Origin of the sequence: Halobacillus sp. Marseille-Q1614 (genome assembly GCF_902809865.1) — a bacterium.
In the GTDB taxonomy this organism is placed as follows: domain Bacteria; phylum Bacillota; class Bacilli; order Bacillales; family Halobacillaceae; genus Halobacillus_A.
In genome coordinates this window covers 1,090,607-1,205,949 of sequence record NZ_CADDWH010000001.1, presented here as the reverse complement: position 1 = coordinate 1,205,949, position 115,343 = coordinate 1,090,607, and the positions used below count along the sequence as shown (strand labels likewise).

Annotated in this window: 122 protein-coding genes and 1 riboswitch (2 of these 123 running past the window's edge); of the genes, 18 read left to right on the top strand and 104 right to left on the bottom strand. The window is 42.2% G+C overall.

What is annotated here, in order from left to right; genetic code table 11:
• The 20 genes from hepT to prsW form a co-directional block, all read right to left on the bottom strand.
• Positions 1 to 26, bottom strand: the beginning of a protein-coding gene (gene hepT, locus HUS26_RS06050; protein WP_173916296.1) for a heptaprenyl diphosphate synthase component II. Its footprint begins 946 nt before the window's first position; the window shows 26 of its 972 coding nt (coding positions 1-26); it begins with the start codon at positions 24 to 26; its stop codon lies off the left edge, out of view.
• Between the two features lie 15 nt (positions 27 to 41).
• Complete coding sequence (locus tag HUS26_RS06045) at positions 42 to 755, bottom strand: demethylmenaquinone methyltransferase (RefSeq protein ID WP_173916295.1); 714 nt, start codon at positions 753 to 755, stop codon at positions 42 to 44.
• Positions 756 to 757: 2 nt separating this feature from the next.
• Positions 758 to 1,552 (bottom strand): heptaprenyl diphosphate synthase component 1, encoded by a 795-nt coding sequence (locus tag HUS26_RS06040; protein ID WP_254434143.1) that lies wholly within the window; start codon positions 1,550 to 1,552, stop codon positions 758 to 760.
• A gap of 98 nt (positions 1,553 to 1,650) precedes the next feature.
• A complete protein-coding gene (gene mtrB / locus HUS26_RS06035) occupies positions 1,651 to 1,875 on the bottom strand; it encodes a trp RNA-binding attenuation protein MtrB (RefSeq protein WP_173918758.1) in 225 nt (74 codons plus the stop codon).
• Between the two features lie 121 nt (positions 1,876 to 1,996).
• Positions 1,997 to 2,269 carry an HU family DNA-binding protein gene (locus tag HUS26_RS06030; protein ID WP_082233987.1) on the bottom strand — a complete coding sequence of 91 codons (273 nt, stop codon included), beginning with the start codon at positions 2,267 to 2,269 and terminating at the stop codon, positions 1,997 to 1,999.
• A gap of 346 nt (positions 2,270 to 2,615) precedes the next feature.
• The gene (spoIVA, locus tag HUS26_RS06025; protein WP_173916294.1) at positions 2,616 to 4,094 is read right to left on the bottom strand and encodes a stage IV sporulation protein A; all 1,479 of its coding nucleotides are present in this window, start codon (positions 4,092 to 4,094) and stop codon (positions 2,616 to 2,618) included.
• A gap of 160 nt (positions 4,095 to 4,254) precedes the next feature.
• A complete protein-coding gene (locus tag HUS26_RS06020; RefSeq protein ID WP_173916293.1) occupies positions 4,255 to 4,980 on the bottom strand; it encodes a hypothetical protein in 726 nt (241 codons plus the stop codon).
• A 19-nt stretch (positions 4,981 to 4,999) separates the two neighbouring features.
• Positions 5,000 to 5,197 carry a DUF2768 domain-containing protein gene (locus HUS26_RS06015; RefSeq protein ID WP_173916292.1) on the bottom strand — a complete coding sequence of 66 codons (198 nt, stop codon included), beginning with the start codon at positions 5,195 to 5,197 and terminating at the stop codon, positions 5,000 to 5,002.
• Between the two features lie 199 nt (positions 5,198 to 5,396).
• On the bottom strand, positions 5,397 to 5,657 hold the full coding sequence (locus tag HUS26_RS06010; protein WP_173916291.1) for a stage VI sporulation protein F: 261 nt from the start codon (positions 5,655 to 5,657) through the stop codon (positions 5,397 to 5,399).
• 60 nt (positions 5,658 to 5,717) lie between these two features.
• On the bottom strand, positions 5,718 to 6,758 hold the full coding sequence (locus HUS26_RS06005) for an NAD(P)H-dependent glycerol-3-phosphate dehydrogenase (protein WP_173916290.1): 1,041 nt from the start codon (positions 6,756 to 6,758) through the stop codon (positions 5,718 to 5,720).
• A gap of 27 nt (positions 6,759 to 6,785) precedes the next feature.
• Positions 6,786 to 8,096, bottom strand: a complete 1,311-nt coding sequence (gene der / locus HUS26_RS06000) for a ribosome biogenesis GTPase Der (RefSeq protein WP_173916289.1) — start codon at positions 8,094 to 8,096, stop codon at positions 6,786 to 6,788.
• A gap of 251 nt (positions 8,097 to 8,347) precedes the next feature.
• Complete coding sequence (locus HUS26_RS05995; protein WP_173916288.1) at positions 8,348 to 8,953, bottom strand: hypothetical protein; 606 nt, start codon at positions 8,951 to 8,953, stop codon at positions 8,348 to 8,350.
• Positions 8,954 to 9,278: 325 nt separating this feature from the next.
• Positions 9,279 to 10,322 carry a type 2 isopentenyl-diphosphate Delta-isomerase gene (fni, locus tag HUS26_RS05990; protein ID WP_371809558.1) on the bottom strand — a complete coding sequence of 348 codons (1,044 nt, stop codon included), beginning with the start codon at positions 10,320 to 10,322 and terminating at the stop codon, positions 9,279 to 9,281.
• A gap of 6 nt (positions 10,323 to 10,328) precedes the next feature.
• Positions 10,329 to 11,471 (bottom strand): 30S ribosomal protein S1, encoded by a 1,143-nt coding sequence (gene rpsA, locus HUS26_RS05985; protein ID WP_173916286.1) that lies wholly within the window; start codon positions 11,469 to 11,471, stop codon positions 10,329 to 10,331.
• Positions 11,472 to 11,568: 97 nt separating this feature from the next.
• On the bottom strand, positions 11,569 to 12,153 hold the full coding sequence (locus HUS26_RS05980) for a 1-acyl-sn-glycerol-3-phosphate acyltransferase (protein ID WP_173916285.1): 585 nt from the start codon (positions 12,151 to 12,153) through the stop codon (positions 11,569 to 11,571).
• Between the two features lie 17 nt (positions 12,154 to 12,170).
• Positions 12,171 to 12,842: a (d)CMP kinase gene (gene cmk / locus HUS26_RS05975; RefSeq protein WP_173916284.1), complete on the bottom strand. Its 672-nt coding sequence runs from the start codon at positions 12,840 to 12,842 to the stop codon at positions 12,171 to 12,173.
• Positions 12,843 to 13,310: 468 nt separating this feature from the next.
• Positions 13,311 to 13,499 (bottom strand): flagellar brake protein, encoded by a 189-nt coding sequence (locus HUS26_RS05970; RefSeq protein WP_256371075.1) that lies wholly within the window; start codon positions 13,497 to 13,499, stop codon positions 13,311 to 13,313.
• A gap of 168 nt (positions 13,500 to 13,667) precedes the next feature.
• Positions 13,668 to 15,005, bottom strand: coding sequence for a germination protein YpeB (ypeB, locus tag HUS26_RS05965; protein ID WP_173916282.1), 1,338 nt, complete (start codon positions 15,003 to 15,005; stop codon positions 13,668 to 13,670).
• An 11-nt stretch (positions 15,006 to 15,016) separates the two neighbouring features.
• Entirely contained in the window at positions 15,017 to 15,772 is a 756-nt protein-coding gene (sleB, locus tag HUS26_RS05960; RefSeq protein ID WP_173916281.1) for a spore cortex-lytic enzyme, read from the bottom strand.
• 103 nt (positions 15,773 to 15,875) lie between these two features.
• On the bottom strand, positions 15,876 to 16,538 hold the full coding sequence (prsW, locus tag HUS26_RS05955) for a glutamic-type intramembrane protease PrsW (RefSeq protein WP_173918757.1): 663 nt from the start codon (positions 16,536 to 16,538) through the stop codon (positions 15,876 to 15,878).
• Positions 16,539 to 16,625: 87 nt separating this feature from the next.
• On the opposite strand from prsW, the gene HUS26_RS05950 reads away from it, so the two are divergent.
• Positions 16,626 to 17,597 (top strand): asparaginase, encoded by a 972-nt coding sequence (locus tag HUS26_RS05950; RefSeq protein WP_173916280.1) that lies wholly within the window; start codon positions 16,626 to 16,628, stop codon positions 17,595 to 17,597.
• A 93-nt stretch (positions 17,598 to 17,690) separates the two neighbouring features.
• On the opposite strand, the gene HUS26_RS05945 is transcribed toward HUS26_RS05950, so the two are convergent.
• The 5 genes from HUS26_RS05945 to HUS26_RS05925 all read right to left on the bottom strand — a co-directional run bounded on the left by HUS26_RS05945 (position 17,691) and on the right by HUS26_RS05925 (position 22,853).
• Positions 17,691 to 18,671, bottom strand: a complete 981-nt coding sequence (locus tag HUS26_RS05945) for a YpdA family putative bacillithiol disulfide reductase (protein WP_173918756.1) — start codon at positions 18,669 to 18,671, stop codon at positions 17,691 to 17,693.
• 95 nt (positions 18,672 to 18,766) lie between these two features.
• Positions 18,767 to 20,047, bottom strand: a complete 1,281-nt coding sequence (locus HUS26_RS05940) for a Glu/Leu/Phe/Val dehydrogenase (RefSeq protein WP_173916279.1) — start codon at positions 20,045 to 20,047, stop codon at positions 18,767 to 18,769.
• 125 nt (positions 20,048 to 20,172) lie between these two features.
• Positions 20,173 to 21,117, bottom strand: a complete 945-nt coding sequence (locus HUS26_RS05935) for a D-alanine--D-alanine ligase (RefSeq protein WP_173916278.1) — start codon at positions 21,115 to 21,117, stop codon at positions 20,173 to 20,175.
• A gap of 134 nt (positions 21,118 to 21,251) precedes the next feature.
• Positions 21,252 to 21,830, bottom strand: a complete 579-nt coding sequence (locus HUS26_RS05930) for a genetic competence negative regulator (RefSeq protein ID WP_173916277.1) — start codon at positions 21,828 to 21,830, stop codon at positions 21,252 to 21,254.
• Positions 21,831 to 21,944: 114 nt separating this feature from the next.
• Positions 21,945 to 22,853: a MerR family transcriptional regulator gene (locus HUS26_RS05925; RefSeq protein ID WP_173916276.1), complete on the bottom strand. Its 909-nt coding sequence runs from the start codon at positions 22,851 to 22,853 to the stop codon at positions 21,945 to 21,947.
• 251 nt (positions 22,854 to 23,104) lie between these two features.
• On the opposite strand from HUS26_RS05925, the gene HUS26_RS05920 reads away from it, so the two are divergent.
• The 3 genes from HUS26_RS05920 to HUS26_RS05910 are packed head-to-tail and all read left to right on the top strand — an operon-like array spanning position 23,105 to position 24,171.
• Positions 23,105 to 23,329, top strand: coding sequence for a spore coat associated protein CotJA (locus HUS26_RS05920; RefSeq protein WP_173916275.1), 225 nt, complete (start codon positions 23,105 to 23,107; stop codon positions 23,327 to 23,329).
• Between the two features lie 26 nt (positions 23,330 to 23,355).
• On the top strand, positions 23,356 to 23,583 hold the full coding sequence (locus tag HUS26_RS05915; RefSeq protein ID WP_173918755.1) for a spore coat protein CotJB: 228 nt from the start codon (positions 23,356 to 23,358) through the stop codon (positions 23,581 to 23,583).
• Between the two features lie 18 nt (positions 23,584 to 23,601).
• Positions 23,602 to 24,171, top strand: coding sequence for a manganese catalase family protein (locus tag HUS26_RS05910; RefSeq protein WP_173916274.1), 570 nt, complete (start codon positions 23,602 to 23,604; stop codon positions 24,169 to 24,171).
• Positions 24,172 to 24,205: 34 nt separating this feature from the next.
• On the opposite strand, the gene HUS26_RS05905 is transcribed toward HUS26_RS05910, so the two are convergent.
• From HUS26_RS05905 to HUS26_RS05890, 4 genes are read right to left on the bottom strand one after another with little or no spacing between them, the layout of a single operon-like run.
• Positions 24,206 to 24,478 carry a hypothetical protein gene (locus HUS26_RS05905; RefSeq protein ID WP_173916273.1) on the bottom strand — a complete coding sequence of 91 codons (273 nt, stop codon included), beginning with the start codon at positions 24,476 to 24,478 and terminating at the stop codon, positions 24,206 to 24,208.
• A complete protein-coding gene (locus tag HUS26_RS05900; protein WP_173916272.1) occupies positions 24,468 to 25,067 on the bottom strand; it encodes a type II CAAX endopeptidase family protein in 600 nt (199 codons plus the stop codon). Before HUS26_RS05900 ends, HUS26_RS05905 begins: the two co-directional genes overlap by 11 nt.
• Positions 25,060 to 26,553 (bottom strand): ATP-dependent DNA helicase RecQ, encoded by a 1,494-nt coding sequence (locus tag HUS26_RS05895; protein ID WP_173916271.1) that lies wholly within the window; start codon positions 26,551 to 26,553, stop codon positions 25,060 to 25,062. The genes HUS26_RS05900 and HUS26_RS05895 overlap by 8 nt, the downstream gene beginning before the upstream one ends.
• The gene (locus tag HUS26_RS05890) at positions 26,546 to 27,598 is read right to left on the bottom strand and encodes a helix-turn-helix domain-containing protein (protein WP_173916270.1); all 1,053 of its coding nucleotides are present in this window, start codon (positions 27,596 to 27,598) and stop codon (positions 26,546 to 26,548) included. Before HUS26_RS05890 ends, HUS26_RS05895 begins: the two co-directional genes overlap by 8 nt.
• A 132-nt stretch (positions 27,599 to 27,730) precedes the next feature.
• Between HUS26_RS05890 and HUS26_RS05885 the strand changes: the two genes are divergently transcribed.
• Positions 27,731 to 27,979 carry a ferredoxin gene (locus HUS26_RS05885; RefSeq protein ID WP_173916269.1) on the top strand — a complete coding sequence of 83 codons (249 nt, stop codon included), beginning with the start codon at positions 27,731 to 27,733 and terminating at the stop codon, positions 27,977 to 27,979.
• Positions 27,980 to 28,055: 76 nt separating this feature from the next.
• Here HUS26_RS05885 and HUS26_RS05880 read toward each other — a convergent pair whose 3' ends face one another.
• From HUS26_RS05880 to HUS26_RS05810, 15 genes are all read right to left on the bottom strand, one after another.
• Complete coding sequence (locus tag HUS26_RS05880) at positions 28,056 to 28,322, bottom strand: helix-turn-helix transcriptional regulator (RefSeq protein ID WP_173916268.1); 267 nt, start codon at positions 28,320 to 28,322, stop codon at positions 28,056 to 28,058.
• 98 nt (positions 28,323 to 28,420) lie between these two features.
• Entirely contained in the window at positions 28,421 to 28,924 is a 504-nt protein-coding gene (locus HUS26_RS05875) for an ECF transporter S component (protein WP_173916267.1), read from the bottom strand.
• A gap of 6 nt (positions 28,925 to 28,930) precedes the next feature.
• The gene (locus tag HUS26_RS05870) at positions 28,931 to 29,326 is read right to left on the bottom strand and encodes a DUF4430 domain-containing protein (RefSeq protein ID WP_173916266.1); all 396 of its coding nucleotides are present in this window, start codon (positions 29,324 to 29,326) and stop codon (positions 28,931 to 28,933) included.
• Positions 29,327 to 29,477: 151 nt separating this feature from the next.
• A riboswitch (cobalamin riboswitch) is annotated at positions 29,478 to 29,663 on the bottom strand.
• A gap of 46 nt (positions 29,664 to 29,709) precedes the next feature.
• Positions 29,710 to 31,494, bottom strand: a complete 1,785-nt coding sequence (locus HUS26_RS05865; RefSeq protein WP_173916265.1) for an ATP-binding protein — start codon at positions 31,492 to 31,494, stop codon at positions 29,710 to 29,712.
• Complete coding sequence (locus tag HUS26_RS05860) at positions 31,494 to 32,216, bottom strand: response regulator transcription factor (RefSeq protein WP_173916264.1); 723 nt, start codon at positions 32,214 to 32,216, stop codon at positions 31,494 to 31,496. Before HUS26_RS05860 ends, HUS26_RS05865 begins: the two co-directional genes overlap by 1 nt.
• Positions 32,217 to 32,294: 78 nt before the next feature.
• A complete protein-coding gene (gene ccsB / locus HUS26_RS05855) occupies positions 32,295 to 33,479 on the bottom strand; it encodes a c-type cytochrome biogenesis protein CcsB (protein ID WP_173916263.1) in 1,185 nt (394 codons plus the stop codon).
• Positions 33,480 to 35,138, bottom strand: a complete 1,659-nt coding sequence (locus HUS26_RS05850) for a cytochrome c biogenesis protein ResB (protein ID WP_173916262.1) — start codon at positions 35,136 to 35,138, stop codon at positions 33,480 to 33,482.
• A gap of 27 nt (positions 35,139 to 35,165) precedes the next feature.
• Positions 35,166 to 35,717 (bottom strand): thiol-disulfide oxidoreductase ResA, encoded by a 552-nt coding sequence (gene resA / locus HUS26_RS05845; RefSeq protein WP_173916261.1) that lies wholly within the window; start codon positions 35,715 to 35,717, stop codon positions 35,166 to 35,168.
• A gap of 54 nt (positions 35,718 to 35,771) precedes the next feature.
• Positions 35,772 to 36,500, bottom strand: a complete 729-nt coding sequence (locus HUS26_RS05840; RefSeq protein ID WP_173918754.1) for a pseudouridine synthase — start codon at positions 36,498 to 36,500, stop codon at positions 35,772 to 35,774.
• A 233-nt stretch (positions 36,501 to 36,733) separates the two neighbouring features.
• A complete protein-coding gene (locus tag HUS26_RS05835; protein WP_173916260.1) occupies positions 36,734 to 37,249 on the bottom strand; it encodes a spore maturation protein in 516 nt (171 codons plus the stop codon).
• The gene (locus HUS26_RS05830; protein ID WP_173916259.1) at positions 37,246 to 37,839 is read right to left on the bottom strand and encodes a nucleoside recognition domain-containing protein; all 594 of its coding nucleotides are present in this window, start codon (positions 37,837 to 37,839) and stop codon (positions 37,246 to 37,248) included. Before HUS26_RS05830 ends, HUS26_RS05835 begins: the two co-directional genes overlap by 4 nt.
• Positions 37,827 to 38,912 carry a D-alanyl-D-alanine carboxypeptidase family protein gene (locus HUS26_RS05825; RefSeq protein WP_371809557.1) on the bottom strand — a complete coding sequence of 362 codons (1,086 nt, stop codon included), beginning with the start codon at positions 38,910 to 38,912 and terminating at the stop codon, positions 37,827 to 37,829. The genes HUS26_RS05830 and HUS26_RS05825 overlap by 13 nt, the downstream gene beginning before the upstream one ends.
• A 111-nt stretch (positions 38,913 to 39,023) precedes the next feature.
• Positions 39,024 to 39,356: a hypothetical protein gene (locus tag HUS26_RS05820; protein WP_173916258.1), complete on the bottom strand. Its 333-nt coding sequence runs from the start codon at positions 39,354 to 39,356 to the stop codon at positions 39,024 to 39,026.
• 24 nt (positions 39,357 to 39,380) lie between these two features.
• Positions 39,381 to 39,977, bottom strand: coding sequence for an SMC-Scp complex subunit ScpB (gene scpB, locus HUS26_RS05815; protein WP_173916257.1), 597 nt, complete (start codon positions 39,975 to 39,977; stop codon positions 39,381 to 39,383).
• Positions 39,974 to 40,720 carry a segregation/condensation protein A gene (locus tag HUS26_RS05810; protein ID WP_173916256.1) on the bottom strand — a complete coding sequence of 249 codons (747 nt, stop codon included), beginning with the start codon at positions 40,718 to 40,720 and terminating at the stop codon, positions 39,974 to 39,976. The genes scpB and HUS26_RS05810 overlap by 4 nt, the downstream gene beginning before the upstream one ends.
• Before the next feature lie 205 nt (positions 40,721 to 40,925).
• Between HUS26_RS05810 and HUS26_RS05805 the strand changes: the two genes are divergently transcribed.
• Positions 40,926 to 41,393: a DUF309 domain-containing protein gene (locus HUS26_RS05805; protein ID WP_173916255.1), complete on the top strand. Its 468-nt coding sequence runs from the start codon at positions 40,926 to 40,928 to the stop codon at positions 41,391 to 41,393.
• 36 nt (positions 41,394 to 41,429) lie between these two features.
• On the opposite strand, the gene HUS26_RS05800 is transcribed toward HUS26_RS05805, so the two are convergent.
• The 22 genes from HUS26_RS05800 to HUS26_RS05695 form a co-directional block, all read right to left on the bottom strand.
• Positions 41,430 to 41,795 carry a GNAT family N-acetyltransferase gene (locus HUS26_RS05800; RefSeq protein ID WP_173916254.1) on the bottom strand — a complete coding sequence of 122 codons (366 nt, stop codon included), beginning with the start codon at positions 41,793 to 41,795 and terminating at the stop codon, positions 41,430 to 41,432.
• Between the two features lie 343 nt (positions 41,796 to 42,138).
• Positions 42,139 to 42,573: a peptidylprolyl isomerase gene (locus HUS26_RS05795; RefSeq protein WP_173916253.1), complete on the bottom strand. Its 435-nt coding sequence runs from the start codon at positions 42,571 to 42,573 to the stop codon at positions 42,139 to 42,141.
• Positions 42,554 to 43,882 carry a diaminopimelate decarboxylase gene (gene lysA / locus HUS26_RS05790; RefSeq protein WP_173916252.1) on the bottom strand — a complete coding sequence of 443 codons (1,329 nt, stop codon included), beginning with the start codon at positions 43,880 to 43,882 and terminating at the stop codon, positions 42,554 to 42,556. Before lysA ends, HUS26_RS05795 begins: the two co-directional genes overlap by 20 nt.
• A 110-nt stretch (positions 43,883 to 43,992) precedes the next feature.
• Positions 43,993 to 45,459 carry a spore germination protein gene (locus tag HUS26_RS05785; RefSeq protein ID WP_371809556.1) on the bottom strand — a complete coding sequence of 489 codons (1,467 nt, stop codon included), beginning with the start codon at positions 45,457 to 45,459 and terminating at the stop codon, positions 43,993 to 43,995.
• A gap of 28 nt (positions 45,460 to 45,487) precedes the next feature.
• Positions 45,488 to 45,838 (bottom strand): stage V sporulation protein AE, encoded by a 351-nt coding sequence (spoVAE, locus tag HUS26_RS05780; protein WP_173916251.1) that lies wholly within the window; start codon positions 45,836 to 45,838, stop codon positions 45,488 to 45,490.
• A complete protein-coding gene (gene spoVAD, locus HUS26_RS05775; RefSeq protein WP_173916250.1) occupies positions 45,835 to 46,851 on the bottom strand; it encodes a stage V sporulation protein AD in 1,017 nt (338 codons plus the stop codon). Before spoVAD ends, spoVAE begins: the two co-directional genes overlap by 4 nt.
• Positions 46,852 to 46,865: 14 nt before the next feature.
• Entirely contained in the window at positions 46,866 to 47,318 is a 453-nt protein-coding gene (gene spoVAC / locus HUS26_RS05770; protein WP_173916249.1) for a stage V sporulation protein AC, read from the bottom strand.
• A 14-nt stretch (positions 47,319 to 47,332) separates the two neighbouring features.
• Positions 47,333 to 47,743 carry a stage V sporulation protein AB gene (locus tag HUS26_RS05765; RefSeq protein ID WP_173916248.1) on the bottom strand — a complete coding sequence of 137 codons (411 nt, stop codon included), beginning with the start codon at positions 47,741 to 47,743 and terminating at the stop codon, positions 47,333 to 47,335.
• Positions 47,730 to 48,344, bottom strand: a complete 615-nt coding sequence (locus tag HUS26_RS05760; protein WP_173916247.1) for a stage V sporulation protein AA — start codon at positions 48,342 to 48,344, stop codon at positions 47,730 to 47,732. Before HUS26_RS05760 ends, HUS26_RS05765 begins: the two co-directional genes overlap by 14 nt.
• A 99-nt stretch (positions 48,345 to 48,443) precedes the next feature.
• Positions 48,444 to 49,193 carry an RNA polymerase sporulation sigma factor SigF gene (gene sigF, locus HUS26_RS05755; protein ID WP_173916246.1) on the bottom strand — a complete coding sequence of 250 codons (750 nt, stop codon included), beginning with the start codon at positions 49,191 to 49,193 and terminating at the stop codon, positions 48,444 to 48,446.
• A gap of 10 nt (positions 49,194 to 49,203) precedes the next feature.
• Positions 49,204 to 49,641 (bottom strand): anti-sigma F factor, encoded by a 438-nt coding sequence (gene spoIIAB, locus HUS26_RS05750; RefSeq protein ID WP_173916245.1) that lies wholly within the window; start codon positions 49,639 to 49,641, stop codon positions 49,204 to 49,206.
• The gene (spoIIAA, locus tag HUS26_RS05745) at positions 49,638 to 49,991 is read right to left on the bottom strand and encodes an anti-sigma F factor antagonist (RefSeq protein ID WP_173916244.1); all 354 of its coding nucleotides are present in this window, start codon (positions 49,989 to 49,991) and stop codon (positions 49,638 to 49,640) included. The genes spoIIAB and spoIIAA overlap by 4 nt, the downstream gene beginning before the upstream one ends.
• A gap of 91 nt (positions 49,992 to 50,082) precedes the next feature.
• Positions 50,083 to 51,255 carry a D-alanyl-D-alanine carboxypeptidase family protein gene (locus tag HUS26_RS05740; protein ID WP_173916243.1) on the bottom strand — a complete coding sequence of 391 codons (1,173 nt, stop codon included), beginning with the start codon at positions 51,253 to 51,255 and terminating at the stop codon, positions 50,083 to 50,085.
• A gap of 128 nt (positions 51,256 to 51,383) precedes the next feature.
• On the bottom strand, positions 51,384 to 52,685 hold the full coding sequence (locus tag HUS26_RS05735; protein ID WP_173916242.1) for a pyrimidine-nucleoside phosphorylase: 1,302 nt from the start codon (positions 52,683 to 52,685) through the stop codon (positions 51,384 to 51,386).
• Between the two features lie 21 nt (positions 52,686 to 52,706).
• Positions 52,707 to 53,525, bottom strand: a complete 819-nt coding sequence (locus tag HUS26_RS05730; RefSeq protein WP_173916241.1) for a purine-nucleoside phosphorylase — start codon at positions 53,523 to 53,525, stop codon at positions 52,707 to 52,709.
• A 13-nt stretch (positions 53,526 to 53,538) separates the two neighbouring features.
• Complete coding sequence (deoB, locus tag HUS26_RS05725; RefSeq protein ID WP_173916240.1) at positions 53,539 to 54,717, bottom strand: phosphopentomutase; 1,179 nt, start codon at positions 54,715 to 54,717, stop codon at positions 53,539 to 53,541.
• A gap of 96 nt (positions 54,718 to 54,813) precedes the next feature.
• Positions 54,814 to 55,701: a site-specific tyrosine recombinase XerD gene (gene xerD / locus HUS26_RS05720; RefSeq protein WP_173916239.1), complete on the bottom strand. Its 888-nt coding sequence runs from the start codon at positions 55,699 to 55,701 to the stop codon at positions 54,814 to 54,816.
• Between the two features lie 5 nt (positions 55,702 to 55,706).
• Positions 55,707 to 55,925, bottom strand: coding sequence for a DUF4227 family protein (locus HUS26_RS05715; protein ID WP_173916238.1), 219 nt, complete (start codon positions 55,923 to 55,925; stop codon positions 55,707 to 55,709).
• A 162-nt stretch (positions 55,926 to 56,087) separates the two neighbouring features.
• On the bottom strand, positions 56,088 to 56,549 hold the full coding sequence (locus tag HUS26_RS05710; protein ID WP_173916237.1) for a Fur family transcriptional regulator: 462 nt from the start codon (positions 56,547 to 56,549) through the stop codon (positions 56,088 to 56,090).
• A 109-nt stretch (positions 56,550 to 56,658) separates the two neighbouring features.
• Positions 56,659 to 57,297, bottom strand: a complete 639-nt coding sequence (gene spoIIM / locus HUS26_RS05705) for a stage II sporulation protein M (RefSeq protein ID WP_173916236.1) — start codon at positions 57,295 to 57,297, stop codon at positions 56,659 to 56,661.
• A 66-nt stretch (positions 57,298 to 57,363) separates the two neighbouring features.
• Positions 57,364 to 58,536, bottom strand: coding sequence for an endonuclease Q family protein (locus HUS26_RS05700; protein ID WP_173916235.1), 1,173 nt, complete (start codon positions 58,534 to 58,536; stop codon positions 57,364 to 57,366).
• A complete protein-coding gene (locus tag HUS26_RS05695; RefSeq protein ID WP_173916234.1) occupies positions 58,533 to 59,078 on the bottom strand; it encodes an NUDIX domain-containing protein in 546 nt (181 codons plus the stop codon). Before HUS26_RS05695 ends, HUS26_RS05700 begins: the two co-directional genes overlap by 4 nt.
• Positions 59,079 to 59,190: 112 nt before the next feature.
• On the opposite strand from HUS26_RS05695, the gene HUS26_RS05690 reads away from it, so the two are divergent.
• Both HUS26_RS05690 and HUS26_RS05685 read left to right on the top strand, forming a co-directional pair.
• Positions 59,191 to 60,111, top strand: coding sequence for an aldo/keto reductase (locus HUS26_RS05690; RefSeq protein ID WP_173916233.1), 921 nt, complete (start codon positions 59,191 to 59,193; stop codon positions 60,109 to 60,111).
• A 333-nt stretch (positions 60,112 to 60,444) separates the two neighbouring features.
• The gene (locus HUS26_RS05685) at positions 60,445 to 62,121 is read left to right on the top strand and encodes a M4 family metallopeptidase (protein ID WP_173916232.1); all 1,677 of its coding nucleotides are present in this window, start codon (positions 60,445 to 60,447) and stop codon (positions 62,119 to 62,121) included.
• A 37-nt stretch (positions 62,122 to 62,158) separates the two neighbouring features.
• Here HUS26_RS05685 and HUS26_RS05680 read toward each other — a convergent pair whose 3' ends face one another.
• From HUS26_RS05680 to HUS26_RS05660, 5 genes are all read right to left on the bottom strand, one after another.
• A complete protein-coding gene (locus HUS26_RS05680; protein ID WP_173916231.1) occupies positions 62,159 to 62,389 on the bottom strand; it encodes a YqkE family protein in 231 nt (76 codons plus the stop codon).
• Entirely contained in the window at positions 62,386 to 62,721 is a 336-nt protein-coding gene (locus tag HUS26_RS05675; protein ID WP_173916230.1) for an iron-sulfur cluster biosynthesis family protein, read from the bottom strand. Before HUS26_RS05675 ends, HUS26_RS05680 begins: the two co-directional genes overlap by 4 nt.
• Positions 62,722 to 62,784: 63 nt before the next feature.
• The gene (locus HUS26_RS05670; protein WP_173916229.1) at positions 62,785 to 63,579 is read right to left on the bottom strand and encodes an SDR family oxidoreductase; all 795 of its coding nucleotides are present in this window, start codon (positions 63,577 to 63,579) and stop codon (positions 62,785 to 62,787) included.
• 4 nt (positions 63,580 to 63,583) lie between these two features.
• A complete protein-coding gene (locus HUS26_RS05665) occupies positions 63,584 to 64,546 on the bottom strand; it encodes an MBL fold metallo-hydrolase (protein WP_173916228.1) in 963 nt (320 codons plus the stop codon).
• Between the two features lie 244 nt (positions 64,547 to 64,790).
• Positions 64,791 to 66,407, bottom strand: coding sequence for a M20/M25/M40 family metallo-hydrolase (locus HUS26_RS05660; RefSeq protein WP_173916227.1), 1,617 nt, complete (start codon positions 66,405 to 66,407; stop codon positions 64,791 to 64,793).
• An 83-nt stretch (positions 66,408 to 66,490) separates the two neighbouring features.
• On the opposite strand from HUS26_RS05660, the gene HUS26_RS05655 reads away from it, so the two are divergent.
• The 5 genes from HUS26_RS05655 to ppc all read left to right on the top strand — a co-directional run bounded on the left by HUS26_RS05655 (position 66,491) and on the right by ppc (position 73,097).
• Complete coding sequence (locus HUS26_RS05655) at positions 66,491 to 67,246, top strand: glycerophosphodiester phosphodiesterase (protein ID WP_173916226.1); 756 nt, start codon at positions 66,491 to 66,493, stop codon at positions 67,244 to 67,246.
• Positions 67,247 to 67,536: 290 nt separating this feature from the next.
• Positions 67,537 to 68,475, top strand: a complete 939-nt coding sequence (gene rnz, locus HUS26_RS05650) for a ribonuclease Z (RefSeq protein ID WP_173916225.1) — start codon at positions 67,537 to 67,539, stop codon at positions 68,473 to 68,475.
• Positions 68,472 to 69,833, top strand: coding sequence for an aldehyde dehydrogenase (locus HUS26_RS05645; RefSeq protein ID WP_173916224.1), 1,362 nt, complete (start codon positions 68,472 to 68,474; stop codon positions 69,831 to 69,833). The genes rnz and HUS26_RS05645 overlap by 4 nt, the downstream gene beginning before the upstream one ends.
• A 73-nt stretch (positions 69,834 to 69,906) precedes the next feature.
• The gene (locus HUS26_RS05640; protein ID WP_173916223.1) at positions 69,907 to 70,197 is read left to right on the top strand and encodes a hypothetical protein; all 291 of its coding nucleotides are present in this window, start codon (positions 69,907 to 69,909) and stop codon (positions 70,195 to 70,197) included.
• A 137-nt stretch (positions 70,198 to 70,334) separates the two neighbouring features.
• Positions 70,335 to 73,097 carry a phosphoenolpyruvate carboxylase gene (gene ppc, locus HUS26_RS05635; RefSeq protein WP_173918751.1) on the top strand — a complete coding sequence of 921 codons (2,763 nt, stop codon included), beginning with the start codon at positions 70,335 to 70,337 and terminating at the stop codon, positions 73,095 to 73,097.
• Positions 73,098 to 73,183: 86 nt separating this feature from the next.
• Here ppc and HUS26_RS05630 read toward each other — a convergent pair whose 3' ends face one another.
• The 5 genes from HUS26_RS05630 to HUS26_RS05610 all read right to left on the bottom strand — a co-directional run bounded on the left by HUS26_RS05630 (position 73,184) and on the right by HUS26_RS05610 (position 77,871).
• Positions 73,184 to 74,455: a CdaR family transcriptional regulator gene (locus HUS26_RS05630; protein WP_173916222.1), complete on the bottom strand. Its 1,272-nt coding sequence runs from the start codon at positions 74,453 to 74,455 to the stop codon at positions 73,184 to 73,186.
• 133 nt (positions 74,456 to 74,588) lie between these two features.
• A complete protein-coding gene (pruA, locus tag HUS26_RS05625) occupies positions 74,589 to 76,136 on the bottom strand; it encodes an L-glutamate gamma-semialdehyde dehydrogenase (protein WP_173916221.1) in 1,548 nt (515 codons plus the stop codon).
• Positions 76,137 to 76,155: 19 nt separating this feature from the next.
• Positions 76,156 to 77,073, bottom strand: coding sequence for a proline dehydrogenase family protein (locus tag HUS26_RS05620; RefSeq protein WP_371809554.1), 918 nt, complete (start codon positions 77,071 to 77,073; stop codon positions 76,156 to 76,158).
• A 239-nt stretch (positions 77,074 to 77,312) separates the two neighbouring features.
• Positions 77,313 to 77,621, bottom strand: a complete 309-nt coding sequence (locus HUS26_RS05615; RefSeq protein WP_173916219.1) for a MerR family transcriptional regulator — start codon at positions 77,619 to 77,621, stop codon at positions 77,313 to 77,315.
• Between the two features lie 25 nt (positions 77,622 to 77,646).
• Entirely contained in the window at positions 77,647 to 77,871 is a 225-nt protein-coding gene (locus HUS26_RS05610; protein WP_173916218.1) for a hypothetical protein, read from the bottom strand.
• A gap of 528 nt (positions 77,872 to 78,399) precedes the next feature.
• On the opposite strand from HUS26_RS05610, the gene HUS26_RS05605 reads away from it, so the two are divergent.
• Positions 78,400 to 79,416: a S8 family peptidase gene (locus HUS26_RS05605; protein ID WP_173916217.1), complete on the top strand. Its 1,017-nt coding sequence runs from the start codon at positions 78,400 to 78,402 to the stop codon at positions 79,414 to 79,416.
• Positions 79,417 to 79,458: 42 nt separating this feature from the next.
• On the opposite strand, the gene HUS26_RS05600 is transcribed toward HUS26_RS05605, so the two are convergent.
• The 5 genes from HUS26_RS05600 to HUS26_RS05580 form a co-directional block, all read right to left on the bottom strand.
• Positions 79,459 to 80,703: a DNA polymerase IV gene (locus HUS26_RS05600; RefSeq protein ID WP_173916216.1), complete on the bottom strand. Its 1,245-nt coding sequence runs from the start codon at positions 80,701 to 80,703 to the stop codon at positions 79,459 to 79,461.
• 443 nt (positions 80,704 to 81,146) lie between these two features.
• Entirely contained in the window at positions 81,147 to 82,271 is a 1,125-nt protein-coding gene (locus tag HUS26_RS05595) for a M20/M25/M40 family metallo-hydrolase (RefSeq protein ID WP_173916215.1), read from the bottom strand.
• Between the two features lie 73 nt (positions 82,272 to 82,344).
• A complete protein-coding gene (locus tag HUS26_RS05590; RefSeq protein WP_173916214.1) occupies positions 82,345 to 83,892 on the bottom strand; it encodes an acyl-CoA carboxylase subunit beta in 1,548 nt (515 codons plus the stop codon).
• A 4-nt stretch (positions 83,893 to 83,896) separates the two neighbouring features.
• A complete protein-coding gene (gene mce, locus HUS26_RS05585; protein WP_173916213.1) occupies positions 83,897 to 84,712 on the bottom strand; it encodes a methylmalonyl-CoA epimerase in 816 nt (271 codons plus the stop codon).
• Positions 84,713 to 84,727: 15 nt separating this feature from the next.
• Positions 84,728 to 86,380 carry a methylmalonyl-CoA mutase gene (locus HUS26_RS05580; RefSeq protein ID WP_173916212.1) on the bottom strand — a complete coding sequence of 551 codons (1,653 nt, stop codon included), beginning with the start codon at positions 86,378 to 86,380 and terminating at the stop codon, positions 84,728 to 84,730.
• Between the two features lie 173 nt (positions 86,381 to 86,553).
• Here HUS26_RS05580 and prli42 point away from each other — a divergent pair, with 173 nt between their 5' ends.
• A complete protein-coding gene (gene prli42 / locus HUS26_RS05575; RefSeq protein WP_245807718.1) occupies positions 86,554 to 86,664 on the top strand; it encodes a stressosome-associated protein Prli42 in 111 nt (36 codons plus the stop codon).
• A gap of 79 nt (positions 86,665 to 86,743) precedes the next feature.
• Here the strand turns inward: prli42 and HUS26_RS05570 are convergent, their stop codons facing one another.
• The 11 genes from HUS26_RS05570 to HUS26_RS05520 form a co-directional block, all read right to left on the bottom strand.
• Entirely contained in the window at positions 86,744 to 87,253 is a 510-nt protein-coding gene (locus HUS26_RS05570) for a L,D-transpeptidase (protein ID WP_173916211.1), read from the bottom strand.
• A gap of 45 nt (positions 87,254 to 87,298) precedes the next feature.
• Positions 87,299 to 88,249, bottom strand: a complete 951-nt coding sequence (locus HUS26_RS05565) for an aromatic acid exporter family protein (protein WP_173916210.1) — start codon at positions 88,247 to 88,249, stop codon at positions 87,299 to 87,301.
• 76 nt (positions 88,250 to 88,325) lie between these two features.
• On the bottom strand, positions 88,326 to 88,763 hold the full coding sequence (locus HUS26_RS05560) for a BrxA/BrxB family bacilliredoxin (protein WP_173918749.1): 438 nt from the start codon (positions 88,761 to 88,763) through the stop codon (positions 88,326 to 88,328).
• A 222-nt stretch (positions 88,764 to 88,985) separates the two neighbouring features.
• A complete protein-coding gene (locus HUS26_RS05555; RefSeq protein ID WP_173916209.1) occupies positions 88,986 to 90,287 on the bottom strand; it encodes a dihydrolipoamide acetyltransferase family protein in 1,302 nt (433 codons plus the stop codon).
• Positions 90,288 to 90,304: 17 nt separating this feature from the next.
• The gene (locus HUS26_RS05550) at positions 90,305 to 91,288 is read right to left on the bottom strand and encodes an alpha-ketoacid dehydrogenase subunit beta (protein WP_173916208.1); all 984 of its coding nucleotides are present in this window, start codon (positions 91,286 to 91,288) and stop codon (positions 90,305 to 90,307) included.
• Between the two features lie 14 nt (positions 91,289 to 91,302).
• The gene (locus tag HUS26_RS05545) at positions 91,303 to 92,241 is read right to left on the bottom strand and encodes a thiamine pyrophosphate-dependent dehydrogenase E1 component subunit alpha (protein ID WP_254434266.1); all 939 of its coding nucleotides are present in this window, start codon (positions 92,239 to 92,241) and stop codon (positions 91,303 to 91,305) included.
• Positions 92,242 to 92,315: 74 nt separating this feature from the next.
• Entirely contained in the window at positions 92,316 to 93,737 is a 1,422-nt protein-coding gene (lpdA, locus tag HUS26_RS05540) for a dihydrolipoyl dehydrogenase (RefSeq protein WP_173916206.1), read from the bottom strand.
• Between the two features lie 14 nt (positions 93,738 to 93,751).
• Positions 93,752 to 94,837, bottom strand: coding sequence for a butyrate kinase (gene buk / locus HUS26_RS05535; RefSeq protein ID WP_173916205.1), 1,086 nt, complete (start codon positions 94,835 to 94,837; stop codon positions 93,752 to 93,754).
• Positions 94,838 to 94,853: 16 nt separating this feature from the next.
• Positions 94,854 to 95,948, bottom strand: a complete 1,095-nt coding sequence (bcd, locus tag HUS26_RS05530; protein WP_173916204.1) for a branched-chain amino acid dehydrogenase — start codon at positions 95,946 to 95,948, stop codon at positions 94,854 to 94,856.
• Positions 95,949 to 95,960: 12 nt separating this feature from the next.
• The gene (gene yqiS / locus HUS26_RS05525) at positions 95,961 to 96,863 is read right to left on the bottom strand and encodes a phosphate butyryltransferase (RefSeq protein ID WP_173916203.1); all 903 of its coding nucleotides are present in this window, start codon (positions 96,861 to 96,863) and stop codon (positions 95,961 to 95,963) included.
• Between the two features lie 18 nt (positions 96,864 to 96,881).
• Positions 96,882 to 98,948, bottom strand: coding sequence for a sigma-54-dependent Fis family transcriptional regulator (locus HUS26_RS05520; protein WP_173918748.1), 2,067 nt, complete (start codon positions 98,946 to 98,948; stop codon positions 96,882 to 96,884).
• Between the two features lie 136 nt (positions 98,949 to 99,084).
• Here HUS26_RS05520 and HUS26_RS05515 point away from each other — a divergent pair, with 136 nt between their 5' ends.
• Genes HUS26_RS05515 through HUS26_RS05505 form a run of 3 tightly spaced genes read left to right on the top strand, consistent with a single transcriptional unit; the run spans position 99,085 to position 102,030 of the window.
• Positions 99,085 to 99,318 carry a DUF2627 domain-containing protein gene (locus HUS26_RS05515; RefSeq protein ID WP_173916202.1) on the top strand — a complete coding sequence of 78 codons (234 nt, stop codon included), beginning with the start codon at positions 99,085 to 99,087 and terminating at the stop codon, positions 99,316 to 99,318.
• Positions 99,319 to 99,373: 55 nt separating this feature from the next.
• A complete protein-coding gene (locus HUS26_RS05510) occupies positions 99,374 to 101,290 on the top strand; it encodes a DUF294 nucleotidyltransferase-like domain-containing protein (protein WP_173916201.1) in 1,917 nt (638 codons plus the stop codon).
• A 2-nt stretch (positions 101,291 to 101,292) separates the two neighbouring features.
• Positions 101,293 to 102,030 carry a PolC-type DNA polymerase III gene (locus HUS26_RS05505; RefSeq protein WP_173916200.1) on the top strand — a complete coding sequence of 246 codons (738 nt, stop codon included), beginning with the start codon at positions 101,293 to 101,295 and terminating at the stop codon, positions 102,028 to 102,030.
• 198 nt (positions 102,031 to 102,228) lie between these two features.
• Here the strand turns inward: HUS26_RS05505 and HUS26_RS05500 are convergent, their stop codons facing one another.
• The 12 genes from HUS26_RS05500 to folD all read right to left on the bottom strand — a co-directional run.
• Complete coding sequence (locus HUS26_RS05500) at positions 102,229 to 103,575, bottom strand: aspartate kinase (protein ID WP_173916199.1); 1,347 nt, start codon at positions 103,573 to 103,575, stop codon at positions 102,229 to 102,231.
• Positions 103,576 to 103,681: 106 nt separating this feature from the next.
• The gene (spo0A, locus tag HUS26_RS05495) at positions 103,682 to 104,455 is read right to left on the bottom strand and encodes a sporulation transcription factor Spo0A (RefSeq protein WP_173916198.1); all 774 of its coding nucleotides are present in this window, start codon (positions 104,453 to 104,455) and stop codon (positions 103,682 to 103,684) included.
• A gap of 233 nt (positions 104,456 to 104,688) precedes the next feature.
• The gene (gene spoIVB / locus HUS26_RS05490; RefSeq protein WP_256371056.1) at positions 104,689 to 105,930 is read right to left on the bottom strand and encodes a SpoIVB peptidase; all 1,242 of its coding nucleotides are present in this window, start codon (positions 105,928 to 105,930) and stop codon (positions 104,689 to 104,691) included.
• Positions 105,931 to 106,094: 164 nt separating this feature from the next.
• Entirely contained in the window at positions 106,095 to 107,828 is a 1,734-nt protein-coding gene (gene recN / locus HUS26_RS05485) for a DNA repair protein RecN (RefSeq protein WP_173916197.1), read from the bottom strand.
• Positions 107,829 to 107,846: 18 nt separating this feature from the next.
• A complete protein-coding gene (gene ahrC / locus HUS26_RS05480) occupies positions 107,847 to 108,296 on the bottom strand; it encodes a transcriptional regulator AhrC/ArgR (RefSeq protein ID WP_173916196.1) in 450 nt (149 codons plus the stop codon).
• A gap of 62 nt (positions 108,297 to 108,358) precedes the next feature.
• Positions 108,359 to 109,177: a TlyA family RNA methyltransferase gene (locus tag HUS26_RS05475; RefSeq protein ID WP_173916195.1), complete on the bottom strand. Its 819-nt coding sequence runs from the start codon at positions 109,175 to 109,177 to the stop codon at positions 108,359 to 108,361.
• A gap of 6 nt (positions 109,178 to 109,183) precedes the next feature.
• Positions 109,184 to 111,073, bottom strand: coding sequence for a 1-deoxy-D-xylulose-5-phosphate synthase (gene dxs / locus HUS26_RS05470; protein ID WP_173916194.1), 1,890 nt, complete (start codon positions 111,071 to 111,073; stop codon positions 109,184 to 109,186).
• 18 nt (positions 111,074 to 111,091) lie between these two features.
• Complete coding sequence (locus tag HUS26_RS05465) at positions 111,092 to 111,691, bottom strand: hypothetical protein (protein WP_173916193.1); 600 nt, start codon at positions 111,689 to 111,691, stop codon at positions 111,092 to 111,094.
• Positions 111,692 to 112,393: 702 nt separating this feature from the next.
• On the bottom strand, positions 112,394 to 113,275 hold the full coding sequence (locus HUS26_RS05460) for a polyprenyl synthetase family protein (RefSeq protein WP_371809553.1): 882 nt from the start codon (positions 113,273 to 113,275) through the stop codon (positions 112,394 to 112,396).
• Entirely contained in the window at positions 113,275 to 113,511 is a 237-nt protein-coding gene (locus HUS26_RS05455; RefSeq protein WP_173916192.1) for an exodeoxyribonuclease VII small subunit, read from the bottom strand. Before HUS26_RS05455 ends, HUS26_RS05460 begins: the two co-directional genes overlap by 1 nt.
• Complete coding sequence (gene xseA, locus HUS26_RS05450; protein WP_173916191.1) at positions 113,511 to 114,854, bottom strand: exodeoxyribonuclease VII large subunit; 1,344 nt, start codon at positions 114,852 to 114,854, stop codon at positions 113,511 to 113,513. Before xseA ends, HUS26_RS05455 begins: the two co-directional genes overlap by 1 nt.
• A gap of 12 nt (positions 114,855 to 114,866) precedes the next feature.
• A protein-coding gene (gene folD, locus HUS26_RS05445) for a bifunctional methylenetetrahydrofolate dehydrogenase/methenyltetrahydrofolate cyclohydrolase FolD (RefSeq protein ID WP_173916190.1) crosses the window boundary here: on the bottom strand, positions 114,867 to 115,343 show its 3' portion. The gene runs 375 nt beyond the window's last position; only the last 477 of its 852 coding nucleotides appear in the window; its start codon lies beyond the right edge, outside the window; its stop codon occupies positions 114,867 to 114,869.

Genomic DNA, 115,343 nt, shown 5'->3' with positions numbered 1-115,343 from the left:
AAAGAATAAATCATGGCTAGTTTCATTTTATTCATCCTCAATTAATTCGACTGCTTATCTCCCATATGCATGGCAGCTACGCCTCCTGTATAGGCTTTCACTTCAATGTTTGTAAACCCGGCTTCTTCAAACATTTCAGCTAACTCGTCAATTCCCGGAAAGTCTTTTGCCGATTCATGCAGCCAGCTGTACTCGTCATAGCTCTTGGCAAACACTTTTCCAAACAATGGCATAACATTCTGGAAGTAAAAATAATAAAATCGTTTAAATACTGGATTGGTCGGCTGCGAAGTCTCTAAACAAACAACTCGGCCGCCAGGTTTTACGACCCGGTGCATTTCTTTTAGTACCTGGAAGTAATCCGGGACGTTTCTTAAACCAAACCCGATCGTGACGAAATCAAACTGGTTATCCTCAAACGGAAGTTCCATAGCATTTCCATGCTGAAACTCTACATGCCGGATCCCGGCTTTCAATTTTTTCTTAATAGCCACAGAAAGCATATTATTGCTGAAATCTAGACCGATGACTTTACCGGACACCCCAACTCGATCAGCCAGGCTCATCGTCCAGTCTCCCGTTCCGCAGCAGACATCAAGCGTATGGTCCCCTGGTGTGACCTTCATTCGCTTCATCACATCTCTTCTCCACAAGCGGTGCTGCTGAAAAGATATGATCGAGTTCATTTTGTCATATCGGCTGTAAATATTTTCGAAAACGTGATGTACTCTTTCTTCTTTTGACGATTGCGGCATATTTATCCTTCCTCAGCGATACGTGTTTTATAAAATTTGTGATAGATTGCCGAATGAATATACTGCTTTAACCAGTTAAAATGGATCGGCATTTGCGAAACATTAGCTTCTAAATGTGAGATTTGATTGTGAAGCATATTCTCTATATAGAGGCCAAGCTGGCCGCTTGACTCCAGGATTCCCTGCCTTTTGGATAACAGATCCATGATCGGGGAAAATCGTCCTTCCTGATAGCTGTTCTTTTCATCAAGAAGTCTTTTGGCTAAAAGCCAGTCTCCTGCCATATCATTAATGGACGTTTTCTGCACGTAGGTAGCGACTCTCTGTATAAGCAGGGATTCTATTTTTCTTAACGATGATAAGAATTCTTGAAAGGATTCTACATCTTTATAATATAATTCCATTTTTAGTTCATTAATTTCTTTTATCGCCCCTGCCAATGTTTTTATCATCGGGATATCATCAAGCTGGGCCAATACATAATAATAAAGTCCGCTGTAGTAATCGCCGGCTAATACGGTCAGCTGGCGTGTGCGGATCGTTTCCGGTTCATCCGTCTCATCAGATAAAGTCACGTGGTCATGGGTATCAAGCGCAATTTGCACGAGCATTGTAGTGATTATATATTTTTCCTTTTTCAAAGGAGATAAATTGGTGTGATCCATGATAGACGCCAGGATAACGAGTTTATCTTCATCAATGACAGGGTCCGCAATAAACTTAGCTAAAAAAGGGTGACGCACATGAGCAGCTATTTTATCTTTTAACTGTGTTATTTGCATATTTGATGGATTCACTTTTCATCACCTGATCCCTTTCATAGACACATTATGACCCTAAATATTATAGCATAAACGCAGCAGTTAAGCTTTAGTATGTATATTGCAGAGATATTTTACTCTGCATCGTTTGTCATCTCTCCATGACTAGTCTGTATGACCGCCTTTCCGCGTACTTTTACAGCGGAGGTATGTTCGGTAAATTGGGCAATCATTACTTCGTTTTTATCCAGTTTTTCAGAGTGGTGAAAGCGGGTATCCGTTCCTCTCGTAAGCCCGATGACGTTTACTCCATCTTCCAGTGCTTTAATAACAAAGAAGTCATTATCTGATGCAGCCATCACATTTGGCTCCTTTCTTTTAGTCATACTATCTCTTATTCCCAAGCAGATGTCAAAAAATCTACTTTTATCCATTGAAAAAGGGGTGCATATAAGCACCCCTTAAAGCCCTATGTAGCTATTATTTTACAGCATCTTTTAGGGCTTTACCAGGTTTGAAAGCTGGTACTTTACTTGCAGAGATCTCGATCTCTTCACCAGTTTGTGGGTTACGGCCTTTACGTGCCGCACGCTCACGTACTTCAAAGTTACCAAATCCGATAAGCTGTACTTTCTCACCATCTTTAAGTGAATCCATGATAGATTCAAATACAGAATCAACCGCTTGAGTTGCGTCTTTTTTAGAAAGCTCAGCTTTCTCAGATACTGCATTGATTAGGTCAGTTTTGTTCATGACATTCACCTCCTTCCAAGAAGGTTGGTCTTCCAAGTGAACGAAGGTTCACTCGAAGGGCCTATTTAGTCACCAACATGTGATGACAAGCCTTATATTAAACGAGTTTGTACTGAAATTCAATAGAGAATACATGAGAAATCGCGTGATATAGCTGTTTTTGGTCACTCCTCACCTAACACGCTGCCAAAAATGGATATAAATTCAAATCAGAAAAACCCGCCAAATCCCTTGATATGAAAGGGTTTTGACGGGTTAATCAATGAGCGCATAGATAAGAATCTCAGGCATATTAGGAAAATAATATTTTTTAAAGAAAAAATTAAAAACGGCCCGCTAAGAGCCGTTAAAGTATAATGGCGATCATGCCGCCAGACCCTTCATTTATAATTCGTTCAAGGGTTTCTTTTAATTTATAACGTGCATTTTCCGGCATGAGGGAAAGCTTCGCCTGGATGCCTTCTCTGACGATTGAGCTTAATGATCTGCCAAAAATATCTGAGTTCCAAATGGAAAGCGGATCATCCTCAAAGTCCTGCATTAAATAACGCACGAGTTCTTCGCTCTGTTTCTCTGTTCCAATAATCGGGGAAAATTCAGACTGAACATCGACTTTTACCATATGAATTGATGGAGCCACCGCTTTTAAACGGACTCCAAAACGGGAACCCTGCCTGATGATCTCCGGCTCATCCAAGGCCATATCCTCAAGAGAAGGAGCCGCGATTCCATATCCGGTCTGTTTAACCATTTGCAGAGCATCCGCTACTACATCGTATTCTCTCTTCGCATGGGAAAAGTCCTGCATAATCTCAAGTAAATGATCCTTGCCGCGTATTTCTTCTCCGACTATTTCTTTTAAAATGTTATCATATAAGTGATCTGGAGCCTGAAGATCGATCTCTGCAATTCCTTCTCCTAAGTCCATACCGGATATATGGGCGCCTGTGATATGCTCATATTCTTCAAAATTCCCGATGACATAGTCGACATCGCGTAATCGTTTAATATCCTGAACTGTTTCCTCAATGGCTGTCTGCAAATGCCTTCTCAGCCAGTGTCTGGAGTCTAAGACCATTACCCAGCTCGGCAGGTTAACATTAACTTCCAATACTGGAAATTCAAATAAAGCCTCACGAAGTACGCTTTGAACGTCCTGCTCACGCATGCTTTCAACAGATAAAGCTAAGACAGGAATATCATACTTCTCCTGAAGCTCTTCTTTTAAGCGCAAAGTGCGGTCGTTGTGGGGTTGAGCTGAGTTGATTACCATGATAAACGGCTTTCCTACTTCGCGGAGCTCTTCAACAACTTTTTCCTCTGCCGATACGTAATCTTCGCGGGCAATTTCACCGATTGTACCATCTGTTGTTACGACAATCCCAATCGTAGAATGCTCTTGGATAACCTTTTGAGTTCCGATTTCAGCTGCTTCATGAAACGGAATAGCTTCTTCATACCAAGGCGTATGAATCATTCTCGGCCCGTTTTCATCTTCATAGCCTACGGCCCCTTTCACCGCATAGCCCACACAGTCCACCATTCTTACTCTTACATCTAAATGCTCATCAAAGCGGATCGATGCGGCCTGGTTTGGGACAAATTTAGGCTCTGTCGTCATAATCGTTTTACCGGCGGCGCTTTGCGGCAGCTCATCTAACGCTCTTTCCCGCTCCGCTTCATCCTCCATATTCGGGATGACGACCAGCTCCATGAATTTCTTTATAAACGTTGATTTTCCTGTCCGAACAGCACCAACAACTCCCAGATAAATATCCCCGTTCGTTCGCTTGGAAATATCACTGAAAATATCTACCTTCTCCAAAGGATCCCCTCCCAGATAAAATTCACAAATTACAAGCTTGGACACTCTCATTCTATGAGTTCACCCATAATAATTATGCTTAGTTTTAAAAAAGTAATTAATTTATGGGAGTTTCTTCTTTAAGTTTCCACATAAAAAAACCACTTCTAAAAAGAAGTGGTTAAGATGAGGATAGATCCTCAGCAAATACAGGTTCTTCACCTTCAATTGTATAAGCCGGAGAATATGCAGGGGCAAACGGTGTATGGTCTGTTAACAAGTAACGGATATCATCCCCGGTTTCATAATCATGTTCCTCGTTTCTCATAAGCTCATAAAGCTCTGGACGATAATCCACAAGGAGCTCTCCCCTTTCATTAATATAAATGGGAAGCTTTTTATCGGAATAAGGACTATCAACGGTTGGTTTTTCATCGAGTCCCATCTGTTCGTATTTTAAATCATAAACCCCTCTGGCAATTTTATTGTTAAGCGGCGGATATTTATTTTCATTTACATAATATTCGACCTTCATCTGCAGAGAGCGCAGAGCTTCTGTCACTTTTAAATCGACAACTTTTACAACAGGGTTGTCCTCTGCATGAATAATAATATATTGATAGTGGCCACCGTTCTCAAACGAATTGCCGGGTGCCTCGCCAATCAGGCCGCGTTCTCTCAGTTTACTGAAATCAATGGGATACTTTAAAAAGGGCTGTGTATCTTGCTCCCTTGTTTTAATAGGGAGCAGGTTTGTCTGGGATTGATATTCATAAACTGCATTTTGAATGGACTCCAGCTGCTCCTGATTGGAAAGCTGATTCTTACTCATTTCGGACTGAGGATAAAGACAGCCTGACAATATAAATACCATTAGAGGGAGTATAAGTAGTTTTAGATATTTCATGTTGATTCAGCACCTTCCCCTATGCGGTTGGCCCGCTAAGTACAATAAATGCAATAATAAGACCGCCAATAATCATAAACAAATAAGCAAAAACTGCGACAATCCAGGAAATAGTTCCTGAGAGTTTATAGCGGCTTAAATAGATTAACCCTGTCGCTAAAAACAAGGAGATGATTCCGGCAAATGATATGTACATCTTTAACAAACTTACTGACATAAAGCTTTCCTCCTAATTTCCTTAGGTAACCCGATGGTATTATACCATATGTATCCGCTTGCTCACAGAAAAAAAATACCGGAGCAAACATCGCTCCGGTTTGACTAAATAATTCCAAACTAGCTCCTACGTATTAATTGCTACGGGTTATAGTATGCATAACCATAGGGGACTGTCTCCTAAAAACGCCTACCCATGATTAACCTTTAAAGAATTTACTCAGTGTATTCATATCAAGAGGCATGTTTTGATTGACGATCGCTTCGACAATTTTATCCTCTTTCTTCTTGGAAACAGGCTTATTCGCGATCGTTGCCAGCTGCCTTACTAAGCGGCGAACTACTTTTTCATCGGTAAAGTCAGCATTTTTTACTGAATCCGCTACTTTAAAAACTTCTTCAGGGTTAATATTTGCTTTGTTTTGTAAATGATCAAAAATGTTCTTTTGAAAATTACTCACTGATGATAACCTCCTCGTGCGATTGATTCTTGGTAGTATATGCACGGGGAGGCAGAAGTGTTAGCTATTCATTTGATCATCTAAAATGTTTGTAAGATCTTCCATTTCGTGTCGGCGGATTCTTGTCATCAGCTGTGTGACAACATCATGCGGATCAGCATCGTTGAAAAGGACTTCATAAATGCCTGCTGTAATCGGCATATCTACTTCCTGCTTTTTCGACAGCTGATAAGCGGCCTTGGTTGTACGTACGCCTTCGACCACCATCCCCATATCTTCAAGAACTTCATCGAGCTTGGCACCTTTGCCTAATTTATACCCGGCTCTCCAGTTACGGCTGTGAGAGCTCGTACAAGTAACGATCAAGTCACCAACTCCCGTAAGGCCTGAAAATGTCAGCGGATTGGCTCCCATTGATGTTCCAAGACGAGCGATTTCAGCCAGCCCGCGGGTGATCAATGCAGCCTTCGCATTATCTCCAAATCCAAGTCCGTCAGAAATCCCAGCCCCTAAAGCGATGATATTCTTCAGGGAACCGCCAAGCTCTACTCCTACAAGATCTGGAGAGGTATACACGCGAAATTGTTCATTAATAAATAAATCCTGCACGCTTTTAGCGACGGATAAATCCTCCGCAGAAACCGTTACAGTTGTCGGGTGTCTTAAGCTGACTTCTTCCGCGTGGCTTGGTCCTGAAAGAACTACGATGTCCTTGTATTTATCACGAGAAATTTCTTCAGCAATGACCTCTGAAACCCGTTTATAAGTTTCCGGCTCAATCCCTTTTGAAGCATGTGTAAGAACGACTTTTTGATCCAAGTATCGAACAAGCTCTTTACATACTTCACGAATCGCTTTTGTAGGAACAACTAATACAATATGCTCCGTATCACTCACCACTTCCTTCATATCAGAACTGGCGGTGACGTTAGAAGGAATCGTAATGTCTTTTAAATATTTTTCATTTTGATGCGTCTCGTTTATTTTTTCGGCATGTTCCTTACGGTGAGACCATAAGTGAACATCGTGCCCGTTATCTGCCAGCACAATGGCTAAAGCGGTACCCCAGCTTCCTGCACCTAAAACAGCTACTTTACTCATAAAATGATTCTCCCCTCTCTGTTTAGATCAACTGCGTCTTCTTGCAATAATTTTAATAGGTGTTCCTTCAAATCCAAACGCTTCACGAATTCGGTTTTCCAAGAAGCGCTCATACGTAAAGTGCATCAACTCCGGCTCGTTAACAAATACCACAAATGTCGGCGGCTTCACCGCTACTTGAGTGGCATAAAAAATTTTAAGCTTCTGCCCTTTAATAGAAGGTGTTGGATTCATCGCTAATGCATCCATAATAACTTCATTTAAGATGTTAGTCTGCAGCCTTCTGGCATGGTTTTCACTAGCTTCAATTACTTTAGGAAGCAGTGTGTGCGTCCGTTTTTTCGTTTTGGCGGATAAAAACACGATCGGAGCGTAGTCTAAAAACCGGAAATTCGACCGGATATCATCTTCGAATTCCTTCATCACTTTTGGATCACTTTCGACCGTATCCCACTTGTTGACGACGATGATGACGGCTTTTCCTGCTTCATGGGCATAACCAGCAATTTTCTTATCCTGTTCCTGAATTCCATCCTCTGCATCAATCAGGGTTAGAACTACATCCGAGCGTTCAATTGCTTTTAACGCCCTAATGATACTATACTTCTCCGTCGACTCGTACACCTTTCCGCGCTTACGCATACCAGCCGTATCGATAATAACAAACTCCCGTCCGTCTTTTGTAAACGGGGAATCGATCGCATCTCTCGTTGTACCTGCGATATTACTTACAATGACGCGTTCCTGCCCAAGAATACTGTTTACAAGAGAGGACTTGCCTACGTTCGGGCGCCCAATCAGGCTGAATCGGATAATATCTTCATCTTCTTCCTCAAGTTCCAGCTCAGGAAAATGAGTAACAACCGCGTCCAGCATATCCCCCAGTCCAAGCCCGTGAGTTCCTGAAATAGGATAAGGCTCGCCAAATCCGAGAGAATAAAACTCATAAATAGTTTCTCTCATTTCTGGGTTGTCGACTTTATTGACAGCGAGTACGACAGGCTTATTGGATTTAAACAGCATTTTTGCTACTTCTTCATCCGCACCTGTAATTCCGTCCCGGCCATTTACCATAAATATGATCACATCTGCTTCATCGATAGCCACTTGAGCCTGGGCTCTCATCTGCACGAGAAGCGGTTCGTCTCCTAATTCAATACCACCAGTATCTATAACATTGAAAGTAGTGGTCAGCCACTCAGCCTCTGCATAAATACGATCTCTCGTAACTCCAGGTATATCTTCTACGATAGAGATCCGATCTCCTACTAACCTGTTAAAAATAGTCGACTTCCCTACATTCGGCCGACCGACAATCGCTACTACTGATTTTCTCACGAAAGGATCATCCTTTCCTTTACCAATAAATTATTTTCTTTCATTGAGGCTCTGTTCACCTTGATGGGAAGGGAGCGTATCCCCTCTCTTTTAAGCTGAAAAAGTTAACAGTGCTTTCATTTTAAATGATTTATATACAAAAAAATACTGCTGTTCTATGGATCATAACCTCTTTTTAGAGGATTGACCTCATAAGAATAGCAGACATGCTCTAACTTTATTATAGTAGCAAATTCCCTACTTTTATACAATCACTTATTCATTGGAGCCATCATGCGTTTCTTTAACAGCACTTTCCTTTTGGATATTTTCATCGCATGTTTTACACGTTCCATTAAGTAAAAAACAAATAATAGAAACACCCCTTGGATAATAGTCGTATGGGCAAATGAATAGTTCATCATAAACTCAATAGCCAAGCTTTGGGCAACAAAATAAGCAGCAATCGCCCCGCCAGCGTTCATTAATATCCACAAACCGATCTGGCTGGCAAGCGATGGCACACACAGCTGTATTAAAAAAATGACGGCCACAAGAATAATCCACGCACCGGGAAAAATGATCCATACAGGATTTACTATAATAAATAATTGCAGCAGAGTGGATAGAAATACAACGATGATCAGCCATAAATGGTTGAATACTGGTTTAGGCTCTGCCCAAAAGTATACACCAAAAGTAATATGAAAGCCTAAGGACCACATTAAATACTCAGACGATTCGGCAATAATTGAATAATTGATCATGCTAAGTAATACAAAGGCCATTATCGCTTGTTTTTTCGGAATTTGTGATGGAATAAAAAACGCCAGCAGAATAAAAGCAAACCAGCTAAACCAATAGTATTCGATATTCATAGAATTTCCTCCTATAACCATAAGTATAGGTCATCAGAGATGGTTTTAAACTATTGGCAATAGTATCAGGTAAGGTTGATGAAAAAAAGTTAACTACCCTGCTTGGGATAATCCGAGCACCCATGCAAAGAGACTAGTGAAGAAGTTTGATTAAGGTCAAAACGTCCTCAATAAAGACGATGTCTTTTTCAGTGACCCGCGAAGTGGTTTATAGTGGTCCCCTGATCTTGTGGGCCGCTTTAAAACGAACAGGCTCTGCTTTTTCTTTAAGAAACAATCCAAACATTTATCAGAGTATACTTTACAATAATAAAAACGAAGCCTGTCACAGCTTCGCTCTCTGTTCGATCCATTCTCTTGTTTTTCCGTAAACAACCACACTGGTTTCTCTTAACTCCTCAAGGTTTTTGGAGTTCGTCAGCATCATGGCTATTTTTAACTCATAATGAATATGGTCAATTTCAGCTATTAATTCATCCATGCCGTGATTGACTAATACTTTTAGAAGCCCTCCGGCCATACCGAACGCAGAAGCCCCAAGAGCCATTGCTTTCGCACCGTCAAGTCCGTGACGAATCCCACCAGAGCCAATAATATGAACATCTCTTTCTTTACGAATATCAGCAGCTTCAAGCAGCGAAACAGGTGTAGGGATTCCCCAGTTATTAAAAGAAGAGAATGGTTTTTCCCTTCTCATGTTTTCAATCATGGAAAAATTAGTGCCTCCCCGTCCACCGACGTCTATATAGCTGACGCCAATATCCGCAAGGGTTTGAATCGTTGCCTTAGACATACCATATCCGACTTCTTTCACTATTATAGGAACATGGATCCCCTGTACGATTTGTTCCATGTTCTGAAGCCGGCTGGTAAAATCTCTGTCGCCCTCCGGCATAATAAGCTCCTGAAGCGTGTTCACATGAATCTGCAGAGCGTCTGCTTCGAGCATATCAACGGCGCTTTGAGCCTGGTGCAAACTAGCTTCACTGCCTACATTGGCAAACACAGTACCTCTTGGGTTGCGCTTCCGCACGATTTCGTAGCTTGGACGCTCGGATGGGTCCTTAATAGCGGCCATTTGCGAACCAACTGCCATCCCAATCCCTGTGTGAGCGGCAGCTTCAGCTATGGCTTCATTAATTTTTAACGTTTCTTTCCCGCCTCCGCCCGTCATCGCATTAACAAAAAGGGGAGAACTTATTTGAAGTTCTCCCACAGTTGCTGATACATGAAGCTCATCAAAGTTTAGATGAGCTATACTTTGATGAACGATTTCTACATCATCAAAATGATTGTAATAATCGCGCTCATGCGTCAAAGCGTGACGGATGTGGTCGAGTTTTCTTTCTGCTCTCGACAAAACATTCACCGCCTGTTATTTTTTGTACTTATCGAGCTGGTCGCCAATCATATCGCTAAGTGAGAACCCAGCGTGATCGTCTTCTTTCTCGTATGATTTCATCTCTTCCCGGCTCTGATCAACTTCAAGCTCTTTCATGCTTAAGGAAAGGCGCTTTGCCTGTTCATCTACATCAAGAACTTTCACTTCGACCTGCTGCCCTTCTTCAAGTACTTCACCAGGTGTGCCGATGTGGCGGTTGGAAATTTGGGAAATGTGAACGAGACCTTCCACACCAGGGAATACCTCAACAAAAGCGCCAAAACTTACAAGACGGCGCACCGTTCCTTCAATAACCTGTCCAGACTGTACCCGGCTGGAAATGTCGTGCCATGGGCCAGGCTGAGTAGCCTTCAATGATAAAGAGATTCTTTCATTATCGCGGTCAACGGATAATACTTTTACTTTAATTTTCTGGCCTTCTTCTACAACATCCGAAGCTTTTTCCACATGCTGGTGTGAAAGCTGCGAGATATGTACAAGACCATCAATCCCGCCCAGGTTAACGAAAGCTCCAAAGTCTGTTAATCTTTGGACAGTACCTTCTACTACTTGTCCATCTTCTAATGACTGCAGCACTTCTTGCTTTTTAGAAGATTCTTCATCTTCAACTACGGCCCGGTGAGACAGAATGACGCGGTTCTGCTCGCGGTCGAGCTCAACTACTTTCAACGTAAGTGTTCGACCTTTATAGTCTTCAAAATCCTCTACATAATAAGTCTCTACTAATGAAGCAGGAATGAAACCACGAAGCCCGATGTCTACGACTAAACCGCCCTTAACCACATCTTTCACTTCAGCTTCGAAAATTTCACCGCTTTCAAACTTTTCTTCAAGTTCCTGCCATGCTTTGTCAGCATCGACTGCACGTTTGGATAGAACAATTTCATCATCTTCTACTTTCTTTACCTGTAGAGTAAGCTCATCACCTTCATTTACTACATCGGAAGCTTTTTCTACATGTAAGCTGGATAATTCACTAATAGGAACAATACCTTCAACTTTATATCCAACATCTACGAGAACTTGTTTTTCTTCGATCTTGACAACTTTGCCCGTCACGATGTCCCCTGTAGAAAATTCTTTCATACCTGATACTTCATTATTCATTTCATCCATACAAAGCAACCTCCTTCAATTTCCGACACTACTAAATACAGAAATGCCCTTTTGTCTAACTTCTAATATTTGAGGCGGTTTGTCAAGCGTTTTACCCTCATTCACTATGGAATTTATGCAATTGTCTGATTTCTTCCATAATATGATCAGTTACCTCCTGAGCGGAAGCCTTCTGTTCACGGTAAGTCTCGATGTCCATCGGTTTTCCGTATACCACTTTTAATGGCTTAAACTTTTCATAAGGCCCGATAATCGCACAAGGAACGACGACAGCTTTCGACCTTAACGCAAAAAATCCTATTCCTGCAAGGCCCCTCCCTATTTTACCGCTCTTTTGTCTAGTACCCTCCGGGAACAATCCTAAAGCATGATTTTCTTTAAGAATTTGAAGTCCTTTTCTCAGAGCGTCCCTGTCACGCATGCCTCTCTTTATGGGAAAGGCATGGACATTTTTTAAAATCCATCCGAAAACTTTCTTTCTAAACAGTTCTTCTTTAGCAAGAAAATAAATATTCCGGCTGTTTGTAATTCCGACGACGGGCGGGTCGAAATTGGAGATATGATTGGAACATATAATGACGGGTCCTTTTTTTGGTATGTTTTCTTTCCCAATAACTTTTATACGGTATAACGGATAAAAAATAACGGAGCACACTGCTTTACCTATTTTATATAAATTCATTATGTGACCTTCCTCCTTTACCTTTTTACTGATGCAATGGAAATAATTCGATCAACTACTTCTTCGATAGAAAGAGAAGTCGTATCAAGCTCAATTGCATCATCTGCTTTCACTAAAGGAGCCGCTTCACGTTTTGAGTCAATTTCATCACGTTTCCTGATATCATCCATTAAGTCCTCTAAATTGGAATGGAAACCCTTCTCAAGATTTTCTTTATGGCGGCGTGCTGCTCTTTCCTCAACCGAAGCAATCATAAAGATTTTTACTTCTGCATCAGGAATGACATGGGTTCCGATATCTCTTCCATCCATGACAACGCCCCGCTGTTCCACCAGCTTCTGCTGGCGCCTTACCATTTCTTTTCTCACGTTGGCATGTTTAGCTACATAAGAAACAGACGCCGTCACCTCATTTGAGCGGATGTCATGGGTGACGTCCACTCCATCAAGCCAGACGTGCTGACCATCGGATTCTTGAGTCAGTTCAATCGTTGTATTATTTATCAGATCAGTCAGCTTCTGCTCACTGTCTAAATCAATATTCGATTGAACCGCTTTTAACGTCAGGGCCCGGTACATCGCTCCCGTATCGATATATATATAGGACAGCTGCTGAGCAACCTTTTTTGCTACTGTGCTTTTTCCTGCGGCTGCCGGTCCATCAATTGCAATTGCTAGTTCACGTTTCATCTTACTTTCCTCCATTAATTCAGTGACAAAATTCATACAACTCACTGCTTTGACACCTTACTTTAGCGCGAATATGTACGCAGTTCACTTTTATTCATACTCGTAAAGAATAACATAAAATCTTTCATAAAATCTATACTACGGAATCTGCTTTGTCTTTAGAAGAAGCATTTTCCGTTCAAACAAAATTTAATAATTAAATCCCGCTTCCTTTCTTCTAACTCTATAAATTGGAGAGAAACGACGTTGTTGCCGCTCCCTTTTACACTGTCCAATGGCTGAAGCTTCAATTGAACGAAAGCCGCCTGGTTTTATTGGCAGCGTAAAAGACACTTTCATCGAAGATCCCTGCTTCATATAATTTGAAGCTGGAACTACATCAACAGCTGCCTCCACTCTTACGAATTCACGTCTTTGGATGCGTACAAGCTTGTCTGGACCTGGAAAGGTTAAATAAGAACTGGAACTTTAAGATTCTTGCGCTCTAACTTCAGCAGCAAATGAATAGACAGCATCATCTCCACTGGAAAAACTCGCTTGAAACTTAGCCCCTTCCAAGAAAAAAGCTGTCTTTAAACTAGTAATTTTCACAGGGTAATCAACAACCAGCAGTGTATCTGAATAATCCACAAGCTTACACTTATATCGTTTTCGCAGGAATCTGCCTGTTCTGTAATTCTAAGGTTAAGATTATTCCTACTTTCAGCCTATATACCGCCCCTCATAAGAGACTATAGTTTTGAGTATATTATCCCGGAAAATTACACATAAAGATAGAGCCGAATATACGAAATAGAGCTGCCTTTTTTAAGAGGCAGCTCTTTTTTATGCAGGATCATACTTTTGTTCCGTCGAATTCAGGGTTTCTACTTTTTCTTCTTCTCCATTAGTGGCATTAATAAAGATTCGGTAAGTTTCTCCACCTTTTGTCGTTAAAAATTCATAGCAGAGAACAGGTTCGTTTAAATCGTTTTTAATCACAGCTAAATAATTATCCTGAATCTCTAAATTAGGGTTCAGCATTTCTCTGGCCTCTTCTTCACTGATTTTTGGTTCAGCGTTGATCGGCTCTGAGTTATTGCTGAAAAATTCGCGTGCACTTAATCCCAGCAGCTCTCCATTATCTAAAGCGACTTTTAAGTGAATAGTTCTCGGATAGTACCTCACTCCATCTTTTGAATACACATAACGGAAAACACCTACGTTATCATATTGACTGCTTTCCGCAAGCTCCATATCTTTAAGGTTTAGTTTATCAAGATACTTCTCAGCTTCTATAGAAGCTTCATTTAACCCAATTTTAGGTTCGTTCACCTGCCGGCTTACCATGAGAGTTAACGGGTATCCGCCGTTTTGGGAAATATCCATATAACCGTTTGTCTCACCTTTTTGATAAGAAGCGGTAATCGTAGGGATATCAGCGCCTTTTCCAGATTTCGTAATCGTTATTTTGGAATTCCCTGAATCTCCAAACCAGTCCTTCGCAATATTTCTCGCCTGATCTTCATTTATTTCTTTTCCTTCGATCTTCGGATTGCTCATTTGCTGTGTTTCAATTGCAAACCCATTTTCCCGGTTGGTTTCCTGAAAACCGTCCATTGATTTTTCGACAGTCTTAAATCCGTTTATGATCGTGTTATCTCCATTTTCATCGTTGGTAGCTAAAGCAAGTTCTACATCCATCCATCTTAAATTATCTTCTAGAACCACGCTCTGTACCTGTCTCAGCTCATCCCTGATCTCTCCTGATTGTTTGTAGAGACCTTCTAAACCGGCGATTTCATCATCCGTTAAAGGATCTTTCTCTAGATCCCTTACAGCCGTTTTATAAGCAAAATCACCGATATTGTGTAAAAACTCTTCTGTCTTGTTAAAAGGGAGCAATGTTAAAGGAAGCTGCCCGACATCCGAGCTCGCTTCAGATGTAAGTCTCCAAATTTCTGCAAGCTGCGGTGAAAGCTGTTTATGAGAATTCATAGCCAAAGTTGAACCGATCTTATCATGCAGCATATCCACATCGTAAGTTAACTCATGAAATGCTCTTTGATAATTATTTTCAGCCTGAATCAGGATTGCGTTCTTATCCTGATGCTCTTTATATCCAAACACTCCTAAACCTATAACTGCGATCGTCAGTAAGGTAATGGTTATCCAGCGAAACATAGCTCCACCTCCTATTTACAAAAAATATGTTTGCCGATTTGCTTAATTTGCGGACGTGACCAAATCCAGCCCGAAGTCGCCGTATTGGGATTGAAATAATAACTAGCATTTCCTGAAGGATCCCAGCCATTGATAGCATCGAGAACGGCTTGTTCTGCCGTATCATTTGGGGTAAGCCATATTTGTCCGTCAGCTACAGCCGTAAAGGCGCGCGGCTCAAAAATAACTCCAGACACAGTATTAGGGAATGTCGCGCTTTCTACACGGTTTAAAATAACGGCAGCTACAGCCACCTGGCCGATGTAAGGCTCTCCTCTGGCTTCTCCGTAAACGGCGTTAGCCATCAGCTTAATATCATTTTGCGAATAACCTCCTGGTACATTTACAGCCGTCGGTTCAGACGGTGTTCCCTGGCCGCCGCCACCGCCGCCTCCCTGATTAGCCTGCGGATTATAACCTTTTGTTGCTTTTACTAATTTGTTTTTAACTTCCGGACCGACCAGTCCATCAATTTCCATTCCAAATTCATATTGAAAATTTCTAACAGCCCAATAGGTTCCCCAACCGAAAACACCATCTACCTTGCCGTTATAAAATCCGAGAAATTTCAGTCTTCCCTGCAGTTCTATAACATCCTGGCCGACGGCTCCATGCTGAATCACTTGATTCGTGAACGCGTAAGATTTGTAGCCATCATTTAGCTGCGGAATAGGGAAAATTACAAGAGAAAACAGTAAAGCTACCATCACTATTTTTTTCCAAAACATAAGTCTACACCCCTGGTCTATTCCTGATTTATAGAGGTAGTTTTAGACAAAAGAGCAACAATATACATTTTCATAAAAAAAAGCCTCCACTTCGGAGGCTTTTTCATTTATATAATCGTTCAAAAATCTGTTCGTGGTGCCTGTTAGCCATATTAATCTTCCTCATTCCAACAATCCATAAAACAACCATAAAAGGTATGAGAACGTACAGCCAGATCGCAGTTACTACGAAATAGGCATATAGTCCATGAAGAGAGAATGGAATGACTAAGGCAAGAGCAAGCGAAGTTTTTTTATTCGCAGGCGAAAATTTAGCTTTGCCAAGATAATACCCCATTAAAATCCCGAATAAGGCATGGGAAGATACAGGGAAAAGCGCTCGTATCAATGCTACTTCAATCCCATTTGCAAAAAGATAAATAATATTCTCCACCGTAGCAAACCCTAAACTGATCGAAACACCATATATGATCCCGTCATAGTGATGGTCAAATGCTGCATGGCGGTAGGCTGCAAACATCAGAAAGAACCATTTAATAAACTCTTCTAATAAAGCGATCTGGAAGAATGACTTAACAGCTCTTCCCTGAAAGATATTTTCTATTTCAATGGCATGCTGAATGAACATAATCGGAAATACGAGCAGAGCACCGATTAAAAACATCCGGACGATAAGCGGCAGAGGTTCTAGTTCAATTCTCTTACTTAAATATATAAATGTCATTAACGCTAACGCAGGGGCAATAGCTACAGTTAATACAGCCATTTTCATCAGCTCTCTCTTTCTTTCCCGTTAAAATCATCGTATCATGAAGATTAAGTAAAAGGAATAATGAATAAAAGGATGATCCACTTGAAAAACATATTAGTTATACATACAGGCGGAACAATATCGATGAAAGAAGACAAAGAAACAGGAGAGGTTAATACCCAGGGACGGCATCCGCTCGAGGAAATTTCCACTCTTTTAAAAGGAGTAACAGAAATAGAAGATGAAATTCTTTTTTATCTCCCTTCTCCCCATATCCGGCCGGACCACATGCTTCAGCTGGGCCGGCATATTCACGAAAGGCTCTCTCAGAAAGAATATGATGGCATTGTCATCACCCATGGAACGGACACACTTGAAGAGACAGCCTATTTCCTGGATTTATTTTTACAGACGAAAAAGCCGGTCATTGTTACCGGCGCTATGAGATCGAGTAATGAGATTGGTTCAGACGGGTTATACAACTTACTGACCGCAATAAGAGTGGCGAGCTGCGATGAGGCACAGAGCAAAGGCGTTCTCGTCGTAATGAATGATGAAATCCATGCAGCTAAAAATGTGACGAAGACATCTACGAGTAACGTTGCTACTTTTCAAAGCCCGCAGTATGGGCCTATTGGGATAACGACAAAAAAAGATGTATTCTTTCATCATAAAACCACTCACTACGATTCATATCCAATTCAGCAGTTAAGTAAAAAGGTCAGCTTGATTAAAGCCTACGCGGGAATGGATGGCACAATCATTGACGCTGTCAGAAAGAGCGGTGTAAACGGAATTGTTATTGAAGCCTTAGGACAAGGAAACCTTCCGCCTGAAACGATCCCGGCTATTGAGAAAACGATTAAGCAAGGTGTGCCTATCGTCCTCGTTTCCCGCTGTTACCAGGGCATTGTACAAGATACGTATGGTTATGAAGGCGGCGGTCGTCAGCTGAGCGATTTAGGAGTGATCTTTGCCAATGGTCTAACAGGTCCTAAAGCTAGAATAAAATTGCTGGTTGTGCTTGAAATGACGAGCAACCCTATGGAACTTACACCTATGTTTAGTTATTAATCTTGCAGCTTTATGATTATTTACTGAAAAAATATGCGAATGGCGCTCGTTACTTCAATCAATAGAGTTTCTTTATAAACAAAAAGCAAGCCCTTAGGCTTGCTTTTTGTTTATCGATTCGGCGATTTTGCCACCATGAAAACGTCCATTTTCAATGAAAATTTCGTTATTATTATATCCAGCGGCAATTACTCCCGCAATATAGATTCCTTCAATGTTCGTCTCCATCGTTTCTTCATCAAAAGCCGGTCGTCCTGTCTCCTCATCCATTTCAACTCCCATGCTTGTAAGGAAGGGATGGTTGGGACGGTATCCTGTCATTGCGAAAACGAAATCATTATCAACAATCTTCTCTTTGCCGCGGCATTCATAAATCACGGAAGTTTGTGTAATTTCTTTAATACCCGCTTCAAATTCCATTTCAACGGTGCCTTTATCAACTAGTGCTTCAAACAATGGAAGAATCCATGGCTTGATGCTTCTTGAGTATTCCTTCCCACGGTAAAGTACAGTGACATAAGCACCCGCTTTTACAAGCTCAAGTGCAGCATCTGCTGCCGAATTTTTTCCGCCGATAATGACTACGTTTTTTCTGTAGTAGGGGTGAGCTTCCTTAAAGTAATGCATGACTTTATCCAGCTCTTCGCCCGGCACATTCATATAGTTAGGCTGGTCGTAATATCCGGTAGCGGCCACAACGTAAGAAGCCTCGTATTCCATTTCTTCTCCCGCTTCTTTTTCAGTGTGCACGCGAAATTTACCGGCATGTTTTTCTACTTTCTTTACCTTTTCAAAAGAATGAATCCGAAGGCTTTCTCTTTCAGCCACAGCCCTGTAATAAGCAAGGGCTTCGTTTCTAACCGGTTTTTGCAGCTCCGTAATAAAAGGAATATTTCCGATCTCTAATTTCTCGCTTGAGCTAAAAAAAGTCTGGTGAGTCGGATAATGATAAATTGAATTTACGACATTGCCTTTTTCTATAATTAAAGCGTCAATCCCTTTTCTTTTAAGCTCGATCGCCGCACTCATTCCGCACGGTCCAGCCCCAATGATGATTACCTTTTCTTCCTGCACGATTTCACTCCTCTTTGCCAAAAACCATCTATATACATTTTTCACATAAAAAAATCTCCTATCTAATGATAGGAGATTTATAATATGGAATCAACTTATATCCATCCGCGGAACCTGGAAGCTTCTGCCATCTTCCGGACCCCGACCATATAAGCGGCAAGCCTCATATCTACTCGACGCATCTCGGCCGTACGATAAACATTTTCAAATCCTTTAATAATGACTTTATGAAGCTTTTCTTCTACTTCTTCTTCCGTCCAGTAGTAACCCTGGTTATTCTGCACCCATTCGAAGTATGAAACCGTTACTCCTCCTGCTGAAGCAAGAACATCTGGAACGAGTAAAATACCTCTCTCGGATAAAATCCTCGTCGCTTCCATCGTCGTTGGTCCGTTGGCTGCTTCTACAACGATAGTCGCTTTAACATTGGCAGCATTCTCCTCAGTGATTTGGTTTTCAATCGCTGCGGGCACGAGAATATCGCAGTCTAATTCAAGAAGCTCTTTGTTGGTTATCGTATTTTTAAATAAATTCGTCACTGTTCCAAAGCTATCTCGGCGATCGAGCAGATAATCGATATCTAAGCCGTTTGGATCGTAAAGGCCGCCGTGAGCATCAGAAATACCAACGACTGTTGCCCCTTTATCGTGCATAAATTTAGCCAAAAAGCTTCCTGCGTTTCCGAAGCCTTGAACGACTACTCTGGCACCCTCTATCTGTATTCCTTTTTTCTTCGCTGCTTCTTCAATACAAATCGTAACACCTTTGGCTGTAGCGGATTCCCTTCCATGGGAGCCTCCAAGCACAAGAGGTTTACCTGTGATAAATCCCGGATTGTTAAATTCATCGATCCGGCTGTATTCATCCATCATCCATGCCATAATCTGAGAGTTTGTAAATACGTCCGGAGCCGGGATATCTTTAGTCGGGCCTACAATCTGACTGATTGCACGTACATATCCACGGCTGACGCCCTCTAATTCACGAAACGACATATTGCGAGGGTCGCAGACAATTCCGCCTTTACCACCGCCATATGGAAGATCGACAATCCCTGCTTTTAAACTCATCCAGATCGACAGGGCTTTTACTTCTTTCTCCGAAACATTGGGGTGAAAACGGACGCCCCCTTTTGTCGGTCCCACAGCATCGTTATGCTGTGCGCGATATCCTGTGAATATCTTAATGGAATCATCGTCCATCCTTACTGGAATTCTCACCGTCATCATCCGAACCGGTTCTTTCAATAAGTCATAAACTTCATTTGGATACCCTAATTTATCGAGCGCCTTCTTTACTACTTTCTGAGTAGATAGAAGCACATCTAATTGTTCGCTTTGTTGATTTGCATTGACGTCAGCTTTATCGGCTACCATCGATTTACCTCCTATATGAAACCAATAGCTTTGGGTTCTTTCAGTGAATAGTATACACGTTCCATTCTTTAAAGCAAGCAATTTTTAAGCTTAATTTCCTACTTTAAAAATAAACTCGAAAGCGATTACATTGTCTGTTTTTTCTCCTGAGTGGAAAGAGAAACAAAACGGTCGATTAAGTCATCATAGCTCCAGCCGATTACCTTGGCTGAATCTGGAAACAGACTCGTCGGTGTCATGCCTGGCAGGGTGTTTACTTCTAATATGATAGGTCTATTATTCCCATCTATTATAAAGTCTACCCGTGAATATGTTTTACAGCCTAATAATTGATGGGCTTTTACCGCATCCTCCTGGAGCTGCTTCGTCAATTCATCAGAGATTTTTGCAGGAACGATATGTTCGCTGCCGCCTGGCTTATATTTAGAGTCATAGTCATAGTACTCACTCTTAGGAATGATTTCTATAACAGGAAGAGCTTCTTCCTCGCCCTGCTTTCCGATCACAGGCACCGTGACTTCTCTTCCTTTCACAAAATCTTCGACTAAGATTACAGAATCTGAAGCAGCTGCAAATTTAACCGCCTCATCGATTTGCCCGCTGTCTTTTACGATCGTTAATCCAAGTGTGGAACCCTCCTGGTTTGGCTTCACTACAAAAGGAGCCGTAAACTCAGCTTTTATTCTTTGAATAACTTCATCTATGTTTGTAAACTGCTGTATTGGATAAGCCTGGCTGTCGGCTGTATGAATGCCTTCTTTGGAAAAGATCTGTTTGGATTTTGCTTTATCCATCGCCAGTGCTGAAGCGAGAACTCCAGATCCGACATATGGAATCTCAAGCATATCGAGAAGGCCTTGTATTTTTCCATCTTCGCCGTAACGGCCGTGAAGAGCGATAAATACTAAATCTACGTTTAATTGGAGAAGCTCATTTAAATGAGAAGGATTAAAGTCGATGCTGACCACTTCATGTCCTCTGTTTTCTAACGCCTGTATAACTCCTTTTCCAGTTGAAAGGGATACCTCGCGTTCTCCTGAAACTCCCCCATACAATACTGCAATTTTCATGAATGCACACTCTCCGTTTCTTCAGTCTTTATCATTTACATAACCATCATCATTTTAACACGTTCCCTATTCACCTTCTATTTAAAAAACAAAAAGAACGAAGCTGCTTTAGCATCCGTTCTCGATCCACCCATTTAATAGAAGTATTTACAAATCGTTTCCATTGCATTATCCTTCATAATCGGCTTCCCATATTCTAATAAACGATGAGAAGTCATCGCTGTAGCCGAAGAGAACTCCGATAATAGAGCGATTACTTGTTCAATATCTAAATGGAAGATATCTACATCATCTAACAGCATGTAATAATGATCATTATAGTAGAATACGTCACCTTTAATGACACCTAACTCATAGAGGTGGATTCCAGCCTGAATAATATCTTCAAAATCGTCAAAAGCGAAAATCATTTCTTTACTTTCATCTAAGGTTACTTTCATCTCAATATAATCATCATCTTCATCTATATCTTCTTTAGATTTTGTAACAACTACCAGCATTCCCTGCGCCTGTAATAGATAAACTTGGACAAGCAGCATACCGCTTAACTCCACTCCAAGTTCTACCCCGGCGTCATACATCATATCACTAAAAACTCGATGAACTCTCGGAAGGTCATTCCAAAGTTCCTCTTTAGTTAAACCTCTGTCTAATAAATCATCAAACGTAAGAAAAATTTTAAATTTTTCATTAGACATTCTTTCAACTCGCATGTATACGCCCCCCTTTTACGGATATCTGGTTATCTCTATCTTATGATGACTGCTCTCATTATGGCACTTTTTTTGGAATTATATCCATAAAAATGGACTGGGGGCTATTCTCATTTAACTTCCATGATTTCCTTTGTTCAACCAGTCTTCCCACTCTTCGCGTGTTTTTCCGACCATATAGGAAGACAGTCGTTTTTCTTCTATTTCTGTCAATTGATCATAGGCATAGCCGCCAAGCCCTATTTGTACACTTGGGAACTGCTTATCCAGTTTTTCAACTAAGCGGAGCGTAGCAGGCAGATTATTCTTCATCGTACAGGACAGAAAAAGGTACTTAGGATTTATTTCATCAAGTACGACATCCACATCTCCGCTCGCCACACTTTGTCCTAAATAGATAACTTCATAGCCTTTCCTTTTTAAGAACAGGGCAAATATAAGCAGACCAAGTTCATGCCGTTCATTTGGGCCGCAGACTAAAAGGGCTTTAGGCTGCATACCTTCAAGCGGAATGGATACAAGCATCATCCCAATTCTCGAACGGAGAAAATTACTTGCAAAATGCTCGTGCGCGCTCGTAATTTGATTCTTTTCCCATAAGTCTCCTACTTTTAGAAGAATTGGGCCAATCATATTGATCGCTACTGTCTCAGGAATAAATAAGCTGAAGGCTTCATCCAATTTCAGCTGGGCTCCCCGTTCATCAAAACAGAGCAAATGCTCCATTAATTCATTTCCTAGTACATCCAGCCGGTTGTGCTTATCATGCTGCTGGGAAGAAACAGGTTCTTCGTTATTTTCTATAAGGGCGACTGCTTGTGAAATTGTAAACCCTTTATTCACTTTGTCAATCAACCATCTTAAGGTATGAATATGTTCATCTGTATATAATCGGTGTCCTGCTTCATTACGAATCGGACGGATCATCTGATAGCGTCTTTCCCATGCCCTCAGCGTCCCCGGCTGGATATCCAGCATCTGCGAGACGGCTTTGATGTTATATTTTGCTTTATGATTAGGCATAACCCTTCCTCCACTGCAGCATTTTATTTAATTATAAAACTCCAAGATTTAATGTGTAAAGTTTATATACGTTTAAACGTGCCGTTTTGAAAGCTTACACTTCCATTATAATTTATCCCTCTTCTAAACCATTTCCCTATCCGCCGCTTCATTTTTATATGTATTCGAACACTTCCTTTGTTTTTTGTTCACGGAATAGAACAAGCCCAGAAAACATAATTTGGTGATATGACAGCAGAAAGGTGATGATTATGTACACACCCATTAAATGGTATAAGCCTTTTATAAGCACGAATGATCCGTGCCCTCCGATGCGGTGGAAATATTATCAGACCCCGCCTAATTTATATTTAGGATTCCAGCCGCCGGGACTTCCTCAATTCCCTGTTCAAGAGGCGCTTTTTAGGGGGACGTTATGGCCTGTTTTATTTGATCCATATCCATCTCCGGCTCCGAAAAGAGGTGAGGAAGGTTGAATCCAAGTAAAGAACAGCAGGAATTAATGCTTCAGATTCAGCAGGTCGATTTCGCATTGGTGGAATTAACTCTATACTTAGATACCCACCCTAACGATGCCCAGTCGATTCAGCAGTTTAATGAACTGGCTTCCCAAAGCAAGAAATTAAAGCATCAGTATGAACTGTCTTTCGGACCGCTCCTTCAGTTTGGAGGCAGTTATTCTTCGTACCCGTGGAATTGGAACAAAGCTCCATGGCCATGGCAAATGTAATAATAAAGGAGGCAGACTATGTGGTTATATGAAAAGAAGCTGCAGTATCCGGTTAAAGTCAGTGAGTGCAACCCCCGGCTCGCCCGATTTTTAATTGAACAATACGGAGGGGCCGACGGAGAATTATCCGCAGCTCTGCGCTATTTAAACCAGCGTTATTCGATACCTGATCAGGTTATCGGGCTACTTACAGATATCGGAACTGAGGAGTTCGCTCATTTAGAAATGATTGCCACAATGGTCTATAAATTAACGAAAGATGCAACTCCTGAACAGTTGAAAGAAGCTGGTCTCGGCGCTCATTATGCGAATCATGATAAAGCGTTATTTTATCACGACGCGGCCGGAAACCCTTGGACAGCTACTTACATCCAGGCAAAAGGTGACCCAATTGCTGATTTATATGAAGACATAGCCGCTGAGGAAAAAGCTCGAGCTACTTACCAGTGGATCATTAACATGTCAGATGATCCATTTTTAAATGACAGCCTGAAGTTTTTAAGAGAACGAGAAATCGTCCATTCTCAGCGTTTCAAAGAAGCCGTAGAAATCTTAAAACATGAACGGGATAAGAAAAGAATCTTTTAAACTAAAAGCTTCCCTTGGCCGTGGGGAGCTTTTCTTATTTTATGGTAATTTCTTCGTGATAAGGGCTCGGCTTTTCGATTTGCTCTCTTTGTTTATCCATCCACCCTATCCAGTAAGGCTGGCTTATGACGATGAGGATAATCATAAATAAAAGAACAAGCAGAAAACGAAACCACAAGAGACTGAACCTTTGAATGCTTCTTTTCTTTCTCTCTCGATAAACTTCGCTTCGGGAAGGTAATTGAAAAATATCCTCCCCCTTATGAGACGGAAGATGTTCTTTGGCGGGTTGACTTCTATCTTTCAATGGAAGATTCCTTCTTTCTTGAATAGATCAATACAGCTAATCCAAAATCTATTAGAAAATGAATGGTAATGGTTACCACGAGGTTTTCAGTGACCATAAATATATATCCGATAAAAAAACTAACCAGCAGCACAGATATCAGCAGGACAACCTTTTTTAAATAGCGGAAATGGACGAGCGCAAATAAGATGCTGGCTGTCCAGAAACCAAACTCGCTTTGGATTACTCCTCTAAACAAAACTTCTTCACAAACGGCCACCCAAAGAGTAAGAAGAAAAGTAGCAGAATAGGACTGGCCTTGAAAAACTTTTTGATTTATTCCGCCGTCATCATAAAAACGTTCAGGCAGAAGAGCGATGAGCAGTAAGTCAACCGCAATGATGATGAGGCCGGGAAGGATGCCATATAGCATCCATTCATTCCATTTCACATGAGTAAATAAGACCAGCCAGTCACGGGTGAACGAATCAAACCAGAACCAGCTTAACAGCAGAGCAATACACAGCAATACGGTTTGTGTGACTGCTAAGTGCCCTGTTATCTCTTTTTTTGTCATCTGCTGGATCATTTCTTCCTGCCGGCTAGCCATTTAAAGGCTCCTGCAGAAAAATAGCCTTAAGCCGAGCAGGCCATTGCTCTTCCTGAAGGGCCGGTTCACGGGAAGACGCAGCTGAAAGATCCTCTATAGAGGCGCCGCAGTAATCACAGCATGGAACTTCCGGGGAATTATAACCTTCCTGAAAAGGGGCGTACAATTTTTCCCGGCGGCACCCGTCGTAATGAATCCAATCGAGCATCTCTTTAAACTTGCGGTTTTTATAATACCAGCGCTCTTTCAGCTGCTCAATAATCATAACTTTTGCTTCTGACTGATCATTGTTACTGATACGATGCTGCTCGAGCTGGTATTTCAAAAAATTCCACTGGGACTCCGACAGTTCGAGTTTCTCTACTAAAGTGTTTTCTTTCAGCTCATTTTCACTCTGTAAATACCGAAACAGATTATTAACGTCTGCTTCTTCCGGCAATTCACTTTGGATCAGCCTAAGCGGCAGATGATGATCAGTCGGGGTGTATAAAACAAGGCTGGCACAATGGAGACCATCTCTTCCGGCCCGGCCTATTTCCTGAATATAGGATTCGAGCTGTGTTGGGAAATGATAGTGAATCACCCTGCGAATATTTGGTTTATCTACACCCATTCCAAAAGCATTTGTGCAGCATACGACATCAAGCTGATCATTCATGAACTGCTGCTGTACAAGCAGCCTGTCCATCGGCTCCATTCCTCCATGGTAAAAGGCGATGCGCTGGTCAAGTCTTTGCTTTAGTTGTTCTGTGACCCCCTCTGCCGTCTGCCGGCTTGAGAAATAAATCATTGTAGGAGAAGTCTGCGCCCTTAATACACGCATAATCCGTTCTAATTTTTCTTCGGGGTCCTCACACTTTTCCACACACAGGCTTATGTTCGGCTTGTCCATTTTGTAAATATGCTCTTTCATAAGAGGAAGCCCCAGCTGATGTTTAATATCTTTTTGCACTTCCGGTGTTGCTGTGGCGCTTAATGCTAAGACAGGAGGATGCCCAAGGTTTTCGGCTGCTTCTCCAATTTTTAAATAATCGGTTCTGAACTCGTGTCCCCACTGGGAGATACAGTGCGCTTCATCAATGACCAGAAGATCAACTTTCAACTGTTTCAATCTCTTTTCCATCCATGGGTTCTGGAGCATCTCAGGTGATAAATAAATCAATGAATAACGATGTAAGTGCTGAAGGGATAAACTGCGCTGCTTAATATCCATTAAACTATTAATAGCGACAGCGTCCTTAAAGCCCTTTGCTTTTAACTGTTTGACTTGATCGACCATTAATGAAATCAGCGGAGAAATAACGATCGTCGTTCCGCTTAAGCATTTTGCAGGTAATTGAAAACAAAGCGACTTGCCGACCCCGGTAGGAAGAATGCCTAACACGTCCCTGCCTGCTAACACATCTTTGATGATCTCGCGCTGCCCTTGACGGAATGAAGAAAAGCCAAAATGTTGATACAGCTTTTTTTCAAGTGACTCACACATGGGACTCATTCCTCTCTTTCTTGTGCTGGCTCTTAGCTACAACGAGTCTTAATTGAAAGTAAGTATAAGAGCCTTCAAGCTCTTCAAACAGCTGCTTCAGTTTGTTGGAACCTAATTTTACCATCACCGATAGAATTTCTTCCTGGGCAGAAGGTTTAACAAATGAGTCGATGGAAAAATCTTCAATAGTCAAAGCTGCTTCTACGAGATGATCTTGAATCGTGCTTTCTTTTAACCGGCGTAAGCGCGCGACTTCCTCTAGGGAATAGCCTTTTTCAAGCCATTGATATGTAACTTGAGCCGATTGAGTAATCAGCCGGCTGTCTTCCAGTCCCTTACGGCAGAGATGAAGTACAGGATACGTTTCCATTTCCTGTTTCGACAAGTGAAATAAGTAGAAAAACACGTGCTTGATATATATATCTACGTCTTGTTCTCGAATATGGTACTGATCCGCAAGCTGTGCTCTCGTTTTCCCTATTCTTCTTCCACCGCTTAATCTTCCGGTAAACAGCTCTGCTTCGAGACTTTCGGTCTTTGATAGAAGATCGGATAATTCTTTAAAAAGCTGATCAAGCATACGGCCTGAATTTTTAAGCTGATAAATGTTTTTAACCCATTGCTGGACTGAAACGTCTTCAATAATCGGGATAAAAGAAAAATCGTTTAGTTTACTCTGTGACAGTGTCTGAATAAGTAGACGGATCCTCTGTTCAAACGTAATTATGTGCCGGTGATGACTCAGACCCGAAAAGTACTGGTTCTGGCCTGAAGCAGACATTTTTAATACTCGTTCTCCTTCTGGTAATAGCTCGGCATAGTCACTCAAGGCAATCCAGCGCTGCTGCTCCATATCTTCCATTACCTTCTGAAATGTCGCTCTTTTCAAGTCAGGATAGATGCCGAAATAACGTTCTAATCTATACACTTTAGCATCCTGAAGACTCTGGGCCGATCGTTTGCCCTGGATGAGGTGATAGATGCCCGAGACGGTTCTTTCTTTATTTATGGATTCGATACAATCGAGAAGAATGTATGTAAACAAAATCAGCCCTCTTTTCTAACATCTAGCATACGTATTGAAAACTTTCGTCTCTCACTTTACAATAAATATGTTAGAGGTTCATTTATTTTGAATCACCACGAGCTTCAAACATAATAAGGGAGGTTTTACTTCTTGCCTAAATACACCATGGTTGATAAGGATACATGTATTGCCTGTGGAGCCTGCGGCGCAGCAGCCCCTGATATATATGATTACGATGATGAAGGTTTAGCTCATGTCGTATTGGATGAGAATAAGGGGATCGAAACAGTCCCTGAATTTCTGGAGGAAGATATGGAAGACGCTCTGGAGGGCTGCCCTACAGACTCTATTAAGATTGCAGAGGAGCCTTTTGACGGAGATCCTTTAAAATTTGAATAGAAGGACAAACCCTCTGTCTCTGGAGGGTTTGTTTTTTTGCAGATGTGATGTTAATTCCGGCTCATCCTGTGATTTATTAACGCGATTCATTAAAAGTAATATTTTTTACAGTTTCATAGGGAGAACCTTGAAGCGCTGAACGCAGAGTGCTGCAGTGATCAAATAAACTGCACACCGCGACCGTCGATGTCCAGCTCAAAAGGCTCCTTTCCTTTTCGACCTGGATAAGAGTTTTTTTGGAAATTCCTATAAGATCCGCCATTTGCCCTTGAGTATAATGGGACTCAACTCGGATAAGCTTTAACTTTTCGGAAACCACCTTATTCAAATCCTTACGATCCATAAGAACCTTCTCCTTTTTCCTCTCTCCTTATTTTATCAGAACCTCCTAATGTTTACTATCTCACCCCATAGAAAAACAGCTGCCTAAAGACAGCTGTTTCAAGTCAGTGCGTGACGTTTTTGGTATTTTGCAAACAGTGCTCCTAAAACAGGAGAAAGTAAACCGATAAAGACAGCATTAGCTACTGCGTGGTTGACGTCCATCGGCAGGCCTGCCAGATAATAGACCCAAAATGGCTGACCGACGGTATACATCGTCACAGATATAATCAATCCATAGAAGAGGCCGCTGAAAAACCCGTATACCGCCAGCCCCCAAACAGGAAGTGAAGGGATATATTTCCCTATCATGCCTGCCATCAATCCGATTACACTCCAGGAAATGATCTGCCATACGCTCCACATTCCCATCCCTAAAATCGTATTTGATAAAAAAGTGACAAGCACAGCCAGGAAGACGGCCGAAAGCGGACCGAGCCAGAACCCGGCGATAATAATAATCGCCGTAACCGGCTGGATGTTCGGCAGGTGGGCCATCGCAATTCTCCCCGCTATAGCAAGTGCCGCAAGCATCGATAACAGCGTAATTCTATAAGTATTCATAATTGATTATTCCCACGCTTGAAAATCAAAGTTAATTTCGTCTCCGTCTTCTACTTCATATTCATTTGCTCCGACCGTAGCATCTTCTCCGTTAATCGTATAGAGCCAGGCCTTTTGCTCCCCCTCTTTCGCCTGAATCCCGTCAATACTATTGATAAACCCTCCTTCTTCTTTAATTTCATAATTATTCTCCATAATTTCCATTAACGTTGTGCCTTCCTCGACCATGTACTCTTCCTCAGAAATTGTTTCTTCCCCTTTATCCTTTGACAGTTCAATTTCTATACCGATCTCTTCTTCATTGCTCTCAGCCTGTTGTTCTGCTTGATCGTTTTCTCCACAACCTGCTAATACACCTGCTGATAATAATAAAACAAACAGCCATCTTGAAACAAAGTTCATGTAAATCCCTCCCAATTTTTAAACGTAGAGAAATAAAAGCATTTTATGTACCAAAAAAGCCTGCTCCCAAGGAGCAGGCTTAAGACAACATTACTAAAAAATAATCATTAGAAAATTTTCAGCCGGCTGCCCAAATGCTCAATCCCCGAAGCTTTGAAACGATAGATGCGGCAGGTCTACTGACTTGTGCGTCACTCTACTCAGGACCTTCCCATAGCATTTAAACAGCTACAGTGGTTTATCCTTTTCGTATACACTAACAGTTGCGAGGACAGTTCTGGATTTCCACCAGATTCCCTTTTATACCTGAAGCGGTACCAGCACCTAACTATTCAGTTCATTATTAGATTACATGAACCCTCTCTATTTATCAATTTATTTTTCTAATCTTCTTTATGGATGGGCAGAAAGACTTCAAAGGATGTCCCTTCACCTGTTTTACTTTGAACCGTAATTCTCCCGTTATGAGCGTCAACAATATTTTTTGCGATCGCTAACCCTAACCCTGTTCCTTTCTTCTCCTTGTTCCTCTTCCGGGATTTGTCGGCTTTATAGAACCGTTCAAAAATAAAAGGCAGGTCCTCTTCAGGAATACCCTGTCCAGAGTCAGAAACACGGATAAGCCATTCTTTCTGCTGCTCATCAAGGTGTACCTCTACGTTTACAGTGCCTTCAGGCTCCGTATGGCGAATCGCATTATCGATCAGGTTGGTTAACACCTGTTCCATCCGGTCCGCATCCATATTTAGCGGTGGAAGTTCCTTATTTCCGGACATTTGTAAATCAACACCTTTTTCCTGGCCAATCCCTTTAAACTTACGGACGATTTTTTGAATAAACATGCTGATGTCTACTTTTTCTAAATTCAGGTTCATATGTCCTGCTTCCATTCTCGCTAAATCAAGAAGCTCGTTAACGAGCCGTCCAATTCTAAGAGATTCATCGTGGATGATTTTTGCCAACTCATTTTTATCTTCCTTAGACTCAGCAATATCATCAACAATGGCCTCACTGTAACCTTGAAGCATTGAAATCGGTGTTCTCAATTCATGGGATACATTGGCGATAAAATCTTCACGCAGTTTATCAAGCCGTCTCTCATCTGTCATATCCCGCAGAACCGCTACCGCTCCACGGACTTTTATGCGATCATAGAGCGGTGTCATAATAATGACCCATGTCCGGCCTTGAGCTGTCACTTCGGTCATTTGCTCCTGCTCGCTTTTAATAACTTCATTAAATATTTCCCTCAGCGGATCTGGAAGCTCCCGCTTCCCTTCCTCTTTGACAGGAAGGGGTACATTATTTTCATAGTCCCAGGAGTACAAATACTGGTCGGCCGGAGGGTTGGAAACTAAAACCTGTCCTTGGCGATTCATCGTTAATACGCCGTCCGCCATTGATCGCAATATTCCTGAGAGCTGTTCTTTTTCATGATTCAGTTCATTAATATGATATTTCAGCTGACGTCCCATTCGGTTAAAGGCCATCGCCAGTTCCCCGATCTCATCATGAGTTAAGATAGGAATTTTTGTATGAAATTCACCTTTTGCAAGTTCCATGGCCCCTTCTCTCATTTTGATTAAAGGGGAGGTTATCCGGGTGGATAAAAAGAAGGCAAATATCGTCGTAAGAATTATTGCGATCCCTGCTCCCAGAAATATAATCTTTGTTGTCTGGTCTGAAGTTTCATCTATAGTTCCCAGCGACTCATAAACGAACACCGCTCCGCCTTGATTTTCAAGAGGCGTTCCGACGACCATCAGCCCCATTCCAGATCCGTCATCGCCTGAAACCTTCATGACATCTTCACGTTCGTCGATGACGCGGGCTAATTCACTGTCATTCATAAACCAGTCGAAATCTTTGTTGGGAAGGTTCTCCCCTTTTGAGACGGAAGTCAGGCTTTCGCCATTTTCATCTGTAATCACAACCTGGTTGGATGGATCTTTTATTAAATCTGTCATTGAAAGGATGAGCTCGTCTTCTTCATACTGAGAGACCACCTCAGAAATTTTGGCGGCCGTCTGCAGCAGATCTCTCTCTGCTTCTAACACGTGGTAGTTCTCGAAGAATTCTAACAGAAGCACCGTTAAAATAAACAGGACAAAACAGACTAAAAACAAAATGGTGAACCATAATTTTCCTACAACACTTCTCCAGAACATCAGTCTCCACTAACCTCAAACTTATATCCGACACCCCACACCGTCACAATCATCCCTGCCGCTTTAGAAGATACTTTACTCAGTTTCTCTCTAAGCCTTTTGACGTGGGTATCTACTGTGCGCAGGTCGCCAAAGAACTCGTACTGCCACACTTCTTTTAACAGCTGCTCACGGTCAAATACTTTATCAGGAGATTGAGCCATATAGTTTAAGAGTTCATACTCTTTTGGAGTAAGAGCGACTTCTTCTCCGTCTGCTGTTACTCGGTGTGCATCATTATCAATTGTCATATGCGGGAACATAAGCACATTTCGTGCGGAAGTGTCCGTCTCAAGAAACTTGGTGGAAGAGGCTCTTCGCAAAAGCGCTTTCACGCGAAGAACGACTTCTCGCGGGCTGAAAGGCTTCACGATATAATCGTCAGTTCCTACTTCAAACCCTTGGACACGGTTTGCTTCTTCCCCTTTGGCCGTAAGCATGATAACTGGAGTGGCTTTTTTTACCCGCAGTTCTTTACACACTTCTATGCCGTCTTTTCCAGGCATCATTAAATCAAGAAGAATCACGTCATAGTCTTCCTGCAGCGCTTTATTTAATGCCTCATTTCCATCCTCTGCTTCTTCGATAATATAATTCTCCCGCTCTAAATACATTCTTATTAAACGACGGATACGTTCTTCGTCATCAACCACTAGAATTTTTGCTTCCTGATTCTCGTTCATGAAATAACCCCCTCTTTTCTATCTCATTATAATAAATGGCAGGAGGGATAAACAAATCCTTCCTGCCAGTTCGTGCTTTTAAGCGTAAGAATGTAATCCTGAAATAATCAGGTTTACCGCTAATAGGTTAAACATTATAATCGCAAATCCGCCAACGGCCAGCCACGCAGATTTGGAGCCCTGCCATCCTCGTGACAGACGCAGGTGTAGATAGGCAGCATAGAAGAAAAACGTGATAAGCGCCCAAACTTCTTTAGGATCCCATCCCCAGAAGCGGTCCCATGCCTGCTGAGCCCATATCATTGCAAATATCAATGCACCCAATGTAAAAATCGGAAAACCGATGGCTACCGCACGATATCCGACTTCATCGATAATTTCAGGGTTCGCTTTACGCAGCAGCGGCTGAAGCGATGCGCCAACTCTTTTGCGTAAGATTAACCGTGTTAATCCGTAAATCACCAGACCGCCGAGTAAGGACCAGATCATCGTATTAAACTTAATAGCTGCATCGACTCCACGCATCCATTCAGGTGCCTGGAATAAAGGTGACATTCCTTCAGTAAGCAATGTACCATCAAAAGGTCCGGCTATTGGAGGCATCTCATAGGTAATCTCCGTGACCTGACCGTCAATCGGCGCTTCGAATGCCGCTTGATAATTAAAGGCGCCAAACGTTGAAGAAATGATGATAAATGCCAATGTAGTAGCTACCATAAAGATGACAAATTCAAGCCAGAAGGTTTGTTTTGTCTTTTTACTTTGATCTACCTGTCGGATTAAAAAGATCAAACCTGCCACAAAGCTGATTGACAATATCGCCTGTCCTAACGCAGCAGTCGTCACGTGTATGTAAAGCCAGTGCGACTGAAGCGAAGGCACAAGGGGTGAAATTTCCCTGGGGAACATGCTCGCAAATGCAATGATCAATAATGCAATCGGCAGTGCAACAAGCCCCAGTACATTGATCCGGTAAATAAAGTACATAACGATAAACGCAAGTACAAGCATCATTCCAAAGAATGTGGTGAATTCAAACAAATTACTCACAGGTGCATGACCGGAGGCTCCCCACCTTGTGAAGAAATATCCCAGCTGTGTTAAAAAACCAATAATAGTTAAACCAATCGCAGCACTCGCAACGCCTTTTGACTGTTTGTTTCGTTTATCCCGTATGGTTGCAGCAAAGACAAACGTGGCAATTAAATAGATAAAGAACGCAGCATACAAAAGGTTACTGCTTAAAGCACTTAAATTACTCAATTATTTTCCCTCCTTATGGCCGGAGTCATTCAATTCTTTTATTTCCTGCTGATCCACAGGTGATTGAATTCCCGTTCCTTCAATAACCTTATCAATTTCCCGTCTTAAGGCTACCCAGTTCTTATTCGTATGACCTGCGATCCAGACGCCGTTTTCTTTAGGTTTTATCCAGATCCTTCTGTGATTCCAGTACATTCCTTGAATAACCCCAATCATAAAGATGGCTCCGCCTATTGCAATGAATGGAAGCGTGTAGTCTTTCTTAACGGTCAGTCCCGTGACGTCACGCACATCGAAATTTACCAGGCCTACTTTAAATTCATTCTCACCCGTAGGATCAATATTAGCCCCTATACCGGCAAAACTTACTTCAGGGTCAGAATCTTCTCCCGGAGGATATACATTAAAGACAAAAGCTGGGTTTTTTGGAAATTTAGACTGAGATACCGGCTCTCCATCTTTTAACACGTATTCTGGAAAATAAGAATCGAGGACGATTCGATGACCGCTTTCAAGCTCATACTCTCCCTTTGGATCACTTAAATCAACGGTGAACTCACCGTATGAAGTGTCCTCATTCTCGGAATCATGGAGTTTAAAAGTCATTTTTTCGAATTCGTTCAGCTGATAGCTTGCTTGGTACAGCTTAAAATCATCTATTTCAATCGGATGATTCACGCGGGCTTCTGCTTCTTTGATTTTCTCTAACTCCGGTTCTTTTCCGACGACAATTTCATCTGTTCTTTCATAAAGAACGGCATTCGTCTGATAAGTTTTCGGCACCGGCTGTCCATTTCGTTGAATGGCTTCTTTAAAACGTTCGTCGTTTTCATCGTAAGTTTCTAAAATAAAGTCCTTGTTTTCAATGTAATACTTTCCTTCTGTCCCGTTAATTACCTTCGTTTCACCTTCACGAACCCAGATGAATTCATCGATATAGAAGGCAGGTACAAAACGAAGCAGTGTTCCAAGCAGAAAGATAATTAGACCAATATGGTTAACATAAGGGCCCCAACGGGAAAAACGGTTTTTCTCTGCGAGCAGGCTTCCATCATCCTCGCTTACCTTGAAACGCTGCCTTTTTAAGTTACTTTTCAATCGTTCGATATCTACGGAATCCGCTTCTGTTTTACCGAATATCCGCTGCTTCCTTAGGAACATATCATGCCGCTTAGGCTTTTGAGTCTTAAGTATCTTGTATAAAGGAATAAACCGGTCAAGGCTGGCAATAACGATAGAAATGCCGATCAAAGCCAGCAGGAGCATATACCACCATGAAGTGAACAAATTATGAAAACCGAGCTGGTAATAAATCTGCCCTAATATTCCGTATTGATCCCGGTAGTGTGTCGCCGGGTTGGAGCCGGGAGGAATATACATTTCCTGCGGGAAGATAGTACCCACGGCTGAAGCAATTAAAGTAATGACAATCAGCCAAACTCCGACTTTCACCGATGAAAAGAAATTCCAGATTTTATCGACCATTGTACGGTTATAGGTTTTTGACCGACGGGCACTGCCGTCATACCGCATGTTTAATAACTTTTCATCCTCATTACCGTCCAAATGCTGGTTTCCTTCAATTGGTTTACCGCAGGACTGACACAACACCGCTCCTTCAGGGTTTTCCCGTCCACATTCACAAATTATCTTATCCATAGTAAAACCTCACAATTTCAATTGGACTTACGCCTCTGGTGTTATCTCATTTAAATAGCCTTCGAGCTTTTCGAGTGTAAGCGGTCCCACTACTTGTTCCTCTACTTCACCTTCAGGGTTAATAAACAGGGTGGAAGGGATTTGTCCAACATTGTATTGATCCATCACTTGCCCGTTCTTGTCGTGAAGAATAGGAAAACTTAACCCATACTTATCCAGAAAACGCTGTACGACAAGGTCTGTTGTATCTAAGTTAATGGCAAGAATTTCGACACCTTTTTCCTTATACTTTGGATATACTTCTTCCATATAAGGCATTTCATCTTTACAAGGCTCACAGTATGTAGCCCAAAAATTAATCATGACTCCTTTGCCTTCAAGATCACTGAGTGCCACTGTTTCATCTGAACCAAACTTTTCCAGCTCAAAATCAGGAGCCTTTTCACCTTGAGCGACAACGCTTTTATCGTCATTTAAATTAGAAATTAACGCAAAAGCTATCAAACCGACCATAACTGCCAGCAATACGGATCGAAAAATAAGCCGTTTTTTCTTTTTTTCTAAAGTTTTCTGTTTCACGTACTCTCACTCCCACAACATTATATCATTGTTAGGCCGAACAAATTTTGAAAATTATTTAACATTTTCATCAGCTAACTGGCGCAGCTTCTTCACTTCATGAGGCTTCAGTGGACGAAAGTCGCCGGCGTTCATTCCATCAAGCGTGATAAAGCCATAGCGCTCTCTTTTTAATTTATCGACGGGAATTCCGATCGCATCAAACATTTTACGAACTTGACGGTTCTTACCTTCATGAAGGATAACCTGGACAATCGCCGTATTTTTCTTTTGGTCTGTTGACATTACTTTTGCATGCACTGCTTTTAGACGCTCGCCCTCAACATTTATTCCTTTTTTAAAACTTTTTAATTGGTCGCTGGATGGAATACCTTTCGTTTTTACAACATAGACTTTATCGATTTGATAACTTGGATGCATTAATAAGTTTGCAAAATCTCCATCGTTTGTTAATAATAAAACCCCAGATGTATCATAGTCGAGACGGCCGATGGGAAAGATCCGTTCCTCTACTTCCGGCAGGAAATCAGTTACCACTTTCCTTCCTTTATCATCTTTAACACTGGATATAACTCCTCTTGGTTTATACAGCAAGTAATAGACCGGCTGCTCCTTAACAATAGGCACCCCTTCTACCTCTACTTTGTCGTTAGAAGAAACCTTTGTTCCTAATTCCTTTACTACTTTTCCATTTACTGTTACTTTACCTTGTACAATTAACTCTTCTGCTTTTCTTCGTGATGCGACACCTGCGTGGGCAATCACTTTTTGCAGACGTTCCAAATCGCTCATCGGATCGTCCTCCTACTATAAAATTTTTATTTCCTAGGCTGTGTTCATTACTGCTGATTTTTTTGAGATTAGCTCTGTTTTTTTATGTTGATCTTCATAACAAGGGGACTGCAAAAAACATCAGCGCCTTAAACAGCACCATCACTTGAATAAACAGCATGAAGCCACGCTGGATAGGTCCAGCGCGGCTTATTCTACATAGCCATTTACACTCTCTCTTTAGCTTATCCACTAAAGAGAATGATTACAATAATAATTGATGCTATTATACCAACAAAATCTGCTAGAAGTCCAACCTTTAGGGCGTCTCCCATTTTTCTAATCCCTACGGCTCCAAAATAGACGGTAATAACATAAAGAGTCGTATCAGTACTCCCCTGCATCACCGACGCCATATACCCGATCAGGGAATCTGGCCCGAACGTACGAATCAGCTCCGTCGTCATGCTTAAAGCGGCCGTCCCGGAAATCGGCCTGATTAAGGCCAGAGGCAAAATATGTTCAGGAATACCAAAGGCGTTCATTAACGGCTTAAATATTTGAAGCACGGCTTCCATCGCTCCGGAAGCCTGAAAGATTGCTATCGAAACCATCATCCCTAATAAAAATGGAAGCAGTGAAATCGCAATCTGAATTCCTTCTTTACTTCCTTCCACGAACACTTCATAAGCCGGTACCTTTTTGACCGTAGCTGTTACTAACACGATTAATATAATAAGCGGAATCAGCCATATACTCATAACGCTTGTCCTTTTCTTTGTCTTCTATAACAGAAGATACGGTCAATGATCAGGGCTGCTGCTGTTGACAGGATGGTAGCTAATATTGTCGCCCCTATAATACCGGTAGGATCCACTGAATCATATTTCATTCTTACAGCGATCACCGTTGTTGGGATCAGAGTTAAAGAGGATGTGTTGATCGCTAGAAAAGTAATCATTGACCGGCTTGCTTCATCGGATCCGGAAAGCCGTTTTAATTCCTTCATAGCTTTCAGCCCCATCGGTGTAGCCGCATTGCCGAGCCCAAACATATTAGCTGTCATATTCGAAAGGATATACCCTAAAGCCGGGTCCTTCTCAGGTATATCCGGAAAAATTCTTCTTACAACCGGCTTAAACATTTTTGCCAGGCCAGCCAGCAGGCCCGCTTCCTCCGCAATCTTCATTAACCCGAGCCAGAATACGAGTACGCCGAGCAGGCTCATTGTGATCATTACACTCTCGTCGATCGTCTCAAAAATTGCTTCATTGACTTTGTCTACCGTTCCATTAAAGGCAGCGTAAACGATACCTGATACAGCTAAAAACACCCAAATTAAGTTGACCACAGTTCTACCCCCATCATGCGCTTAAAGAAATCGGCCCCTGATTGAAGAATTGGTACAGCGGGTCTTTCCTTTAACACAGCTGACTGAGTAATTTTCTGGTCTTTGATATGAAAATAGCGGGTTCCTGCCTCATTAGCACTTCCATCCCCCGGCTTAAAAACAGCCTTTAGCTGTTTCAATTCTCCATCTGTCAGCGGATACTCGATATCGCTTGGCAAATAATACACTTCTCCGGCTGCTTTAATATATCCCTCTCTTTGTAAAAAGTAAGTTTCATAATGATCAAATCCCCATTCGTACATCGATTCATGGTCATTCCAGTCGCTCGGAGCGTTCAAGGTGACAGCGATAAGTTCCATGCCATCTTTTTCTGCACTGCTTACGAGCGTACGGCCGGCTTGCTTCGTAAACCCTGTTTTTCCTCCCGTTGTATTTTCATAAAGTTTCGTTAAAAGCTTGTTTTTATTCTGCCAGGAGTACGTTCTGTTGTCTGATTTATAGGACTTGCTTCCTGTGACTTCCCGAAAGGTTTCATCTTTCATTGCATAAGCCATAAGCAGAGCTAAATCATAGGCGCTCGAAACGTGATTTTCTCCATCCAGTCCATGCGGATTTTCAAAGTTGGAAGCGTCCATCCCGAGCCAGTCGGCTTTTTCATTCATTAACATCGTAAATCCTTCCAGACTTCCTCCTACATGTTCTGCAATAGCCACAGCTGAGTCATTCCCGCTTCTTAACATTAATCCGTAGACAAGGTCGATTAATTTAATTTTTTCATCTTTTGTTAAATAAATCGAAGAGCCTTCCGCACGGATCGCCCGCTCACTGACGACTACTTCCTCTTCCAATTTTCCTGACTCAATAGCAAGAATTGCAGTCATAATTTTAGTGGTACTGGCAATTAAAGAAGGGGTGTAAGCATCTTTTTCATATAAAACCCGGCCGGATTTCGCATCTAATAATACAGCATGTTCTGCCGAGACATATAAGTTTGGTTGAGCCTTTGATACATTAGGAAACATAACAGACAAAATAAATATGATTAATATGGGTATAGACAGCACACGTTTCAACAGAGGTCTTCCTCCAATCTTGGTCTTTTATTTAACTCTATGCGTGCGGGTACAAGCTTATGAGAACAGAAAAAAGCCTGCGATATAGAATCGCAGGCTTTTTAAGTATACTTATTCGTAAAAGTCGAGCGAAGAAGTCAGCTCGTAGGTCCCATTCGTTTTCAAATGTTCATACACTTTCTCTATTGCTACAAGATTCATTTCCGCAACTACTTGCTCAGCTTCCTCGCTGGTAATGGTAACCGTCTGTTTGTGTTTTGCTTCTGGATATTTAATAAAATAAGCTAATGCTAAAACTGGTCCCCTCCGTGAAGCCCCTATGCCAGAAAGGGATTCCATCGTTGGTTCATAGTGAACTTCCAATGAACTTTTGCTGCTTTTATCTTCATAAATAATAATCGAACATCCTTCTTGAGGAGGATGTTCCACCTCTAATAGATTCATTGTATTTTCTCCTTTCGAGACACCTTATGAACCTTCAGGATTATCATCTGCTGCTTCAAAGTGTTTAAAGAAGAGATCCGCTTCTTCTTCAACATCTTTTTGCTCTTCCATCGCTTTTAAAGGAGGCAGTTCTTCTATGGAAGATAAGCCAAAATAGGTAAGAAATTCTGTAGTAGTTCCAAATAATACAGGACGTCCGACAGCATCCTTTCTTCCTTTTTCCTCAATCAGCTTTCGATTAACCAGCGTCTGTACCGCCCGGTCACTCTTTACTCCTCTTAAATCATCGATTTCAATTCGTGTAATCGGCTGTCTGTAGGCAATGATAGCTAATGCCTCCAGGGCGGCTTGAGACAGCCTTGTTGCAGACTTGGAGTTTAGGATTTCCTGATAAATAGCAGCATGTTCAGGTTTCGTAGTTAAATGAAGGGTCTCATTCGATTCCATCATTCTAATACCCCTCTGTGGCTTCTCATAATCCTCCTGCAGATCCTGCAGCAGCTCACTCAATTCCTTTTTAGTGCAGTCAAGAGCTTCCATCAGCTTTTTTTTAGTGATTCCTTCTTCCCCAGAAGCAAAAAGAAGGCCTTCAGCCAAGGCTCGTTTCTCTTCTTTATTCATGCTTGTTCCTCCAGTTTATAAACAACTAATTCATCAAAATGATTAGGCTGAACACATGTTATATCTTTATTTTTCATTAATTCCAAAACAGCAATAAATGTAACTACGATATGAGGCTTTGTCTTTTCCTCAAACAGATCATGAAAGCGGGTGCCTGTGGTCTCGATCTTAATTTTATCCAGGATTTCATCCATACGCATCTGAATCGAAATTTCATCTTTCTTGATTTTCGTTTCCTGAACTGTACGGCTTTTCGTCTGTTTTAACAGCCGATTTACAGCGTCGAGCATATCAAGCATTGATACTTCACCTGGTTCTAAAGGTTCGTCATTTTCACCATCGTCTTCGGCGTCCACCTTAGCCCGTGTATAGACCCGGTTGGCTTTCTCTTCTTTTTGTTTTAAACTTTCTGCAGCTCCTTTGAACTTTTTATACTCAATCAGGCGCTGTATCAGTTCTTCCCTAGGATCCTCTTCTTCATCCTCGGCATAGTCATCGTTTAATTGCTGTGCAGGGAGAAGCATCTGGCTTTTCATAGCGAGCAGACTGGCAGCCATGACTAAATACTCGCTTGCAATATTTAATTCCAGCTCCTGCAGGGTATGGATATAGTTCATGTATTGTTCAGTAATCGTGGATACGGGTATATCATAAATATCAATTTCATATCGGTTAATCAGGTGCAGCAATAGATCCAATGGACCTTCAAAACCGTCCAATTTCACTTGATAGCGATCTGTCATTTTTGATTCTTCCTTTTATCATCAAATATCTTTCTGATTGGCTAGAGTGCCGCAGGATTCCCTGCTCATCAACACGATCGTTTTATTGGGCCTACTGATTAATAGTATCAGAAAAAAACTATACCGTTAATACTCTTCGATTAATCCTTATCGCTTTACGAGGGCAGTTTTGGCCGATAAGATGAAATAAGAAAGGTGCGTTGTTATGTTTCCTCAAAGATATATTGAATATATGGCCCATTTTCACGGTACGCGTGATTATTTCGAATGTCATGAAGTGCTCGAGGAGCATTGGAAGGAAACGGAGCCTCAAAACAGAGACTCCGTGTGGGTATTATTGATTCAGTTAGCGGTTGCGCTTTATCATTTCCGGAGAAAGAACCGTAAAGGCGCTGCTATCCTTATTGATAAGACGATTGATAAAATCAGCGGCAACGAAGAAAGATTATTAGAGTTAGGAATAGATCCTGAGGAACTCGATCGCCTTCTCAATCTCACAAAAGAGAGGATCAACAACAATTTAAACTATGTAAGTATTCTTCTACCTCTTACAGAATCAGAGCTTATTAAAGAAACGAAAGATTTGTGCAGAGAATGGAATGTATCTTTTTGGAGTATAAGTAATTTACGAGATTCAAGCCTCGTACACAAACATAAAAATAACCGCTCCTAAAATAATAAGAAGGTGTCCGATATTGGACACCTTCTTTTATACTTTAGAGGAAGGACTTTCCGCGTCACATTTTTCAAAAAACCTTTCCGTAACTCGATCAGCTCGGACATCATAATCTTTTCCAAATTGCTGGCAAATCGACTGGATCATCTGCTTTCCAATGCCCAAATTCCGATGTGATGGATTGACGGATACATGCTGGATATAGGCTGTGTTACCTTCTGTGCGCACACCAATTGTACCGAGGATATCCTCCTCTTTCCACAAGTAGAGGTGCCACGTTTCATTCGTTTCATATTCCAGTATAATATCCTGGAGCTTCTTCACTTCTTTACATTCAGGCATGAAAGAAAGAAGACCCATTGCTATTTTTTCAAAAGATTTTTTAAACCGAATTAACATAATAACCCCTCGTATAACTCTCCATATTTTTCAATCAAAAAATAACGGTTTAGTTAAAGACGATCACAAACCAGTAGTATACGCCCCACGCTAAACCCATTACAAGCAGGACCGTAAATAAAATCCAATTCTTTTTTTTCATTGCCTGCCTCCACTACATTGTCTTCTCGCCTAGGCAATAGCATAATGGATTTCTTAAGAAGATTCAACCCGCTTTAGAACTATAATAATATTCTTCGGGCTTATAACCTATACACGGCTTAAGACTGGAACTGCAAAGAGATGTATAACATATCGGCAATTATTTAAATGAGGGGCTCTTTAAAAGTTCCATCTATGGATATTACTTTTCCTCGACTCGAACTCGCTGCATTACATCTCCCGGGCGTACGCGGTCTACGACATCAACGCCATCTACCACTTTGCCAAATACTGTATGGCGGCCGTCTAGATGCGGCTGAGGAGAATGACAGATAAAGAATTGGCTTCCACCTGTGTCTTTTCCGGCATGCGCCATTGAAAGAGATCCGCGCTGGTGTTTATGAGGATTGCCTTCAGTTTCACATTTTATAGTGTACCCTGGGCCGCCTGTTCCATTTCCGTTTGGATCTCCTCCTTGAATAACGAAGTCAGGGATGACACGGTGAAAAGTTAACCCATCATAAAATTCACTGTTTGCTAATTTTTCGAAGTTATCTACCGTGTTAGGTGCTGCTTCATCGTATAACTCAATTTTCATTTTTTCTCCATTTTCAAATTCAATCGTTGCTTGTTTCATATTCCATTTCCTCCTGCTTGTTATAGGATAAGTCCAGCCGGGTTATGTCTTCAAACTTCTCACGGCGGACAACTAAATGATGCTTTCCATTTTCGACAAAGACAACAGCCGCTTTTCCAAAACGGTTATAATTATTGGCCATCGCATAGCCATACGCACCGGTACTGAAAACGGCCATTAAATCATTCGGCTCTACTTCTGGCAGCTTCACATCCCATAATAGCATATCTCCGGATTCACAGCACTTCCCAGCTATAGCATATTCTTTAAAATCGGGAAGGTTCATTTTATTGGCTAGAACAGCATCATATTTCGCCTGATAAAGCGCCGGACGGATATTATCGGTCATTCCCCCATCGACAGAAGCGTATGTTCTTACCCCAGGAACTTCTTTAATAGATCCCATGCGGTAAAGCGTTACACCCGCGTCTCCTACGATCGCACGCCCCGGTTCGATCCATATTTCCGGCATCGGGTATTTCAGCTCTTTTGACTGTCGTTTCACTTCATCAATTAACGCAATAGCGTACTGGTCTAAGTTGAGGGGGTCATCTTCTTCGGTATACTGAATACCGAAGCCTCCTCCTAAGTTTAATACTTCTGCTTGATACTCATATTCGTCCCGCCAGCTTTTCATCGTTTCAAATAATTTTTGAGTGGCCAGTGTAAAACCGCTCGTTTCAAAAATTTGTGACCCGATGTGACAGTGAAGACCTTTCACACGGATATACTCACTTTCCTGAAGCAGTTCGAACGCCTTTTGTGCCTGTCCGCTCGATAAATCAAAACCAAATTTTGAATCTTCCTGGCCTGTCAAAATGTAGTCATGTGTGTGGGCTTCAATACCCGGTGTCACACGAAGCAATACATCCATGTTTACTTTCTGCTCTTTTAGCAGGTCGGTTAACAAAGCAATTTCATAGAAGTTATCTACAACAATACAGCCGATTTTATTATTAACCGCCATTTTTAATTCTGCTAAGCTTTTATTATTTCCGTGCATATGAATTTTCTCTACAGGAAAATCAGCTTTCAGCGCCGTGTGCAGCTCTCCCTCTGACACGACATCTAAACTTAAGCCCTCTTCTTTCGCTACTTGCAGCATAGCAACTGAAGAAAAAGCTTTGCTCGCATAGGCCACCTGTGCAGGAACCTTATGTTTTTTAAAAGTTTCTACAAAAGCCCTCGCATTCTTTCTTATTCTGTTAACATCATATACATACACGGGGGTTCCATATTTTTCAGCTATCTCTTCTGCTGGAACACCGCCAATTAAAAGCTTGCCTTGGCTGTTTATTTCACGATCCATTTTGATCCGCCTTTCTCCCCTTCTAATAAAAGAAAATGCTCCTTTCTAAAAAGGAACATTTTTTAAAATTATCTTTAATTTATCATACCAGCCGCAAACCGGCAATCATCTTATCTTTGTCTGTGATTATTTTGCGGATGGACGATGCTTGGCCGAATTTTCCCTATAGGAATCGACATTCTTAATAGAATCTGCAGGAAGGCTTTACCGTTAAACGGAAGGAATGGCCATAGATAAGGTGTATTAAATGACTTCGTCCGTGCCAGGAACAAAATGTAAAGGGTAGCAGCAATCACAAAGCCCTTAATGCCAAACAGCGCACTTAGAATTAAAATAGCCAGACGGCTCATTTTATTAGCGATGGCAAGCTCATAACTTGGTGTTGCATATGATCCGATCGCACTGACCGCTACATATAAAATAACTTCCGGTACAAACAGTCCAACGTTGATCGCAATTTCGCCAATCAAGACCGCTGCAATAAGGCCCATCGCTGTCGACAACGGGGTTGGTGTGTGAATGGCGGCGATTCTAAGCATTTCAATACCTAAATCGGCAATTAATAATTGAGCGATGATCGGTAAAGTGCTTTCCTCGTTCGGACCGATAAATTCAAGTGACTGAGGCAGAAGGTCAGGCTGAAGGACAAACAACATCCAGAACGGAAGAAGAAAAACAGACGAGAATAGTCCAAAAAACCTTACCCAGCGCACAAACGATCCTACAGCTGGAGACTGTCGAAACTCTTCAGCATGCTGAACGTGGTGAAAATAAGTGGTCGGTGCAATGATCATACTCGGAGACGTATCAACCATGACGAGAACGTGTCCTTCTAATAAATGAGCAGAAGCTACATCTGGACGCTCTGTATACCTTACTAGCGGAAAAGGATTGGCGCCTTGCTGCACGATAAACTCTTCGACGGTTTTATCCGCCATAGACAGACCATCTATATTGATTTTATTTAATTCTGCCTTAAGGCGCTTAACCATGCCGGGATCTGCCACATCTTCAATGTAAGAAATACAGATATCTGTTTTGGAACGCTTTCCCACCTGAATCAGTTCATTTCTTAACCTTTCGTCCCGAATTCTCCTTCGGGTTAACGCCGTATTTTCTATGATGTTTTCAGTATAACCATCACGCGATCCGCGGACCACTTTTTCCGTATCAGGTTCTTCCGGCGTTCTCCCCGGATAAGAACGGACGTCAACGATGATAGCTTCGGTAGCACCATCAACAAAAATGGCGATTAATCCGGACAGGACCTGCGTTACACACTTCTCCACCGTTTCTACAAGTTCAACCTGCTGATGCGCCAGACTGTTATGAATGAGCTGAAAGGGAGACTTCTTATCTTTGACACCTTCATTCAGTTCAAAAAGCCTTCTCATTAAATCGACAATTACCGGGGTTTCACATAATCCATTGACATAGTAGATGTTTACTTCTTTATCTAAAATTCTAAGGGTACGGACTCCCACATCGAAAGACTTTCCAATTCCCAGCCGCTTTTTCATTTCATGTTTGTTCTGCTCCATTTTCATGACGACCGGAGTTTTCTTTTCCTCTGCCACAGCTCTTCCTCCTTTCCCTTCGCCGTCACTATCCTTTTGGCTTAAAGATCACTGCTACGATAAAACCAAATAAAATTGCAGATGCGATTCCGGCAGAAGTTAATTCAAACATCCCGACTGCTACCCCGATGATGCCATGCTCTTCAGCTTGTTTCATAGATCCGTGCAGCAGGCTGTGTCCAAAACTCGTAATCGGTACGGTTGCTCCTCCACCTGCAAATTCAATTAAGTTATCGTATAGGTCAAAAGCATCTAATACGGCTCCTGCCACTACAAAGGATGTCATAACATGAGCTGGCGTCAGCTTGGCTACATCAAGCAATAATTGACCGATTACACAAATGCCGCCTCCTACTAAAAAAGCCCATAAAAACGTCATAGAATGACCTCCTCCCTTGCAAAAACAACACCATGTGCGATTCCAGGAATCGATTCTTTCTGCTGCAGCATCATGGGACTCATTAAAGCACCGGTTGCGACAACTAATATTTTCTTGTAAATCCCCTGTTTCAAGTCTTCGAGCAGTTTTCCATAAGTAACAACTGCCGAGCAGGCGCATCCGCTTCCACCGCTGAATACGGGCTGATCGCTATGGTATACGAGCAGTCCGCAGTCTTCATGAACCTCAGATACATTAAAACCGTCACCTTTGAGCATATCTCTGACAATTGGCGTACCGACTCCTGACAGGTCTCCCGTGGCAATGACATCATAGTCAGACGGCATTCTTCCCATATCCTGAAGATGGGTTTTTATCGTATCCCAGGCTGCGGGAGCCATCGCTGAGCCCATGTCAAAAGGATCTGTAATTCCATAATCCATGACCTTTCCTATTGTGGCCGCTTCAATTCTAATAGGCGACGGAGTCGACGATACTAGCGCTGCTCCGCTGCCAGTAACCGTATAAGTAGCTGTTTTAGGCTTCTGGCCTCCGTATTCTGTCGGGTAGCGGAATTGGCGCTCCGCTGTAGCATTGTGGGAGCTGACCGCGGCAATCGCCTGTTTAGAATAGCCGCCTTCAACCAGAGCTGCAGCCGTGGCTAACGTTTCCATAGACGTAGAACAGGCACCAAACATGCCGAGCAGCGGGATTCCTAACTGCCGGGCCACGTAGTTGCCCGTTACGTTTTGATTAAGAAGATCGCCTGCGAGAAACAAATCAATGTTACTTTTGTCCACACCTGCTTTCTGTAGACACGTATGAACTGCATCGGTCATGAGCCTTCTCTCCGCCAGCTCCCAGTTATCTTCATCACAATGTAAATTATCGTACACTTTATCGAACGAATCTTTCAAAGGGCCTTCTCCTTCTAACGGACCTACTGCGGTTCCTGTTGATTGAATATAAACAGGCTTTGTAAAAGTCCACGTTTGTTTACCGCTTTTTCCCATAGTCTTCACTTCCTCTAGAATAATGCTTTTATTGTAAAACGGATAATGCCGAGAATATAGGCCGCTACAACTCCAAATACAATGACCGATCCTGCGACTTTAAACAAGTTTGTAGCCACACCGAGTACAAGGCCTTCACTTTTATGCTCAAGAGCAGCGGAAGTGATGGAATTAGCAAAGCCGGTTACCGGAACGGCCGAACCAGCACCTGCAAACTGCCCAAGCTTGTCATAAAATCCAAACCCCGTAGCTAAAGCAGCAAGCAGGATTAATGTTGCTACAGTCGGATTGCCGGCGTTTTCTTCACTGAACCCAAACCAGTGAATGTACATTTGTGTCAGTAATTCGCCAAATGTACAAATGAGACCTCCGATGACGAATGCCTTTACACAGTTCACCACATAAGGGGGCTTCGGCTGATAGGTCTGACTTTGCTTTTTATAGTCTTTTGAATTAAATTCTTTCATTAATAGAACCTCCATTACTTAACAAAAATTACCCACTGGAAAAGAGAACCTGCAATTTTCCCAAGAGATAAAGCCATTAATAAAGTGAATAAATATCCTTCAATGCCTATTCTTTTAAAGAGAAGGGGAAATACATTTAACACTTCGGTTAAGGCAGCAGCAAGCATCCCTACAAAAGCTCCGTGAAACAGGCCCCATAATACTAAACCCGGCACGGCCATATGAATCGGAGAGTCGCCAAAGGACAAATATATTCCGGCAAATACACCAAAGATGATCGCCACTTCATACCAGATGATTTTCGATGCCGTTTGACTTAGCTGCATGAGACGGGGCACGATCCCTAAAACGGTTATAAAAGCTACAAAACCTGTTCCGACTGCAATACCAGATGCTAAACCGATAACAGCTTCAATGATCCTCATCCATTTTTTCCACCTTATTGTCATGAATCGCAGCATAATGGTCCAAATCTTCCTGGTATTTAAAGACCTCTATTTCCATAGGGTTAGGTTCTTCATTAAATTTCTTATGGAACCAATGATTAAAGAATAAAATCATGCCCAGCCCAAGCCCAATGGAATAAGGAATCTGGATCCATAAGGGATGCTCCACTTCCTCACCTGTTAACATGAAGTGCAGCTTCTGCTGAACCATTTCCATGCTGACATCATAATGAAAATTCATTATAGCCATAGCTGCACCGATAAATAGTAAAAGCCAAATTCCTGCAACAATAAGGAGAGTGGGTTTCTTTTTATTCCTTTCAATATGAACCACACAGTAATTCGGACCGAGGATCTCAACTTGGTAATCAGGGAAGCGGGAAATGATTTGATTGATAATCGTAAAGCTATCAATAACAATTACATTCCTATCCTCCTGCTTTATTCGATGTACAATCATGTTCTCTATTAAAGGCTTTTCTCTCTTCAGCCCGGTGATTCTGGCTATGTCTTTTAAGCGAATCATATCTTGAGCAGGAATGCGGATCGACTGCTTCAAGCGAATATAAATTGGGGTCATAATTAGAAACGCCTCCTGCCAAAGAATCTCTTTGATAGTATGTGATACATTTACAAAATCATACAAAAAGAAAAAGCTACGCAGTCTGCGCAGCTTTTGTTAACTCGTATCACTCATAAGATGTTTCATTTGCTCTAAAATTTTCTTTTCCAGCCTGGAAACCTGCACCTGGGAGATGCCGATCCGTTCAGCAACTTCCGACTGGGTCTGGTCTTTAAAATACCTTAAGTAGATAATTAATTTTTCACGTTTTTCAAGCGTATCTATCACATCATGCAAAGAAAGATGTTCAAACCACCGTGAATCCTCTTCCGCAATCTGGTCGACTAATGTAATCGGATCTCCCTCGCTCTCATAGACCGTTTCATAAATCGATTGAGGGGAACGCCCGGCTTCTTCCGCCTGAATTATTTCTTCATTCGTTAATTCAAGCGCTGCAGCCAGCTCATTGATCGTCGGTGACCGTCCATACTCTTTTAACAGCTCTTCTTTTTTCACTCGGATCTTATGGTAGGTTTCCTTAAGGCTTCGGCTCACTTTTACACTGCCGTCATCTCTAATAAAACGCTGAATTTCACCGATAATCATAGGAACAGCATAGGTGGAAAATTTGACGTCAAAACTGAGGTCAAATTTATCAACTGACTTCAACAAGCCGATACAGCCTATCTGATACAAATCATCCGGATCGTAACCGCGCCTTAAATAACGCTGCACTACGGACCAGACAAGCCTCGTATTTTTTTCGACCAGAAAGTGCCTGGCCTCTTGGTCACCTGACTGGCTTCTTTGAATAAGCTCCCTAACTTCCTTGTCTGATAAGCGCTGCTCTTTCGTATGCGTCTTCATGTGCGCCTTCCTAATTACAAACTTTCGTTGAGGTTAACTGCTTGGCTAGTGTAATCGTCGTGCCCTCGTTTTTAATGGATTTGACATCCACCTGATCCATAAAGTTTTCCATGATCGTAAAACCCATGCCGGAACGCTCCCACTCCGGTTTGGAGGTGAAAAGCGGCTCTCTAGCTTCTTCAATATCCTCAATACCTATTCCGTGGTCCTGGATTATAATTTGGATTTGATCTTCATCAATTGAGCATTCGAGGATTACATTTTCTTCTGGATTTTCTTCATACCCATGAATAATCGCGTTCGTAACAGCTTCGGATACTACGGTCTTAATATCAGTCAGCTCATCCATCGATGGATTCAAAGGACTGATAAAGGAAGCGACGGCTAACCTGGCTAAGGATTCATTCTGGCTGATGCTTGAAAATTCGATTCTCATATGGTTTTTCATGACGCCACCCCCAGCATTTGCAGAGCAAAATCTTCATTGTCGACTAATCGTACGATTTTAAACATCCCTGAAAGGTCAAATAACCTTTTGACTTCAGGCGAAACCGAACAAATGACCATTTCCCGGCCAGCCGCCTGGATTTCTTTATATCGGCCCAGCATTACTCCTAAACCTGAACTGTCCATAAAAGTTAACTTCTCTAAGTTTACAATGACATGTCCTACTTGATTTTGAGCAAGCTGAGCCTGCCATTCTTCACGAAGGTTTGTTGCTTCATGGTGATCAAGCTCACCTTCTAAACGTACGAGTAAAATCGATTCTTTAGTTGTGAATTCTACGGAAAGACTCAAGTGCAGTTCCTCCTTATCAATTAGAGTCACTTAGTCTTTTCGCCTTTTATCCCTATGTTTCCTGCTGAAAAACAATACTAGTGATGATTCGCTAAAACTTCTCAATACCTGTCAAATTTCTAAAGGTGCGTTCCCACAGCTCTATAAATTTAGCCTGTTTAACAGGCTCCTGCGCCTCAAGACGGACACGGGTAACCTCTTCATTTCCTTTGCTGACAGTCAGCCATCCAAGGTGGTCGCCTTTTTCAATCGGAAGATCTGCCTCTTTCGTTATCGTAAGCTTTGTATCATATTTTGTTTTTTCTTCATTCTTTTTCTTTAGGACAACTACATCCTTCTCAGGCACGAGCTTCAGATTCAAAGGTGTACCTCTAATATCTTTTCTTTCCTGCAGAACATCATCTTTGCTATGAAGTTTTACTCCTTCATATTGACTGAAGCCATAATCAAGCAGGCTGGCTATCGCTTCATTCCGCTCTTTTGGCTTTTCAGCTCCCATCACAACTGCTATCATGTGCAAATCGTCCTTTTTAGCACTGGCAGTCAAGCAGTATTTTGCTTTTTGGGTAAACCCTGTTTTTAAGCCATCCATTCCCGGATAAGTTTTAATTAACTTATTCGTATTTACTAACCAAAACTCATCCTCTGTTCCTTTACGTAAATAGTCTTCATAAATGCTCGTATATTTAGTAATGGAATCATGCAATAATAATTCACGGGCCATAACAGCCATATCGTGAGCCGTACTGTAGTGCCCGTCTGCAGGAAGTCCTGTAGGATTTTCAAAGTGAGTATTTTTTAAACCTAAATCCTTCACTTTTTTATTCATACGGTCTACAAATTCTTCTTCACTTCCGGCAATGCGTTCTGCCATTGCGACACTTGCGTCATTTCCAGATGCAACAGCTATTCCTTTTAATAAATCTTCTACTGACATTTCTTCTCCAGCTTCAAGGAAGATTTGGGAACCGCCCATGGAAGCCGCATGTTCACTGACACGGACCATTTCATCAAGCTTAAGTCTTCCTTTTTCCAGCTCTTCCATAATGATCAGCATAGTCATGATCTTAGTCATACTTGCCGGAGGAAGTTCTTTATTTGCGTTTTTATCAAATAAAGTCATTCCGCTGTTTTTCTCCATAAGTATGGCCGATGAAGCAGCTGAAGCAAGGGAACGTTCTTTATCTTGAGCATGAACAAAAGATGATGGAATCAAAGTAAATATAATACTCATTGTTAATAGTAGACTGAATAGTCGATGCATAATGTAACCTCCTGCTTTGTAAGTGTCCCTATTTTTCCCTGTTCATTCACTTCTATGCAGAGGGTAAACAAAAAAACTGCACCTCCAGACGCTGTTGCTTGCGTTTGGGGTGCAGTGAGTTGTTCAATCTATTTAATAATCTTATGAATCAATGTAGGGGCATCCACTCTCTCAGAGGAAATAGTATATGCTTCACGGACTTTCTTTACTGATTCAGCTGCTTCCCTGTTATCACTGTGCAGGATAACGAGCGGCTCTCCCACTTTGACGGAATCTCCGATCTTTTTGTTTAACGTAATTCCTACTCCATGATTGATCTGATCTTCTTTAGTAGCTCGTCCCGCTCCTAAGTACATCGCAGCAATTCCAATTGATTCAGCATCGATTGCTGAAACATATCCATCTTTCTCTGCGATAACTTCAATCGCATGTATTGCAGAAGGAAGCTTGCTCAGATCATCGATAACACTTGTATCGCCATGCTGGGCTTCGATAAATGTTCGGAAGGCAGCAAAGGCTTTCCCGTTTTCCAAGTTTTCTTCAAGTGTCTGATACGCCTCTTCATAACTTGAAAATGCTTCAGCAAGTACCGTCATATGGGAAGCAATCTCTAACGACAGCTGTCTTAAATCTTCCACCTTCTTGCCTTGAAGAATTTCAGCCGCTTCTTTAATTTCGTTAGCGTTTCCAACTTCAAAGCCAAGCGGCTGGTTCATATCACTAATAACTGCCACTGTGTTTCTTCCTAGATTGTTTCCGATATTGACCATTTCACGGGCGAGGGCTTCTGAATCTTTCAGCGTTTTCATAAACGCGCCGCTTCCTGTTTTCACATCAAGAACAATGCTGTCAGCACCTGAAGCCAGCTTTTTACTCATAATTGAACCAGCAATTAATGGAAGGGAGTTCACAGTTCCCGTTACGTCGCGTAAGGCATACAGTTTCTTGTCAGCGGGCGCCAGATTGCCAGTCTGACCGGCTACGGCAAGCTTATGCTGATTTACGTTGTTAATAAACTCTTCTTTGGACATTTCAATTTGAAGCCCCGGGATAGCTTCAAGTTTATCCAGAGTTCCACCCGTATGACCTAGACCGCGGCCCGACATTTTCGCAACAGGAACACCTGCTGAAGCGACCAGCGGGCCGACGATAAATGTAACTTTATCGCCGACTCCTCCAGTTGAATGCTTATCTACGATGTGACCTTCAATTCCGGATAGATCAATTGTTTCGCCAGAATCGACCATTGCCTGTGTTAAGATCGCTGTCTCATTTTCTGTCATTCCCTGAAAATATACAGCCATCGTGAAAGCGGAGGCCTGGTAATCAGGTATTTCTCCTTTTGTATAGCCATCTACGAAAAACTCGATTTCTTCCTTACTCAGTTCTTGACCATCTCTCTTTTTAACGATTACATCATACATTCTCATTTGGTTTCACCTCGTATTTAATTAAGCTGGCAGAGTCTTTAGCATATCTTTTACAAAGCTTAAAAAGTCTTCCCGTACTTGAGCCGTTGTCTCAATGACTTCATCGTGAGTAAGCGGCTGGTCAAGAATTCCTGCAGCCATATTGGAGATACAGGAAATTCCAAGCACGCGGATGCCCGCGTGGTTGGCTACGGTTACTTCCGGCACAGTAGACATTCCTACAGCATCTCCGCCCCACGTTCTAAGCATTCTTACTTCTGCGCCCGTTTCATATGCAGGTCCTTTATTTCCTATATAAACTCCTTTTTGTACGTTCAGGCTCAGACGATCAGCACTCTTCATCGCGTGTTCAATCAGACTGCGGTCGTAGGCCTCAGACATATCAGGAAAACGCGGCCCCAGCTCATCATCATTTGAGCCGACAAGCGGGTTATCTCCCAAGTTGTTAATATGATCGGTGATGACCATTAAATCTCCGGCATTAAAGCCTTCATTAATTCCTCCGGCAGCATTCGTCACAAACAAGGTCTCAACCCCAAGTTCCTTCATAACCCGGACAGGGAACGTCACCTGCTTCATATCATAGCCTTCATAGTAATGAAAACGGCCCTGCATTGCGATCACCTGGCGCCCTTCTAATTTACCAATGACCAATTGGCCTTTATGTCCTGAAACTGTGGACTCAGGGAAGTGAGGAATATCTTTATAGCTGATGACGACAGGGTTTTGAATCTCATCTGCCAGCACTCCAAGCCCTGAACCTAAAATTAATCCTACGGTCGGTTCCACATTTACTTTTTCTTTTATAAAAGCTGCTGCTTCTTTTCTGATCATTTCCATGATTATCGTCCTCCTACTTGATATCCTTTAAAAAACTCGTTCCATGTTCAGGCATTTTCGCTGAGAAGTTGTCGGCAATCGTTGCACCTACATCTGCAAATGTCTGGCACTGAGGAAGCTCTTTCCCTGCAGTAATACCTTTATGATAGACGATTAAAGGAACAAGCTCTCTCGTATGGTCTGTTCCGTGGTGAATCGGGTCATTGCCATGATCAGCTGTTATGATTAGTAAATCTTCAGCTGTCATTTTTTCCAGCACTTCCGGCAGACGTTCGTCATAGGCTTCAAGCGCCTCGCCATAGCCCTGTGGATCACGGCGGTGACCGAATTTAGCATCAAAATCAACGAGGTTTAAAAAGCTTAATCCTTTAAAATCTTTACCCATTGATGCGACAAGCTGATCCATTCCATCCATATTGTCTGTCGTCCTAATCGCTTCTGTTACACCTTCACCATCATAGATATCGGAAATTTTGCCTAGGGCGATGACATCTAATCCTGCATCTTCTAAATGGTTCATCACCGTTTGTCCAAAAGGCTTTAGTGCATAATCGTGACGGTTGGATGTTCTTTCAAAAGCTCCCGGAGCACCTACGAACGGACGGGCAATCACACGGCCGACCATATACTTTTCATCTCTCGTAAGTTCACGGGCATACTCACAAATCTCATAGAGTTCCTCTAATGGAACGACTTCCTCATGGGCAGCAATCTGCAGAACAGAGTCAGCAGACGTGTAAACAATTAAGTCCCCTGTCTTCATATGGTGTTCTCCTAGCTCTACTAATATCTCTGTACCAGAAGCAGGTTTATTTCCTACAATTCCCCGGCCTGTCTTTTCTTTTAATTGATTTAACAGTTCATCAGGAAAGCCGTCAGGAAACGTTCGAAATGGCTGTTGAATGTTAAGTCCCATGATCTCCCAATGCCCGGTCATTGTATCCTTACCATTAGAAGCTTCCATCATTGTAGTGTAATGAGCTTTAGGCTGTTCCGCCTTTTCAATTCCTTTAATAGGGCGGATATTGCTTAAACCGAGTGAACCCATATGAGGCATTTTCAGTCCTCCCATATGTTCCGCAATATGGCCAAGGGTATGAGCCCCTTTATCGTTAAATTTTTCAGCATCCGGTGCTTCCCCGATGCCTACAGAGTCCATGACAACCAGAAATACTCGTTTAAATGAATTCATATTAAAAACCTCCTAATTATTACTTTCCCTCACTGCATTAAACCTACGCTAAGATTTTAGTTGTAGGATGTCAGACAACTAAAAAGAAAAAAGAAATTACGCTCTTGGATGATAAGAGCGATAAACATCTTTTAAGCGAGATTTAGTCACATGTGTATATATTTGTGTTGTGGAAATATCGGCATGACCCAGCATTTCCTGAACCGCACGCAGGTCAGCTCCATTCTCAAGCAGATGAGTGGCAAACGAATGCCGCAATGTATGGGGCGTAATCTCTTTGGTAACCCCCGCCTCTAAGGCAACCGCTTTCAATACCTTCCAAAACCCCTGCCTTGATATAGGAGATCCGTGGTGATTAACAAACAGTTCTTCCGTCCGCTTTTTATTAACCAGCTTTCCCCTGGGCCCTTCTAAATAATTCTCAAGTGCCTCTTTCGCCATTTCCCCAAGCGGGATGATCCGCTCTTTAGATCCTTTGCCCATACATCTGACAAACCCCATCGTTAAATGCAGATCACTAACCTTTAAAGAAATCAGTTCAGTCACCCGAAGCCCCGTCGCATAGAGCATTTCCAGCATGGCTTTATTCCTTATGGAAAGCGGGTCGTTCGCCTGAAGGCTTAATAACTTTTCTACATCATCGGATGAAAGCACCTTCGGCAGTTTGCGGTCCTTCTTTGGGGTTTCTATATGTAAGCTTGGATCTTGATTGGTTATTTTCTCACGGATTAAAAACTGGTGAAACAGGCGAATCGACGACAGCAGCCTTGCTACCGTTGCAGCAGAACGGCCTTTATCGTTCAGCGCATATAAATATTTCATAATATGAGCGCGTGATATTTGGTCCCAGTCCTCTACATTCTCAGACTCAACTAGAAATAACTGATACTGGGTCAGGTCTCTCTTATATGATTGAATAGTGTTTGCCGAGAGACCCCGCTCTACTGTAAGATAATGAAAAAAATCTTCTAAAGCAAACTTCATTCTTTCTACTCTCCTAGTTGAAAGAAAATGGATAACCTGTCCGACCAGTCGGGCTCTACAGGGTTCACGACTTTTACAGCGGCCCCGCCTGGCGGATCGTATCTATGGCTTCTTTCGTGTTGGTCGTGGATAACTCGCAAAGCTACATAGAACAAGCTCGTACATACCGTAAATATAATAAGCACTTTTATTAACTCTTGTAACTGCGGATTCCTTTTACTCATAGGCCCTCCATAAAAATTTATTTTATAAAGGATATGCCTATTTTATGATTAAATATACATTAATTTGCTCACATACGTTTAAACTACACGATTTTTATATTTTTGTAAATAGAAATGATAAAGGCCGATGCGAACTATAGATTCACAGCGGCCTTTCAAGCATTACGATGATGAATTGGATACGGCTGATTTCTGGCAGACACGGCAAATTCCGTGAAAGGTTAACCGGTGATCTTTTACTTCAAAACCCCATTGGCCTTCAATCAGTTTTTCTACGTCTCCCAGCAGGTCTTCCTCAATTTCTTCTACTGAACCACACTCTATACAGACTAGATGATGGTGAAAATGTTCCGCCCCTTCTTTGCGAAGGTCATATCTAGAGACTCCATCACCAAAGTTAATTTTGTCGACAACTTTTAATTCTGAGAGCAGTTCCAGTGTACGATAAACGGTCGCTAAACCAATTTCCGGTGCTTTCTCTTTTACGAGGAGGTAAACATCTTCCGCACTTAAATGGTCTGCTTCGTTTTCCAAAAGCACGCGAACCGTCGCTTCCCTTTGCGGGGTTAACTTATAACTCTGTGAATGTAACTGCTTTTTAATACGCTCAATGCGATGTTCCATCTGGATCGCCCCTCCCTCGTAATACCAATTTAATTATAAGCAGTGACAGAAGGAGTGTCAAATTATAATTATTATAAAATGTTAATGATAATCATTATTATTAAATCTTTTATTTAAACAGCCAATTCACGGCTGCCTCAAGAAGCGGCTGGGCAATAAACACTTCAACAACCGATGCCAGCATTAAGCATATGGTCAAAAGGCCGAAAAGTGCACTGTATTTAGCAAACGCCTGCAGGATCGGCTGATGGACGCGTTTTATAAATAACTGCTTGCACAAAGTTAAAGAAAACAACAGTGCCAGCGCACCAGCAAACAGATATATAGGTATGATTAAAATGTTTTGCGGTGCAATCGAAGCAGAAGAAAGCAGCAGTCCATACCAGCCCATCTGATTCACCAGGAAGCCGACAGAGAATCCGACCACAAGGCCCTTAATGAATAAAAGAACAGTGATAATCGGCATTCCTACAACCGATATTCCAAGCAGGAATAAAAGAAGCATATATTTTATATGGTAGAAAATACTTTCCTTTAATAGGCTGGAGCGTGCCGTTTCTTCGGAGTAGACCATCTGTTCAAAAAACTGTTTTAAGTAGAAGAATAAGTCTTCTTTCTGTACAAAATTCATACTATTAACGATGATAGCGCCGAAGATCATGCCCATGATAAATAACACAAATATGAAAACAAAGATGCTCATATGATTATGAATGTCTTTTTTAACTAACCTAACATTTCGCTGCATGAAAGCTTCATCCTTTCTTCTCTACTACGACTACTCTATGAGGAAAGGATGAAAAATAGACCAAATTTAAGAGAGGTTTTTTGAGACTTTCCCGTAAACTCCTCCTCCTCCAGCTTCAATGGTTAATTGACCGCTGCGCATCGCAATAATCGATTGAGCAACTTGCTGCGGTACAACATCAGAAAGCTCATGAAGAGAAGTATCATGCAGCACAGCCATCTCTGTTTGAAAGGCATCCAGCAGCTTTTCATACGTTTTCTTTCCTACTCCCGGAAGGTAATCAAGCGGAACCTGATAGATGTAGGGCGGGCGTTTCGGCTGGGATGAATGGCTGCTTAATTCTTTTATCCGATCAGAAACCCCTTTTACTATCTTTTTCGAACCACAGTTCTTACAAGCAGAATTCGTGCTTTCTACACGCCAGAAGCAGGCGGAACAGACGGTTTGATGGTACTTCCCAAGCTTCGGGTCCATCCCGTAATTGCCTAATATTCTCCTGCCTTCTTCACCTTTTAATGCCTTTTTTAATTCTTCAAATGAGAGAGTATTTAATTGCAATTCTTGATATTCTCTGGCTATTTTCCCTGCTGAATGAGCGTCGGAATTCGTAAGAAATGGAAACGAATGGAGTTCAGAAATTCCATCTGCCATTTCCGTATCAGAACTCAGTCCCAATTCTACCGCATCTATCAAATTGACATCCAGCACTTCGGATATACTTTTATGAACCCCTTTTCCGTAAAGACTTTTAAAAGGAGTAAAAATGTGGGCAGGAATAAATAATCCGCCGAGATCCTGAATCTTCTCCTGAAGTTCACGTCCGCTTCCATAAAACCTTTGAGAGCTTAAATGAATATTGGTCATTCGCTCAGCCAGCCAGTCACTAAACTCTCTCATTTTCTTTAAAGTCGGAAGGTAACAAAGTACATGAATAGGCCCATTGCAGCTTTTGTCAAGGATTTCTATTTCACTTCCCAGAATGAGAAGCGTACTTTCAAACTGTACTCCGCCATCTTGCACTTCGATCGCATATCCCCGGTCAATTAGATCGATAAGTTCTTCCTGTACGCGAGGTGCATGAGCATCAATGACCCCTACGAGATCAATACCCTTTCTGCGGCTGGCTGTTTTCAAGATCTCTGTAAGTGTTAAATTTTTCGAACCTGTTATTTTCACAGGTTTTCCCTTCCAGTCTCTTCCAACATGGATGTGGAGGTCCGAAAAGTAGGATGAACTCACTTCTGCTCCCTCAGTTTTAAGTAAAGCAGAGCATAGGAAGTCTTAGCATCATGAATTCTCTGCTCTTCTTCCAGCTGTTCAGCTTCTTCAAGCGTCAGTTCCATCAGCTCGACGAACTCATCCTCATCTCCATCTACTTTTTCATCAAGCTTCTTTAAATCATTCGTGAAATATACGTGAACAAGTTCATCTGCGAAACCAGGTGAAGTATAAAAGGTACGGATCAGCTCCAGATGATTTGTTGTATACCCGGTTTCCTCTTCCAATTCACGCTTGGCTGTAACGAGAGGGTCCTCTCCTTCTTCCAGCTTTCCGGCTGGTATCTCTACTATGCTCTTTTCCATTGCTTTACGGTACTGCTCTACAAATATGATTTTGCCATCTTCTTTCTGGGCAATCACCGCTACCGCTCCCGGATGCTTTATGATCTCTCGTTTAGATGTATTTCCATCGGGTAATGTAACACTATCTACCTTTAAATGAATAATTTTCCCTTTAAAAATTTCTTCAGAATCCGTAGTTACTTCTTCAAATTTACGCACAAGCTTCATCCTCTCTTAAAATCTATAAATAGTTTATCATAGGGATAGAAAAGACTTGAACTATTACATTGTAATTAATGACCTGTAATTTAATGGAGGAAAGGAAGATTTCATGAAAAAAAGACAAATCGGAAATTCAGATCTGCACGTATCAGAGATCAGTCTGGGATGTATGTCACTCGGCAAGAATTACAATAACGCTAAAGAAATCATCGACCGCGCCTTAGATGCCGGCATTAACTATTTAGATACAGCGGATTTATACGACTTTGGAGATAATGAAAGAATTGTCGGTGAAGCGATTAAAGGCCGGAGAGAAGACATTATTCTTGGCACAAAAGTCGGTAATAACTTTACTCCAGGGAAAGAAGGCTGGACGTGGGACCCTTCAAAGAAACATATTAAGAACGGGGTTAAGGACAGCCTTCAGCGATTAGGTACAGATTATATTGATTTATATCAGCTGCATGGTGGTACGATTGATGATCCGATTGACGAAACGATTGAAGCATTTGAGGAATTAAAGCAGGAAGGTCTTATTCGGGAATATGGGATTTCATCTATTCGGCCGAATGTCATTCGGGAATATGTTAATAAATCTTCCATCGCAAGCGTCATGATGCAGTACAGTCTGTTAGACAGAAGACCCGAGGAAGAGATTCTCGATCTGCTCAGCGACAATAACATCAGTGTACTTGCCCGCGGTCCGATGGCTAAAGGGATGCTTTCCTCCAATGCCGAAGAAAAGGTAAGAGAAAAAGGAACCGAAGGATTTTTAGGTTACAGCTACGAAGAACTGCTGGCTATAGAAAAAAAATGGCGGGATTACCAGAGTGATGACCGGACAGCAGAAGCGCTGGCGCTTCAATATATCCTCTACCATTCTGAAGTTGCTACTGCCGTCTTTGGAGCTAGTTCAGTTGATCAGCTTGACAAGAACTTGACATATCTGTCCGCGACTCCGATTACCGGCCAGATATTTGGAGAAGTCCAAACGATGACTAAGTCAATCAGATATGATAAACACCGCTAATTCACCTGCCTTGAAGGAACCCCATCCTTCAAGGCGTTTTCTTTTACAAATGGCATCCACCATTCAGATCCCTCTTTCTTAAAATATTTCGAGTATCGAAATTCCTACTTTGGATTTATTTACAAGATCTTCAATATCCCCTCCCCTCTCCCTATCTTTTCTGGAATAACCACTTTTCTTTTTCATTTACCCGCTCTGGTATTTCACAACCTACTTTAGTCACAAATCGATAAAAAAACAATTAATTTTCTAAAAATACAAACAGTTCAAAATACTCTATTGGTATTTTCTGTTATTTTCTATAATTGGTTTATTAATCCAAGGAGGAGTTTTATGAAAAAGAAACATGTTCTACCGGTCGCCGTCCTATCTTCCGCCCTTTTAATGGGATCTATTGCTCCGCTGCCATCTGAAGCTGTCAGCCCTCAGACTCAAAGTTCTGTGGTGAATACAAACCATGGCAAAGCTGACGAAAACAAACCTTTCTTTGTGAAAGAGAAACAAGCTGAAAAACAAAGTGAAGCTAATGCAAAAAATGCCATAGCCTTTTTAAAGAAAAATGAACAAGCATATAAAATTGATGTTTCCGAAAAGAGTTTGAAAGCTAAAGAAACAAAAACTGATGATTTAGGAATGAAGCATGTTAAATTGCAGCAGACGAAAAACGGCGTTCATGTTGAAGGACATGAAGTATCCGTTACGTATGATCAGGAGAATCGTATCCAATCTGTTAACGGACATTTCAGCAATTCAGTAGAGAAAGAAGAAATCTCTACAGAGGCCTCCCTCTCTAAAAGTGACAGCATTTCCATTGCTAAACAGTCTGTAAAAGCACCAGAGGAGTTAGTAGAATCTCCAGCTTCAGAACTGGTGATCTATCCATTTAATGAAAAAAACCATCTCGCGTATAAAGTTAATGTGAACTTTATGGGAGAAGAACCAGGCAACTGGTACGTATACGTGGATGCTGAATCAGGTGAAGTTGTAGATAAATATAATGCTCTTATGCATGCTGATGACTATCAAGCATCAAAAGGCGCTGGGTTAGGTGTATTGGGTGACGAGCGCAGCCTACATATTACCCATAAAAATGACAGCGACTCAAAAGAAGGAACTCAGTTCTATCTATATGATAATTCACATGAAGATTTAGAAGGAATTTATACGTACGACATTAAGAATCAGTTTGGCGGACAGGCGGAGCTGTATAAGAATTCGAGCGCCTCTTTTAAAGATGATTACGACAGGCCTGCTGTAGATGCTCACTATAATTCAGAAAAGGTTTACGATTACTTTTTAGAAGAGCATGACCGTAATTCCATCGATGGAGAAGGGATGGCGATTATGTCCGTCGTTCACTTTGGCGAAGATTACAACAATGCATTCTGGAATGGCAGTTATATGACTTATGGAGACGGTGATGGAAAATTCATGAACCCATTATCTGCAGGTCTTGACGTTGCTGCTCACGAAATGACTCATGGGGTGACAACTCATACAGCCGGGTTAAAATATCGTAACCAGTCAGGTGCGCTTAATGAAGCTTTCTCAGATATTTTTGGTGCCTTAATCGATGAAGAAGATTGGGAGCTAGGAGAAGACATTATGGCTGAGGAAGCTAAAGCTTCAGGCAGAACTTCTCTTCGCAGCTTAAGTGATCCTAGTAAATATCCGGTAGGTGCAGCTTATGTTCCGTATGGTGATGGAAACGGCATGTATCCTTCACATATGGATGAATATTATAATCTCCCTATGGATCTTGATAATGGCGGAGTTCATATTAACTCTTCTATTATTAACCATGCAGCTTACATTACCGGGGAACAGATTGGAAAAGAAAAACTTGGCCAGATCTATTATCGTGCATTAAGTGAATATTTATTGCCGGAATCTGATTTCAGCCATGCAAGAGAAGTACTGATTCAATCAGCGGTTGATATTTATGGAGAGAGCAGTGAGGAAGCGGCTGCAACAGAAGCTGGGTTGAATCAAGTTGGCATTACAGAATAAAAACAATGAAAGAGAGCGGAATAATACCCGCTCTTTTTCATTGCTTTTTAAAAGATTTCCAGTCCAGCTCACTTTCATTTAACAGTTCTTCAAAGCTTTTGTCGGCTTCGCGTTTCTTTCTCTGCTGAATCCTCTTTTTCTTCTCTTCCTCTGCCCGTTCATCTTCCTGCTGTTTTAACTGCTTTTTCTTACTTTGAAGCTTCGCCAGTACATCCTCATTAATATACTGTCTTAAAGTTTCCTCTTCTCTGCGTTTCTTTTTGCTCATAATGCAACCTCTTTAGTCACACTGCTTACTGGAATGATGGGAGTCAGAACACCTTCAGGACTCGAGAGACGAAAAGTTCCTTTAATTAAGTCCAGTTTCATTTCCCTGCGGAAAAAAGTGGCCTGCTGTTTATCGACCACTACCTTAAATTGGTCATTTTCGACATGTTTATCCTTCTGTTCTCTTACTTTATCTGTAAACCGAATGGTCGGCTGGCCATTAACGCCGCAGCCCATTCCATCAGTGTCGTAATAGAGACGTAACGCTTCATGCTCATCGGTTTTCACCTGGTTAAGCTGTTCTAATGCTTCATCCGTTATCGTTAGCTTCATTTATCATCATCCCTCCTTCTTTTATAATAAAAAATATGCCGAATGCTTGCAAAATCTCAGCCTTTATTTTTTGGCAAACTGTTTCTCAAACAGCTTTTCTATAACGGAAGGTGCCAATTGATAGACTTTACTTCCGGCTTCCATCCATAACGGCAGATTGATCTCCCGTCTGTTCGTAAATAGATTTTTGGTAATAATTCTGGCTACTCTGTTAGGGTCAAGCATTAAGGAAGATACTGCCTTCTCATAGTTCCCTGTCGGATCAGCCTGCCTAAAGAAGTTCGTTTTAACAGGTCCTAGATTAACGACTGTCACAAAAACCCCGTCTTTCTCTACTTCCATCCGCAGAGCGTTGGAAAAACCGAGCACGGCATGTTTAGTAGCTGAATATACAGCGGATTTAGGTGTGGCCATTTTGGCAGCCTGTGAGCTTATGTTTACTATATGCCCGCTTTTCTTATTCACAAAGTGTGGGAGCCAGTAATGAGTAGAGCGCACTAGAGAGGTTAAATTGACTTGGAGCATCTGCTCAATGCCCTCCCACTCTGCTTCCTCCACGTTTTCAAATACAGCCATACCTGCATTATTAATAACCGCATCCATCACTCCATGATCAGTGTGGATCTGATCCAGCACCTGCTTCCAGTCTTCATCACGGGATAAATCTGCCGTATAGCCTTCTGCAGTTACTCCGTATGATTCTTTTAATGTTTTACAAATGTGCTCCAGTCTTTTAGTGGACCTTGCGGCTAAGTATAAATCCGCTCCTTCTATGGCCAAATGAATGGCTAAATAGAGACCTATACCACTGGTTGCACCAGTCACCATAATCTTTTTACCGTTTAATTTTTGACTCATTCTATCACCTGTTTACATAATATATTTTTCGTTTACCTATATGCTTTGTATCCACCTGCCCAGTGAACTCTAAGTAATCAAGCTGCCCCATCGTTTCAGAAATTGTTAAGCCGAACTGGCTTTCAATCTGTTTAGGAAACAGCTTTTGACACACCTCAAAAGCGGTCAATGGCTTTTGTTTAAGCATCTCTTTAACCTGGTCTGCTCTTTCTTCCTGCCGAGTGATCCTCCGTTTAATTAATTGATGTGCTTCTGTAAATCGTCTGCCATGACCGGGATACACGTCTCCTAATTGATAATTCAGCAGTTTTTCAAGTGAATCTCTGTACTGAACCTGCGGACGCGGACGCGCCTCATTTGCACTAAAAGGAGGTTCCAGCAAAGGGTTAGATGAAATATGAAACAACAAATGGTCGCCGCCAATCAGAGCTCCATCCGCTTCCCTGTATAGTGAAATATGACATTGAGCATGGCCGGGAGTTTCAATAATTGTCCATTCTTCGTGGGATGGCACCCGGTCACCTTCTGTTAATTCAACTTGCAGTCTTCCCTGTCCGATATATCTTAAAGTCTTTTTGGCACTATTTAATGTATTTAAATATTCGCTGGGTACCCCAGCCTCTTCATACATTTCCTTAAAAAAGGTTTCATGCCTTCTGATAAACTCTTCATCTTTCTCAAGCCATGGTCTGAGCTTCGGGTGGCCCATAATTATGGCATCTGGGAAGTATTCGACTAATCCAGTATGGTCTGGATGATGGTGAGTAAGAACGATCTGGTCTATATCTTCCGGTTTTATACCTAACTTTGCAAGCTGGTCCTTCATGGCCTCCCATGCTTCTGTTGTTTTTACCCCCGCATCTATAAGTGTTACTTTATCGCTTTTAAATAAATAGGCATGCACATCACCAACCGCATAAGGGGTTGGCAAAGTTATTGGATGAATCCTATCTTTTATCGTTTTCACTGAGAAATCCTCCATTAATGAATAACCATTCATTTTTTATCTTATTATTGTATCACGACTTCCTGTATTATCCTATCGTTAAGAGCAAACACAGGCTGAGCTTTTTTAAAAACAATCCTTCAGCCTGGCTCATCCAAATACTGGATGGTTGTTAACACTCTTAACGAAGATTAACTATTTAAAACGAGATAAAAAAGGACTGTCAAGGAAGTCTCGACAGCCTGTAAGCTTCATTTTTGATGGTTTATGAGTTGAATAATTGATGAAAACATTCGTTCAGTAAGACCGGGAGCTTTTCAAAACTATAGGTAAGCTCCAGACGTTCTGTCCACTGATGAGGGTCTTTTCCTAATGGCCCAATGTTAATAATAGGCATCGTCACCGATTCCATCAGGTTAGAAGGTAAGCTAAATCCTTTATCCTGTATTGGCATCTGCTCAACGAGCTGCTTAATAGAAGAAGATGTGGTAACCGGTCCAATAAAGCTTAAATCAGATAACCCCGGAAAATATTCCTGGGTCACGACATCAACACCAAATTCTTTTTTGGCATACTCTCTTGCGAAACCGGCTATTTTCTTAATCATCGGATCATGATGAGAAGAAACCGATGGATAAAACGGCGGACTGTAAAAGAGAACCATCATCGGTGAAATATCCTTGCATAACGAAGCCAGCGTCCTGACTAAGGTTGTTGAGAAGTCACGGTCCCCTTGATTGCGTTGTTTAATAAGTAAGTTAATCCTTCTTTTTACTTCCCCTTCACCATACCGTTTCACTGCTTCCTCATAAAGCTGCTGATAAGTAAGAACCTGGATTTTAGGTTCAAAAGAGGATTTTTGATCATTTTTCAAGTAATAGGCCGACTGCTTATAGTAATGTTCAATAATATTTTTCTTTGCACGCTCTGCTGCATTCAACAGTTTTTCATTAATTTCATTGATTGACTGTTTCATAAACAGGACATTGTACATTGTAACGGCCGCTTGCGGCGTCTGAACCGAGTACTCTTCTTTTAAGTCTTTTTGCATTAGACTGATCGGCGGCGGAGTCCTGTCTTCATCTACTTCTTCAATAAAAGCTTCATTTAATTCTAGTTCCTTTGCCAGGTAGCTGATCATTAAGTTCGCATTTAAACCGCCGAAAGGTTCGCCGGCATGGGTTTCTTTTCCGTAACAAAGAAATCCGGGAAGCGCCTTACCGATAGAACCAGTATACATATAATAAGCAGGGTCTCCCGGATATTTACTAAACATCGGTTCCGTATTCACGGCTGCTTTATAGGTTAAATTGTGTTCTTCTTTCAGCTGGTCAAGCACAGGAAGAGATGCCAGCATACCTTCTGAGTTAGCTTCTTCATCCGGAACGGCTATTAATAGAAGGTTCCCGTCAAATTCCCCGTTCATTGCTTTTTCTAAAAGAGATAAATGAACGGTTAAGCCTGCTTTCATATCCATCGTTCCCCGGCCGAAGATCCAGTTGCCTGACTGAAGGTCTTTAACAGCATCTTCAGGAAGTTCATCTATATGTTTATGTAACTCCTGGGTCAGTTCTTTAGGATAAAATGCAAGGTTGGTTAAGGATCCATAGTCCTGCACAGAAACAACATCGGCGTGAGCGATCAGAACAAGCGTCTCTTTAGCTTGTCCATTTTTAACTAAGGCGGACAGAAACTGGCGTCCATCATCTAAAGGGTGTAATTTTAAATGACTGGGATGCTTTTGATAATATTCCCTGTCCTCTAAAATATAATATAAGTATTCAAAGATGGCGATTTCCGCGTTTGTCCCCGTAACACTAGGGTATTCCACTAAAGAACACAGCAGGTCCGTCAACTGTTGTTTACTTTGCCATTTTTTCACTGCACATTAACTCCCTTACATTGACTTTTTAAAAAGGATCCTTCACAATCAGGATTTATTAAACTCTCTCGAGGTGAAGCCGTATGCGTAAAACATTAATTTATGCTCATAGAGGCGCAAGCAGACTGGCCCCGGAAAATACGATGGCCGCCTATCAGCTGGCAAGTGAATCAGGTGCCGATGGACTGGAGATCGATGTCCAGCTTACTAAAGACAACGTTCCTGTTCTGATACATGACGAAAATGTGCGCCGGACGACGAATGGCACAGGTTTCGTTCAGGATTATACTTGTGAGCAAATTAAAAAGTTAGACGCCGGCAGCTGGTTTTCCACAAAATTTTCTGACTGTTCTATTGTAACATTGGAAGAATTTCTTTGCTGGTTTAAAACCCTTAATATGGTATTAAATGTCGAATTAAAAACTAATGTGATTGAATATAAAGGTATTGAAAAGATGGTGCTGGCCGCACTCGAGAAACACGAGGTTCTTGACCGTACTGTGATTTCAAGCTTTAACCTCAGCAGCATCACAAAGGTCCACGAACTTAATGAAAATGTGAGAACCGCTTTCTTAACCTCTACCAGCCGGCAGAACCTTCCGAAATTCGCACAGAAACACGGCTCTACAGACCTTCACGTAAAGTATCGCCTGCTGGATCGAAAACTGGTGAAAAAATGCCATAAGGAAAAAATGCCGCTTCGCATTTATACAATTAATCGGCCGAATTATATGGCTAAATGCTTTAGACTTGGATGTGACGGTATTTTTACAGATGTCCCCCATGAAGCTTTATCCTATCGTGAAAAAATACAAAACGTGAAACCTGATAACCTTTAAAGCTGACGAGTGGTCTCGTCAGCTTTTTTTGGGGAAATAACAAGTATCTCGGTTAACAGAGCCAAACTATTAAGGATTTCTGAGGTGCTGCAATTCGCTTGGGTTTTAGAGACCAAAAGAGGAGCTTTTAATCAAGACTCTGCTAATCGTTTGTGTTGAACAAAAAAGAGAGGATTCCCCACTTTTAAGAGTACAAATCAACAGTTAAAGTGAACAGACTTTTAATATGAGTATTTTAAGTGTACCCTCTGCTCTCAGGTGGTATTATAGTTAGGAAGGAGGATACATATATGGAATTATTTTTTCTCGGTACAGGTTCAGGTGTACCTTCTAAAGAACGCAATGTCTCGTCCCTCGTTCTTCACTTATTAGAAGAACGCGGCACGACCTGGGTGTTCGACTGCGGTGAAGCCACTCAGCATCAAATCCTCAGAACGAATATTCGCCCGCGGCGAATAGAAAAGATATTTATCACCCACTTACACGGTGATCACTTATATGGCCTTCCCGGTCTGCTGAGCAGCCGTTCGTTTCAGGGCGGGGAAACTCCCGTCACGGTTTATGGACCTAAAGGATTAAAAGAATATATCGATGTCAGTCTTAGAATTAGCGGAACTAGATTAAAATATCCTCTCCACACAGTAGAAGTTGAAGAAGGAATCCTGTTTGAGGACGAAGATTTTCAAGTGGAAGCTATTCAGCTCCTTCATGGGTTGGACAGCTTCGGGTATATCATTAAAGAAAAGGACAAATTAGGCGAACTTCTCCCCGACAGGCTGCAGGAGATGGGCATCTCCCCCGGTCCTCTCTATCAAAAAATTAAGCAGCAGGAAAAAACAGTCTTAGAGAACGGAACAGTTGTTTATCGAGAGGAAGTAACCGGCCCGCCAAAAAGAGGCCGGAAGCTTGCTGTTTTAGGAGATACCCGATATTTATCTAAGCTTAAAGAACCTTTAGCAGGACTTGACCTGCTCGTCCATGAAGCTACGTTTGCCAGTGAAGAGGAATCGATGGCTCATGATTATTTCCATTCGACAATCAAGCAGGCGGCTACTTTGGCGAAAGAAGCCAAAGTAGGCCAGCTGCTGCTAACTCATATTTCTTCCCGTTATCATGGACAGGCGGTCAAGCAGCTTGAAGAAGAAGCCCGCTCGATCTTCCCTAATACGATCATCGCTTATGACTTTTACCAGCATCCCGTTATTAAAAGTAAGGAGGAGTTAAAATGAAATCATTAGTAAAGCTGCAAAAAGACTGGTTTAAAGAAGGCCATACGAAGAGCTACGAGTTTAGAAAAGAGCAGTTAATCAAGCTTCGAAAAATGCTCGACACTTTTGAAGAGCCTATTTTAAAAGCTTTAAAGTTCGACCTTAATAAATCAGAGTATGAAGCCTACACCGCAGAGATCGCATTTTTAAAAATGGAAATCAAAGATCATTTGAAGAACTTAAAGTCGTGGATGGCTCCAAGAGATGTGAAGACACCATTAACGCATACTGGTTCAAAAAATTATATCGTGAAAGAACCTTATGGAACGGTATTAGTGATTGCTCCGTGGAATTACCCGGTACAGCTGGCCCTTGCGCCGGTTATTGGAGCCATTGCGAGTGGAAACACTGTTATCATTAAACCTTCCGAACTGACACCGACCGTTTCTTGGGTAATTAAGAGAATGGTAGAACAATACTTCCCGAGCCACTTAATAGCAGTTGCAGAAGGCGGAAAAGAAGTGACTCAGGAACTGTTAGAGCAGCCTCTGGATTATGTCTTCTTCACAGGAAGTGTCCCTGTCGGCCGAGAGGTAATGAAGAAAGCGGGCGAACAGCTTATCCCTGTTACTCTTGAACTTGGCGGGAAGAGTCCAGCGATTGTCCATAAAGATGCATCGATTGATCTGGCTGCGAAACGGATTGTCTGGGGCAAGTTTTTAAATGCCGGACAGACGTGCATCGCTCCTGATTATTTGTATGTTCATCATGAAATAAAAGCAGATTTAGTAAAAGCGATCCAAAAATACATTTATGAATTCTACGGAGAACATTCCCTTCTTAACGAAGACTATGTAAAAATCGTTAACCGTAAGCATTTTGACAGAATTTCAAGTTTTCTTGACGAAGGACAAATCTTAATCGGCGGCCGGGTAGATTCGAAAAAACTGAGAATAGAGCCTACCTTAATCGATCAAGTCACATGGACCGACAAAGTAATGTCTGAAGAGATATTTGGACCTGTTCTTCCTGTCTTAACCTATGACCAGCTAGATGAAGTCATTGAACAGGTTGGCAGTCAGCCGAAACCTCTCGCCCTCTATTATTTTGGGGAAAATGAAGAGGATCAGCAAAAAGTGACCGAGTCTCTTTCCTTTGGAGGCGGCTGTATTAATGATACCCTTTACCATATTTTAAACCCTCACCTTCCATTTGGCGGGGTCGGCAGCAGCGGAATCGGCAGTTACCATGGTAAAGCAAGTTTTGCCACCTTCACACATGAAAAAGGGATAACCAAACAGACGACAAAGTTTGACCAGAATTTCCGTTATCCAGGATCTCAGCTGGGCTTAAAAGTGATTAAAAAAGTGTTAGGTTAACTCTATAAAGCCGCCCTAAGCAGGCGGCTTTTCTCTTAAACTCTTCCCCCATTTCATAAAGGAGAGCTGACAGATGAACCGTAAAGAAATAGATGAACGAGTCATTCAGCAATACATTAAGGACGAAGAAACAATGATTTTCATTTTTGCCCAATGGTGTATCAACAACGATCTTGATCCTGAATTACTCTATGAAAAAGCTTATCCTCACCAAGGGCGCAATCCAAAGCTTAAGAAAGCTTTAGAGCAGACGATATCAAAAAAAGAATCCGAATCTATTTCAGATGCTGCTCTAATCGAAGTATTATCAGTGTTTGGAAATGACGATCTAGCCTTTACTGTTGCCGAATATTTGAATGGATAACCACTTATAAAAGCGCTTACGCCAAGGGTTGGACAGTCAATTCATTTGACTATCCAAAAAATTCTGATAACATTATGTAAATATGAGCGATGGTTTAACACAGCCACGCTAATAATAAGACAATACAGGATGGTGAAATCGTGACATTACAACAGCAAAAAAATGATCATACGACTCCATTAAGGCGTGATGTCAATTTACTTGGCAACATGTTAGGAGATATTCTCGTCCATCACGGCGGAGAAAAATTACTTAATAAAGTCGAAAGTATCCGAAATCTAACAAAAGAACTTCGAAGAAGCCAGGACGTTGACACTTATGCTCAACTAAAAGAGGAGATTAAAGAGCTGGAACCTCCTCTTCGTTCTCAAGTCATCAGGGCCTTCTCCATTTATTTTCACCTCGTAAACATAGCTGAACAAAATCACCGGATCCGCCGACGCAGAGAGTATCAGCTGCGTGAGGATCACGGCGCACAGCCTTACTCACTAGAAAGTGCGGTATTAAATCTGAAGGAAAACAACATCGATAAAGATGTAATCCAGAATGTCCTGAACGATCTGTCACTGGAATTAATAATTACTGCCCACCCTACGGAAGCTACGAAGCGCACGGTGCTTGAAATCCAAAAACGCATCGCCGGACTTTTATTTAAACTGGACAACCCGCAGTTAACAAAAAATGAAAGAGAAAACCTTCAGGAAAGCTTATTTAACGAAGTAACCGTTCTTTGGCAGACGGACGAGCTGCGCCAGCGCAAGCCAACCGTAATGGATGAAGTACGTAATGGCCTGTACTATTTTGATCAGACGCTTTTCGATGTACTGCCTGACATTCACCAGGAATTAGAAAACCGCTTGGAGGAAGTTTTTCCTGATGAGGAATGGACTGTTCCTAACATCCTTCATTTCGGCTCCTGGATTGGCGGAGACCGTGACGGAAACCCGAACGTAACGCCTGACATAACGTGGGAAACATTAAAGAAACAGCGGAAGTTAATACTGAAAAAATATGATGTGGTTCTTATCGAATTAATGAAGAGGTTCAGCCACTCGACGACCCGCATAAATATAAGCGAAGATTTCATTCAGTCTGTGGCCGAAGGTGAAAGTATGCTTCCTAAAGATAAAGTTTGGAGAGCCGAAGGTGAAATCTATCGGAGGAAGTTTGCAGTTATCCTTGAGAGGCTGCGTCAGGTAGGCAAGTCAGACATTGGGTATGGAGCAGCAGAAGAGCTGCTGGAAGACTTATATGAGATTCAAAAATCTGTGAAGCAGCATCACCCGACGAAGCATGAACTCAAAATGCTTCAGAAGCTGATTCGCCAAGTTAAACTGTTTGGATTCCACCTGGCAACATTAGATATTAGAAACCATAGCGGAGAACACGAATCGGCAGTTGCAGAGCTTCTGCAAAATGTAGGAATCACAGAGAACTATACCGACCTTCCGGAAAATGAAAAAGTGAAACTTCTCGAAAGTGTCCTTAACGACCCGCGCCCAATTTCTTTATTAAATGAAGATTATTCTGAAGATACACAGGAAATGCTGAAAGTTTTCCACTTGATCCGCGATGCACACCGCGAATTTGGAAAGCGATCGATTCAGGTCTATCTCATCAGCATGACCGAATCTGCAAGTGACTTGCTGGAGGTCCTTGTACTGGCTAAGGAAGCCGGTATTTACCGTCTTCATACAAACGGTGAAGTGGAAAGTAATTTAAACGTGGCTCCCCTTCTCGAAACTGTCGATGATTTAAAAGCAGGACCTGAAATTCTAAAGACTCTTTTTGAAATGGATGTGTATCGTAAACATTTGCAGAACCTCGGCAGCCACCAGGAAATCATGCTCGGTTATTCTGATGGAAGTAAAGACGGCGGTACACTCACTGCGAACTGGAGACTTTATAAAGCACAGCAGGAGATTCACGACATGGCTAAAGAATATAACGTGGGGCTTAAGTTCTTCCACGGCCGCGGCGGATCTCTCGGAAGAGGCGGCGGACCACTCAACCGCAGCATTGCTTCTCAGCCGCTTGAAACTTTAGGCGATGGAGTGAAAATTACCGAACAAGGCGAGGTTTTATCCTCCCGCTATCTGCTAAAAGACATCGCTTACCGAAGCCTGGAACAGGGCATTTCCACACTGCTCGAAGGTGCGGCGCATATTTCTGAAGAAACAGAACAGGCCAACAGCTGGGAAGATCTCTGGGAAAATATTATGGAATCCTCAGCAAATGTTTCTTTAGAAAAATATCAGTCTCTCGTCTTTAAAGATGAAGACTTCCTCACCTACTTTAATGAAGTGACGCCTCTTCAGGAGATCAGTGAGTTAAACATTGGCTCCCGTCCTATGAAGAGAAAAGACAGCACGAAGTTTGAAAACTTACGAGCGATTCCGTGGGTGTTTGCCTGGACGCAAAACCGTCAGCTTATCCCTGCGTGGTATGCGGCAGGTACAGGGCTGAGTGAATTTTCAAACCAAAACGAAGAAAACTTAAGCCACCTCCAGAACATGTATAAGAATTGGCCGTTCTTCCGCTCTACTATCGATAATCTACAAATGGCCTTAACGAAAGCTGATATTTCCACTGCCAAAGAGTATACAGAGCTGGCCGGTGATAAGAGCATGGGCGAGCGAATTTTTAATAATATTGTAGAAGAATATGAAAAGACTAAGGAAATACTATTAAAAATTACAGGAGATAATGAATTACTGGATCACCAGCCGACAATTCAAGAATCAGTTAAGCTGCGGAACCCTTATGTAGATCCATTAAACTTCCTGCAAGTAGAGCTTATTAAGAGCTTAAGAAACCATGAAAACGGTCATGATGAATTGCTGACAGAAGTACTGCTCACCATCAGCGGAATTGCTGCCGGCCTTCGAAATACTGGCTGATGCAGAAAAAGCCCGGGGATCCCCCGGGCTTTTTTTATGTCTTTTTGATCTGGGTTTATGGGGGCGAAAAACACTCATCGCCTCCCTTAATTAACTTTCAATGCTTCAATATAACGCTGATAATAAGAATTTACGTTGTTTAACAGCAGCAGTTCAGTGTACAAATAACTCTTCATGTTAAAATCATTAAAATCAATATTTGTTAATTCCTGAATTTGTTTAATCCGGTAATTTAGCGTGTTGGGATGTATGAAAAGAGCGTTGGCCGTCAGTTTCCCCTTTCCATTATTGGCCAGATAAACTTCAAGCGTCTGCAGCAGATTTGTCTGTTTCTTAATATCATTGGCGATTAGACGCATTAAATCTTCACTATAATAGTCTTCTGAACTATTTTTTTCATAAAGGGCGGCTACATAACGATATATGCCCAGTTTAGCAAATTCTCTCGGCATCGTTTCAGGACGCGGTGTAATAAAGTTAGCGGTTTCAATTACTTCCAATGCTTCGAGAAAGCTTTTTCTTAAGTAATACAACGAAGTATACTCTTTCCCTATACCAATAAAGAAGGAATAGAACTTCTCCTCCCCAAATTTCTCCTTAACTTCCTGGATAAAATCTCTCGACAAGTCTCTTGATGAGAATTCCTCTTTTGCTTTTCCATGCAGCAGTAAAATCAGCTGAAATTCCGTTTTTAAGTAGTTCATCGGAAGAGAATTTGAAAAGGAGCTGATCGATTCTTCGAGGTAATCGAGTAAGTATTTATTAGATGGATCGGTAACAGAAAATACGGCTACTGAAAAACGGTCGGGAAGGGGGAGTTTTGCTAAAGAAGCTTCATGGCGGATTTGACTTTCACTCCCGTACTCATGATGAAGCAGCTTCCACAGTATTTCTTCCTTCTGTCCATCCTGGGCACTCGTCCGGGCATATACGTCATAAATCAGCTTCCCTAAATGGGGAGTGATCTCTTCTAAAAAAGTTAACTCCTCTTTTTCGAGGAGCTGGTCCGATTCCTGAACCCATATATAGCCCATTGTATGGCCGAGATGCTTCGCGGCTATTACAATCCGCTGATGGAAGCCTATCTCTTCTATCGGGTGTACTCTTATTGGGTCTGTATATTTTTCCAGTTTCTGTACGATCCCCTCTTTTTTCAGGCGGTCGATAATAAAAATCGGGCACTTTTTGGACAGAATGGTTTTTTGCTGTGTCTGATCGAACTCCTCAAAGGATGAACTATAGGATATCAGTTCAAAGTTTTTATTTTCAATGATGACAGGCTTTCCTAAATTCGAGCTGATCAGCTCTGTTGCTTTATGAATATCCTCTGCTTGCAGAATTAAATCCTTTATTTCCATAAACAAACCCCATACCTTTCGAGCTGTATATGATACGCTCACCTTATCATCCACTATTATATAGGGTTCTAAAGGAAAGAAAAAGAAAAAGCCACTAAAAAGAGCTTCCCCGCGAAGGGAAGCTCTTCTCATATTAATACATTTCTGATATAGTTTTCGCCTGCATATGAAGAGCCAGATAGTCTGGTCCTCCTGCTTTGGAATCGGTACCTGACATCTTAAAGCCGCCAAACGGCTGGTAACCAACGATTGCACCTGTGCAATTACGGTTGAAGTAAAGGTTACCTACATGAAAGTCTCTCTTCGCTTTCTCTAAGTGGTCACGGTTATCGGAAATCACCGCACCCGTCAGACCGTATTCCGTGTTATTTGCAATATCGATCGCTTCATCGAAGTTTTTCGCTTTTGTGAAGCAGACAACTGGTCCAAAGATTTCTTCCAGCTGCATGCGGGAATCCGATGCCAAGTCAGCAAAGATGGTCGGCTCGATGAAGTATCCTTTAGAGTCGTCGCCTTTCCCGCCAGTGACAAGACGACCCTCTTCTTTTCCTATCTCGATATAGCTCATCACTTTATCATAAGCACCCTGGTCGACAACTGGTCCCATGTACACATTCTCTTCAGAAGCATTGCCTAATGTCAGCTTTTCAGTCTTCTCTTTTACTTTGTCAAGCAGTTCATCATATACATCTTCATGTACAACCGCACGGGAACCTGAAGAACACTTCTGTCCGGAGAAACCAAACGCGGAAACGATAATAGCTTCTGCTGCGGTTTCCAAATTGGACTGATTATCCACTACTACTGTATCTTTACCGCCCATTTCGGCAATAACTTGCTTGATGTGCTGCTGACCGTCCTGAATTTTTGCCGCACGCTCAAGGATGCGTGTGCCCACTTCACGGGAACCTGTAAAAGAAATGAGTGAAGTTTTCGGGTGGTCAACAAGATAGTCGCCAACTTCTCCTCCGCTTCCCGGTACGAAGTTCAGAACTCCTTTTGGAAGACCTGCTTCTTCTAACACTTCTACGAATTTTGCTGCGACGACTGGACTGTTACTCGCCGGCTTCATAACTACCGTGCTTCCTGTAACGATCGGAGCTATCGTTGTACCTGCCATAATTGCGAACGCTAAGTTCCAGGGTGGGATAACAACCGCTACTCCCGTTGGTGTGTAAATATAACGGTTTTGTTCACCTGGGCGGCTCTCGATCGGCTTGCCGTCTTTTAACTCTATCATTTGTCTGCCGTAATACTCTAAGAAGTCGATGGCTTCGGCTGTATCAGCGTCTGCTTCCTTCCAAGGCTTGCCTACTTCATAGACGAGGTAAGCAGAAAATTCGTGCTTTCTTCTGCGAATGATGCTGGCCGCACGGAAAAGAATTTCAGCTCTTGCCCGCTCATCCCATTTTCTCCAATCTTCAAAAGCTTCAGCTGCCGATTGGATCGCTTTTTCAGCAATTTCCCGGTTCGCTTTTGATACAGTTCCTACCACCTGGCTTGTATCTGCCGGGTTTGTTGATACAATTGTTTCGTCGGTACGGATTCTTTCACCATTTACAAGCAGATCATGTGTCTGACCGAGTTCTTCTTTCACTTTTTTTAGAGCTTCTTCAAACGCTTTCTTATTTTCCTCTACTGTAAAATCTGTAAACGGCTCGTGCTTATAAGGTGTTACCATATTTAATCTCCCCTTTTCTTTATTTACTGAATATACCCTTTATAGCAAAGGCCACATTGGCCGGCCTCTCGGCTAAACGTCTCATAAAGTACCCATACCAGTCTTCCCCATATGGAAGATAGACACGGACTTTATATCCTTCTTTTACAAGTTCTTTCTGGGTTTCATTTCTCATCCCATACAGCATTTGGAATTCAAATTGCTCTTTAGGAATACCATGTTCTCTGGCCACTTCTTTTGTATAGGCAATCATCGCATCATCATGACTCCCGATTGCCGTATAATGCCCATTTACTAGATTGGTTTTGATCAGTCTTTTAAGATTTTTATCGACGTGTTCTTTATCAATAAAAGCTACCTTTCCTGACTCCTTGTAAGCGCCTTTAACGAGCCTTAAATAAGGCTGGCACTCATTTAGTGCCTGAAGGTCTTCTTCCGAGCGGTATAAATAAGACTGAATCACTGTACCTAAGTTTTTATACTTCTCTTTTAATTCCCTGTAGATTTCAAGAGTATCTCCACACCGAGTTGAATCTTCCATATCAATCGTAACGGTAATGTCATATTTTTTTGCTTCTTCTAAAATCAGCTTCATATTTTCCATGACTAAGTCACGATTAATATCTAAACCCAGGGACGTTAACTTAAGTGATACCTCTGAGTTTAATTCATGATGGGCAATCGAGTGAATGGACTCGATGCATTCATGAGTCCGCTCTCTGGCCTCCACCTCAGAATTCACAAATTCACCAAGGTGATCCACCGTTACATGCAGTCCGTCACGGTTGAGTTTTTGAATCAATGGAATTGCCTGGGAGAATGTTTCTCCTCCTACAATCTTGTCAGCCCCAAATCTTGCTCCAAAACGCTTTGCGAATCGATCTAATAATTTATTGTTAGAAAGAAACAAGAAGAAATTTTTACTTATGGCTTCCAAGATCATCACACCCTTTCCTGTCATTTAGCTGTGAGGACTGTCGGAGATGCGGTTATTTAATCTTAAGAATATTGTAACGATTAATGTCGATTTTCGGCAACGTGTAGAAAAACCAATCTTTACGGCAGAATTTTGTGTGGGAAGCACAACAAAATCAGGTTTAACGAAACCTTTGATCGTGTAAGGGGATACATCACAAAAAAAGAAAGCACAATCCATAAAGAGAATTGCGCTTTCTTCTAGAATTTCTTCATATTAAACTGAGCATTTAACTGACCGCGGATCATATGGTCCCTTACACCTCTCTTCTTACTGTCACTGAGAAGCTCCTGTTTAATTTCGTACGTCTGGATTCCTTCCTCCCGCTTATCCGCAATCTCCATTAATAGTTCTACATCTGTGAACGAATACTTCCTTGTCCCTCGTGCAGTTCGTTCCGGAAAAATCAGCCCTCTAGACTCATAGTAACGAATCATCCGGGCAGATAAACCCGTTAATTCATTTACAATTCCGATCGTAATGACTTTCTTATCTTTGTAAGAAGACATATTTTACTCCTTTTATCTATGGGATTTATAGACCTGACCGGCGGCTCACTTTTTCAGCCATATATTGAAGCTGACTCACTGTAAAAGAGGTGTAGTGACTCTCTGAAGGCTGCAGAATACCGGCATCAATCAATGTGGTAATATAAAAGTGTTTCATTTCATAGACCGCTTTTCGAAGATTATTTGGTTCTTTAATATCCATTAACCAGCTGCTTTCTTCTTCCCAATCGTTAACTCTTTTGTCGTTCAATACGTAAACCTCCCTTAAAAATTCTTCACTAACGACAGGATTTACGGAATATGGATTGCCAGCGTATTCTCTGGATGAACAAGTATCTAAGTTGGATTATGTCTATCATAAAGTATTTTTTTTACAATGTCAGTCTTTATGTAAGAAAACCTGACACAACTTATTAAAGATTACTTCTAAAGTGTTATAAATCCTTACATAAAAAAGCACTCCTTACAAGAAGGAGTGCTTTTTTCCTATTTCATCAGTGGTAGCCATTAACTACCTCATCCAGTTTTCCAGTCTCTGGATCTATAACTAATTCTTGAACCGGTGTGCTTCCTATAAATATAAAAATCTCTATCTAATACTATTACCTTTCTGATCCGAATTTGAAAAGGGGAGCTGTTCCCCTGTCAGATGACTGAATAACTCATCCTTTTAGACCATGTGTTCGCCATTATTTTAGCCTATAATAAAGATAATACATGTTTTATCCCATTTCATCCATTTATGTCCAGTGTCGATAATTTAAAAGGAGGCAGATTAATGAGTAAAATTAGACTAATTCCTTATGAGATTGACGAAATCTATGAGTCTACCACAGAGGTACCAGAAGGTGTACACCTCATTCAAGCTCCTGATGCATGGGAAGAAGCCGAACAAGGAAAAGGAAACGTCATCGCGATTATTGATACAGGCTGTCAGACTGATCACCCTGATCTCAAAGACCGAATTGTTGGCGGGCGTAATTTTACCGACGATTACAACGGGGATGAAAACAATTATGAAGATAATAACGGACATGGCACCCATGTCGCGGGAACAGTTGCCGCTTCTCCCGTGCAGGATAACGGTGTTTACGGTGTAGCTCCATCGGCAGACTTGCTAATTATTAAAGTACTGAGCGAGGATGGAAGCGGTGAATATCAGTGGATAATCGACGGTATCCATTATGCCATTGACTGGGAAGGCAAAAACGGTGAAAAAGTACGCGCCATCTCCATGTCACTTGGTGGCCCGACAGATATTCCTGAACTATATGAAGCTGTAAAAAGAGCCGTTGATGAAAAGATTTCTGTTGTCTGTGCAGCAGGAAATGAAGGCGATGACCGTCACGATACGAATGAACATGGGTATCCTGGTGCCTACAATGAAGTCATTCAGGTCGGCGCGATTAACTTTAAAAAGGAAATTGCTCCTTTTAGCAACTCTAATGATGAAATTGACGTCGTTGCTCCCGGTGTCAACATTTTATCTACGTACTTAGAGGGCAAATATGCCAAGTTATCCGGTACTTCGATGGCGACCCCTCATGTATCAGGCGCTCTGGCCCTGGTCGCAAATATTTCAGAAAAACAGTTTAACCGAAGACTTACGGAAGCAGAATTATATGCCCAGCTGGTACGCCGCACTGTGCCGCTTGGCTATCCTAAATCTGCAGAAGGGAACGGTTTATTAGCTTTAGACATATTAAACCAGTTTGAAAGACTTTTTCAATCCTTCACTCAAACGTATAAGTCCGTTTCATCAGATAAAATCCGCCCGGCCATCAAACGCAGCTAATACAAAAACCGCCTGTTCCTTTCATTCGAACGGGCGGTTTAATTATTTCCTGTAATCATCGAGAAAATCTTTTTGAAAGCTTGTCGTCACATGGTTGTCTGACCTATTTTCGAGCTTTTTAAACGTTTGGGGTCCGAACTTTTCAGAAAGGGTATCGACAGCTTTATATAATTTTTCTTTTTTGGCTTGTTCTTCATAATTAAAGAGATTCAGCTGCTGACTGACTTCAGCCTCCTCAGCTAGATCCTGTGCGGTTATCCCTAGAAGCCGGACCGGTGATTGATTCCAATGCTCATCAAATAACTGCATGGCCATTTGAAAAAGGTCTTCTTTACGGCTGATATAATCGGAAAGCTGCCGGCTTCTCGTCACCGTTTTTCTGTCGTGATAACGAATCATGATCTGAATGTTTCGTGCAAACACTTTTTTATTCTTCATCCGGGCTTCTACTTTTGATGAGAGCCGGTGAAAGACCTGGCGGACCTCGTAGTCGTCTGTTGTATCCTGCGCTAACGTTGTGGAAGTCCCGATACTTTTAAATTCGTGGACGGCTTCCGGGTCTACCGGACGGTCATCTGCTCCATTGGCCCGGTTTTGAAGGCGTTCTCCATTAATGCCGAGAATCTGTTTTAATTCAAAAACTGGATGATGTGCTAAATCCCCGATCGTATTTATCTTGAGTCTCCTTAGCTTTTCGGCTGTTTTTTCGCCGACTCCATACATCTCTTCAATCGGCAGCACCCATAATTTTGTTGGCAGGTCTCTTTTTCTTAAGATCGTAATTCCCATCGGTTTTTTCATATCCGAAGCCATTTTAGCCAGGAATTTGTTAGGAGCAATTCCGATGCTGCAAGGGAGATCAAGTTCATCTTTAATTTTCTGTTGAATATATCGAGCGAGTTCCGGAGGTGTCCCTTTTTCATGGCAGTCTGTGATATCCATGTACCCTTCATCGATGGATACCGGCTGAATGACCTCTGTAACCTCAGATAATATTTTAAACATTTCCTTCGAGGCCGCCCTGTACCTTTCAAACTTCGGCTTTCTCACAATTAAATCCGTGCACAGCCTTCTGGCTTCACCGACAGGCATGGTTGTTTTCACTCCAAACTTTCTCGCCTCGTAGCTGCTTGTTACAACGATTCCCCGCCGTTCCTCAGGATTCCCCGCGATCGCTAACGGCTTCCCTTTTAATGAAGGATCATACGCCATCTCTACGGAGGCATAAAAACTATTCATATCGACGTGAAAGATGACACGGCCATTCTTTGGGTACCATTTAGACATGGAAATCCTTCCTTTTTTTCGAACGTTCGTTCTTATATTATATCATAAAATCAAATAGCTGAAAGCTCATAAAAAAGCAGGGAGGCTTTTACACCCCTGACTCAACTAGTGTAAAAGCATCATTACATACAGTATTTCTTCCATTCGCAAGAGCGAACACCGTTTTACTTTCCTGCGGCCCTGCATGATGTGGGGCGCTCAGTGTTGCACATGACGTGCCGAACTTAATCGAACATCCTCTTTCCTAATTGAGCTACCCGCGCTGCTCCGGGGTCTTTGCAGGCCGCTTTAAGCAGGAGTTCCGCCGATTTCCATGGCTGCTTCCATGTTACTAACCGCAGCAACTATCTTTATGAAGAGCCGAAAAGGAAAAATCCCTCGGAAATTATTATTTCTTCGAGGGATTTCATATTATAAAGGTGCTTTTTAGGACACCCTTTTTATTACTGTCTGGCTGTCTCTTGGATAATGGAGGTGACAAGCTCTGCCGCTTTCTCCAATTCTTCAATCGGCATTCGTTCTTTTGTCGTATGGATTTCTTCATAACCCACAGCAAGATTTACCGTCGGGATTCCAAAGCCTGCAATAATATTCGCATCGCTTCCTCCCCCGCTCGTTAATAATTCGCTTTCTCGTCCGATGTTTTTTGCAGCTGCTCTCGCTATTTCTACTACCTGATCACCGGCTTGATGCTTAAAACCAGGGTACATTACTTGAATATCCAGTTCCACTTCTCCGCCCATTTCCTCTGCGGTTTCAGTAAATGCCTTCTTCATTTTTTCCACCTGGGCTTCCATTTTTTCCGTAACTAAAGAACGAGCTTCAGCAATAATCTCGACGTAGTCGCAGACAATATTCGTCTGTTGCCCGCCTTCGAAACGACCGATATTTGCCGTGGTCTCATCATCAATGCGGCCTAAAGGCATCTTTGCGATCGCTTTAGAAGCCAGAGTGATAGCTGAAATTCCTTTTTCAGGCGCTACCCCGGCATGTGCTGTTTTGCCTTTAACAACCGCTTTTATTTTCGCCTGCGTTGGTGCAGCAACAATGATATTTCCGACTTGTCCATCACTGTCAATCGCATAGCCGAATTTAGCTTTTAAGTGCTCCTGATCGAGAGCTTTCGCACCGACAAGTCCGCTCTCTTCGCCCACTGTAATAACAAATTGCAGATCACCGTGTTCGATGTTTTGCTCTTTAAGCGTTCGGATCGCTTCAAAAATAGCTGCAATCCCCGCCTTATCATCAGCACCTAAGATTGTCGTTCCATCTGTTACAACATAGCCATCTTTTACTGACGGCTTAATTCCCTTCCCTGGAACTACTGTGTCCATGTGGGAAGTAAAATAAATCGTGTCGATTCCTTCTTTATTTCCTTTAAGGCTGCAGATCAGGTTTCCTGCTCCGTGTTCTGTTTTTGATTTAGCATCATCTTCGATAACCTCTAAACCAAGGTCTTCAAATTTCTTCGTTAATACTTTTGCTATGTTACCTTCATCTTTCGTTTCAGAATCAATCTGAACGAGTTCTAAAAATTCTTCTAATAAGCGTTCGTTATTAATTTCCACCTTGTATCGGTGCCCCTTTCTTTGTCTATGCACTCCACTAAGTACGTTAGCTTAAGCTTGTGTAAGCTGTCAATTATAGTGGAATGTTTCCATGTTTTTTATAGGGACGTTCCTCGTGTTTGTTCTTCAGCATATCAAGAGCCTGGATCAGTTTAACTCTCGTCTCACGCGGATCAATAACGTCATCTATCATTCCAAGGCCTGCGGCCACATAAGGATTTGCAAATCTTTCCCTGTATTCATTAATCTTGGCTTGTCTTGTCTCTTCAGGATGATCGCTTTCTGAAATTTCTTTTGCAAAGATAATATTAGCAGCTCCTTCTGGGCCCATAACAGCAATTTCAGCATTCGGCCACGCATATACAAGGTCTGCCCCGATCGATTTACTGTTAAGAGCCACATATGCACCGCCATATGCTTTACGTGTAATTACAGTCAGCTTTGGAACCGTTGCTTCAGAATACGCGTATAAAATTTTCGCCCCATGACGAATGATGCCTCCATGCTCCTGTTTAATCCCCGGGAAAAACCCTGTCACGTCTTCAAAGGTAATGATCGGGAGGTTAAAAGAGTCACAAAAGCGGATAAAACGTGCAGCTTTATCACTTGAATTAATATCGAGGCCGCCTGCCATATATTTCGGCTGATTGGCTACAAGACCAATCGTCTGTCCTTTTAACCGGGCAAAACCGACGACAATATTTTTAGCGAAGTCTTTGTGAATCTCAAAGAAAGATTCTTCATCGGCCACTTCATTGATTACTTCCCTGACATCATAAGGGCGGACCGGGTCAAATGGAATTTTGTCGGCTAAATTCGGAAGATAATCATCATCCTCATTAGTTTCTGCAAGCGGCGGCTTCTCCTTACTGTTTGCCGGGAGATACTCAATCAGATTCCGGACAGCATCAAGAGCACCTGCTTCATCTTCTGCTTTAATGTGGGCATTGCCGCTCAGGGTATTGTGTATATGAGCTCCTCCTAGATCCTCTGAGCTTATTTTCTCACCAGTCACGGTTTCAATAACCTTTGGACCTGTAATAAACATTTGAGAAGTTTTCTCCACCATAATAACGAAGTCAGTAATTGCTGGAGAATAAACAGCACCGCCGGCACATGGGCCCATAATGACACTAATCTGCGGAATGACGCCGGAATAAATGGAATTACGGTAAAAAACCTGTCCATAGCCGTCTAACGAGGACACACCTTCTTGAATTCTGGCGCCGCCTGAATCGTTTAAGCCGATAAAGGGAGTGCCGTTTTTCACTGCTAAGTCCATAACGGCTGCAATTTTTTTCGCATGCATTTCTCCAAGCGCTCCGCCAAACACTGTAAAGTCCTGAGCAAATAAGTAAACAGACCGTCCGTTCACCTTGCCGTAGCCAGTGACGACTCCTTCACCCGGAGCCTTTTTGCCATTCATGCCAAAATCGTCATGGCGATGCTCAATAAAAGGATTTAATTCAACAAATGACCCTTCATCCACTAAGTAATCAATTCGCTCTCTGGCAGTCCATTTGCCTTTCTCATGCTGCTTGTCAATCCGCTCGTCACCACCACCGAGCTGAACTTGTCTTCTTTTATCATATAATTCGTTTATCTTATCGTACATATCCATTCAACTAATCCTCCTGATTTGGTTGACATAGCTCAAACATGACGCCTCCGGCTGCCTTTGGATGCAGGAAAGCTACCTGGCTGTCATGTGCTCCTTTTTTCGGTTCGTTATGAATCAGGGACACCCCTTCTTCTTCATATTGTTTGAGTCTTGAAGCAATATCATCCACCTCTAAAGCGATATGGTGAATACCTTCTCCTCTTTTAGTGATAAATTTTCGAACGGGAGATTCATCGCTGGTCGGTTCTAAGAGCTCAAACCTGCTCTCTCCGATCCGTAAAAAAGCTACTCTTACCTGCTCGGATTCCACCTCTTCCACAGACTCTAATTGCAAGCCGAGCGTGTTCTGGTAAAAAGGCAAAGCGCTTTCAATACTTTCTACAGCAATTCCGATATGGGACACTTTCTTAGGTGCCTCCCGTGCTTCATGATTCATTAACTGTTTAATATAGACCGCAATTGCATCGGTCGGTGAACCGCTTGTGAAAATCTTCTGCACACCGCTCTCTTCAAGAAAAGGGATATCTTCCGCCGGAATCACCCCTCCCCCAATCACAGGAATATCAGAAGCATTCTCCACAGCGAGAGCTTCGACCACTTTAGGAAATAGTGATTTATGTGCACCGGAAAGCGACGAAAGACCGACGACGTCGACATCCTCCTGAACAGCTGCCCTCGCAATTTGAACAGGGGACTGCCTGAGCCCCGTATAAATCACTTCCATACCATGATCCCGTAACGCTTGAGCGATAATAAGAGCACCCCGGTCGTGCCCGTCTAGACCTGGTTTTGCTATCAATACCCGTATTGGTTGTTTCATTCCCCATCCACCTTCCTACATTCCCGTATATTCGCCAAATTCTTTCCTAAAAACATTGGCAATCTCGCCAACGGTGGCGTAGGCTTTTACAGCTTCCACGATATATGGCATGACATTTTCACTACCTGCTGAAGCCTGTTTTAAAGCCTGCAAGCATTCATTTACTTTTTCCTGCTGGCGGTTGTCCCTAATTTGTTTCGTCTGCTCGACCTGCTCAAACTCGAGCTGTTCATCCACTTTTAATAAGTCTGGGTTTATTTCTTCATCTAACTTGTAGTCATTTAAGCCCACCACGATATCCTCTTTCGCCTCGATCCGTTTCTGGGCATCATAGGCTGACTGGTGAATTTCGCGCTGCATATATCCTTCTTCAACAGCTTGAACAGCGCCTCCCATTTCTTGAATGCGTTCTAAGTATTGTCCGGCTTCCTTCTCAATTTGATCCGTAAGTGCTTCCACATAATAAGAGCCTCCGAGCGGGTCAACGGTATCTGCCACTCCGCTTTCCTGTGCAATAATCTGCTGGGTTCTTAAAGCGATTCGCGCTGAATCTTCTGTCGGAAGCGCTAAAGCTTCGTCTTTAGAATTCGTATGAAGACTCTGTGTCCCTCCCATAACGGCCGCTAATGCCTGCATCGTTACTCTGACAATATTGTTATCAGGCTGCTGGGCGGTCAGTGTACTGCCTCCAGTCTGGGTATGGAACCGCATTTTCCAACTCTTTGGATTAGATGCTTTGTAATGATCTTTCATTATTTTTGCCCAAATCCTGCGAGCCGCTCTAAACTTAGCCGCTTCCTCAAAAAATTGATTGTGCGCATTGAAGAAGAAGGCAAGACGTGGTGCAAACTGGTCTACCTCTAAACCTGCCTCTATGGCAGCATCTACATAAGCCATTCCGTTGGCAATCGTAAAAGCAACTTCTTGGACGGCTGTTGAGCCTGCTTCACGGATATGGTATCCGGAAATACTAATTGTATTAAATTTAGGGAGGTTTTGCTGACAGTAGGCAAAAATGTCAGTAATTAATCGCATCGAGGGTTTTGGCGGATAAATATATGTACCTCTTGCGATATATTCTTTTAAGATATCGTTTTGGATCGTGCCCGTTAACTGTTCCGGCTTTACTCCTTGTTTTTCACCAACAGCAATATACATAGCAAGCAGAATGGAAGCTGGGGCATTGATTGTCATCGATGTACTTACTTGATCGAGTGGAATCCGGTTAAAAAGCGTTTCCATATCTTCTAATGAATCAATGGCCACTCCGACTTTACCGACTTCCCCCTCTGCCATAGGATCATCGGAATCATATCCAATCTGAGTCGGTAAATCAAAAGCTACAGATAATCCCGTTTGTCCCTGCTCCAATAAGTAGCGAAAGCGTTTGTTCGTTTCTTTTGCTGAGCCGAACCCTGCGTACTGCCGCATTGTCCAATAGCGGCTGCGGTACATCGTCGGCTGGATTCCCCGCGTATATGGATACTGCCCCGGAAAGCCAAGCTTCTCTTCATACACTTGCGTCGGCTCCTCGGGACTGTATAAACTTTCAATTAATATTTCAGAACTCGTTTGAAACTTCTCTTTTCTTTCAGGAAATCGTTCTGTAATTTTTAATACATCTTGTTTCCACTTTTCTTTACCTGTTTTTCGTGGCGTCTCACTCATTTAATATACCCCCTCATTTAAAGGTCTATTTCTAGCATAACAGAAATAAAGCGCTTACGTTTTTAAATATTATTTTAATTCACAATCTTATTTTAATCTATTTCTGCCCCTTGTCCAAATGTTAGAATTCCTTTAAAATAACGGTAGTAGGTAACGAAGGAGGTTACAATACCTTGGCTAAGAAAAAATCGAAACGCGAAAAACGAATGAAAATTATCATTTATTTAATGATTCTTTCCATGTTTTTATCGAGCCTTCTGGCAGGAGCGAGCTTCTTCTTGTAAGTTAGCGCCTATATAAAGCAAAAACCGAGAGCCTCTATGGACTCTCGGTTTTTTTATAGATATCTGAATGTGGCACCTATTATAAAATAGTTTTCCACTGTTCTGTTTCCCAGTTATTATAAATCTCTTCATAATTGGAATTATCGTCAACGATCATAATTTTTGACCCCTCTTCAACCATCGTATACAGTTTTTCTACTTCATCATTTTTCATGCGAATACAGCCTGCTGAAACCGATCCTCCGATCGATGAAGGGTTATTTGTGCCATGGACTCCGTATATACGTCCATCGGTTCCTTCCGCGTCAAATCCTATCCACCGGCTTCCTAATGGATTTTTAGGATCCCCTCCAGGGATATCTTTTTTACGGTAATAGGGGTCTACAGCTTTTACTTTTACTGTGTATTCTCCCTCGGGTGTCAATTCCTTCGTTTTTCCTGTTGCTACTTTTGATTTATACATTTGTTCCCCATATTGATAAACCACCAGTTCATGGGTGGATTTATTAACGATTATAAGCGTCTCTCCCGTGACTGCAGGGGGGACAAATAAGGAGAAAAACAGCAGCATCGTATTGAGCAGAAGCATGATAAGTTCATCCTTTTTTCAAAGTATCCCTCGAATACTCAGCTCCTATACATCGCTCTTCTTAAAGGAACGTTTAATAATCAAATACTCCTCAATTTCGTTGAGTAAATGAAATAAACTGGCTCGGATTTCAAATTCTTCCCTTGTAGCAGGGAGTTCTTTCTGCTTGAACTCTTCTCTTAAGATTTTCAGCTTCTTCAAGTAGATAACGGCTGTATTCCCGGGATTCACCCCTTCAGAGAGCTCCTCAAAAAACTCAGCGATCTTTAAGGAATTTTCATGAGTGCCGGAAATACGAGTCACTAATGGCAGCATCCTCTCAAGCAATTCGAACTGTTTCGTTCTCATATGGAAATAATGATAATAAGGATTGTGGCTTCTCAGTAAATGGTTTTCCACATCGCGAAAAGAAAGCGCCTTAGCTTTTTCTATAAGTGCTGCTGTTTCAGTAATTTCTTTCCCGGTCCAGCCTTCATTGCCTTCGCGAAGAAAGCTCGCGATTTCTTTAAGAATAGCAGCGAAATTATTTTCGATTTCACTCTGATAATTCTCAAGCTTTCCTTCGAGGCTTGGCATATAAAGATTGAGTAATAGAGCTGTTCCAATCCCCACTACAATTAACAGCAGTTCGTTCCATATGATGGCAAGCCCGATTGACTGAGCAGTATATAAATGAAGGATAATAACCGAGCTCGTTACAATACCCGGTGTCACTTTCAGCCAGACGGTCGTCGGAATAAATAGAAACAGCATAAGCCCGATTGATAAAGGGTGATAACCTAGCAGTTCAAAAAATAAAAATGAGTAAATAATAGCTACCATACAGGCAGCAAACCGGTGCCAGGCTGAAAGAAATGAGCGTTTCCTCGTAATTTGAATGCACAGTATCGTTAAAATACCGGCTGAAGCAAAGTTCTCTAGTTCTAGCAAGGTAGCTATCCATATGGCTAGAGGAGTGCCAATAGCCGTCTTAATTGTTCTATAACCTATTTTCAATGAATCGTGTCACCTCATCTGCGAAATAAAAGAGGACCTTTGTGTAAAACAAAGATCCCCATCTTTTAAATATTTCTTACACTTCTTCACAGTATTCTTCGAAGCTGCGCTGCAGCTTTCCAATAACTTCCATCGGTTCGAAACCTTCAATATCATGTCTTTCGACCATTGTTTGAATCTTTCCGTCTTTTAATAGTGCAAATGACGGCGAGGATGGCGGATAGCCTTCAAAGTATTCGCGCGCCTTTTCAGTGGCCTCTCTGTCCTGGCCTGCAAAAACTGTAACAAGCTGGTCCGGGCGCTTATCATAATGGATCGCATGAGCTGCTGCAGGACGTGCAATTCCTCCGGCACAGCCGCATACAGAATTAATCATTACAAGAGTTGTCCCTTTTTTATTTAAAGCTTCATCTACTTGTTCAGGTGTTGTTAATTCCTGATAACCCGCCTGTGTAATTTCTTCTCTAGCTTTACTGACAACATCATTCATATAAATATTGAAATCCATGTAAATGGCCCCTTTTCTTAAGTACTATCCACAGTTTACCAAGATTTTTAAAGGCTTTCAATTTAAGTCGCCAGAGATTTTAAATAAGTTGTAAGATTAAAGACACTCTTAAATTCTTCTACGAACTAGTAGCGACAATTTACTTAACACTAAATAATCAAATAAAAGGATAGAAAAAGGGCTGCTCCCATTAGCCCTCTTTAGACTTTTGGAACAGCTCCCTGTCTCTTAATATACAGATGTATTGTCTTTATTCATATTCTCTAAAATCTCTTTAACACGCGCCAGGAAGTTCCCAGCGACTAATCCATCAAGCACACGGTGATCTAAAGACAGGCATAGATTTACCATATCTCGTGCACCAAACATGCCGTCCTGGTATACCGGCTTCTTCACGATGGACTCCACCTGCAGAATGGCTGCCTGAGGATGGTTGATGACTCCCATTGACTGGATGGAACCAAAGGAGCCTGTGTTGTTTACTGTAAAAGTTCCGCCTTCCATATCTTTTGAAGTCAGCTTTCCTTGGCGGGCCTTACCTGCTAAATCGGTAATATCTTTAGCAATCCCTTTAATGCTCTTTTCATCTGCATCTTTGATGACAGGAACAAATAATTCATCATCCTTGGCAACAGCGATATTTAAGTTTATAGCTTTACGCTGGATGATCTTATCTCCCGCCCACGTACTATTGAGCTGCGGGTACTCTTTTAATGCCTGAGATACAGCTTTTACGAAGAAGGCAAAAAATGTTAAACTGAATCCTTCTTTTTGTTTAAATCCACTTTTCACCGAGTTACGAAGCTCAACAAGACCTGTAACGTCCACTTCTACCATCATCCAAGCATGCGGAATTTCGGTCGTAGACCTCACCATGTTTTGAGCGATCGCTTTACGTACACCCGTCACCGGTATTTCGATATCTCCTTCTGCTGTCTGAACGGCAGGAGACGGAGCTTGAGATTTAGCAGCAGCTTTGCTTTTTTCCTGCTTCGGTTCAGCAGGCTGAGAGGCCGAAGCTGGAATCTCACCGCTTGCAATAATCTTCTCGATATCTTTTCTCGTAATTCTTCCGCCGCGTCCTGAACCTTCCACATGATTTAGGTCGATATCATGTTCCTGGGCCAGCGTCATAACAGCAGGAGAATATCTCTTCTTATTCCCTTTATCTGCTGCAGGTTTTTCAGGCTGGATTTGTTTCTGCTCTTCCTTCGGCGGGGAAACAGGATCTTCGGTCACTGGTTCTGCTTTGGATTCTGCTTCATCTGCCTGATCAGCCGTTTTAGCACCTTCTACTTCGATATAGCACATCAATTCGCCAACAGCGATCGTTTCATCTTCTTTTGCGACAATTTCCTTAATCGTACCGGTAAATGAAGAAGGGACCTCTGCGTTTACTTTATCCGTCATAACCTCAGCAATCGGATCGTATTTCTTCACTTGATCGCCTGGCTCAACGAGCCAGGAACTGATCGTTCCTTCCGTTACGCTTTCACCAAGCTGAGGCATGTTAATCTTTTCTAATCCCACGGGCAGCTCCTCCTTTATTAAAATTCCGCTAGTTCCCGCATAGCTTTTTCTACTTTATCAGGATTCATCATGAAATATTTTTCCATTGTCGGAGCATAAGGCATGGCAGGTATGTCCGGCCCTGCAAGACGCTTAACTGGAGCGTCAAGATCGAACAGGCAGTTTTCGCTGATGATAGCAGACACTTCAGAAATAATGCCGCCCTCTTTATTATCCTCTGTTACCAGCAGAACTTTTCCTGTTTTTTTAGCCGCCTCGATGATGGCTTCCTGATCAAGAGGGTATACCGTTCTCAAGTCTAAGATATGAGCATCTATGCCTTCCTCCGCAAGCTTTTCGGCAGCCTGAAGGGCAAAGTGGACACAAAGCCCGTAAGTAATTACCGTAATATCCGATCCTTCCCGTTTAACGTCCGCTTTTCCTAAAGGCAGAGTGTAATCCTCATCAGGAACTTCGGCTTTAATGAGACGATAAGCACGCTTATGTTCAAAGAATAAAACAGGGTCATTGTCTCGAATGGATGCTTTAAGCAATCCTTTTACATCATAAGGAGTAGACGGCATCACAATTTTCAAACCAGGCTGATTGGCGAACACTGCTTCGACAGACTGAGAATGATAAAGGGCGCCGTGAACGCCTCCTCCATATGGGGCGCGAATCGTCATTGGCACAGACCAGTCATTGTTCGAACGATATCTTGTCTTTGCAGCTTCAGAAATGATCTGGTTAACCGCAGGCATAATAAAGTCGGCAAACTGCATTTCAGCAACCGGACGCATTCCATACATAGCGGCTCCGATTCCTACACCGGCGATTGCTGATTCAGCCAGAGGCGTATCTAATACGCGGTCCTCGCCAAACTGATCATAAAGACCATCCGTCGCACGGAAAACGCCGCCTCTTTTTCCAACGTCTTCTCCTAGAACGAAAACTTTTTCATCCCGCTCCATTTCTTCTTTTAACGCTTGAGTTACAGCTTGAATATAAGAGATTACTGCCATGTTGATTCCCCTCCTTACTCTTCATAGACAAAGTTCAATGCAGATTCAGCTTCAGCGTATGCTGCGTTTTCCGCATATTCTGTCGCCTCATTGACTAAGTCGTCCAATTCTTTATTGAGTTCTGTTTCTTTCTCTTCTGTTAAAATATTTTGCTCTCTTAAATAGTTGGCAAAGGTTACAATTGAATCTTTTTTCTTAGCTTCCGCAACTTCATCACGTTCACGATATGTGCGATCATCATCATCACTGGAGTGCGGTGTAAGACGATAAGAAACGGCTTCAATTAAAGTTGGCCCTTCGCCTCGGCGGCCGCGGTCAGCCGCATCTTTTACGACTTCGTACACAGCTAATGGATCATTTCCATCCACCGTGTGTCCAGGCATACCATAACCAATAGCGCGGTCGGACACTTTTTCACAAGCCAGTTGTTTGGATACCGGAACCGAGATGGCGTACTTGTTATTCTCTACCATAAAAATGACCGGCAGCTTATGAACGCCTGCAAAATTTGCACCTTCGTGAAAATCTCCCTGGTTGGAAGAACCTTCACCAAAGGTTACAAAAGATACAAAGTCTTTCTTTTCCATCTTACCTGCCAGCGCAATTCCTACAGCATGAGGAACTTGGGTGGTTACAGGTGAGGATCCGGTAACAATGCGGTTCTTTTTCTGGCCAAAGTGACCAGGCATCTGCCGTCCGCCTGAGTTAGGATCTTCTGCTTTCGCAAACCCTGAGAGCATCAAGTCTTTGGCTGTCATGCCAAACGCAAGGACTACTCCCATATCACGATAGTACGGAAGCGCATAGTCTTTCTCACGGTCTAATGCAAAGGCAGCTCCAACTTGTGCTGCTTCCTGGCCCTGACAGGAGATAACAAACGGAATTTTCCCCGCACGGTTTAACAGCCACATGCGTTCATCTATCTTTCTTGCAAGCAGCATTGTACGAAACATCTCTAAAACTTTCTCATCACTTAACCCTAATGATTCATGGCGATTTTCAGCCACAGGAATCCCTCCTTTATTAATTAACCATGTATTTGATTGCCGTCTACAGCCATAGCTGCTTCACCAATAGCTTCTGCCAGAGTAGGGTGCGGATGAATACTTTCCGCGATCTCCCAAGGAGTCGCGTCTAATACTTTAGCCAGTCCTGCTTCTGAAATCATGTCTGTTACATGAGGACCTACCATATGGACGCCTAAAAGATCGTCGCTGTTCTTATCAGCCACTATCTTCACAAAGCCGTCCGTTTCCCCATAAACTAACGCTTTACCAATCGCTTTAAATGGGAACTTGCCCACTTTGATCTCGAAGCCCTGCTCTTTTGCCTGTTTTTCTGTTAAACCGACACTAGCAACTTCAGGGCTTGAATAGATACACGTTGGTACCTGGTCATAATTAAGAGGATGAGGTTTTTTATCAGCTATATGTTCTACCGCTGTAATCCCTTCATGTGAAGCGACGTGAGCCAGTTGCATGCCTCCGATGACGTCTCCAATCGCGTAAATATGAGATTCTTTGGTCTGGTAATATTGGTTGGTCTTAATAACTCCATTTTCTACTTCTATTTCAGTGTTTTCAAGACCTATATTTGTAACATTTGCTGAACGCCCTACAGAGACCAGCATACGTTCAGCCTGGTAAGTAACAGTTTCTCCGTTTACTTCAGCATCGATGGACACCTGGCCATCTTTTTGAAGGGTATCTGCGAGAACTTTCGCATCGGTAACGATGTTGACACCTTTTTTATTCATTTGTTTCTGCATTTCCTTGGCAACCTCATCGTCTTCTGTCGGCAGGATACCCGGCAGATACTCAAGTACTGTGACTTCCACACCAAAATCAGATAACATGGATGCCCACTCAATCCCAATGACGCCGCCGCCGACAATGAGGATCGATTTTGGAAGCTCCTGCATTTGCAGGGCTTCATCAGACGTCATGACATACTCGCCGTCAACCTCAAGACCCGGAAGCGACTTAGGGCTCGATCCTGTTGCGATTAAAACGTTTTTAGGAACGATCATTTCATTTTCTTCCCCATTGTTTAATTCAACAGAAATCGTACCAGCCGTCGGGGAAAAAATCGAAGGGCCTAATATCCGTCCAAAGCCCTCAAATACATCAATCTTCCCTTTTTTCATCAACCCTTGCACACCTTTATGTAACGTGTCCACGATCGATTGCTTCCGCTCCTGCACTTTGGCAAAGTCCAGCACAGGCTCCTGTGCAGTTACACCAAAAGCCTCTGCTTCTTTCGTCTGACGAAACACTTCCGCACTCCTTAACAGTGCTTTAGAAGGAATGCATCCTCTATGGAGGCACGTTCCTCCCATTTCTCTTTTTTCAACAATAGCCACTTTCAACCCCAGCTTTGACGCGCGGATGGCTGCTACATATCCGCCAGTTCCTCCGCCCAGTACGACTAAATCATATTCCTCAGCCATCGTTTTCGACTCCTTTATTCTGCAAAATTAGGATATTGCTTCGGCAGTTCCTCTTTATTTAAGACTCTCAATGTTCCTTCATTCAGAGCTTCGAGCTCATTTTCACCTGGGTAAACTAGCACATCGGCAATCCAGCTGACCCGTCTTTTGATATGTTCAACAAAATCTTTACCATAAGCTAATCCTCCGGTTAAGGAGACCGCATCAATCCGCCCCTCCAGCACCGCACTCATGCTGCCGATCTCTTTAGCAATCTGATAGGCCATCGCCTCATAAACAATTTTTGCTTTTTGATCACCGTGCTCAATCATTTTCTCAACTTCTACCGCATCATTCGTATCAAGGTAAGCCATGAGTCCGCCCTGTCCTACGAGCTTTTTCATCATTTCCCCACGGTAGTATTGACCGGAATAACACATAGAAATCAAGTCTCCTGCAGGCACAGTACCGGCTCTTTCAGGAGAAAATGGACCGTCTCCGTGGAGACCATTGTTTACATCAATTACGCGGCCGTCTCTATGAGCGCCGACAGTAATTCCTCCGCCCATATGAACAACAATCAAACGAGCCTCTTTATAGGAAACTCCTAAATCTGAAGCCGTTCTCCGAGCCACCGCTTTTTGGTTTAAGGCATGAAATATACTCTTTCTCGGTATCTCCGGAACTCCTGATATTCTCGCTAAATCCTGAAGTTCATCTACGACAACTGGGTCAACGATAAAGGCTCCAATGTTCAGTCCCTTGGCAATCTCATGGGCAATGATTCCGCCAAGATTAGAAGCATGCTCGCCATTGTATCCATTTTTCAAATCTTCAAGCATTGCCTCATTGACTTCGTAAGTGCCCCCTTCAATCGGACGCAGCAGACCACCGCGCCCGCAGACAGCACTTAATTTGCTGATGTTAATTCCTTCTTTGTCGAGCTCAGATAAAATAACATTTTTCCTAAATTCATACTGATCGATAATGTGATTAAATTGATTTATCTCATCTGCCGTATGACGAATCGTTCTTTCAAATACTTCCTGGTCGTTTTCAAAGACTCCAATCTTCGTCGATGTCGAGCCAGGGTTTATAACAAGAATTCGGTGTAATTGCACTATAACTATCCTCCGCTTATCTTCTGCTTAAAATATGATGGCTGTTCTGCAGGAATTGGCTGCGGGAATGACGCATTTGTTCAATTCGCTCTTCAGCCATTCGGTCAGCAGCTTTATATGTTGGAATATTGTCGCGCCGTGAAATTTCAAACACACGGGTTACATTATCATAAATAGTTTCTACCCGTTTCATTGCTCTTTCTTTATTGTAGCCGTTAAGCTCATCGGCAACATTGATTACCCCGCCTGCATTAATGACATAATCAGGCGTATAAACGATGCCTCTTTCATGAAGAATGTCTCCATGTTTAGTTTCTTTCAGCTGGTTGTTCGCTGCCCCGGCAATTACTTTCGCCTTCAGCTGCTGGAGCGTTTCATCGTTAATCGTAGCTCCAAGCGCACACGGCGCATATATATCACAGTCCACTCCGTAGATTTCATCAGGCTCTACAGCTGTAGCTCCGAACTCTTCTACTGCGCGGTTAACCGCTTCTTTGTTGATGTCTGTTACGATCAGGCGGGCACCTTCTTCATGTAAATGACGGCATAGACTAAACGCTACATTTCCTACACCCTGGACAGCAACGGTCTTACCTTCTAATGAATCAGTGCCGAAGCCTTCTTTAGCCGCAGCTTTCATTCCTCGGTATACTCCATAGGCTGTAACCGGGGATGGGTTTCCTGAAGACCCAAAAGCAGGTGAGATCCCTGTTACATAATCCGTTTCTTCATGAATGAGATCCATATCCTGTTCTGTAGTTCCTACATCTTCCGCTGTAATATAGCGGCCGTTTAACCCTTGAATGTACCGGCCGAAAGCTCTGAACATTGCTTCATTTTTATCTTCTTTAGGGTTTCCGATAATAACGGTTTTTCCTCCGCCTAAGTTTAAGCCGGCTGCCGCGTTTTTATAGGTCATCCCTTTAGCAAGCCGTAAAGCATCCTCAATCGCTGCTTCCTCTGAAGCGTATGTCCACATTCTTGTTCCGCCAAGGGCCGGTCCAAGCGTTGTATCATGAATCGCAATAATCGCTTTTAAACCAGAGGCTTTATCGTGACACATTACTAGCTGCTCATAATCGTATTTGCTCATGTACTCAAAAATTTCCATCAGTAGTTCCTCCTATTTTGTACTGTAATTTAAGGCTAATGCTAAAGAATATAATTTACTTTCGGCCGAATCTGATCTTGAAGTCAGCACAATCGGGGCCTCCGCTCCGCTAATTACGGCAGCCACTTTTGCCTGGGCAAAGTAAATAAAAGATTTATATAAGGCGTTGGCTGCTTCAATCGAATGAACCATAAGTATGTCAGCAGCCCCTGCTGCTTCTGAAGAAATGCTTTTTTGGCTGGCAGCTTCTTTACTGACGGCGTTATCAAAAGCTAGAGGACCGTCAATTATACAGTTCGTAATTTGTCCCCTTCTGTTCATCTGCGTCAGTGCCGCCGCATCTAACGTCGCCGGCATTGCGGGATTAATTACTTCCACTGCAGCAAGCGGCGCAACTTTCGGCATTTTCCAGCCGCATTCTACGGCTACTCCCACTGCGTTTTTTACAATCTGCACCTTTTCCTCAAGAGTGGGAGCAATGTTCATCGCTGAATCAGTTAAGAAAATCAACCGCTCCTGGTGAGGGATTTCAAATAATGCCACATGTGACAGTACCCCTCTGCCTCTTAACCCATTCTCTTTATTCAGTACAGCTTTCAGCAATGATTTCGTATCCACTTTGCCCTTCATGACGACTTGTGCATCTCCGGACTTAACGGCTTTTACGGCTTTTGATGAAGCTTCAGCAGCCTCGCAGCCTTCAATAGTAATTGCGGGCTGGGTAAGGTCCAACTCCGCTTTATGTGCCGCTTGTTTAATGCTTTCCACATCTCCGGTAAGTAAGAATGTCGCCATTCCTATATCGGAAGCTTTTTTAACTGCTTTAAGGACTTCTTCGTCTGCAGCTTGAGCAATCGCCACCCGCTTTGGCGGCTGTCCTTGTAATCGATCAATTAATTCTTGTAATTTTTTCATACCTTCAACTCCTGAACCCTATGAATATCCTTGCAAGTTTTCTTTATTCAAATTATATTTATCAAGCTTATAATACAGATTCCGTATCGAGATCCCGAGTGCTTTAGCCGTCTGTGTTTTATTAAAATCGTGGGTTTTAAAAGCATCTGCAAGCAGCCCTTTTTCATATTCATCTACTGCTTCCTGGAGAGAGCCGCCTAACCATATGGCCTCTTCTTTCTGTTGATCATAAAGGGTGGTTAAGGCAGGAAGGTGAGATTTTTTAATAACCTCTTCCTGATGCTCCATAAATATCATTGCCCTGCCGATCACATTTTCGAGCTCCCGTACATTTCCCGGCCAGTCATAATCCTGAAGCTTTAAGAAGGCTTCCTCATCAATAGATCTTACGTTTCGGCCGTAATCCTCGTTTAATTTTTGAATTAAATGGTTCGTTAACGGCACAAGATCCCCTTTTCTCTCTCTTAATGGCGGGATGTAGATGGGAAGGCGATTCAGTCGATAGTACAAGTCTTCTCTAAATGTCTTCTGCATTATAGCCTTTTCTAAATTAACATTGGTTGCTGCGATTACCCTTACATCAACGATAACCGGCTTCGTGCCGCCAATTCTTACAATTTCTTTCTCCTGAAGAACTCTTAGCAGTTTGGCCTGCATAGGCAGTGTCAAGTCGCCGATTTCATCTAAAAAGATACTGCCGTTATGAGCTTCTTCAAAGTATCCTTTTTTCCCGCCTTGCTTCGCACCAACGAAAGCCCCGTCCTCGTACCCAAACAGCTCACTCTCAAGCTGCGATTCTGCAATGGCCGCACAATTTACCCGTATAAACTTATTATGCCTCCGATTGCTCTCATTATGGATAGCATGGGCAAATAATTCTTTTCCCGTGCCTGATTCCCCTCTTAAAAGTACGGTGGCCGGCGTCTTAGCTCCAACTCTTGCCTGCTCTAAAGCAAGTGTCAGCTCCTGAGAATCGCCGGTAATATCGGCAAATGTGTACTTTGCTTCAAGGTTCCTGATAATCTGGCGTGCCCTCTTAAGCTCAGTGGTCAATAACTGGATTTCACTGACATCGTGCAGTACGCCGACACTCCCTTTCAGCTTTCCATCAACGATTACAGGAGCAACATTAACGAGAACCTCTTTCTTTAACGGTCCGACTTTCATTCTTACACCGCGGACCGCCCGCCTCGTCTGTAACACTTTAAGGTGCATACTCTCCCCTTCAGAAATATCCACTGTCGCCGGTTTTCCTACGATATCGCTTTCCTTTAAGCCCGTAATTCGTGTGTATGCAGGGTTTATCATTAAACCGTTTCCATTTTCATCTACAACAGAGATAGCTTCATCCGATGAGTGGATGATCGCTTCAAGCATTGTTTTCACTTCTTTAAGGTCGGTGATTTCTTCAGCCAGACCTACGATTTCCGTAATATCTTTAAAAACTGCATAGGCACCGATAAGGGTATTGTCTGATCCAATGAGCGGAATCCGCGTTGTAATAACTTTCCTTCCATTTTCAAGAACAAGCTTTTTATTGACTTCCTTCGTCTTTGTAGTTAAAAGCAGCGGAAGTCCTGAAGCCGGAATAACAGAATGAACATGTTTTCCAACCACATCTTTCCGCTTTTTCGCAAGAATCTTTTCTCCGCTCTGATTAAGAAAGGTGATATTAGCGTTTCTGTCAATAACCACCATGCCGTCATGAATACTGTTTAAAATAAGGTTTTGATTGTTCGTCTGATCTTTAAGCTTACTTAATAAATTTTCTTTTTCCTCGAGCAGTTCTGAAGTGATATAGGCAACAGATCCAGGGATAACGACGGTTTCTGCCGGCCGAGCCTCTCTTATCTGCTCGAACACGAGTTCAGAACCTGTCGCTTCAATGACGATGTCTATTTGTTTATGTATATAGTCCAGCCATTCGCTGCCTGTCTCAATCCCTAATCGTTCAGCGATCTGTAAACCTTCTGCCCCGGGGTTGTGATCAATTACCGCTGCGACGGTAAGCTGATCACTATCGTGCAAGATTTTCAATAAAGCTGACCCGCCTTTGCCAGCTCCAACAATTAACACCCGCTTCATAATGATCACACCCTGCAATATTTTGCGTAATTTCATCGTACATTATTCTGCATGAATTGGCAATAGTCTGCTTTGTTTTCAGCTGATGCCTGTTTTGGTATACTAGGGAAGGATTTAGAATAAAGGAGAACGACTTATGCGATTAATTGCATTACTAATGCTTGTAACCCCGGGTATTATTGCTGTTATTGGGATAAAATTAATACGTGACGCACTGTTTAACGTCTTTCACCCAGTCTTTTTTCACGTGGCCATTCAAGGGATCGTCGGGCTGCTGTTTGTTGTGGGAGGCGTTGCCTTTATCGGAGGCTTTATCCTTCACCGTGACCGAAAGCGAAATCTAACAAAAGGCCGTTTCAAGAAAAAGTAGAGTATTCCCGCTCTGCTTTTTTCAGCGATAAGCGTATTTAAAGGAGTTTTGAAAAATGACAAGCCCAGACCTTACCCACTTTTATAAAAATCAATACCCTTTTGATCTGCTGACTGAAGATCAATTCAGTCAAATTTTCAGTTTTGCAGAAGAAAAAGAATACAGTGAGAATGAATTTATTATTCACGAAGATCAGAATGATGATTCCATCGATATACATTTTCTCGTTACCGGGTTAGCGAAAAATATTATGCACCGTTCCAACGGCCGCCAGCTTTCTGTAAGATTTTATTACCCTGGTGATTTAATCGGAGTTATGATCCTGCTGACGAGCGGAGAAATGAGATTTTCTGTACAAGCTCTAGAACCGTTGAAAACTTTGAAATTTGACAGGGAAACTTTCCTTAAAGTGATGTCAGAGAATACCCAGTTTTCAAAAGTCGTTATGGACAGCATCAGCCATTTAATGAAAAGTCTATATGACGAAGTGAAATATAAGAGTTCTACCACGGATGAAGCAGATGACCGCGAGCTGTACAAAAAGCGCGCAGGCGCTTACATGGAAACCCCGACATTCATTCATCCGCAGGATTCGATTGAAAAAGCAGCGCGACTGCTGCAGCAGGAAAAAGTCGAAGCCTTGCTTGTGAGCGAAGATCGACAGACCCTTTTAGGCATGATCGGGTACGGAGAACTTCTAAAGGCATACTTTGAAAATAATCATACCGACCCTGTCTATCTTCATATGACCGAAGAACCCTATTTTATCAGCGACCAGGAATTCATCTATGATGCACTCAGCTACTTAAAACACCATCCGACTGAAATCATCCCTGTCCATCATAAAGATAAAATAGTCGGGATCCTAAGGCAGTCCTCCTTTTTTACGATCAAAAACTCGATTTATTTTGACCTTACTTACAGGATTTCAAATGCGTTGACGGCGGAAGAGATAAAGCCGCTGTCACCCGTCTATAATTCGCGTTTTCAAAGCTTCGTCAAAAGTTTAATGGATGACCATATGCTTGCTTATGATATTGCAGAATTAATGACTAATTACAATGACCGGATTCATAAGCAAATTATTCAAATAGCTGAAGATGAAATGATCGCAGAAGGATACGGTGCTCCACCGATAAATTACTGTTTTATTGTCATGGGAAGTGAAGGACGTAAAGAACAGGCCTTCTCCACGGATCAGGATAATGGTATGATCCTGGCCGATTTTGAACATTCCTTACACAAAGAACAGATCGATCATTATTTTAAAATTTTCGCAGAAAAGATTAATGACATGCTTAATGCCTGCGGCTTTCCTTATTGTTCCGGAAATATTATGGCACGTGAGGAAAAGTGGAGGCAGACGAAGACCCATTGGTATGCGAGCATTGATCGCTGGATTAAAAAGATGGATGCCGAAGAAATCAGGGATTTCACGATATTTATGGACTTCCGCCCGATATTCGGTGATTTCTCACTGGCATATGATTTAAAGAAATATGTAACCCGCCGCATACAGAATTCGCTGGGCCTTCACCAGCTGCTGATGAAAGACACTTTACGATTCCGGGTCCCTGTTCAGCCCTTTGGACGCATTACAGGAGTCGGCAAAAGAAAGACCTTGAACTTAAAAAAATCAGCGATTATGCAAATTGTAAATACGATACGCATTTACAGCATGAAATATGGAATAGAAAACATAAATACGATCAGTCGTTTAGATATAATGGCAGAGCAAGAACGTTTCCACCCGCGAGACGCTGAAAATACTAAATTGGCTCTTCATAAACTCATGGCTTTTCGATTAAAAGAGAACCTGCGACAGCTGGAGAATGACGAACCTCTTACTAATGAGCTCCGGTTAACCCAGTTAAATAAGGAAGAAAGACGCTCCCTTAGAGAAGCTTTAAATATAGCTAAACGCCTGCAGCAAGTGCTGGAATTAAGCTATAACCGAAATCGGGTGGTGTAGCAGTGCTGCCAATCGATTTACAAATATTAAAGTATTTCTTTTTTGAAAAGCCCATTTATGCTTATAAAATCCGCCCTTATTTAACAACGGGCAATTATTTAGACCTAAGGGAAAAGCTTTCCCAGGAGGTACACGGAACGCCGGGGAATCAGCCTTTAACTAATATTACTTATACAGTATTTGACCTCGAAACGACAGGATTTCTTCCTGAAATTGGTCATGAAATTATATCAATTGGAGCTGTACGTATGGAGGGACTCGATACGTACCATCATGAAACCTTCCATCAAGTGGTTAAACCGATTCGTCCAGTAAGAAATCATACTCTTAAATTGACTGGTTTAAGCAGGGAGCAGATCGATAAGGCACCGTCCTTCTTAGAAGCCTTTGACAGGTTTCTTGAGTTCAGCCGAGGTTCCGTACTCGTTGCCTATCCCGCAAAGTTTGACATGAGGTTTATGAAGGCGATGCTCAAACGCTGGAAACTACCTGATTACTCTCCTCCTGTTATTGATTCGCAGTTAATGGCTAAATGGCTCTTCCCTGAAAGAAAGCATTATCAGCTTGATCCGTTGCTTAGAAAGTTTTCTATTCCGAAGCTAGAGCGTCATCACGCCCTAAACGACTCCATTATGACAGCCGAGCTGTTCAGAGAACTGCTGACGACAATAATGAAAAAGAATATCCTTACATTTAATGAGTTAAATGACACGTTATCCAATATAGAACAAAAAAAGTGAGAAGCCTTAATTGGCTTCTCACTTTCCTTTTAATATTATTTTTCTCCCTGAGAGCGGATACGCCAGGACGAACGCCATAGCCATTTATCCACACTGCGGGGTTCTCGATCGCTCGTTTTCCGACTGGAGTCTCGCAGCATTCGCTACCTAAAAAATTAAAGAGGAAATTTATTTATCTCAGCTATAGGAGGAATTTTTTTAAAAGAATGCTCGGTATAACGAGCGGACCGCTTCTTCTAAGTCTGCAGAATTGATTCCAAACATCATCGAAACTTCAGAAGATCCCTGGTTAATCATGTCAATATTAATATTAGCGTCTCTAAAGGCTGTCGCTGCTTTACTGGCAATACCGACTGCTTCGTTCATTCCCTCTCCGACAATCATGATCATCGCCATATCTCTTTCGATTGTGATGGTATCTACATTTAACTCGTTTATAATTCTTTCCTTAACAATTTCCTCTTTCTCTAGCGGCAATTGATGTTCTCTGATAATAACGGACATATCGTCGATCCCTGAAGGTGCATGTTCAAACGAAATGCCTTCTTCTTCAAGAATTTGCAGAAGCCTGCGGCCAAATCCAATTTCACGGTTCATTAAATACTTACTTACGTATAAATTGATAAAACCGGAGTCACTCGCAATTCCTGCCACGTATCCTTCTCTTTCTGGAAGATCAGAGACGATCATTGTCCCTTCGCCTCCAGGATTATTTGTGTTTTTAATACATACAGGAATTTTCTCTTTAAAGGCTGGGATCAGCGCTTCATCATGGAATACGGAAAAGCCTGCATAGGAAAGCTCACGCATTTCTCTATAGGTTAATGCCTTCAATTCTTTTGGCTGGTCAACAATCATTGGGTTGACACAATAGACTGAATCCACATCCGTGAAGTTCTCGTATAGAGATGCCTTCATCCCTGCGGCAACGATTGAGCCTGTTATATCAGAGCCCCCTCGTGAAAAAGTTACCAGCTCATCCTGCAGCGTGTATCCAAAAAAACCTGGAATGACGAGTACACCCTGCCTTTCTCTTAAGGTGTACAGCCGCTCGAAGCTTTCATCTAATACGAGAGCACCGCCTGGTTCATCACTGACTAAAATTCCTGCTTCTTTCGGGTTTACATAATAAGATTCTAGTTCCCTTTTGTTTAAATAGGCACTTAAAATTCGTGCTGTTCCATCTTCCCCGCATGATTTTATTGCATCCATACCTCTTTTGCTGTCAGTTTTTAACAGGTCGCAGGCTTGATCGATGTTCTGTTTAATTTTTTCAAGAACAGACTCGCTCACTTCTAGTTCTCTAATGATGGAAGCAAACCTTTCGACCACCTGATTATAAAGGTCTTCGTTTTGTCCGCTGACCTGCACTGACTCCCCAAGAGCAATAAGTAAATCAGTTGTTTTCGTATCATCACTGTGCCGCTTACCAGGTGCGGACACGACAATTGCTTTTCTTTCCTCGTCAGATTTAATAATTTCTGTTACTTTTCTTAATTGACTGGCATCGGCAACTGAGCTGCCGCCAAACTTAACGACTTTCATATGTACAACTCCCTATTTTGCTAAAGTGTTTAATAATTAAGAATTGTATCATAATCCGACAAGAAGATGAAATAAAAATCCCCCTCAGTGTATGAGGGGGAGAATTTTAAGATGCTTTATGCTCAAGCCGTAAACGGTCTGCTACCATCGCGATAAATTCGCTGTTTGTCGGTTTCGCTTTTGTAGAAGAAATCGTATAGCCGAATAAAGATGAAATGGCATCAATGTTTCCTCTGTTCCACGCTACTTCAATTGCATGTCGAATAGCTCTTTCTACACGGGAAGCAGTCGTATTATATTTGGAAGCAATATCAGGATAAAGGACTTTGGTAATCGAACCGAGCAAATCGATATCAGTGTAAACCATTGTAATAGCTTCTCTCAAATAAAGGTAGCCTTTAATATGGGCAGGAACACCGACTTCATGAATGATATGAGTAATACTCGTATCTAAATCAGGCTTTTTCGACTTCGTATAACTGCTGCCCATTGCACGATTAATCGGATCTCCGACATGTTTGATTTGTCTAACCTGCTCACATAAATGATCTAAATCAAATGGTTTCATCATGAAGTAGGCTGCGCCTAGTTCTACTGCCTTTTTCGTTACTTCTTCCTGTCCAAAAGCTGTCAGCATGATGACCTCTGGGGAACCTTTTTTGCCATTAAGCTCCTGCAGCACAGCAAGTCCATCTACATGAGGCATAATGATATCAAGGATGAGCACATCCGGGTCCTTCGAATTCAACATTTCCAAGCAGTCTCTTCCGTTATATGCTGTTCCAATGACTTCAATTCCCTGCGCATCGGTAAAGTACTCCTCTAACAGCCGCACCAGTTCACGATTATCATCCGCTAAACAAACCTTTATTTTATCCATTTATTTCCTTCCTCCTTACAGAATTATCCTGTCCTGTAGTTAACTAATTCGACATTTACAATTGTAACCCTTTTTATTATAGCAAATATTTTTACAAAAAATAAGATTATCTTTTAAATGCTTCTAAATACTCTTATTTTCTTTGTTATTCGATAAAATTCAACAACCAGACTGTTTAGTTTGTCGAAATTGGTCGAACACAAAAAAAGAGAGCCTCTAGGAAGCTCTCTCATTTAACTTACTTTCTTTTCTTCCTCATATACATTGATTCCTGCTTCTTCAAGCATCCATTCAATGTGCACGCCATATCCCGAAGTAGGGTCGTTTACAAACACGTGCGTTACAGCTCCAATTATCTTACCGTCCTGAACAATCGGACTTCCGCTCATTCCTTGAACAATGCCTCCCGTTTTCTTGAGGAGCTCTGGATCGGTGATTTTCACAATCATACCTTTGGTCACCGGAGAATCTTTCGGCATATTGCGGACAATTTCCACGTCAAAGGACTGCAGTTTACTGCCTTCAAGCACGGTTAAAATTTCTGCAGGTCCTTCTTTAATTTCTTCTGCATACCCGATAGGAAGGCCTTTTTTATATTTCTCATTTAAAATCGGGGTTTCCAATGAGCCAAATACTCCAAATGAGCTGTTTTTCGTAATTGTACCCATACGGTCATCGGTAAGGGAAAACTCGGCTTTCTTTTCTCCCGGTACTCCCTGTCCGCCTTTTTCAATCGAGGTGACCCTGGAATTGACGATCGTTCCTTCATGAATTTCGATTGGTCTTTTTGTATCCATATCTGCAATTACATGGCCTAAAGCGCCATATTTCTTTGTTACAGGATCATAAAACGTCATCGTGCCGATACCTGCTGCCGAATCTCTTACGTACAAACCGATCTGATATTCATTGTCCTGCTTATTAATAGTAGGGGTGATAGAGGTTTCGAACGTCTCCTCTCCTCTTTTTACTTGAAAGGTTATTTCTTCATTATTTTTACCTGACTGATCAACTAGGGATGATAAATCCTCCATATGATTCAATTCTTTGCCATTCCCTTTTAAAAGAATGTCTCCGATTTGAATATCTGCATTCTCTCCCGGTGATGTTTGTCTTTCATTGTTTTCACTAACAAGGTGGTGTCCAACGACGAGAACTCCTTTAGTCTGCAGTTCTACTCCTACCGAATGTCCGCCAGGGACGAGGCGTAAGTCTTTTACTGGCTTCATCTGTGTCTTTTTAACAGGAAGACCTGCATACTCGTGGAATACGGAATCCGCAGCCGTGTCCATTTCTTTGGAAGAAAATGCCGGTATCGGATCTGAACTGCTTTCTATACCTGCCTGAGAAGTGGTTACTCTCACTTCTGTTGGAATGGAAATATACTCTTGAAGTGGGGTCAAGAATGGAATGACAAGCATCATCAACAGGAGCAGGGAGCCACAAAAATACTTTAGATGTTCTTTTTGAAACAAAATTAAACACTCCTTTTTTACTCCTGAACCAAACAATTGGCTTACTTATAATGTTGGCTTGATGACTGCTTTTTAAACGAGCATAATCACAGAAATTATAGGATGCTTTCCCTCACCTTGAAACATTCACCAAAAGAAAAAACGCATGAAAGTTTCATGCGTTTCTAAGACGGTGACTTCGATTTATGTTTTTCGGCTAGTGATAAAAGCTCTCTGGCATGCTCTAACGTCGTATCCGTTAATTCAGCACCCGTGATCATTCTTGATATTTCATCTGCTTTTTCATCTTTCGTCAGTTCATAAACTTTTGTTGATGTACGGTTATTTTTCACTTGTTTTTCAATTCTTATGTGCGTATCCGCCATCGCTGCAACTTGAGGCAGATGGGAAATACACAGGACTTGGGATCCTTCCGAAATCCCGTGTATTTTTTCAGCAATCGCCTGAGCCACACGTCCGCTTACACCCGTGTCGACCTCATCAAAAATCACACTGGTCACTCCCTGATGGCGGGAAAAAATGTGTTTTAAAGCGAGCATGATCCTCGAAAGCTCTCCGCCTGAAGCGGTTTTATGAATTTCTTTTAAGGGTTCACCGGGATTGGTAGTAATTAAGAAAGTGATATAGTCGATTCCGTTTTTATTTAACTGGATTTTTTGGCCGTCCAGTTCAGGGTCCTGCCCTTTTCCTTCTTTATAGGAAAAATCAACCTCAAAGGCGGCTTTTTCTAAAAAGAGATCTTTTAACTCACTGAATATTGACTTTGCAAGCTTCTTCGCCGATTTCGTGCGCGTCTCATGGAGCTGCTTTGCTTCTAGGACCGCGTCTTTTCCGGCCTCTTCTATATCTGCTTCCAATCGATTAAGGTGAAGATCTTTATTCGTAATCTCATCGATTTCTTCTTCAATTTTAGAAGCATATTCCATCATTTCTTCTACAGTGGCTCCGTATTTCTTCTTCAATCGATTAAGTTCATCGAGCCGCGATTCAATCTGATTCAGCCGCTCTGGATCGAATTCTAATTCCGACATCTGTGTGCTCAATTGAAAAGAGATCTCTTCAATTATGTAGTAGGCATTCGTAAGCTCTTCGGACAGCTTAGCAGTCTGCTCATCATAATTAGCCGCACTCTCTAAAGCCGACATCGAGTGGCTCAGCCAGTCCAGTCCTCTTTGCTCTCCATACAGGGAATAATAGGAATCATGTATGCCTTGATACACCTTCTCATAGTTCATCAGCTTCTTACGTTCGTCTTCGAGCTCCTCATCTTCTAACGGCGTTAACTCCGCCTGCTGCAGCTCTTTCAGCTGAAATTCCAATAAATCGAGGCGCTGAGCGATTTCCTGTTCATTTTCTCCTAGTTCCTTAAATCGCTTACGTAAAGAAAGGAACTCCTGGTATGCTTTATTATACTCTTCTTTCGTACGTTTTAATTCAGAGCTTGCATATAAGTCCAGAAGCTCAATATGACGGTCCGGGTCCATTAATGACTGAGTTTCATGCTGAGAGTGAATATCGATCAGAGAACGTCCAAATTCTTTAAGGATTGCGAGCGTTACCAGCTTGCCGTTAATTCGGCAGATGCTTTTCCCCTGACTGGTAATGGTTCTCTGAAGAACAACCATTCCATCTTCTTCGATCTCTATGCCAAACTCTTCACCCTTTTGATATACAGGATGGTTAGGCTCTATAGAGAATAACCCTTCAATGGAGGCTTTATTTGTACCGTGGCGAACAAATTCAACAGAGCCTCTAGATCCTGACAGCAACTGAATAGCGTCAATAATAATGGATTTCCCAGCACCTGTTTCTCCCGTCAGCACGGTTAGTCCTTCATTAAATGTTATAGACACTTCATCAATAATCGCAAAGTCTTTAATCGATAATTCTGTTAGCATGAAGCGAGTCACCTCGATTTATAACATATTTAATAATTGATCACTAATGCTTTTTGTCTGTTCCTGGCTGCGGCAGATAATTAAGCAGGTGTCGTCACCGCAAATGGTTCCCATAATCTCTTCCCATTCCAGGTTATCAATTAAAGCTCCTACAGCATTTGCGTTTCCTGGAAGCGTTTTTAAGATAATAAAATGTCCGGCGCGGTCAATGCTGACAAATGCATCCATCATCAGGCGCTTTAATTTTTCAAGAGGATTAAACCGCTGGTCTGCCGGCAGGCTGTATTTATAACGGCCGTCCATCATAGGTACCTTAACTAAGTGAAGCTCTTTGATATCCCGTGATACCGTGGCCTGTGTCACGTTATACCCCATTCCTTTTAAACGGTCGACGAGCTCATCCTGCGTTTCTATATCATCGTTTGTTATTAATTCACGTATTTTTATATGTCGCTGACCTTTGTTCATGGTCACCCTCCTCACTAAACAATAGAGAGACTAAAAGCTAGTCTCCCTATTCATAAGTTTGTTCATTTTTTAAGTGATGCATGTGCTTCCTCAATCACTCTTCGAATGTCAATATGAGGCAGCATTTCCCCTTCATCTTCCCCCGAATAACGTAAATGAGCTAAAAATTCAATATTTCCATCGCCTCCAGTGATCGGTGAGTAGGTTAAGCCGTGCACTGAATAGCCTTTCTCCATGGAAAAGTTAAGCAGGTCTTCTACGACTTGCCGGTGAATTTTAGCATCTCTTACAATTCCTTTTTTTCCAACCTGTTCTCTGCCGGCTTCAAACTGCGGTTTAATCAGTGCGACCACGTCACTGCCTTCAGATAACAAATCGGAAAGTACAGGCAGGATGAGCTTTAAAGAAATAAAGGATACATCAATGGAAGCAAATTCAGGCTTCCCATGAACTAAGTTGTCGGCGGTTACGTAACGAAAATTCGTGCGCTCCATAACAATTACTTGATCATGATTTCTTAATTTCCAATCGAGCTGGTTATACCCTACATCGATGGCATAACTTAAACTTACTCCGTTCTGCAGTCCACAATCCGTAAATCCGCCTGTCGAAGCTCCGATATCCACCATAATTTTCCCTGTAAGATCGAGTGAAAATTCCTGGAGGGCTTTTTCAAGCTTCAGGCCTCCCCGGCTTACATAAGGAATCGGCCGGCCTTTGATTTTCACTTCTATATCTTCATCAACTTTAAGTCCAGGCTTATCAAGGCGTGTCTGCTCCTCAAAGACAAGCCCGGCCATAATCGTACGTTTAGCTTTTTCTCTTGTTTCAATTAGTCCTCTTTCAACAAGCAGGACATCTAGTCTAATTTTCTTTCCCATAACTTCTTAAGCCCTCTGTTGTTTAGTCATTGTCATATGTTTAATTTCATTTATTACATTTTCTTCCGTTAAGCCGACTTCTTCTAATAGCTTGTCCACGCTTCCGTGTTCAATGAACCGATCAGGAATGCCCAGGCGTTTTACCGCTGACGTGTAGCTGTAATCAGATTTAAATTCGAGCACACTTGAGCCGAATCCTCCCTGCAGAACAGCCTCTTCAATAGTAAGAATCGGCAAATTCTCTTTCATGATGTCATGCAGCATCGCTTCATCCATCGGTTTAATATACCGGGCATTGACTACTCGGACTGAATAACCTTCTTTGCCTAATCGCTCACTCGCTTTTAAAGCTAATGAAATCGTGGTGCCAAAGGTTAGAATTACAGCATCTAAACCTTCTTTTAGAACTTCCCAGCTTCCAATTGAAATTGGAGAAAGCTGCTCATCCATTTTAATGCCTATCCCATTTCCGCGAGGATAACGCAAAGCGATAGGGCCGTCATTATAGTGGACTGCCGTATGAACCATATGCTGGCCTTCGTTTTCATCTTTTGGCATCATGAGCACCATGTTCGGAATAGAGCGAAGGAACGCGACATCAAACACTCCCTGGTGAGTCTCCCCGTCAGCTCCTACCAATCCCGCACGATCAATTCCAAACATCACGTTCAGGTTTTGCCTCGCTACATCATGAATCACCTGGTCATATCCTCTTTGAAGGAACGTTGAGTAAATCGCTAAAAAAGGCTTCATGCCTTGAGTGGCAAGCCCTGCAGAAAGTGTAGTCGCATGCTGCTCGGCAATCCCCACATCAAACAGCCGTGATGGGAATTCATTTTGAAATTTTTCAAGTTTTGAGCCAAGCACCATCGCCGGCGTAATGGCAACGATTCTTTTATCTTTACGGGCTTCTTTTCTAAGCGTTTCACTAATGACCTCGCTCCACGCTGGAGGAGCATCAGCAGCTTTAATTTTTTCACCCGATTCAATTTTATAAGGTCCAACACCATGCCATTTGTCTTTTTGATCCGATTCAGCCGGGTGATACCCTTTTCCTTTTTGAGTAATCACGTGAACTATTACAGGGCCCTCTGTCTTCTTGGCATAGTTCAAGTTTTCTAAAAGATCGTTGTAATCGTGGCCGTCTACCGGACCGTAATAAGTAAAGCCCAGTTCTTCAAAAAACATGCCGGGTACGATGAAATACTTCATGCTGTCCTTTAACCGTTCCGCCGCCTGTGCCAGTTTTCCTCCGACAGCTGGAATTCGTTTCAGCAACCATTCTAAATCATCTTTTGCCCGGTTGTACTTACCTGCACTTCTCATACGTCCGAGAGCTCCATGAAGAGCTCCTACATTTCGGGCAATTGACATTTCATTATCATTTAAAATAACGGTTACATTCTTTTTCTCGTCCCCAATATGGTTCAAAGCTTCTAATGCCATCCCGCCCGTAAGAGCTCCATCTCCGATTATCGGTACAATAGAATGTTTTTCTCCGTTTAAGTCCCTTGCGATTGCCATTCCCATGGCTGCTGAAAGAGATGTGGAACTGTGACCCGTTTCCCAGACATCGTGCTCGCTTTCATTGCGTTTAGGAAAGCCGCAAAGCCCCTGATACTTTCTGAGCGTATCGAACTTTCCTGCCCGGCCTGTCAATATCTTATGGATGTAAGACTGGTGTCCCACATCGAATAGAAACCGATCTTTCGGGCTTTCATAAACTTTGTGCAGGGCCAGCGTCAGCTCAACTACTCCAAGGTTTGCTCCAAGGTGTCCTCCGGTCGATGAAAGATTTTCAATTAAAAACTTTCGTACTTCGCTTGATAATTCTTTAAGTTGATCAATTGACATCCCCTTTATAAAAGAAGGATCTTTAATTTTATACAGATCCATAAATGGACCTCCTTATATTTATCGTGTTTTTCGTGTGGATTTGGTTGAGACCGATATAATATTTATCTTTAAATTCGATTCAATCCACGCAATCACACGTGCTGCCCACAAAATAATTTTTGTTGAAGAATGAATCGCAAGAAACTTTCCTACGGCCTTTCCGCCCACGGTGATTGCAGCCACAATACTTGTCAGCAGCACTGACAAAGTTAATTGAAGGCCGGAACCCTCAGATGAACCTAGAACGTTCGTAAGCTGAATAACAACCACAGCAGAGGCCGTTCCACTTACTATACCAGATATATCCCCTATCACATCGTTACAGAAACTTGCAAACCTGTCTGCGTTTCGGACGATGATTATCGCCTCTTTAGCTCCGGAAATTTTTTCTGCAGCCATTGAATGAAACGGCGGCTCGTCTGCAGCTGTTGCAGCTATTCCTAGCATATCAAAAACAACGCCTGTCAATACAATAAGAAGAACGATGATTAACCCTATACCCCAGGCCACGCCGCTCATCACGGAGTTAGATACAATTGAAAAAATAGCCGCTAACACAAAAGTGATAACGGCAATACTCACACTGAATTTAATTGATCTTTTTAAGTTTTTATTCATTCTTAACCCCAATTGTTAAGTATTTAGTATGTAGAAAAGGAATGGTCATAAATAAAGTAAAAATTACGGCTTAGGTCTAGTAGGTTTTCCCATTTGGATACCGAGCGTCACCACTCTGGCGGTTCCCCTTTAAATCCAAATCAGCTCCGTCTCCGTAAGCTGGACTAGATTGCCACTTAGTCCGCACTATAATTCCTTATTTATGTCCACTGAACAGTCTAGGGGATTTCCCCGACAGTCTTTAGCCGTTCCTTAGCCTCTTTTGCAGTACTGATTTCATATAGTATACAACTCCATCGTTCAGTGGCCATCTGAATAATGGAATGTTCATGACTATAATCCCCTCAGCAACCACTCAAGGCAGGCTACGCTACTTTTATAGAATGATATCCATAAAATGTAGGTTCATACCCCATTTCATAAGAGTCTCTGGCAAGATTCCCTCACAAAGATGGGCCTCCGCGGAAGCCGGGTCAACGCCCACATGCCTTTGTGGATCGCCCTGCAACCTTAACTCCCAGCACCGACCCAAGGCTGGGCGCCTCAAGCCGGCACAAGGAACTTCATCGATGTGCCCTTCGGCGGATTTTTAGGCCCGCCTTCAGGAACGGAGGACCGACTAGAATACTGCACCATTCCTTTTGTAAATACAATATACCATAAATCACTTCTGTTGCTCAATTATTAAAGTTTTCACATAAATCAGTGGTTTCGCTGGCTTAAGTAGTCAATTAATTCAGACAGCATCGTATTTGCCACGTCCGCCCTTCTTAAAGACTGCTGGGCGATTTGAACATAACGTTCCTTCTGCTCGACAGCCCCTTCTAGGCCAAGCAGCTGTGGATAGGTGCTTTTTTGATTTGAAACGTCACTGCCCGTCGGCTTGCCGATTGCTTCAGCGTCACCGATCACGTCTAAAATATCGTCCTGAATTTGGAAAATCATGCCGAGAGCTTCTGCCATTTTCAGCATTTCAGCCAGCTTTATTTCATCTGCGCCGCTTAAATAGCTGCCCGCAAGAATTGAAAACCTGAGCAGCTGACCGGTTTTATTTTTATGAATGTATTCAAGTGCTTCGAGGCTGATCGACTCATCTTCACTCTGCATATCCAGCATCTGACCATTCACCATACCAATAGGCCCGCTGGCTCTCGATAGTTCGTTAATTAGAAAAACCTTCTCGCTGTCAGAAAGCTGAACGTCTTCTGAAATGACTTGAAAGCTTAAAGTAAGCAGCGCGTCACCCGCTAAAATGGCTGTTGCCTCATCAAATTTCATATGATTAGTCGGCTGGCCTCTTCTCGTATCGTCGTTATCCATAGCGGGCAAATCATCGTGGATTAACGAGTACGTGTGAACCATTTCTAAAGCGCAGGCGGTGCTGATTCCTCTCGATACTGGTGAACCGAATGCTTCTAATGCAGCCAGCACTAAAACCGGTCTCAGCCGCTTTCCACCCGCTCGGATGGAATAAAGCATTGCATCTCTTAAACGTCCTTCTCTCGTGTACTCTTGCACATACATTTCAAGCTGTTCGTTAATATAACCTTTATTCTTTTCCACATATGCCTGTAACGACGCCACTATTCGTCCTCCTGAACGTCAAAAGCTTCAAATTCACCATGTTCATTTAAAATCTGCTGCATTTGTTTTTCTACACTTCCTAGCTTTTCATTACACAATTTGGAGAGCTGCATCCCTTCCTGATAATACTGAATAGCTTTTTCTAAAGGTACTTCTCCAGTTTCCAGCTTCTGTACAATCTCTTCCAGCTGCTTCATCGCTTCTTCAAAGCTGATATCGTTTTTTTCCTCACTCATCAGTTCTCCTCCTCTATTCCTTCTACGTCACAGTAAATGGTTCCATTTCGTACCGTCACTTTTAAAGGATCTCCAGGCTGTACTTTATGAACATCATTAACAACTTGATCATCATTCGTATACGGTATGGCATATCCACGTTTGATTGTATCCAGCGGATTTAACAATGAGAGCTTCTCCAACTGCTTATAAAACTGGTCTTTCTTAGCGGAGAATTTAGATTCAAATTGAGATTGAAGCTGCTTTGTTCTATCATCTACGGATTTTCGATTTGTTTCGATTTCTGACGCAGGGTGTCTTTGCTGCAAACGGTTATGCAGGTAATTTAGTTTCTCTGTATAAGATTCATGAACCTGTTCGACCCGATTATTTAACTGCTCCATCATCCGGTCGAGATCCTGTTCTTTCTGCTTCATCAGCTGTTCAGGATATTTAAAGGCATAAGATCTTTTTAAACGGTTCAGCCGATTTCTCCCATCGGTCTGCAAAACGTTCATACTGCGGTCCAGTCTTATCGTAAAGTTCCTGATCTGTTCCTTCACTTCTACGAGGGATGGGACAGCAAGCTCAGCGGCACCTGTAGGCGTAGCCGCCCGAACATCTGCTGCAAAATCACTGATCGTAGTATCCGTTTCGTGCCCGACGGCTGAAATAACTGGGATGTTCGAATGTTCTATGGCTCTTGCCACAGCCTCTTCATTAAATCCCCATAAATCCTCAATGGATCCGCCGCCTCTTCCAACAATAAGTACATCACAGTCCATGTGGCGGTTCACATAGTCAATCGCTTTTGAAACAGAAGATGCCGCCCTTTTACCTTGGACGACAACCGGGAAAATAGACACTTTGACGATCGGGTATCTTCGCTTAATCGTCGTTAAGATATCACGAATGGCAGCCCCAGTCGGAGAAGTGATTACACCGATATGTTTAGGAAAAGAAGGAATCGGCTTTTTTCTTTCTGCAGAAAACAATCCTTCTTTCTCTAATTTTTCTTTCAGCTGTTCAAATGCTAAATAAAGAGCGCCGATACCATCAGGCTGCATATCCTGTATGTAGAGCTGATAGTTCCCCATCGGCTCATAAACATTGATTTCCCCGCGGATAAGAACGTTCATGCCATTTTCCGGCCTGAACTTCAGGAAGCGGTTGTTTCCTGCAAACATAACCGCTTGAATTCTCGCTTGATCATCTTTTAATGTTAAATACATATGACCGCGGCTGTGGCGCTTAAAGTTAGAAATTTCTCCTCTCAGCCAGACTTCTTTTAAGTGAGGATCGTGAGAGAGCTTTCTTTTTATATATTTTGTTAACGCGGTCACCGTTAAATATCGATCGTTCACGTGAATTTCCCCTTATTTTTTATGAATCCACTTCGCAGCTTTGATCGTATTGTGAAGAAGCATCGTGATTGTCATAGGTCCTACTCCTTTTGGTACAGGTGTAATGTGGGAAGCTTTCTGTGCGGCTGATTCAAAGTCGACGTCTCCGGTAAGCTTTCCGTCCACTCTATTAACCCCAACATCAATGACGACTGTTCCTTCCGAAATGTCTTCCCCAGTAATAAGCTGTGCCTTTCCTGCTGCTACAATCAAAATGTCTGCCTGCTTCGTATGTTCTCTTAGATTTTTCGTTCTAGAGTGACAGTAAGTAACTGTTGCATTCTCGTTTAACAGCAGCTGACCAACCGGTTTACCAACAAGATTACTGCGGCCGATGATCACTACGTGTTTGCCTTCAATAGAAATATTGGCTCTCTGAAGCATAACGAGGATGCCAAACGGAGTACATGGATAAAAAGTATCCTGGCCCGTCATTAATTTCCCTACATT

What these genes read in the sequence shown, in the direction of transcription:
- HUS26_RS06045 (WP_173916295.1), bottom strand. Translation starts at nt 755, where the DNA reads ATGCCGCAATCGTCAAAAGAAGAAAGAGTACATCACGTTTTCGAAAAT.
- mtrB (WP_173918758.1), bottom strand. Translation starts at nt 1,875, where the DNA reads ATGGCTGCATCAGATAATGACTTCTTTGTTATTAAAGCACTGGAAGAT.
- HUS26_RS06030 (WP_082233987.1), bottom strand. Translation starts at nt 2,269, where the DNA reads ATGAACAAAACTGACCTAATCAATGCAGTATCTGAGAAAGCTGAGCTT.
- HUS26_RS06020 (WP_173916293.1), bottom strand. Translation starts at nt 4,980, where the DNA reads ATGAAATATCTAAAACTACTTATACTCCCTCTAATGGTATTTATATTG.
- HUS26_RS06015 (WP_173916292.1), bottom strand. Translation starts at nt 5,197, where the DNA reads ATGTCAGTAAGTTTGTTAAAGATGTACATATCATTTGCCGGAATCATC.
- HUS26_RS06005 (WP_173916290.1), bottom strand. Translation starts at nt 6,758, where the DNA reads ATGAGTAAAGTAGCTGTTTTAGGTGCAGGAAGCTGGGGTACCGCTTTA.
- HUS26_RS05995 (WP_173916288.1), bottom strand. Translation starts at nt 8,953, where the DNA reads ATGAATATCGAATACTATTGGTTTAGCTGGTTTGCTTTTATTCTGCTG.
- rpsA (WP_173916286.1), bottom strand. Translation starts at nt 11,471, where the DNA reads ATGGATGAAATGAATAATGAAGTATCAGGTATGAAAGAATTTTCTACA.
- HUS26_RS05980 (WP_173916285.1), bottom strand. Translation starts at nt 12,153, where the DNA reads ATGAATTTATATAAAATAGGTAAAGCAGTGTGCTCCGTTATTTTTTAT.
- cmk (WP_173916284.1), bottom strand. Translation starts at nt 12,842, where the DNA reads ATGAAACGTGAACTAGCAATTGCAATTGATGGACCGGCAGCCGCAGGA.
- ypeB (WP_173916282.1), bottom strand. Translation starts at nt 15,005, where the DNA reads ATGTTTCGCTGGATAACCATTACCTTACTGACGATCGCAGTTATAGGT.
- sleB (WP_173916281.1), bottom strand. Translation starts at nt 15,772, where the DNA reads ATGTTTTGGAAAAAAATAGTGATGGTAGCTTTACTGTTTTCTCTTGTA.
- prsW (WP_173918757.1), bottom strand. Translation starts at nt 16,538, where the DNA reads ATGGCTGTATTAACTGTAGCTATTGCCCCTGCGTTAGCGTTAATGACA.
- HUS26_RS05940 (WP_173916279.1), bottom strand. Translation starts at nt 20,047, where the DNA reads ATGGTAGCCGATAAAGCTGACGTCAATGCAAATCAACAAAGCGAACAA.
- HUS26_RS05935 (WP_173916278.1), bottom strand. Translation starts at nt 21,117, where the DNA reads ATGAAAATTGCAGTATTGTATGGGGGAGTTTCAGGAGAACGCGAGGTA.
- HUS26_RS05930 (WP_173916277.1), bottom strand. Translation starts at nt 21,830, where the DNA reads ATGCGAGTTGAAAGAATGTCTAATGAAAAATTTAAAATTTTTCTTACG.
- HUS26_RS05925 (WP_173916276.1), bottom strand. Translation starts at nt 22,853, where the DNA reads ATGCCTAATCATAAAGCAAAATATAACATCAAAGCCGTCTCGCAGATG.
- HUS26_RS05920 (WP_173916275.1), top strand. Translation starts at nt 23,105, where the DNA reads ATGTACACACCCATTAAATGGTATAAGCCTTTTATAAGCACGAATGAT.
- HUS26_RS05915 (WP_173918755.1), top strand. Translation starts at nt 23,356, where the DNA reads ATGCTTCAGATTCAGCAGGTCGATTTCGCATTGGTGGAATTAACTCTA.
- HUS26_RS05910 (WP_173916274.1), top strand. Translation starts at nt 23,602, where the DNA reads ATGTGGTTATATGAAAAGAAGCTGCAGTATCCGGTTAAAGTCAGTGAG.
- HUS26_RS05900 (WP_173916272.1), bottom strand. Translation starts at nt 25,067, where the DNA reads ATGGCTAGCCGGCAGGAAGAAATGATCCAGCAGATGACAAAAAAAGAG.
- HUS26_RS05895 (WP_173916271.1), bottom strand. Translation starts at nt 26,553, where the DNA reads ATGTGTGAGTCACTTGAAAAAAAGCTGTATCAACATTTTGGCTTTTCT.
- HUS26_RS05880 (WP_173916268.1), bottom strand. Translation starts at nt 28,322, where the DNA reads ATGGATCGTAAGGATTTGAATAAGGTGGTTTCCGAAAAGTTAAAGCTT.
- HUS26_RS05875 (WP_173916267.1), bottom strand. Translation starts at nt 28,924, where the DNA reads ATGAATACTTATAGAATTACGCTGTTATCGATGCTTGCGGCACTTGCT.
- HUS26_RS05870 (WP_173916266.1), bottom strand. Translation starts at nt 29,326, where the DNA reads ATGAACTTTGTTTCAAGATGGCTGTTTGTTTTATTATTATCAGCAGGT.
- HUS26_RS05865 (WP_173916265.1), bottom strand. Translation starts at nt 31,494, where the DNA reads ATGTTCTGGAGAAGTGTTGTAGGAAAATTATGGTTCACCATTTTGTTT.
- HUS26_RS05860 (WP_173916264.1), bottom strand. Translation starts at nt 32,216, where the DNA reads ATGAACGAGAATCAGGAAGCAAAAATTCTAGTGGTTGATGACGAAGAA.
- HUS26_RS05850 (WP_173916262.1), bottom strand. Translation starts at nt 35,138, where the DNA reads ATGGATAAGATAATTTGTGAATGTGGACGGGAAAACCCTGAAGGAGCG.
- HUS26_RS05835 (WP_173916260.1), bottom strand. Translation starts at nt 37,249, where the DNA reads ATGAGTATATGGCTGATTCCGCTTATTATATTAATCGTGTTAGTAACA.
- HUS26_RS05820 (WP_173916258.1), bottom strand. Translation starts at nt 39,356, where the DNA reads ATGAATCTATTAGAGGTGGAACATCCTCCTCAAGAAGGATGTTCGATT.
- scpB (WP_173916257.1), bottom strand. Translation starts at nt 39,977, where the DNA reads ATGAATAAAGAAGAGAAACGAGCCTTGGCTGAAGGCCTTCTTTTTGCT.
- HUS26_RS05810 (WP_173916256.1), bottom strand. Translation starts at nt 40,720, where the DNA reads ATGACAGATCGCTATCAAGTGAAATTGGACGGTTTTGAAGGTCCATTG.
- HUS26_RS05805 (WP_173916255.1), top strand. Translation starts at nt 40,926, where the DNA reads ATGTTTCCTCAAAGATATATTGAATATATGGCCCATTTTCACGGTACG.
- HUS26_RS05800 (WP_173916254.1), bottom strand. Translation starts at nt 41,795, where the DNA reads ATGTTAATTCGGTTTAAAAAATCTTTTGAAAAAATAGCAATGGGTCTT.
- HUS26_RS05795 (WP_173916253.1), bottom strand. Translation starts at nt 42,573, where the DNA reads ATGAAACAAGCAACGATTGAATTTGAAAATGGAGAAAAAATGAAAATT.
- lysA (WP_173916252.1), bottom strand. Translation starts at nt 43,882, where the DNA reads ATGGATCGTGAAATAAACAGCCAAGGCAAGCTTTTAATTGGCGGTGTT.
- spoVAE (WP_173916251.1), bottom strand. Translation starts at nt 45,838, where the DNA reads ATGACGTTTTTATGGGCTTTTTTAGTAGGAGGCGGCATTTGTGTAATC.
- spoVAD (WP_173916250.1), bottom strand. Translation starts at nt 46,851, where the DNA reads ATGGGAAAAAGCGGTAAACAAACGTGGACTTTTACAAAGCCTGTTTAT.
- spoVAC (WP_173916249.1), bottom strand. Translation starts at nt 47,318, where the DNA reads ATGAAAGAATTTAATTCAAAAGACTATAAAAAGCAAAGTCAGACCTAT.
- HUS26_RS05765 (WP_173916248.1), bottom strand. Translation starts at nt 47,743, where the DNA reads ATGAGGATCATTGAAGCTGTTATCGGTTTAGCATCTGGTATTGCAGTC.
- HUS26_RS05760 (WP_173916247.1), bottom strand. Translation starts at nt 48,344, where the DNA reads ATGACCCCAATTTATATTCGCTTGAAGCAGTCGATCCGCATTCCTGCT.
- sigF (WP_173916246.1), bottom strand. Translation starts at nt 49,193, where the DNA reads ATGAAGACGCATACGAAAGAGCAGCGCTTATCAGACAAGGAAGTTAGG.
- spoIIAB (WP_173916245.1), bottom strand. Translation starts at nt 49,641, where the DNA reads ATGAAAAACCATATGAGAATCGAATTTTCAAGCATCAGCCAGAATGAA.
- HUS26_RS05740 (WP_173916243.1), bottom strand. Translation starts at nt 51,255, where the DNA reads ATGCATCGACTATTCAGTCTACTATTAACAATGAGTATTATATTTACT.
- HUS26_RS05735 (WP_173916242.1), bottom strand. Translation starts at nt 52,685, where the DNA reads ATGAGAATGTATGATGTAATCGTTAAAAAGAGAGATGGTCAAGAACTG.
- HUS26_RS05730 (WP_173916241.1), bottom strand. Translation starts at nt 53,525, where the DNA reads ATGGAAATGATCAGAAAAGAAGCAGCAGCTTTTATAAAAGAAAAAGTA.
- deoB (WP_173916240.1), bottom strand. Translation starts at nt 54,717, where the DNA reads ATGAATTCATTTAAACGAGTATTTCTGGTTGTCATGGACTCTGTAGGC.
- xerD (WP_173916239.1), bottom strand. Translation starts at nt 55,701, where the DNA reads ATGAAGTTTGCTTTAGAAGATTTTTTTCATTATCTTACAGTAGAGCGG.
- HUS26_RS05715 (WP_173916238.1), bottom strand. Translation starts at nt 55,925, where the DNA reads ATGAGTAAAAGGAATCCGCAGTTACAAGAGTTAATAAAAGTGCTTATT.
- HUS26_RS05710 (WP_173916237.1), bottom strand. Translation starts at nt 56,549, where the DNA reads ATGGAACATCGCATTGAGCGTATTAAAAAGCAGTTACATTCACAGAGT.
- spoIIM (WP_173916236.1), bottom strand. Translation starts at nt 57,297, where the DNA reads ATGCAGCGAAATGTTAGGTTAGTTAAAAAAGACATTCATAATCATATG.
- HUS26_RS05690 (WP_173916233.1), top strand. Translation starts at nt 59,191, where the DNA reads ATGAAAAAAAGACAAATCGGAAATTCAGATCTGCACGTATCAGAGATC.
- HUS26_RS05685 (WP_173916232.1), top strand. Translation starts at nt 60,445, where the DNA reads ATGAAAAAGAAACATGTTCTACCGGTCGCCGTCCTATCTTCCGCCCTT.
- HUS26_RS05680 (WP_173916231.1), bottom strand. Translation starts at nt 62,389, where the DNA reads ATGAGCAAAAAGAAACGCAGAGAAGAGGAAACTTTAAGACAGTATATT.
- HUS26_RS05675 (WP_173916230.1), bottom strand. Translation starts at nt 62,721, where the DNA reads ATGAAGCTAACGATAACGGATGAAGCATTAGAACAGCTTAACCAGGTG.
- HUS26_RS05670 (WP_173916229.1), bottom strand. Translation starts at nt 63,579, where the DNA reads ATGAGTCAAAAATTAAACGGTAAAAAGATTATGGTGACTGGTGCAACC.
- HUS26_RS05655 (WP_173916226.1), top strand. Translation starts at nt 66,491, where the DNA reads ATGCGTAAAACATTAATTTATGCTCATAGAGGCGCAAGCAGACTGGCC.
- rnz (WP_173916225.1), top strand. Translation starts at nt 67,537, where the DNA reads ATGGAATTATTTTTTCTCGGTACAGGTTCAGGTGTACCTTCTAAAGAA.
- HUS26_RS05645 (WP_173916224.1), top strand. Translation starts at nt 68,472, where the DNA reads ATGAAATCATTAGTAAAGCTGCAAAAAGACTGGTTTAAAGAAGGCCAT.
- HUS26_RS05640 (WP_173916223.1), top strand. Translation starts at nt 69,907, where the DNA reads ATGAACCGTAAAGAAATAGATGAACGAGTCATTCAGCAATACATTAAG.
- HUS26_RS05630 (WP_173916222.1), bottom strand. Translation starts at nt 74,455, where the DNA reads ATGGAAATAAAGGATTTAATTCTGCAAGCAGAGGATATTCATAAAGCA.
- pruA (WP_173916221.1), bottom strand. Translation starts at nt 76,136, where the DNA reads ATGGTAACACCTTATAAGCACGAGCCGTTTACAGATTTTACAGTAGAG.
- HUS26_RS05615 (WP_173916219.1), bottom strand. Translation starts at nt 77,621, where the DNA reads ATGTCTTCTTACAAAGATAAGAAAGTCATTACGATCGGAATTGTAAAT.
- HUS26_RS05605 (WP_173916217.1), top strand. Translation starts at nt 78,400, where the DNA reads ATGAGTAAAATTAGACTAATTCCTTATGAGATTGACGAAATCTATGAG.
- HUS26_RS05600 (WP_173916216.1), bottom strand. Translation starts at nt 80,703, where the DNA reads ATGTCTAAATGGTACCCAAAGAATGGCCGTGTCATCTTTCACGTCGAT.
- HUS26_RS05590 (WP_173916214.1), bottom strand. Translation starts at nt 83,892, where the DNA reads ATGGATATGTACGATAAGATAAACGAATTATATGATAAAAGAAGACAA.
- mce (WP_173916213.1), bottom strand. Translation starts at nt 84,712, where the DNA reads ATGAAACAACCAATACGGGTATTGATAGCAAAACCAGGTCTAGACGGG.
- HUS26_RS05580 (WP_173916212.1), bottom strand. Translation starts at nt 86,380, where the DNA reads ATGAGTGAGACGCCACGAAAAACAGGTAAAGAAAAGTGGAAACAAGAT.
- HUS26_RS05570 (WP_173916211.1), bottom strand. Translation starts at nt 87,253, where the DNA reads ATGCTTCTGCTCAATACGATGCTGCTGTTTTTCTCCTTATTTGTCCCC.
- HUS26_RS05550 (WP_173916208.1), bottom strand. Translation starts at nt 91,288, where the DNA reads ATGGCAGTAATCTCTTATATTCAAGCTGTAACTCAAGCGTTAAAAGAA.
- HUS26_RS05545 (WP_254434266.1), bottom strand. Translation starts at nt 92,241, where the DNA reads ATGTTTCGTACAATGCTGCTTGCAAGAAAGATAGATGAACGCATGTGG.
- lpdA (WP_173916206.1), bottom strand. Translation starts at nt 93,737, where the DNA reads ATGGCTGAGGAATATGATTTAGTCGTACTGGGCGGAGGAACTGGCGGA.
- bcd (WP_173916204.1), bottom strand. Translation starts at nt 95,948, where the DNA reads ATGGAAATTTTTGAGTACATGAGCAAATACGATTATGAGCAGCTAGTA.
- yqiS (WP_173916203.1), bottom strand. Translation starts at nt 96,863, where the DNA reads ATGAAAAAATTACAAGAATTAATTGATCGATTACAAGGACAGCCGCCA.
- HUS26_RS05520 (WP_173918748.1), bottom strand. Translation starts at nt 98,948, where the DNA reads ATGAAGCGGGTGTTAATTGTTGGAGCTGGCAAAGGCGGGTCAGCTTTA.
- HUS26_RS05515 (WP_173916202.1), top strand. Translation starts at nt 99,085, where the DNA reads ATGCGATTAATTGCATTACTAATGCTTGTAACCCCGGGTATTATTGCT.
- HUS26_RS05510 (WP_173916201.1), top strand. Translation starts at nt 99,374, where the DNA reads ATGACAAGCCCAGACCTTACCCACTTTTATAAAAATCAATACCCTTTT.
- HUS26_RS05500 (WP_173916199.1), bottom strand. Translation starts at nt 103,575, where the DNA reads ATGAAAGTCGTTAAGTTTGGCGGCAGCTCAGTTGCCGATGCCAGTCAA.
- spo0A (WP_173916198.1), bottom strand. Translation starts at nt 104,455, where the DNA reads ATGGATAAAATAAAGGTTTGTTTAGCGGATGATAATCGTGAACTGGTG.
- recN (WP_173916197.1), bottom strand. Translation starts at nt 107,828, where the DNA reads ATGCTAACAGAATTATCGATTAAAGACTTTGCGATTATTGATGAAGTG.
- ahrC (WP_173916196.1), bottom strand. Translation starts at nt 108,296, where the DNA reads ATGAACAAAGGTCAGCGACATATAAAAATACGTGAATTAATAACAAAC.
- HUS26_RS05475 (WP_173916195.1), bottom strand. Translation starts at nt 109,177, where the DNA reads ATGGGAAAGAAAATTAGACTAGATGTCCTGCTTGTTGAAAGAGGACTA.
- dxs (WP_173916194.1), bottom strand. Translation starts at nt 111,073, where the DNA reads ATGGATCTGTATAAAATTAAAGATCCTTCTTTTATAAAGGGGATGTCA.
- HUS26_RS05465 (WP_173916193.1), bottom strand. Translation starts at nt 111,691, where the DNA reads ATGAATAAAAACTTAAAAAGATCAATTAAATTCAGTGTGAGTATTGCC.
- HUS26_RS05455 (WP_173916192.1), bottom strand. Translation starts at nt 113,511, where the DNA reads ATGAGTGAGGAAAAAAACGATATCAGCTTTGAAGAAGCGATGAAGCAG.